The organism is Pseudomonas sp. S36 (assembly GCF_016647875.1).
GTDB classification, from domain to species: Bacteria; Pseudomonadota; Gammaproteobacteria; order Pseudomonadales; family Pseudomonadaceae; genus Aquipseudomonas; species Aquipseudomonas parafulva.
In genome coordinates this window covers 1-113,684 of sequence record NZ_JACVVG010000011.1, presented here as the reverse complement: position 1 = coordinate 113,684, position 113,684 = coordinate 1, and the positions used below count along the sequence as shown (strand labels likewise).

The following is a 113,684-nucleotide window of genomic DNA, read 5'->3' as shown; positions in this document are numbered from 1 at the left end:
GACTACCAGTTGCAACGTGCCAGCCTGCGCAAAAGTGGCCTGGTGCGGCACAGCGTAGTGTTGCGGCCACTGCTCGACAGCCTGTGCAGCACCTTGGCCAAAGTCTACCGGGACAAAAACGTGGACGTGACGCTGGACGTGCCGGAACAGGCCTGTGTGCCGATGGAGCAAGGGGCCCTGCTGGAACTGCTGGGCAACCTGCTGGAGAACGCGTATCGCCTCAGCCTGGGCCAGGTGAACGTCAGTTGGGCCAAGGTGCCAGGCCAGCTTACGCTGTGCATCGAAGATGACGGGCCCGGTGTGCCTGCCGATCAGCGCCAGCGCATTCTGGAGCGCGGGGAGCGGCTGGACAGCCAGCACCCGGGGCAGGGCATTGGCCTGGCAGTGGTCAAGGACATCGTCGACAGCTACGACGCCCGGCTCAGTCTGGGTGATTCGGTACTGGGCGGCGCCGCCTTCAGAATCACCTTCAATTTGGAATAGGGCTTTACCACCCGGCGCAAGGCGGATTTCCGCCATCGCCGGTGTACAAATTCCGCCAGCGGGCGGAAACCCGCCATATCCTCTGCAGTGTCGCCCCGTCGTTGGGCACGAAATGCCCGTAAATACTGCTATTGCACCTATCGTGGGCATTTTGGCACCACCTTTGCTATCGATATCGGCAGAGGCCTGCCAAGGCAGCTCGAACACAACGACAAATCCCTCCATGTGCAGGAGGGTTAGCGATTCAGGTGCCGCACCACCCTGGGAAGGGTGAACCGGCGCACTCGAGGAAATTTAGCCATGACGACACGTCAGCCGCTGTACAAATCCCTGTATGTCCAGGTGTTGGTCGCCATCACCATCGGCATTCTGCTCGGCCACTTCTACCCAGAAACAGGCGTCGCCCTCAAACCGCTGGGTGATGGCTTCGTCAAACTGATCAAGATGGTCATCGCCCCGATCATCTTCTGCACCGTGGTCAGCGGCATCGCCGGCATGCAGAGCATGAAGTCGGTCGGCAAGACCGGCGGCTACGCGCTGCTGTATTTCGAAATCGTCTCTACCGTCGCCCTGCTCATCGGCCTCGTCGTCGTCAACGTGGTCAAGCCAGGCGCTGGCATGCACATCGACGTCAGCACCCTGAACGCCAGCAGTGTGGCCGCCTATGCCGCCGCCGGCGCGCAGCAGACCACCGTCGGCTTCCTGCTCAACGTCATTCCCAACACCGTGGTCGGCGCCTTCGCCAACGGCGATATCCTGCAGGTGCTGATGTTCTCGGTGCTGTTCGGCTTCGCCCTGCACCGCCTGGGCAGCTACGGCAAGCCGCTGCTGGACATGATCGACCGCTTCGCCCATGTCATGTTCAACATCATCAACATGATCATGAAGCTGGCCCCGATCGGCGCCATGGGCGCCATGGCGTTCACCATCGGCCAGTACGGCGTGGGTTCGCTGGTGCAACTGGGCTACCTGATGGCGTGCTTCTACGTCACCTGCCTGCTGTTCGTGCTGGTGGTACTGGGCGGCATCTGCCGCGCCCATGGTTTCAGCGTCCTCAAGCTGATCCGCTACATCCGTGAAGAACTGCTGATCGTGCTGGGTACTTCCTCGTCGGAATCGGCCCTGCCGCGCATGCTGGCCAAGATGGAGCGCCTGGGTGCGAAGAAATCGGTGGTTGGCCTGGTGATCCCTACCGGCTACTCGTTCAACCTGGACGGCACCTCGATCTACCTGACCATGGCGGCCGTGTTCATTGCCCAGGCCACCGACACCCCGATGGACATCACCCACCAGATCACCCTGCTGCTGGTGCTGCTGGTCGCGTCCAAGGGTGCTGCTGGCGTGACCGGTTCGGGCTTCATCGTGCTGGCGGCTACGCTGTCCGCTGTTGGCCACCTGCCGGTTGCCGGCCTGGCCCTGATCCTCGGCATCGACCGCTTCATGTCCGAAGCGCGTGCACTGACCAACCTGGTCGGCAACGCCGTGGCCACCGTGGTGGTTGCCAAGTGGGTCAAGGAAATGGACAACGACAAGCTGGCTTCGGAGCTGGCCTCCGGCGGCGGCCCGCTGATCGATACCCGTCCTACCGACGACCTGGGTGTCGCTGAAGGCCCTGCTCGCTGATCTCGGGATAGCGAAACGAAAAAGGCGACCGTGAGGTCGCCTTTTTCATGCCTGCTTATTTACCCTCGGTGTGCGCTTGCAGGTTGGCCCGAATCAGGCCGGCACCACCTCCAGCACCCGAATAACCTGCGCTTGCGGGTAATGCCAGCGCACCTGCACGTCCCAGAACTTCACCCCGTATACCCGCTCCGGCGTTGGCACCTGGTAGGCAGGCCGTGGGTCTTGGGCCAGGCATTGCTCAATGAGGTCTACCACGGGTTGCCCCAGGCGCAGGGTATGCTCGCGAGCCTGCGCCAGGGCAGCGTCGCCCCACTGCACGGCTATCGCTACAGGTGGCTGGCTGGCCATCTGGTTGCGGGCATCGGCAATGGTGTCGGCGTAGGGCACATAGGGTTTTATGTCCAGCACCGGGGTACCATCGAGCAGGTCGATGCCCGAAAGCAGCAAACGCCCCGGCTCGACACCCTCGAGGCGGACCACCGACTGGCCGATACCGTTGGGCCGGTGGGTGGCACGGGTGGCAAACACCCCCATGCTCGTGTTGCCGCCCAGGCGCGGGGGCCGCACTTTCAGCCGCGGCTTTTCTTCAAGGGCCTGGTGGAACAGAAACAGCAACCAGACGTGGCTGACCTGTTCCAGGCCGTCTACAGCCTCACCCTGATCGAACGGCGGCAGCAGCTCCAGCACCCCCCGTGCAGCCGGTGCCAACTGCGGCTGGCGCGGTATGGCGAACTTTTCCTTGAAGCAGGAGCGCACGATGCCGACCGGGCTTACCGTATGCTGCATGGTCATTCAGCCGCGCACGCGCTGGGTAAGGCCCTTGAGGAAGTTGCGCAGCAGCTGGTCGCCGCAGGCACGGTAGTTCTCGTGGCCAACCTTGCGGAACAGCGCGCTCAGCTCGGGTTTGCTGACGGGGAAGTCTACTGACTTGAGGATCGCGTGCAGGTCGTCTTCCTTCAGCTCGAAGGCTACTCGCAGTTTCTTGAGGATGAGGTTGTTGGTAACCGGCAGCTCGATCGGCTGCGCTGGCCGGCTGTCATCCTTACCGCGGCGGTAGATGACCAGGCCGTCGAGAAAGTGCGCCATTACCCGTTCAGGGCAACGCACGAAGCCTTCTTCTTCCTCTTTTTTCACGTAGGTCGCCAGCACCAGGGGATGCACGTCGAGGCCGGATAGCCCGACGATTTCGGCCATCTTGGCGTCGTTCACCTTGAGCATGTAGCGCAGGCTGCGCAGGACGTCGTTGTGGTTCATTGCTGCAGAATCCTGTTCAGGTGCCGCGCACCAGCGCGGCGTGTTGCTTAGAAGCGTTCGGTTGCCGCCACGTAGCGCCATTGGCCAAGCGGCAGCTTGCCCATGGACACACCCCCCAGGCGGATGCGGCGCATGCCCAGCAGCTCAAGGCGCAGATAGGCGCACAGCTCGGAGATTTGCCCAGGTTGAGGGTTTTTCAGCACCAGGCGCAGATGGGTTTCGTTCTGCCAGCTGGCCTTGGCCTTGGGCAATTCACGGTCATTACGCATGACGCCCCGCGCCAGGCGTTCCAATGCCTGCGGGCTGGCTTCGCCGCGCACCTGGACGACGAATTCCTGCTCCAGACGGCGCAGGTCGGCATTGATCTTGCGGGTCACCCGCCAATCCTGAGTGAACACCTGCAAGCCGCTGGCACCGGGTTCAAGCGGCGCTACACAGGCCTGGCGGGCAAAGTGGCCGTGCAGGGCGCGCACGCCTTCACGGTGGGCCTCGCTCAGGCTGCCCATGCCCATGCTTGCGCGGGCGCTCTCGGTATCCTGGCCGGCAGGCTGGTTCAGCAGCAGGGTAACCGGCTCCAGTGTTTCGGCGCGGGCGCCAGGCAGGAGGGCGACGCTTTGCTGTTCAACCTTGAACTGCGGTTGCTCGACCACCACACCGTCGACCGTCACCCAGCCCCCCTCTATATACAGCTCGGCCTCGCGACGAGAACAGCCAAGCTGCTCGACAAGGCGTTTGGACAGGCGGGTGGGTTCGGACATGACGGCGGTTCGCAAAGGCAAAAAGAGCCTGCATTGTACCTTCCCGCGCGGTTGAGGGGCGGGAATCTGTGGCAATCACACCGTTTTGCGCAAACGCATATGCAGCAACGGGTAGGGCTGGCCCAGGCCATCGGTTGGCGAGCGGCCGGTCACTTCGAACCCTTCGTGCAGGTAGAAGCCCAAAGCCTTGGGGTTCTGCTCGTTGACGTCCAGCGTCTGGGCATTCAGCACGCTGACGGCGTGACGCAGCAACCGCTTGCCCACCCCGTGACCATGCCAGGCAGGGGCCACGAACAGCATGTCCACGCGGCCTTGGGCCACCCCGATAAAACCCTGGATACTGCCGTTTGGCGCCCGGCAGCACACCAGCATCACGGCGTCCAGGTACTGGCGCAAGATCTTGTCGCGCAGCAGCAGGATGTAGCCCTCGGGCAGGAAGTCGTGAGTTGCGCGCACCGCATCTTCCCAAACCTGCACCAGCTCCGGGTAATCGCTGAGATGTGGCGTCTCGAGGGTTGGGAGCTGGCTCATGGTCAGATCGGCTCGGCCCACATGTCGTACTCGTCGGCATCTACCACCCGGCAGCGCACCTTGTCGCCCGGCTTGAAGCCATGGTCGCCATCGATGAACACGCTGCCGTCGATTTCAGGTGCATCGAAGAAGCTGCGGCCAACCGAACCCTGCTCTTCCACTTCATCGATCAGCACGTCGATTTCCTTGCCGATACGCAGTTGCAGGCGGGCGGTACTGATGGCTTGCTGGTGAGCCATGAAGCGGTCCCAACGGTCCTGCTTGATGTCATCCGGCACCTCGGCAAGGCCCAGGTCGTTGGCAGGCGCGCCTTCCACCGGCGAATACTGGAAGCAGCCCACGCGGTCGAGCTGGGCTTCGGTCAACCAATCCAGCAGGTACTGGAAGTCTTCTTCGGTTTCGCCCGGGAAACCGACGATGAAGGTGGAACGGATTACCAGCTCCGGGCACTGCTCGCGCCATTGCTTGATCCGGGCGAGGGTGCGGTCCTCGAAGGCCGGGCGCTTCATCGCCTTGAGCACCTTGGGGCTGGCATGCTGGAACGGGATGTCCAGGTACGGCAGGATCTTGCCGGCCGCCATCAGCGGGATCACATCGTCAACGTTCGGGTACGGGTACACGTAATGCAGGCGAACCCAGGCACCCAGGCTGCTCAGTGCCTCGCACAGTTCGAGCATGCGGGTCTTGACCGGGCGGCCGTTCCAGAAGTCGGTCTTGTACTTGACGTCTACGCCGTAGGCGCTGGTGTCCTGGGAAATCACCAGGATCTCCTTCACACCGGCCTTTACCAGCCGCTCGGCCTCGCTCAGCACCTCACCCACCGGGCGGCTGACCAGCTTGCCGCGCATGGACGGGATGATGCAGAAGCTGCAGCTGTGGTTGCAGCCCTCGGAAATCTTGAGGTAAGCGTAATGGCGCGGGGTGAGCTTCACGCCCTGTGGCGGCACCAGGTCGATCAGCGGGTTGTGATCCTGGCGCGGCGGTACCACTTCGTGCACGGCATTGACTACCTGCTCGTACTGCTGCGGGCCGGTCACCGATAGCACGCTGGGGTGCACGTCACGGATACTGCCTTCCTCGACACCCATGCAGCCGGTGACGATGACCTTGCCGTTTTCCTTGATCGCTTCGCCAATCACTTCCAGCGACTCGGCCTTGGCGCTGTCGATGAAGCCGCAGGTGTTGACCACCACCACGTCGGCATCTTCATAAGTGGGCACGACTTCGTAGCCTTCCATGCGCAGCTGCGTCAGGATGCGCTCGGAATCGACCAGGGCTTTGGGGCAACCCAGGCTTACGAAACCTACCTTGGGGGTGGCGGGCGTGGTGGACATGACTAACCTCGGTATTGAATGCAGGTCGCCCGGCCGGAATCGGGGGCGAGCTTGACGGGCGCTTTCGGCGCCTCTGATCAAAAAGTGCGCAATTCTAGCGAGCACAAGGTCGCTTGACCAGCAGAAATACGACGAACGCTGCGCTATGCTTCGCGCCGTTGCGTCAGGCCGCTGCGTGTGGCCTGCGTGGAAGTGAACAACAAGGGCCTTGAAGGCCGTCTGCGGGAGTGGTCGATGGTTCAGGCAAGCAGTCACGCCGAGGGCGGGCACGCAGGTAAGCAGGGCGCGACACGGTCGCTGGGCCTGCTGGTGGCGGCGGTCGGGGTGGTTTATGGCGATATCGGCACCAGCCCGTTGTATACCCTCAAGGAAGTCTTTACCGGCGGCTATGGGGTGCCGGTCAACCATGAAGGTGTGTTGGGGATCCTGTCGTTGATCCTCTGGTCGCTGTTATGGGTGGTGTCGTTCAAGTACGTGATGTTCATCCTGCGCGCAGACAACCAGGGCGAGGGCGGCACCATGGCGCTGACTGCACTGGCGCGGCGGGCCACGGCGGCCTACCCACGGTTGCGCACGCTGATGGTGATATGCGGGCTGATCGGCGCGTCGCTGTTCTACGGCGACAGCATGATCACCCCGGCCGTGTCGGTGCTGTCTGCGGTAGAGGGCATGGGCCTGGCGTTCGATGGCATCGACCACTGGGTGGTGCCCATTTCGCTGGTGGTACTGGTGGCGCTGTTTCTGGTGCAAAAACACGGTACCGAGAAAATCGGCAAGCTCTTCGGCCCGGTCATGGTCACCTGGTTCCTGGTGCTGGCAGCCCTTGGCGTGCACGGCATTCTGCAAACACCCGAAGTGCTCAAGGCCTTCAACCCGGGCTGGGCGGTGAACTTCTTCGTCGTCCACCCAGGCATGGGCGTGGCCATTCTGGGGGCGGTGGTGCTGGCCCTGACCGGTGCCGAGGCGCTGTATGCCGACATGGGCCACTTCGGTCGCAAGCCCATCGCCCGGGCCTGGTTCGCCTTGGTGCTGCCTGCGCTGGTGCTCAATTATTTCGGCCAGGGTGCGATGCTGCTGCAGAACCCGGAGGCAGCGCGTAACCCGTTCTACCTGCTGGCGCCGGGCTGGGCCCTGCTGCCGCTGGTCGGCCTGTCGACGCTGGCCACCGTCATCGCCTCCCAGGCGGTGATCTCGGGGGCGTTCTCCCTCACCCGCCAGGCCATCCAGCTGGGTTACATCCCGCGCATGCACATTCAGCACACCTCCAGTGACGAGCAGGGGCAGATCTACATTGCCGCCGTCAACTGGACGTTGATGGTAGGGGTGGTGCTGCTGGTGATCGGCTTCGAGTCATCAGGGGCACTGGCGGCGGCTTACGGGGTGGCTGTGACCGGGACCATGCTGATGACCACCATCCTGGTGTCTGCGGTGATGCTGTTGCTGTGGAAGTGGCCGCCAATGCTGGCCGTGCCGATCCTGGTGGGGTTCCTGATGGTCGACGGGCTGTTCTTTGCTGCCAACGTGCCGAAGATCGTACAGGGCGGCGCCTTCCCGGTATTGGCCGGTGGCGTGCTGTTCCTGCTGATGAGTACCTGGAAGCGCGGCAAGCAGATCCTGGTGGAGCGCATAGACGAAGGCGCGCTGCCGCTGCCGCTGTTCATCAGCAGCATCCGCATCCAACCGCCACACCGGGTAGAGGGTACTGCGGTGTTCCTCACGGCCCGGTCCGACGCGGTGCCTCATGCGCTGTTGCACAACATGCTGCACAACCAGGTGCTGCACAGCCAGGTGGTGCTGCTGACCGTACTCAGCGAGGACCGGCCACGGGTGCCGGAGCAGGAGCGTTTCGAAGTGGAGGCTTACGGCGACGGTTTCTTCAGGGTGGTGCTGCACTTTGGCTTCATGGACGAGCCTGACGTGCCGGCAGCGTTGAAACTGTGCCACCTGGACGACCTGGACTTCACGCCCATGCGCACCACGTATTTCCTAAGCCGCGAGACAGTCATCGCCTCCAGGCTGGAGGGCATGTCGCGCTGGCGTGGCAACCTGTTCGCGTTCCTGCTGAAGAACGCCAACGGCAACCTCAGGTTCTTCAACCTGCCGCTTAACCGGGTGATCGAGTTAGGAACGCAGGTAGAGATCTGAGTGACCAGGCAGGGGGTGCAGAATGCCCCTTGCCACAGCAGATGAACCAGCCCTCTAGGTTGCGGTGTTGCGCAGTCCAGTCCTGTGGGAGCAACTGTCTTCCACAAGATCTCAAAGCTGGCGCAATCACTGTGGGAGCGGGTTTACCCGCGAACACCGGCGAAGCCGGTGCCATGCACCGCGCTGCCTGCTTCGCGGGTGAACCCGCTCCCACAGGTGCCTGCCAGGTCAACTGGATACTTGCGGCTCTATGAGCATGGCGATGCGCCGCAGGCGGCGCTCGCCCCCGTCAGTTCTGCTCCGCCACACTCGACTTGCCTTGGCGCGTCTCGATCTCGTCGATCAGGCGCTTGGCCAGTGCCGGGTAGTTTTCGTCAAAGTGATGGCCGCCCGGCAGCTTCAAACGCTCGCCCACGGCCGTCTTGTCGGTACAACCGCTTTCATCGGTTTCTTCCACCCCGTACACGCACACCACCTTGGCCGCTGGCAGTTTTGCCATTTCCGGGCCTGTAGGTGCTTCCTGGCCTTCCTTGCCCAGCCAGCCTTCAACTTCGATCTCAAAGCTGCCACTGCGAGCGAAGGCCAGCAGCACAACGGCATCGACGCGTTGCTGGTCCTCGGCCGGCAGGCGGTTATAGATGGCCGGCAGTACGTCTGCACCAAATGAATAACCGGTCAGCACGAAGCGCTTGGTGCCCCACTTCTGGCGGTAGTGATGCATCAGCTCGGACAGGTCGGCTGCGCTCTGTTCCGGCGTCTTGTGCTGCCAGTAGTAGCGCAGGGTGTCGATGCCCACCACCGGGTAACCCAGCTTGGCCATTTCCCCGGCCACATCACGGTCAAGGTCGCGCCAGCCGCCGTCACCGGAAAGGAACAGGGTCACGGTGTCGGTCGTCTGCCCGGCAGGTACTTCGACCACCGGTATGGCCAGGGCATTGCCGTCCTGGCCAACCAGCGCCTGGGTCAGCTGCGCCTTGAGCACTTGTGGCAAATGAATGTCGTAGTCGCTGATGCTGGTTTCGGCGTTGGCCTGGTCGCGGACGAAGGCGGCGCTGGCATCATCGGGGTTGTCGTTCCAGGCCACGTTCCAGTGGCCGTGGGGGGCGGATTTAGGCAGCGGGGCCTGGCACCCGGGTTGCTCCAGCGTGAAACCAACGGAAATAGCCCGGGCCTTGTCGTTGCCTTGGCTCGCCAGCCAGCGCCAGGCCTGTGCGGCACCTGGCCCGATACCTGCCACCAACGTAGGTGGCTGCGGCAACTGGGCCAGCGCCTGGTCCATCGCTTGCTGCTGCTTGCTGCAATCGGCGGCGGGCAAGGTCACCTGCACCAGTTGCGCGTCTGCGGCCTGGGCCAGGTCCAGCAGTTGCTTGTGGGTCAGGGCCTGGTCTTCAGGCACACCGATGGCGACCCTGGCGGTGGCGCGCACCCCGGGGGTAACACGGGTGATGCTGGTGCCATCAATGGTCAGTTGTTCAAGGCGGGCTTCAGGTGCCGGCCGCGTCCATAGCCAGAACGCCAACCCGCCGCCAAGGGCGGCCAGCAGCAAGGGAACCAGCAGGTACAGCCAAAAGCGTCGGGTCATCAGCGTTTCACCAATCCAGTCAAGCCGCCGGCAATCAGGGCAGCAGTGTCGGCCAGTGCCACCAGCGGGTCGAGCCCGGCTGGCACAGCCATGTAACGGGGTTCCCAGTCCGGTTGGAACTTGTCCTTGAAACGGCGCAGCCCCTGGAAGTTGTAAAGCTGCTCGCCACGGCGGAACACCATCGAACCCAGGCGCTGGGTAAGGGGTGCGCCACGGCGCGGCTGCAGGCCGGAAAGCGGCACCATGCCAAGGCTGAAGCGGCCGTAGTCATGGCTTTTGTAATGCAGGATCAGGCCGATCATCATGAATTCCATGGTCAGCTTCGGCGCCTCTGGGTGAGCGCGCATCAGGTCCAGGCTTGCCAGTTCGTTGCTGTGGGTTTCCAGCAGGTTGGCAAACGCCACCGGCCGGCCCTGGAAGCGAATCAGGGCGATGCGGAAGTGCTGCAGGTATTCCGGGCTGAAGCGCCCCAGCGAAAACCCTTTCTCGCGCACGTTCTTGCCGGTCAGCCAGGCATCCGAAATCTCTTTCAGCTCGGCCAGCGGGGCTTGGCCGTGCTCGTGAATTTCCAGGGTCAGGCCATCGCGACCGCCACGGTTCCAGGTGTAGCGCAGGTCCTTCATCTCCTTGCCTTTGGCTTCCAGATCAAAGCGGCGCAGGTCGACCCGGGCTTCCTCGCCCAGCTTCAACGCGGTCAGGCCGATGTCCATGTAGAACGGCAGGTTTTCGGCGCGCACCTGGTAGAACACCGGCCGGGCGTGGTGCAGGTCGCACAGGTCACGGAACTGCCAGATCATTTCGGCACGTTCCTGGGCAGGGCCAATGGGGTCGTACAGCGCCACCAGGCTGCGACCACGGCGTGCGTACATCAGAAACGCGTTGTCGCGGGGGTGGAACAGCAGGGCCTTGTCGCCGGTCAGGGCCAGGCCCCCGTCGGGTTGGTCCGACGCCAGCAGTATGCGGTTGGCGCGCTGCAGCTCCGCTTCATCGGGCTGATGAATGACCGGTGGCGCCGTACGCAGCAGCCAGGTCAGCGCCAACGCCGCCAGCAGCAAGGCACTGCCCATGGCCGCACGCAGGCCGCGTGGGGCATCGGCGTCCAACGTGAACTGCCACCACAGTTGGTGGCTGTATGGCACGTCCTGGTAAGCGAACAGCAGCAGCCATACCGAAGCACCGACCGCGCAGGCACTGGCGACCAGATACACCGGCGAGAACGGCAGTTCCAGCAGGCGGCTTGGGCGGTAGAACGAGCGGCGGAACAAGGCGAGCAGGGCGGCGGTGAATGTGAGCAGGGACGCTTCTTCCCAGTCGAAGCCCTTGAGCAGCGACAGCAACGAGCCCACCAGCAGCAATACCGTGGTCAGCAGCCAGGCAGCGGACAGGCGCCGGCGCAGGCCCTGGGCCAGCAGCAGGCACAGTACGCCAATCAGGCTGGCGCCAAAGTGCGATGCGTCGATCATCCGGTGAGGGATCAGGAAACCCATGTGCTCAAGGCGCGAGTCAATCTCGGGTGTAGCGCCGGAGAACAGCAACACCACGCCGGAGATGAACACCATGATCGCCAGGATCGGCGCAGCCAAACCCGATGCAGCCTTCATTGCCTGCTGGGCGAACAGCAGGCGCTTGGCTTCATTGGCCAGCAGCAGAACGCACGCCACCAGCAACGGCAGCACCACATAGATCAGCCGATACAGCAGCAAGGCGGCGGCCAGCGGAGCGGCACCCAGCTGGTTGGCAAAGGCGGCCAGCAGGATCGCTTCGAATACCCCGACACCTCCCGGTACGTGGCTGAGCACGCCGGCTGCCAGGGCTAGCAGGTAGACCAGGACGAACGCGCCGAAGGGTGGTGCCTCTGGCAGCAGCAGGTACAGCACAGTAGCCGCAGCGGCGACATCCAGCGCAGTGATCAGCAACTGCAGGCCTGCCAGGCGGGCACCCGGCAGGCGCAGGGTGCGGCGGCCCAGTTGCACCAGCAAGTTGTCTGCCAGTGGTTGCTCCGCCAGGCGCCTGCGGTACAAGCCGGCCACCAGCAGTGCGCTGGCCACCAGCACCGCGATGGCGACACCCGCCAGCAGGGTGGGCGACAAACGCAGGGCAGTGGAGGCCGCTGGCAGGTTGCTCAAGGTGGCCAGGGCTGCCAGCGGTGGCAGTGCGCAGCCCAGTGAAAGGCTGGCGAATACCGTCATGCGCGCCACTTCACCCGCACCGAGCCCCTGGCGGGCATAGAGGCGATAACGCACCGAACCGCCCGAGAGCATCGAGAGGCCAATGGCATTACCAATCGCGAAGGCGCTGAAGCCGCCCAGCACCAGGCTGCTTGCCGGCAATTTCACCCCGGCGTAACGGCTGGCCGACCACTCGTAACCCAGCAGGATCACAAAGCCGACCACGGTCGCCAGCAAGGCCCCCAGTAACGCGTGCACCGGTACACTGAGCATGGCGTCGTGCAGGGCATAGATGTCCAGCTCGCTCAACAGGTGGCGGCAGGCGATCAGCGCCATGGTGAACAACAGCAGGGTAACCGCCAGGCCAATGGGCTGGCGGTAACGGCTGATGCGTTCGAGCAAAGGCAGGCGCTGCGCTGCAGTTGGCAGTGCGGTTGCCAGTGGCCCTGCGGGTTCGGGGTTGTGCGAAGTCATGGGTTACCTCGTGCATCAGGCGCGAGGTGAAGAAGAGGTGCGGCCAAGTGAAAGTCCCTTTGGGAAAACGTATCCAATATTACTCCTGCCCAAGGCGCTTAACAGCCAGGCAGCGTTAAAGATAGTTCATTCTCAGGGCGGCGGGCCAAGCCTGTGGTTGGGCAGGCCGCAGCAAAACAAGGCGGGCGGGGTGTACGGGGGGCTAAAGCAACAAACCCCGCCTGTCGCTAAACAGGCGGGGTTTGTTCTGACGATATGGTTGCGGGAGCCGGATTTGAACCGACGACCTTCGGGTTATGAGCCCGACGAGCTACCAGGCTGCTCCATCCCGCGTCAGTGGGGCGAATTCTACAGTTTCCATGGAGGGTGTCAAGCGCTACTTGTTGATTCTTTTGATTTTTTTAGCCGCACTTTCTTAGGGCCAAAGAAAAAGGCCACTGCGTTAACAGTGGCCTTCTCTCGAATCTGGTTGCGGGAGCCGGATTTGAACCGACGACCTTCGGGTTATGAGCCCGACGAGCTACCAGGCTGCTCCATCCCGCGCCTGTGAGATCGAATTCTACGGATTTCCCTGGAGGTGTCAAGCTTTATTCTAAAAAAACCTTTCCCGTTCAAACTCTTAGCAGCCGTGAAAGGGGAGCGCCCCAGGCGTGGCGGGGTTTTCAGGCCGGTAATCGGGCAACCTTGGGCACAGGCTGTTTCACTCCAGGCCTCATGCGCTACTATCTGTATGAATTTACAGTGCTCACGGTCATCCATGTCTTTGCGCAAGATCATCCACGTCGACTGCGACTGCTTCTACGCAGCAATCGAGATGCGCGACGACCCGCGCCTGGCCGGTCGGCCGATGGCAGTGGGTGGCTCCGCCGAGCGGCGTGGGGTCATCGCCACCTGCAATTATGAGGCGCGGGCCTATGGTGTGCGCTCGGCCATGTCTTCCCGCCATGCCCTCAAGCTGTGCCCGGACCTGTTGATCGTGAAGCCGCGTTTCGAGGCCTACCGCGAAGCTTCCCGTGAAATCCACAGTATTTTCCGCGAGTACACCGACCTGATCGAGCCGTTGTCCCTTGATGAAGCCTATCTGGACGTCAGTGACAGCCAGTGGTACGCCGGCAGCGCCACGCGCATCGCTGAAGACATTCGCCGGCGTGTTGCCCGCACGCTGCATATCACGGTTTCTGCAGGTGTGGCGCCCAACAAGTTCCTGGCCAAGATCGCCAGTGACTGGCGTAAGCCCAATGGGTTGTTCGTGATAACGCCCGACGAGGTCGAGGCGTTTGTCGCCGCATTGCCGGTTGCCAGGCTGCATGGGGTGGGCAAGGTGACCGCAGAGAAGCTGACGCGCCTTGGCATCGAAACCTGCCTGCAACTGCGAGACTGGTCGCGCCTGGCGCTGGTGCGCGAATTCGGCAGTTTCGGCGAGCGCTTGTGGGGGTTGGCGCGAGGCATTGACGAGCGGGTTGTTCATAACGACAGCCGTCGCCAATCGGTCAGCGTGGAAAACACCTACGACACCGACCTGCCGGACCTGGCCAGTTGCCTGGCGCGCTTGCCGGAGCTGCTGGAAAGCCTGAATACCCGCATCGAACGAATGGACGCCAGCTACCGACCGGACAAACCCTTCGTCAAGGTCAAGTTCCACGACTTCACCCAGACCACGCTGGAGCAGGCTGGGGCGGGCAGGGACCTGGACAGTTATCGGCAGTTATTGGGGCAGGCGTTCGCCAGGGGTGGCAAACCGGTGCGTTTGCTGGGGGTAGGGGTGAGGTTGCGTGACCTGCGCGGGGCGCATGAACAGATGGAGTTGTTCCCACCGCAGTAGCCTACCTGGCGACGGTGCGCCCGCTCTCTATAAAGAAGGCGCATTTTGCCAGTGGATCAATGGATCAGTGCGCGCCTGGGTCGGCCACCAGCCGGCCGGTTGCCTTGGTCAACGACTTGAGAAACTCCTGTTGCAGCTCCGGGTCGTTGCGCGTCAGCTCGATCAGGCTTTGCTCCATTTCGCTGGCTTCCTCTTCCAGGCCCAGCTCTGAAAGGCGTTTGACCCGGTGCACCCATTGCCCGACATCGTCGTCTTCGAGGTCGTCGAAAATCAGCTCGTGGGCTTCGCGCAACTTGTTGCGCAGCGTGGCGCTGACCAATAGGCTGGCATCACCGCGTACCGCGTTGTCTTCATCCACGACCTGTAGATGCAGTGTGCCAACGTGGTTGAGGTTCTGTTCGGAGAACGGAGTGTCCAGCAGGTTCAAGCGCAACATGCCATTGCGGTCGGTAGTGAGTTCGTGGGTCATCTTGCCCGCTTTCACCTCGACCAGGCGCTCGCTCCACGGCATGCTCGTGGCCTCTTCGCGCTTGGCTTTCTGCACTTCGCTGATACCCGCGAGGTTCTGCTGGGCGCGGCCATTGGACGCCACGTTCATGAACGGGTTGAGGCCATCCACGCCGTAGCTCAGCCAGTCATGGGTGACACTTTGCGGCAGGTTGCCCAAGGCGAAGACGTTGACCACGTTTGCCCCAACGCCTGCCACCACCGCAACAGCGCCAAGCGGGATTTCGTAGATTTCCCGCCATGGCTGGTAGGGCGTATAGCGGTCGTAGTGACGGGTCACTTCGTATTCGGTGACTTCAAAACGCTTCTGCTCGTGCACGCGCACACGTCGCTGCGGCAGCTCCATGACGTCTGGCTCGCCAACATCGATTTGCAAAGTGTGCTCGAGCAGCTTGCGCTCCACGCGCTCCTCATGGTCGCTACGCTGGGGCATCTGGTTGGCGCAGCCGCTGACGAGCAGGGCGCCGCAGAGTGCGGCGCCCGTCAGGTTGAAGGTACTTCGCTTTGACATGATCACTCGGGCATTGGTTATCAGCGGCGAACGCGGGTCTGCAGGAAGGTCAGCACCTCGTTGAGCGGCAACGCCTGGGCATCCTGCTCGGTCCGGTGCTTGTATTCCAGGTTGCCATCAGCCAGGCCACGGTCACTGACCACGATGCGGTGCGGAATACCGATCAGTTCCATGTCGGCGAACTTGATACCGGGGCTGGTCTTCTTGTCCCGGTCGTCCAGCAGCACTTCGTAACCGGCAGCGGTCAGCTCGGCATACAGCTTGTCGGTCGCCTCGCGAACAACCTCGGTCTCATAGCGCAGTGGTACCAGGGCGATCTGGAAGGGCGCCAGTGCATCGTTCCAGATAATGCCCTTGTCGTCGTGGTTCTGCTCGATGGCAGCGGCCACCACACGGGATACACCAATGCCGTAGCAGCCCATGGACAGCACCACTGGCTTGCCGTTTTCACCCAGTACCTGGCACTTGAGCGCCTCGCTGTACTTGGTGCCCAGCTGGAAGATATGGCCCACCTCGATACCGCGCTTGATCACCAGCGTGCCTTGGCCGTCCGGGCTTGGGTCGCCTTCGACCACGTTGCGCAGGTCGGCCACCTGAGGTACTGGCAGGTCGCGTTCCCAGTTCACGCCGAAGTAGTGCTTGTCGTCGATGTTGGCGCCGATGCCGAAGTCGCTCATCAGGGCCACCGAGCGGTCGATCACGCACTCCAGCGGCAAGTTCATCGGGCCGAGCGAGCCGGCGCCGGCGCCAATGGCGTCACGCAGGTCGGCATCGGTTGCCATGACCAGCGGGTCGGCCACCTGCTCCAGCTTGGCGGCCTTGATTTCGTTGAGCTCGTGGTCACCACGCACGACCAGGGCGACCAGCTTGCCCTCTTCGGAGCCACGTACGATCAAGGTCTTGACGGTTTTCTCGATCGGCAGGCCGAAGTTCTCAACCAGCTGGGCAATGGTCTTGGCATTGGGCGTATCGACCAGGCGCAGCTCTTCGGTAGGGGCAGGGCGCACGGTTTCCCGCGGCATGGCCTCGGCCTTCTCGATGTTGGCGGCGTAGTCGGAGCTGTCGCTGAAGATCACATCGTCTTCACCCGACTCGGCCAGCACGTGGAATTCGTGCGAGTAGCTGCCGCCGATGGAGCCGGTGTCGGCCTGCACAGGGCGGAAATCCAGGCCCAGGCGGGTGAACACATTGGTGTACGCCTGGTGCATGCGGTCGTAGGTCTCCTGCAGGGAGCCCTGGTCGGCATGGAACGAGTAGGCGTCCTTCATGATGAACTCGCGGCCGCGCATCAGGCCGAAGCGCGGGCGGATCTCGTCACGGAACTTGGTCTGGATCTGGTACATGTTCAGCGGCAGCTGTTTATAGCTGGACAGCTCATTGCGGGCCAGGTCGGTGATGACCTCTTCGTGGGTAGGGCCCACGCAGAACTCGCGCTGGTGACGGTCCTTGACCCGCAGCAGCTCGGGGCCGTACTGCTCCCAGCGGCCGGATTCCTGCCACAGTTCGGCGGGCTGGATGCTGGGCATCAGCACTTCCAGAGCGCCGGCTGCGTTCATTTCCTCGCGCACCACGTTCTCGACCTTGCGCATGACCCGCAGGCCCATCGGCAGCCAGGTGTACAGGCCGGAGGCCAGTTTGCGGATCATGCCGGCACGCAGCATGAGCTGGTGGCTGATGACCACTGCGTCGGCAGGGGTTTCTTTCTGGGTGGCGAGCAAATATTGACTGGTGCGCATGGTTAGCCGTGTCTAATACGTTGAAATAGCCCCGCATTGTACGGGGGTGAAACGAAGGCGTACAGGATGCCCCAGGGCGCCGCTGTTGTCAGCCAAAGAAAAAGCCCGGCGTGATCGCCGGGCTTTTCAAGTGCGGGGCACTGCAAGCCAGGCTTACAGGATGCTCAGCGGGTACTCCACGATCAGGCGCAGTTCGTCCAGCGATGGGGAGCCGTAGTAGACGCCATCGGAAGAACGGTAGGTGGCCTGACGTACGCGGAAGCTGAGGTCCTTGGCCGGGCCTTCCTGCAGCACGTACTTGATGTCGATGTCGCGTTCCCATTCCTTGCCATTGCTGGTGGTGCCGGTGTCTGCACCGGTACCGCGCACGTAGCGAGTCATGAAGCTCAGGCCTGGGATGCCGTACTCGGCAAAGTTCAGGTCGTAGCGGGCCTGCCAGGACTTCTCGCCTTCGGCGTTGAAGTCGGAACGCGCCACGGAGTTGGCCAGGAACACGGTGCCACCGCCGTCTACGCCGTAGCCATAGTCGCCGTCACCGGTCACTTTCTGGTAGGCCAGGGTGAAGGTGTGCGCGCCGATGTTGTACGCACCGGACAGGCTGAAGGCACGGTTGTCGAGCTTGGTCACGCCGTCTTTCTCGGCGCGCTGCAGGCCTTGGCCATCGCTCTTGGTGTCGTAGAAGTTGAAGTCGAACACCAGGCCTTGCTTGTCGGACAGCGGCAGCGCCCAGTTGACGTTGGCGTAGTATTTGCGCCAGTAGTCTTCGACCTTGGAGTAGTACAGGCTGGTGGACAGGCTGTCGGTGAAGGCGTAGGTACCACCGAATACATCGGCTTCCTTCAGGCGCAGGCTGTCACGGTTGGTCTGCTCCTGGCCGGTCAGGCTGGTGAAGCGGCCGGCGTGCAGGGTCAGGCCTTTGATGTCGTTGCTGGTGAGCAATGCACCTTGGGCGATTTCAGGCAGCAGGCGGCTGTCATCGGTTGCGAAGACGGGCAGCGCGGTGAACTGGTCACCGACTTTCAGCACGGTGTCGGAAATGCGGAATTTCACCGCGCCGCCGCCTTTGGAGTAGTCATCCTGCGAGCGGCCGTCGGAGCCCGTCGGGAACAGGCCGGTGCCGGCGCGGCCTTTGCCGCTGTCCAGTTTCAGGCCCAGCATGCCGATGGCGTCCAGGCCTACACCTACGGTGCCCTGGGTGAAGCCCGACTCGTAGGTGCCGACGAAACCGAGGCCGGTTTCTTCGCGGCGGCTTTGGCCGCCCTGGTTGTTGCGGAAATCACGGCTGAAATACAGCATGCGAGTTTTGACGCTCAGCTTGCTGTCTTCAACAAAACCTTTGGACTCATCCTGCGAAGAGGCCAGTGCCATCTGCGAGGACCCCGCCGAAACGGCCAGGGCGATCATGCTCCACTTCATCACGCGCATCGTGATTTGCTCCTTTGGTTTTTTTAGGAAGAGTACCGCTGCATCCAGGTGTTCTAGTTATCGGGCGCAGCTCTTTCTTGTTATGTCGGCGAAAAGATATAGCACGCTGACTGACGTTGGCGATATGGCAATAAGCACTCTTTACGGAACTTTTTTTCCACGTCGCTGTCGGGCATTTTCAGGTCGTAATCCGCAGCTTTTCACACAGAGCCTTGGTAACCCGGGTATTGCAGTAGTCATGCCGACTTGGCGTCAGAGCAATGCAACAAGCGTGCTCATATTTGCCCCTGGTTGATGAAATTTTCACATTTGCCGCGGGCGACCCCCGCCGGAGTCCTGAAAACACGGGGTGTGGGCTGTCTGATGGTGTGCCTGTGTAAACCCACGTGGCAAACCCGCTAGCTTGCTATCAAAGTCAATGTGTTACCGCGATTTGTTAATCCAGAGTCAATTGTGGCCTTCCTTTGTGTCAGGCCGTGTGCAGGAGGCGTCATTTTGGTGCGAAAAGTAGCGCTGTGTTACCGGGATCGTGCAGCGTATTCTGATGACGGCTTTTTTTTACGTTGTAACCGCTGTATCCGCTTGGAGGAGATTCACTTTGTTTGTTCTTGATTCGCGTTTGCAACTCGATACGGTGGTACTGGGTGACTTCGCGCTATGCCAGCTGCTGCTGAGCAAGGATGCCAACTATCCGTGGTTCATCCTGGTGCCAAAACGCCCGGGCGTCAGTGAGCTTTTCGACCTGGACGCCGCCGAGCAACACCAGCTGTGGCAAGAAACCACCCAGTTGGCCGTCGCGCTCAAAGCCAGCTATGGCGCAGACAAGATGAATGTCGCCACCCTGGGTAACGTGGTCAGCCAGTTGCACATGCATGTGATCGTGCGTATGCAAGGCGATGCGGCCTGGCCGGCACCGGTTTGGGGCAAGTGCCCGGCAGTCAGCTACAGCGACGAGCAGGTGCAAGTGATTCGCCAGCGCGTGCGGGCTTTGCAGCTGGAAGGCTTCAAGGAGGCCGCCGATGTCGCTTGAGCAGCGCATGGTCGAGCTGGAAACCCGTCAGGCGTTTCAGGATGACACCATCCAGGCGCTCAATGACGTGGTGGTGGAGCAGGGGCGGGTGATCGAGCGGCTGCAGTTGCAGATGGCCGAGTTGCTCAAGCGTTACGAGGAAATGGTAGGGCAGTACGGCAGTGAGGGTGAGGAGGCGCCGCCGCCTCATTACTGAACACGGCGGCTTACCTGTCGGGCCGGTAGCCGGCCCGCTGGAGGGGTGGGTTTCAGCGGCGGTTCACCGCCACCACGTCCTCGGCCTGCAGGCCTTTGTCGCGGTGCATCACGGAAAACTCGACGCGCTGGCCCTCGACCAGAATGCGGTGGCCCTCACCGCGAATGGCGCGAAAGTGCACGAAAATATCTTCGCCGGAATCCCGGGAGATAAAGCCGAAGCCTTTGGAGGTGTTGAACCACTTCACGGTGCCGGTATCCCGGTTGCCCGCATCGGGAGCGCTGTGCTGGGTTGCACGGGCCTTGCGCGGGCTTTGGGCGAAACCCGCCACCAGGTGCAGCAGTACAGCCAGCGATGCACAGACCAGCGCCGCCAGGTTGCCCATTTCCGGGCGCGCCAGCAGGGTCAGGGTTTGCAGCACCACCGCTACTACCAGCAAGGCGCAGGCCAGGTATTGCAATTGTTGCCTGGCGCCGCGGTAGTACAGCGGTACCACCGGTGCCAGTACCAGGTTGAGCAGGCCGAGCAGGGCCAGGTACACCGCGTCGGGTTGTTGCAGGAAGGATATGGCTTCGGTTTTCAGGCTGGGCATGAACGATAGCAGCAGCGCTGCCACGCCCGTCACCAGATGGACGATCTTGAACATGGGATTGGCTCACAGTTGATAAAGCTGATCACGGGGAGAGCTGGCGGCACGGTGCGCATGAGATGTAGAGCGCGAACACATGACCCACAGCCTATGCACCCGGCAATTGCAGTCCGCACGGGTGGCACGCTGCCTATTTAACAGTAAAGCCGCAGGGTACTCAAACCGCAGGGCGTTCGCGGGTGGCCTGCAACGCCTTGTCACAGGCGCAACGCCCCAGGTATTGCTACAGTGGTCGGCACCCGTTTGGGTCTCAAGCTTTCAGAAGGGGAACGTCATGGCAATCGATATCGGCATCAATGAAGCAGATCGCAAGTCCATCGTCGATGGGCTGTCCCGCCTGTTGTCGGACACGTACGTGCTGTATCTGAAAACCCATAATTTTCACTGGAACGTCACCGGGCCATCATTCCGTACCTTGCACCTGATGTTCGAAGAGCAATACAACGAGCTGGCGCTGGCAGTCGACGCCATCGCCGAGCGTATCCGTGCACTGGGCTTTCCGGCACCCGGTTCGTATGCATTTTATGCCCGCCACTCCTCGATCGAGGAGGAGGAAGGGGTGCCCCATGCCGATGAAATGATCCGCCAGTTGGTACAGGGGCAGGAAACCGTGGTGCGCACGGCGCGCAGCATCTTCCCGGTGGTGGACAAGGTCAGTGACGAGCCTACTGCCGACCTGCTGACCCAGCGCATGCAGGTTCACGAAAAAACCGCCTGGATGTTGCGAGTTCTGCTCGACGGCAAGTAGCAGGCACTGTATGCGAGGGCCCGGCCCGGGTAACCGACCGGGCCTTTGTGATTTGTGCGGGAAGGCTTTGCCGCTGCTCAGTGCCGACCGAACGGCGCTTCATACACCCCCTGGTACCTGATACGAGGAGGTGTGGCAGATGATCCGCGCGAGCAAACGTACGACAGGCCAGGGGCGTTGGCCTGGCAAGCAGTGCATCGACCCCTTCAAGGCCGACTTCGACATGCTGCAGACACAGCCCGTGTCGCGCTCGGTACGGCTCAACGGGTTTTCAACCTGCCTGCGCCTGGAGGCGGTGTACTGGAGCATCCTGGAGCGCATCGCTGCGGTGAACCACTGCTCGGTCAGCGCGGTACTGTCCTACGTGGACCGCGAAATACACCTGCGCCAGGGTGGGGTGCGCAACTTCAGTGGCCTCATCCGCGTGATCTGTGTGGCATGGCTGCAGGACCCGCCAGCTGCGCACTGATCGCCCGGCGGGCTGCGCAGTGTCGGTTAACCATATATAATCCCGCTTTTTGCTGCCCCGGCAGCCAGCGTTGTGGTTGACGAGAGACACCCATGCCCCTTTATGACTATCAATGTGCGTCCTGCGAGCACCGCATGGAGGTGCTGCAGAAAATCAGCGCCGCGCCGCTAACCGACTGCCCGGCCTGTCAGGCCCCGGCGCTGAAGAAGTTGCTGTCGGTACCCGGTTTCCGCCTCAGCGGTAACGGCTGGTACGAAACCGACTTCAAGACTGGCGCCAAGAAGAACCTGGCAGGCGGCGACAAGGCCGACTGAGTTGAATGCTGTGACCGGGTCTTGCAGTATTAGCCCTCCGGGCGGCCAAGGCCTCCACCGAATACACGAATCACGAGAAGCGAAACCACCATCATGATGCGCAGCCATTATTGCGGCCAACTGAACGAGAGCCTGGACGGCCAGGAAGTCACCCTTTGCGGCTGGGTCCATCGTCGCCGGGACCACGGCGGGGTGATCTTCCTCGACATCCGTGACCGCGAGGGCATGGCCCAGGTCGTGTTCGACCCGGACCGCGCCGACACCTTCGCCGCTGCTGACCGCGTGCGCAGCGAGTACGTCGTGCAGGTCACCGGCAAGGTGCGCAAGCGCCCTGACGGTGCGGTCAATGCCAACATGGCGTCCGGCGCCATCGAAATCCTCGGTTATCAGCTCAATGTGCTGAACGAGGCCGAAACCCCGCCGTTCCCGTTGAACGAATACTCCGACGTGGGCGAAGAAACCCGCCTGCGCTATCGCTTCATCGACCTGCGTCGCCCGGAAATGGCCGACAAGCTGCGCCTGCGTTCACGCATCACCAGCAGCATCCGCCGCTTCCTCGACGAAAACGGCTTCCTGGATGTGGAAACCCCGATCCTCACCCGTGCCACCCCAGAAGGCGCGCGTGACTACCTGGTGCCAAGCCGTACCCACGCCGGCAGCTTCTTTGCCTTGCCACAGTCGCCGCAGCTGTTCAAGCAACTGCTGATGGTGGCCGGCTTCGACCGCTACTACCAGATCGCCAAGTGCTTCCGTGACGAAGACCTGCGCGCAGATCGCCAGCCGGAATTCACCCAGATCGACATCGAGACCAGCTTCCTGGACGAGTCCGAGATCATGGGCCTGACCGAGAGCATGATCCGCAAGCTGTTCAAGGAAGTGCTGGACCTGGAGTTCGGCGATTTCCCGCACATGACCTTCGAAGAAGCCATGCGCCGCTACGGCTCCGACAAGCCAGACCTGCGTATCCCGCTGGAACTGGTCGATGTTGCCGACCAGCTCAAGGACGTCGATTTCAAAGTGTTCGCCGGCCCGGCCAACGATCCGAAATGCCGCGTCACCGCCCTGCGCCTGCCAGGCGGCGCGAGCATGCCGCGCAGCAAGATCGACGAGTACACCAAGTTCGTCGGCATCTATGGTGCCCGCGGCCTGGCCTACATCAAGGTCAACGAGCGCGCCAAAGGGGTCGAGGGCCTGCAGTCGCCGATCGTCAAGAACATCCCCGAGGCCAACCTCAACACCATCCTCGACCGCGTCGGCGCTGTAGACGGCGACATCGTGTTCTTCGGTGCAGACAAGTTCAAGATCGTCAGCGAGGCCCTGGGCGCGCTGCGTATCCGCCTGGGTCACGACTTCGAGCTGTTCACCTGCGAGTGGGCACCGATGTGGGTCGTCGACTTCCCGATGTTCGAAGAGAACGAAGACGGCAGCTTCACGGCGTTGCACCACCCGTTCACCGCGCCGAAGTGCACCCCGCAGGAGCTTGAGGCCAATCCCGCCACGGCCCTGTCCCGCGCCTACGACATGGTGCTCAACGGCACTGAGCTGGGTGGCGGTTCCATCCGTATCCACCGCAAGGAAATGCAGCAGGCCGTGTTCCGCCTGCTGGGTATCGAAGCGGCGGAACAGGAAGAGAAGTTCGGCTTCCTGCTCGATGCCCTGAAGTTCGGTGCACCGCCCCACGGCGGCCTGGCCTTCGGTCTGGACCGCCTGGTCATGCTGATGACTGGCGCCCAGTCGATTCGTGAAGTGATCGCCTTCCCGAAAACCCAGAGTGCCGCGTGCGTCATGACCCAGGCCCCAGGCCTGGTCGATGCCAAGGCCCTGCGCGAGCTGCACATCCGTCTGCGCGAGCAGACCAAGGTCGAGTAATCGGCCCCGGGCGTATCCGGCGGATGCGCCCATGCGCTTCGGCGCAGTCTTTCCACGTTCCGCCCTTCGGGGCGGAACCTGTTTCTGTTTCAAGGATCGGGAGTCGTTATGGCAGGCCATTCCAAGTGGGCGAACATCAAGCACCGCAAAGAGCGCCAGGATGCCAAGAGAGGCAAGGTCTTCACCAAGTGGATCCGTGAGCTGACCGTCGCTGCCAAACAGGGCGGCCCGGACGCGGCCTCCAACCCGCGCCTGCGCCTGGCGCTGGATAAGGCCCTGGGTGCCAACATGAGCCGCGACATTATTGATCGGGCCGTGGCACGTGGTGCCGGTACCAACGAAAGCGACAACGTCGAAGAGCTCAGCTACGAAGGTTACGGCCCAGGCGGCGTGGCGATCATGGTCGAAGCCATGACCGACAACCGCAACCGCACGGCTGCGGCTGTGCGCCATGCCTTCACCAAATGTGGGGGCAACCTGGGCACCGACGGTTCGGTGGCGTATCTGTTCGAGCGCAAGGGCCAGATCAGTTTCGCCCCGGGGGTAGACGAAGACGCCCTGATGGAAGCTGCGATGGAGGCCGATGCCGACGACGTGGTAGCCAACGATGATGGCTCGTTCGAGGTGTTTACGTCGTTCAACAGCTTCTATGCCGTGCGCAATGCGCTGGAAGAGGCAGGTTTCAAGGCGGCGGATGCGGAAATCGTCATGCAGCCGACCACCAGTGCCGAGTTGGACCAGGATGGCGCTGAAAAGGTACTCAAGCTGATCGACATGCTCGAAGACCTGGACGACGTGCAGAACGTCTATTCCAATGCGCAGATCTCCGACGAGATCATGGAAAACCTCGGCTAGGGTGTTCTGGTAGCTCCAACCAGGCATTCAGGCTTTTCTTTGCTTGCACCGGCCCTTTCGCGGCGGTACGGCGCTCCGATAGACTCGCAGCGCCGTACCGCCGCGAAAGGGCCGTACCGTTTGCAGCATGCATCATTTTTTTTCGACAGGCGCTATGACTCTGATTCTAGGTATCGACCCCGGCTCGCGCATCACCGGTTACGGCGTGGTGCGCCAGACCGCCCGCGGCTGCGAGTATGTGGCGTCAGGCTGCATCCGCACCGGCAGCGGCGAGCTGCATGAGCGGTTGCAGATCGTGTTTCGCGGGGTCAGTGAAGTCATCGCCCAGCACGGCCCGGTGACCATGGGCATCGAGCGGGTGTTCATGGCCCGCAATGCCGATTCGGCGCTCAAGCTGGGCCAGGCCCGCGGGGCTGCGATCGTGGCGGCCGCCGAGGCCGGCCTTGAGATCGCCGAGTACAGTGCCACCCAGGTCAAGCAGGCCGTGGCCGGCACCGGCGGCGCCAACAAAGATCAGGTGATGATGATGGTCATGCACCTGCTCAAGCTCACGCAAAAACCGCAGATCGACGCCTCCGATGCCCTGGCCATCGCCTTGTGCCATGCCCACACCCGTTCCAGCCTGGTGCCCCACGGCCTGGCCACGGCGCGCCGGCGGGGCGGGCGCTTGCGTCTGTAGGCGCTTCATGCGCTGATACACATTATGTGCGGGTGGCGCGTTCACCCGCCGCATTTGCTGATAGGGTTGAGCGGTCTGCGACCGGCTCCCCGAGAATAAGGATCGGAACGTGATTGGAAGATTGCGCGGCACTCTGGCGGAAAAGCAGCCCCCGCACCTGATTATCGACGTCAATGGCGTGGGCTACGAGCTCGAAGTGCCCATGACCACCCTGTATCGCCTGCCCAAGGTTGGCGAGCCAGTGACCGTGCACACCCACCTGGTGGTGCGCGAGGACGCCCACCTGCTGTACGGGTTTGCCGAAAAGCGCGAGCGCGAGTTGTTTCGTGAACTGATCCGCCTCAATGGCGTAGGGCCCAAGCTGGCACTGGCGCTGATGTCGGGCCTGGAAGTCGACGAGCTGGTGCGCTGCGTACAGGCCCAGGACACCTCGGCACTGGTGCGCGTACCGGGCGTTGGCAAGAAAACCGCCGAGCGCCTGCTGGTCGAGCTCAAGGACCGCTTCAAGGCTTGGGAAACGTCCCCGGCCATGTTCACCCTGGTATCGGACGGGCCGTTGCCGGTGGCCAGTGAATCAACCGCCGAAGCCGACGCCGTCAGCGCCCTCGTTTCGCTGGGTTACAAGCCGCAAGAGGCGAGCAAGGCCATTGGGGCCATCAAGGACAAGGCCAGCCTGAGCAGTGAAGAGCTGATCCGTCGCAGCCTCAAGGGGATGATTACCAAGTGATCGAAGCCGACCGCCTGATCGCCGCCAGTGGCCGCGACCGCGAAGACGTGCAAGACCGCGCGATCCGGCCATTACGCCTGGAGGAGTACATCGGCCAGCCGGTAGTGCGCGAGCAGATGGCACTGTTCATCCAAGCCGCACGGGGGCGCAGCGAATCGCTTGACCACACGCTGATCTTCGGCCCCCCGGGTTTGGGCAAGACTACCTTGGCCAACATCATCGCCCATGAGATGGGTGTGTCGGTCAAGAGCACTTCGGGGCCTATCCTCGAACGGCCTGGGGACCTGGCCGCGATGCTGACCAACCTGGAGCCCCATGACGTTCTGTTCATCGACGAAATCCACCGGCTGTCACCCGTCGTCGAAGAAGTGCTGTACCCGGCCATGGAAGACTTTCAGCTCGATATCATGATCGGGGAGGGGCCTGCCGCCCGGTCCATCAAGCTCGACCTGCCGCCGTTCACCCTGGTCGGCGCCACCACCCGTGCGGGCATGCTCACCAACCCGTTGCGCGACCGCTTCGGTATCGTCCAGCGCCTGGAGTTCTACAGCGACAAGGACCTGGCGACCATCGTCAGCCGCTCGGCAAGCATCCTGGGCCTGGTCATCGAAGACCTCGGCGCCTATGAAATCGCCCGCCGCGCGCGCGGCACCCCGCGTATTGCCAACCGCCTGCTGCGCCGGGTTCGCGACTATGCCGAAGTGCGGGGCAAAGGCCAGATCACCAAGGCGGTGGCCGACATGGCGCTGAACCTGCTGGATGTGGACGAGCGCGGCTTCGATCATTCCGACCGTCGCCTGTTGTTGACCATGATCGAGAAGTTCGACGGGGGGCCGGTGGGGGTCGACAACCTGGCGGCCGCCATCAGCGAAGAGCGCCACACCATCGAGGACGTGCTCGAACCCTACCTCATCCAGCAGGGCTACATCATGCGCACACCACGCGGGCGTGTGGTCACCCGTCATGCCTACCTGCATTTCGGCCTCGACGTGCCGGGGCAGCTGGGGGAGGGCGCCGTTTTTTCCCAAACGGGCGATGAATGACAGATCGAAAACGGCTTTTCGTGGTCCTACCGCTGGCAGGCTGCATGGGCGCTGGCAATACGACATGAACGATGAAAAAACAGTTGCCACAGCGGATTGGCAAGGCGAGGAGTAAGCACTAGAGTATGCGCGCGCTAAATGGCCTGGAACCCTTTGCACACCGTTGTCGCGTCTATTACGAAGATACCGATGCTGGCGGCGTGGTGTATTACGTCAATTACCTGAAATTCATGGAGCGCGCGCGCACTGAACGATTGCGGCACCTGGGTTTTTCCCAGTCGCAGCTGGCGCAGGGCAACCTGCTGTTTGTAGTCCACTCCAGCGAAGCGCGTTACCACGCGCCGGCGCGGCTGGACGACGAACTGCGGGTTACCGCGCAAGTACTTGAACTCAATCGCGCCAGCCTGCGCTTCGTGCAGCAGGTCTGGCGGGAAAAGGATGAAACGCTGCTCTGCGAAGGGCAGTTCCTGGTGGCCGCTGTGCGCGCCGACACTTTCAAACCCCGAGCCATCCCCCCGGAGCTGCGCGACGCCTTTGTGGCCGACTGCTCGGGTAATCAATCGAATGCAGGAGAATAAGCGTGGAAGCTAACGTCGTCGACCATACCTCCATGTGGAGTCTGGTCAGCAATGCCAGCGTAGTGGTGCAGTTGGTGATGCTGACCCTGGTGGCCGCCTCGGTCACCTCGTGGATCATGATTTTTCAGCGCAGCACCATGCTGCGCGCCGGTCGTCGTGCGCTGGATGCCTTCGAAGAGCGCTTCTGGTCGGGTATCGACCTGTCCAAGCTGTACCGCCAGGCCGGCAGCAACCCAGACCCGGATTCGGGTGTGGAGCAGGTCTTCCGTGCCGGTTTCAAGGAATTCTCGCGCCTGCGCCAGCAACCGGGTGTTGACCCGGACGCGGTCATGGAAGGCGTAGGCCGTGCCATGCGCGTTGCCATTTCCCGCGAGGAAGAAAAGCTCGAGCAGAGCCTGCCGTTCCTGGCGACCGTGGGTTCCACCAGCCCGTACATTGGCCTGTTCGGTACCGTATGGGGGATCATGAACTCCTTCCGCGGCCTGGCCAGCGCCCAACAGGCCACCCTGGCCACTGTTGCCCCCGGTATCGCCGAGGCCCTGATCGCTACAGCTATCGGCCTGTTCGCGGCAATCCCGGCGGTCATTGCCTACAACCGCTTCGCGGCGCGCAGTGAAACGCTGATCGGCCGCTACTACACCTTCGCCGACGAGTTCCAGGCGATCCTGCACCGTAAAGTGCACACCAGCGAAGAGTAATCAGGTAGAAGCCCATGGCCCGAGTTCGCCACAAACGCAAGCCCGTCGCCGAGATGAACGTGGTGCCCTACATCGACGTGATGCTGGTACTGCTGGTCATCTTCATGGTGACGGCGCCCATGCTCAACCAGGGCGTCAAGGTAGACCTGCCCAAGGTTTCCAGCGAAGCCTTGCCGCAGGACAACAACGTCCAGATCCTTACCATTTCCATCAAGGCCGACAAAACCTACTACTGGAACCTCGGCAGTGAAGTCGACACCGACAAGCAGATGGACAAGGCCATGACCTTGCCGGCCATGACCGACGCTGTGACCAAGATCATTGCCGCCGGCCGCGACCAGGGCAAACAGACCCAGGTCTTCATCCGTGGCGACAAGGCCGTGGACTATGGCGCGGTCATGGGTGCCATGGGCGGGCTGCAGAAAGCCGGTGTCGGTAACGTTGGCCTGATTACCGAGGCGCCCTGATGCAACAGCGAGAGCCATCCGCCTCGGAAAGCTACTTCTGGCCCAGTGTCTGGGCCATCGGCCTGCATGTGCTGGTGTTTGCCTTGCTGTTCGTCAGCTTCGCCATGACCCCAGAGCTGCCGCCGTCCAAGCCGATCGTTCAGGCTACGCTGTATCAGCTCAAGTCCAAGAGCCAGGCGACCACCCAGACCAACCAGAAGATTGCCGGGGAAGCGAAAAAAACCGCTTCGCGCCAGACCGAGGTCGAGCAGCTGGAGCAGAAGAAGGTCGAGCAGGAAGCTGTGAAAGCGGCGGAACAAAAGAAAGCCGACGCTGCTCAAAAGGCCGAGGAAGCCCGCGAGGCGGCCGAGGCCAAAAAAGCCGAGGAAGCTGCAAAAACGGCCGAGGCCAAGAAAGCGGCCGAAGCGAAGAAGGCCGAAGAGGCCAAAAAAGCGGCGGAAAAACAGCAAGCCGACATTGCCAAGAAAAAAGCCGAAGACGAAGCGAAGAAAAAAGCCGAGGACGAGGCCAAGAAGCAGGCGGCTGAAGAGGCGAAGAAACAAGCCGCAGAGGATGCCAAGAAAAAGGCAGCCGAAGAGGCGAAGAAAAAAGCGGCCGAGGACGCCAAGAAAAAGGCGGCAGCCGAGGACGCGAAGAAAAAGGCAGCTGAAGAGGCCAAGAAAAAGGCCGCGGCAGATGCCCAGAAGAAAAAGGCCCAGGAAGCAGCGCGCAAGGCGGCAGAGGACAAGAAGGCGCAGGCACTGGCCGAGCTGTTGTCCGACACCACTGAGCGTCAGCAGGCACTGGCGGATGAGCAGGGTGACCAGGTGGCCGGCGATTTCGACGACCTGATCCGCATGCGTGCAGCAGAAGGTTGGGCGCGGCCCCCTTCGGCACGCAAAGGCATGACGGTAGTCCTGCAGGTCAGCATGCTGCCGGATGGCACCATTACCAATGTGAGCGTGCTGCGCTCCAGTGGCGACGGCCCGTTTGACAGTTCGGCAGTGGCCGCCATGAAGAACATCGGTCGTCTGACTGAAATGCAGGGTATGAAGCCGAGCGATTTCAACAGGTATCGCTCGTTCAAGATGACATTTACACCTGAGGATCTAGCGTTGTGATTAAACGTCTGAGAGGACTGCTGGTCATGCTGTGCTGCGTGGCAGGCATGGCCGTAGCAGAGGAAAAGAACATCCTGGTCACCAGTGGTAGCGACCGGGCCACACCCATCGCGGTGGTACCCTTCGCCGTCCAGGGCGGGAGCGTGCTGCCTGAAGACATGGCAGACATCATCGGTAACGACCTGCGCAACTCGGGCTACTACTCGCCCATTCCGCGTCAGAACATGATCAGCCAGCCGTCCCAGGCCAGCGAAGTCATCTTCCGTGACTGGAAAGCGCTGGGTGCCCAGTACGTGATGGTCGGCAGCATCGTGCCGTCCGGTGGCCGTCTGCAGGTGCAGTACGCCCTGTTCAACGTGGCCACCGAGCAGCAGGTACTGACCGGCAGCGTGGCCGGCACGGCCGACCAGTTGCGCGACATGTCGCACTACATTGCCGACCAGTCGTTCGAGAAGCTCACCGGCATCAAGGGTGCTTTCTCTACCCGCATGCTGTACGTCACTGCCGAGCGCTTCTCCACCAACAACACCCGCTACACCTTGCAGCGTTCGGACTACGACGGTGCACGTGCGGTCACCCTGCTGCAGTCGCGCGAGCCGATCCTGTCGCCGCGCTTCGCGCCGGATGGCAAGCGCATCGCCTATGTGTCGTTCGAGCAGCGTCGCCCGCGCATCTTCATCCAGCACATCGACACGGGCCGTCGCGAGCAGATCACCAACTTCGAGGGCCTCAACGGCGCACCTGCCTGGTCGCCTGACGGCTCTCGCCTGGCATTCGTGCTGTCCAAGGACGGTAACCCGGACATCTATGTGATGAACGTGGCGTCGCGTCAGATCAGCCGCGTAACCGCTGGCCCGGGTATCAATACCGAACCGTTCTGGGGCAAGGATGGCAACACCCTGTACTTCACCTCGGACCGCGGCGGCAAGCCACAGATCTACAAACAGTCGGTCAGCGGTGGCAGTGCAGAACGCGTTACCTTCGTGGGTAACTACAATGCCAACCCGAAACTGTCGGCTGACGAAAAGACCTTGGTCATGATTCACCGTCAGCAGGGCTTCACCAACTTCAAAGTTGCGGCCCAGGACTTGCAACGCGGAAGTGTAAAGATTCTCTCGGAGACCAGTCTTGATGAGTCTCCCACTGTTGCGCCCAACGGCACCATGCTAATCTACGCCACCCGCCAGCAGGGCCGGGGAGTCTTGATGCTCGTGTCGCTTAATGGCCGCGTGAGGCTCCCACTTCCTACCGCTCAAGGCGAAGTCAGAGAACCGTCCTGGTCCCCTTACCTGAACTGATTGCGGCGTAATACGTTTTGCTTAACACACTGGGGTTTCATTAGGAGTTTCACGATGGAAATGCTGAAGTTTGGTAAATTCGCTGCGCTGGCTCTGGCCATGGCCGTGGCTGTAGGTTGCTCCTCGAAGGGCGGTGACAATGCTGGTGAAGGCGCTGGCGCCGTTGACCCGAACGCTGGCTACGGTGCAAACACCGGCGCAGTGGACGGTTCCCTGAGCGAAGAAGCCGCTCTGCGCGCAATCACCACCTTCTACTTCGAATACGACAGCTCGGACCTGAAGCCAGAAGCCATGCGCGCTCTGGACGTTCATGCCAAGGACCTGAAAGCCAACGGCAACCGTGTCGTTCTGGAAGGTAACACCGACGAGCGCGGTACCCGTGAGTACAACATGGCTCTGGGCGAGCGTCGTGCCAAGGCCGTTCAGCGCTACCTGGTTCTGCAGGGCGTTTCCCCTGCTCAGCTGGAAGTAGTTTCCTACGGTGAAGAGCGTCCAGTTGCCACTGGCAACGACGAGCAGTCCTGGGCTCAAAACCGTCGCGTAGAACTGCGTAAGTAAGTTCTTATGCGTATGTGCCGCCGTGCAGTAACCGTCCTCGCACTCAGCCTGCCCCTTTCGGCGTGGGCTGCAGTCCCTGTAGTAGATGACAACTCAGGCAGCTATCCGCCTGCGGGTTATGGCACGAGCGGCGCCTATGCCGGGTCAGGGGCTTCGGCCCCTGCCTCTGCACAGGGCCAGCTGTTCATGCAGCTGCAACAGATGCAGGATCAGCTTTCCCGCCAGCAAGGCATCATCGAAGAGCTGCAAAACGATGTGTCGCGCATGAAGCAGGAAAACCTGGAGCGTTACCAGGACCTGGACCGTCGCATCAACAGTGGCGCCGCGCCTGCCGCGACCCCTGACAATTCTGCTGGTAGTGGTGCCTCTGGCGCCGCCACCGGGGCCGCAGCAGGTGCTGCAGCCCAACAACCGGCCGCCAACAGCGAGCCCGGTGACCCGGCGAAGGAAAAGCTCTACTACGATGCCGCCTTCGACCTGATCAAACAGAAAGACTTCGACAAGGCCAGCCAGGCGTTCAACGCCTTCCTGCGCAAGTACCCCAACAGCCAGTATGCGGGCAATGCCCAGTATTGGTTGGGCGAGGTGAACCTGGCCAAAGGTGACCTGCAAGGTGCAAGTCAGGCCTTCGCCCAGGTCAGCCAGAAGTACCCCAAGCACAGCAAGGTGCCTGACTCGCTCTATAAGCTTGCTGATGTTGAGCGTCGCCTGGGGCACACCGACAAGGTCAAAGGTATTTTGCAGCAGGTCGTTACCCAGTACCCCGGCACCTCCGCCGCTCAACTGGCTCAGCGAGATCTGCAAAAGCTTTAGGCTGAGTTGCCTGGTGGTAACCGTTCGAAAGAAACCCGCGCCTGTCGCGGGTTTTTTCGTTAGAATCAGCGCCCTTTTTTCGTAAACACGCTGTTGCGGATAACGCCATGTCGAGTCCGCGACAGTGCCTGACGGAGGCGGGCAGCCTGTTTAGCTGTCACGCCCGTGGCGATCATGCAAGACACATTACGCATCACCGAAGTCTTTTACTCGTTGCAGGGTGAAACGCGAACGGCTGGGCTACCCACGGTATTCGTGCGGCTCACCGGTTGCCCCCTGCGCTGTCAATACTGCGACAGTGCCTATGCCTTCAGTGGTGGCACCGTGCGCAGCCTCGATTCGATCCTTGAGCAGGTGGCGGGCTTCAAGCCGCGCTATGTGTGCGTTACCGGCGGCGAGCCGCTGGCTCAGCCCAGTGCCTTGCCGTTGTTGCAGCGTTTGTGCGATGCCGGGTATGAGGTGTCGCTGGAAACCAGCGGCGCCCTCGATATCGCCGGCACCGACCTGCGCGTCAGCCGCGTGGTCGACCTCAAGACCCCGGGGTCGGAGGAGTCGCACCGCAACCGCTACGAGAACATCGAGCAGCTGACCCGTAACGACCAGGTCAAGTTCGTCATCTGTTCCCGTGAGGACTACGACTGGGCAGTGTCCAAACTGATCCAGTACAACCTGGCTGAGCGCGCGGGCGAAGTGCTGTTTTCGCCCAGCCACCACCAGGTCAGTGCCAGCGACCTGGCGGACTGGATCGTCGCCGATAACCTGCCCGTACGCTTCCAGTTGCAGCTGCACAAGCTGCTGTGGAACGACGAGCCCGGACGTTGATTGAAAGAGTGACAAACATGACAGACAAACGCGCAGTAATCCTGTTGTCCGGTGGCCTCGACTCGGCCACGGTCGTAGCCATGGCCAAAGCCGAAGGCTACAGCTGCTACACCATGAGCTTCGATTACGGCCAGCGCCACCGCGCTGAGCTGAATGCTGCAGCCCGTGTGGCACGTGACCTGGGTGTGGTGGAGCACAAGGTGATTGGCCTGAACCTGGACGGCATCGGCGGTTCCGCCTTGACCGACACCAGCATCGATGTGCCAGAAGCCCCGGGTGAAGGCATCCCGGTCACCTACGTGCCGGCGCGCAACACCGTGTTCCTGTCGCTGGCGTTGGGCTGGGCTGAAGTACTGCAGGCCCACGACATCTTCATTGGCGTCAACGCGGTGGACTACTCCGGCTACCCCGACTGCCGCCCCGAGTTCGTCGAGGCCTTCGAGCGTATGGCCAACCTGGCCACCAAAGCCGGTGTAGAAGGGCAGGGTTTTCGCATTCAGGCGCCGTTGCAGAATATGAGCAAGGCGCAGATCGTACAGGCGGGTATGGCCCGCGGTGTGGACTACAGCCTGACGGTGTCCTGCTACCAGGCGGACGATGATGGCCGCGCGTGCGGCAAATGCGACAGCTGCCGCCTGCGTGCCGAAGGCTTCAAGGCTGCAGGGCAGGCCGACCCCACTCGTTATTTTTGAAAAAAATGCGCTGAAGTGTTGATTTCCCGTTAGAAATCAGTATTATACGCGCCATCCAACGGGTCGTTAGCTCAGTTGGTAGAGCAGTTGGCTTTTAACCAATTGGTCGTAGGTTCGAATCCTACACGACCCACCATACGCAGTACGTTAAAGCCCGCTACCGGAAACGGTGGCGGGCTTTTTCGTTTATGCGCCGGGCATGGCGCGCCATGTGAATTTGAAGCAGGCATCCGCTCTGGTGCGAAATCGGTAGTGTGATGCTGGTTTATCCCGTAATACGTTTTTAATCAGCATAGTATTGCCGGTTTCTGCGTGGTGCACTATGCTAATCAGCATTAAAGTGCTGATTTAGGCTGTGTTGATGTCGCTCAGAATCACTATCCAAGCCTTCTCAAACGGAGCATGGCACGACGCCGCAACGCTGTCGGTTCAGAACCCGGCGCGTGTCGAGGAAGGCATGTCCTTTGTGGCGTACGACACCGACTACATCATTGCCAACTTTGATCGCATCGAAGATCGGTGCGAACTGGCCCTAAGCGTTAACCTGCCGCTGAACTGGGACCACCATGACGTCAAAGGCTATCCAGCATTCCTCTATGACATCATTCCCTCGGGTGCTGCCAAGGAGTCTCTCGAGGCCCGCTACGGGCGCTTGAAACCCGAAGGGCTGGAAATGGGACTGTACCTTTTAAACCGCTTCACGCCGGCCCCCATCGGGCATCTGCGCATCAAGGAGTCGGTTGAAGGCCTCCAGCCGGATAGGAATGAGGCGTTCGCGCGTGCTGAGGTCGTGGACAGGACCAACGAGTTTCTAGAGTACGCCTACGAAACCGGTGCGGCGTTGGGGGGCGCTACGGGTGCCAACGGGCAAGCCCCCAAGCTGCTGATGACCGAAGCCCACGATGGCGCTCTGTACGCTGATGCGATGCTTCCCGATAAACAGGCGCTCCGTCACTGGCTGATCAAGTTCGCGCGTAACAAAGGTGGCGAGCGCGACAAGGACATCCTGCGAACAGAGTTCCATTACTACAAAGCCGTTGCCGCCCTCGGCCTTGATACCGTTGCCATTGATGGCCTATCGCTTGAAGAGGCAGTGAAGCCAAGCCTCTGGATGCCACGATTTGACCGCCGAGTAGTGGACGGCATGGTGGAGCGCCTACCGGTGGAGTCGGTGTACTCGGTCTGCGGCGTTACCGGCTACGGGCAGATGATGAAGCACGTTGAAGTGGTTCACCGGCTGGTAGAACTGTGGACCCGTAACGGCCAGCAGGATGAAGTGGACGACTTGGTATTCGAGTACGTGCGGCGTGATCTACTGAATCGAATTCTGGGGAACACCGATAACCACGGCCGCAACACGTCCATTATCCGTATAGGTGGAAGGTTTTGTTTGGCTCCCATTTATGACCTCGCACCCATGATCCTGGATGAGGAAGGTATCACGCGAACGACGAAGTGGGCGGCGGAGCGCAAAGGGGCTTCCAACTGGAAGGACAACTGCGCTGAGCTTATCAATTACACCGATCCCGACGTTCTGCTGCAACGGTTGATGAATGCAGCTGAAAACTTCAGGGCGTTGCCCGATTTGCTGACCGAAGCCCCTGAATTGATGCGAAATGCAGCTTCCCTGCCCGTGAACAACTTGGATAAGCGACTTGTGGAGTGGGGGCTGCGATGAAAAAACTACAGCCTGAAGAGCGTGCTCAGCTCGTGGAGGAGATCGTCGAGCGCAATGCGGCGGGGCTCGACCCCATCGGGGCATCCATCCGCCGTCTGCGGCTCGAAGTCACCGGGCTTGACCAGGAAACGTTCGCGGCAATGTGCAAGATGTCTACAAAAAGCTTGTACGAACTGGAGAGCGGAAAGTCGAACCCGAAACTCAGTACTTTGGAGGCCGTACTGCGTCTGTTTGGTGTACGGATGGGGATGGTGATGGCTGCCAAGACTAAGCATGCAACGACGACCGTCGGCAACACTGTGGGTCAGTTGGAGTCTGTTGCGCCAACCACGGTAGCCGCGCCAACGGGCGCGGGCCTTTCGCCGCTGGCCAGTACGTATAAGGTGGCCGGACCAAAACGAGGGAAAAGCCCTGCGGCCGCCAAAGCGAAGAAAGCCTTGTCGGGCCCGGCGTCGTCACGGGCACGAAAAAGGCGTGATGAGAAGTGAGCGTGTTGGGATGAAAGTAAAAGCCTCATCCCGTTTTCCTTGTGCACTGCAATCCCCTATACAAACGTGCGCGACTCACGCCGACGATCCTGGTTAAGCAACGCCTCGATCTTCTGCAGCGCACGCCCCAGTTCAGCCTGGTCCTTGGCGCCACCCAGGGATATACGCAAGCAATTGGGCGCAGGTACAGCCGCTGCAAACGACTGCCCGCCGGCCACGCTCACCCCCTGCTCGCGCAGCGCATGGGTGAACAGCTCCTGGTTCCACTGCGTCGGCAGTTCAAGCCACACGTGCAGCCCGGTCGGGTGCGTCTGGTACGGGTGCGACAGCAGCGTGCGCGCCAGCCGCTGTCGCGCGCGGGTTTCGCGCTGGATTTCCTGCACCAGCTGCGTTGCGCTGCCACTGTTGATCCATTGCTCAACCAGCGCCAACAGCAGGGCGGAGCAGCCCATGCTCGAGGCGCGCAGGCTGAGCTGCAATTGCTGGCCATCGTCCCCGTGCGGGGGTAACACGAACGACGTGCGCAAACTTGGCCATAGGCATTTGGACAAGGAGGCCAGGTAATAGGTGTTGCGCCGCCCAGTGAGCGTGGCGATCGGTGGCGGGGCATCGTCGAGCAGATAGCGGTAGGGGTCGTCCTCGATCAAGGTGATGCCGCGTCGCAGTATCACGTCGGCAATCTCCTGGCGCCTGCCCAATGGCATGGTAAGCGCCGTCGGGTTGTGGAACGTCGGGTTGAGGTACAGCAGCCGTGCGCCGCTTTCCTGGCAAGCTTGTTCCAGGGCGTCGGGTTGCATGCCGTCCGCGCAGCTCGCCACTGGCCAGAGCCGCACGCCAAGCTGCTCGGCTGCCAGCAACAAGCCTGGGTAGGTGACGGCGTCGCACAGCACGGCATCCCCTGGGCGTGTCCTTGCGCTGAGTATCGCGAAGATCGCCGCCTGCGAACCCGAACACACCACCAAGCCCTCGCCGCTCAGCTCGCCGATGGCAGGGCGCAGCCAGCTTTGGGCAGCGTGCAGCAGTGAGCGCGGCGGCAACTCATGCTGGTAAATCGAAAGCGCCTCGATGCTATGGCGGGCAAACAGCTCAGCCATTGCACTGCCTGCTTGTTCGGTCATCGAGCCATTGGCCGGCTGTGGCGGAATGTTCATGGCCAGGTCGACGTTCAGGGGCAGCTCAGGGTTACCGCCCCCCATGACGAACGACCCACGCCCGGTATACGACGCGATCAAGCCACGGTTACGCGCTTCGTTGTAGGCGCGGGTAATGGTGGTGAGGTCGACGCCCAGGTGCGCCGCAAGCGTGCGTTGCGGGGGCAGGGCATCACCTTGCTGAAGAAACCCAGATTGTATGGATTTTTCCAGCATATCTATTATCTGTATGTATTTTGCTCCGGATCCTGCGGTGAATGGCCTTGTCCAGGCAATTTCAGTAGTCAAAGGCGATTCATCACGAGGGCTCATAGCACTTCCTACAGTTGTAAATCCATACGCTCAGGAATATCATGGCATACGTTTTCTAAATATTCCATACAATCAAATAGAGTATGGATTTATGCGTAGGCACCGGTATGGCGCTGCAGGTTGCAACCATAAGCGCTTCTGGGTTGCCAGTCATGGAGATGTTTGATGAGCGACTGCCATCTGATCTGTGCCAACCGTCTGGATGACGGTGCTGTGGTGTGGCTGGATGCACAGTATGAATGGGTCGAAAGCGTGTGCCTGGCTGCTGCTTTCAGCCCTGATGCGCTGCCTGCCGCCAATGAGGCTGCACAGGCCTGGGTACGCGACAACCATGTGGTTGGCCCGCTGCCTTGTGCGGCATCGCTGGTAGACGGCGTGCCTGTACCCCATAGCCTGCGCGAGCGGCTGCGGGCACAGGGGCCCTCTATCCGCACCGACCTGGGTAAACAGGCGCAGGCAGCACGCCCAAGCGGGGGCGCCTTGAGTGAACGGCCGCTCGTGCCGATGGCGGCCGGCAAGGCAGGGGTCTACCAGTACGACCCGTTCGAGCGCGACTTCCTCAAGGCGCGCGCGCAGCAGTTTGGTCAGCAGGTGGCCAGGCGCCTCAGTGGCGAGCTGGACGAGGAGGCGTTCAAAGTCTATCGGCTGATGAACGGCCTGTACCTGCAATTGCACGGGTACATGCTGCGGGTAGCGATCCCGTACGGCACCCTGAGTGCGGTGCAACTGCGCCAGCTGGCCTACGTGGCGCGCACCTACGACAAAGGTTACGGTCACCTCACCACGCGCCAGAACATCCAGTTCAACTGGCCGCACCTGGCCGACACACCCGAAATACTGTCGGTGCTGGCCGACGCCGATCTGCACTGTATCCAGACCAGCGGCAACTGCATTCGGAACGTGACCACCGACCACTTTGCCGGCGCTGCCGCCGACGAGGTGATCGACCCGCGGGTGCACGCCGAGATTCTGCGCCAGTGGTCCACCGACCACCCGGAATTCACCTACCTGCCCCGCAAGTTCAAGATCGCCATGACCGGCAGCCCTAAAGACCGCGCTGCGGTGCGCTTTCATGACATCGGCATCCTTGCGCAGCGCAATGCCCTGGGCGAGGTGGGTTTCGAGGTATACGCCGGGGGTGGCCTGGGGCGTACGCCAATCGTCGGCACGCGAGTACGCCAATGGTTGCCCGAGCGCGACCTGTTGCGTTACGTCGAGGCGATCCTGCGGGTGTACAACGCCCTGGGGCGGCGCGACAACCTGTACAAGGCGCGTATCAAGATACTGGTACGTGAACTCAAGCCCGGCCGTTTCATCGAGATGATCGAGCATGAGTTCTGCAGCCTGCCGAGTGACCGCCAGTACCTGGAACCCGAGATCGTCCAGGCCATCCATGCGCGTTTCGTGCAACCGGCCTTCGAGTCGCTGCCCGGGCTGTGCGATGAGTATTTGGCTGCACGCGCCGAAGACCCGGCATTCGCTGCCTGGGTGCGCACCAATACCCACCCGCACAAACAGCCTGGCTATATCAGCGCGGTGGTTTCCCTGAAGCCGCCAGGGGGCATTCCAGGCGACGTCAGCGCCGAGGAAATGCTGCAGGTGGCTGACCTCGCCGAAGCTTACTCGCTGAACGAGATTCGCGTGTCCCACGAGCAGAACCTGGTGCTGCCGCACATCCGCCAGCGCGACCTGTATGCGGTGTGGCAAGCACTGCGCGCGGCGGGCCTGGCAACGGCCAACGTGGGCTTGTTGTCTGACTCCATCGCCTGGCCGGGCATGGATTACTGCAGCCTTGCCACCGCCCGCTCGGTGCCGGTTGCGCAGCGCATCGCCCAGCGCTTCGATGGCCCCCGCCAGCGTGAAATCGGTGAGTTGAAGCTCAACGTCTCCGGTTGTATCAACGCCTGCGCTCACCACCATGTAGCGCATATCGGCATCCTGGGCCTGGACAAGGCAGGCCATGAAAATTACCAGATCACCCTGGGCGGCAGCGCCGAGGAAGACGCGGCGGTGGGCACCATCCTCGGGCGCTCCGTGCCTTATGAGCAAGTGCCCGAGGTGATCGAAGCACTCATTGATATCTACCTGGCCCTGCGCCAGGCGGATGAGCGCTTCCTCGACACCTATCGGCGGGTGGGTATAGCGCCGTTCAAGGAGGTGCTGCGTGATGCTCATTGATCGACACGGCCTGCCGCAGCACGACCCGTGGCATTACCTGGCCTGCGACGAGACGCCTTCCTTCTCCCCCAGCACCGTGGTGCACCCGCCGCAATGGAACGACTACCACATGCGCTTCGGCCTGCCGGCCCAGGGCCTGTGGCTGGCCGGCGACCAGGCGCTTGAGGAGGTGCAGGCGGTGCTCGGGCAATTGACCCTGATCGTGGTGGAGTTTGCCAAATCCCGTGATGGCCGTGGGTTCACCCTGGCGCGCCTGTTGCGCGAACGCCACGGTTTCACCGGCGACCTGCGAGCGGCCGGGCCGTTGTTGCCCGACCAGTTCGCGATGCTCATGCAGTGCGGTTTCAGCAGCTTGCTGGTTTCGCCTGCCATTCCCGTGGTGCGTTGGCAGGAAGCCGCAGTCGCCATTCAACACGCCCGACCGAGGACCCTGCTCGAGCGCCTTTCCCAACGTAATGAGGTATAAGCCGTGTCTGGCCTGACAGCGCTTGAACTGGCCCGCATACAGTTCGGTTTCACCGTGACGTTTCATATCGTCTTCCCGGCAATCACCATCGGCCTGGCGGCATTTCTGGCCATGCTGGAAGGGTTGTGGTTGTGGAAAAAAGACGACGCCTACCTAGACCTCTACCACTTCTGGTCGAAAATCTTCGCCGTCAACTTCGCCATGGGCGTGGTGTCCGGGCTGGTGATGGCCTATCAGTTTGGTACCAACTGGAGTTTCTATTCGCAGTTCGCGGGCAGCATCACCGGCCCGTTGCTCACCTACGAGGTGCTCACCGCCTTCTTCCTGGAGGCCGGCTTCCTCGGTGTGATGCTGTTCGGCTGGCACAAGGTCGGGCGCGGTCTGCATTTTTTCGCCACGGTGATGGTCGCAGTCGGCACGATGATTTCAGCCACCTGGATTCTTGCCTCCAATAGCTGGATGCAGACGCCCCAGGGGCACGAGGTGGTCAACGGTGTAGTAATCCCGGTGGACTGGCTCGCGATCATCTTCAACCCGTCCTTCCCCTATCGCCTGGCGCACATGGTCACCGCCGCCATGTTGTCGACAGCACTGTTCGTCGGCGCTTCGGGCGCATGGCACCTGCTCAAGGGCAACAAGACCCCGGCAGTGAAACGCATGTTCTCGATGGCGTTGTGGATGCTGCTGTTCACTGCGCCGTTGCAGGTGCTGATCGGTGACGTGCATGGCCTGAATACGCTCAAGCACCAGCCGGCAAAGATCGCTGCTGTCGAGGGCCACTGGGCCAACGTACCGGGTGAAGGGGTACCGCTGATTCTCTTCGGGCTGCCGGACATGGGCGCGGAAACCACCCGCTTCAAGGTCGAGATCCCGCGGTTGGCGAGCCTGATCTTGACCCACTCGCTGGATGGGCAGATAGCCGGCCTGACAGACTTCCCGCGTGAAGACCGGCCCAACGCCACCGTGCTGTTCTGGAGCTTCCGGGTGATGGTCGGGCTTGGCCTGCTGATGGTGCTGCTTGGCGGTTGGGGCGCCTGGGTGCGCTGGCGCGGCCGCTTGTACCAGTCGCCGATGCTGGCACGCTTCGCCCTGTGGATGGGGCCGTCAGGCCTGATCGCCTTGCTGGCGGGTTGGTATGTGACCGAAATCGGCCGCCAGCCTTGGGTGGTGTATGGGCTGATGCGCACCAAGGACGCGGTTTCCGAGCATTCGGCAATGACCCTCAGCATCGGCCTGGTTGTGCTGGTGGTGATGTACCTGGGCATCTTCGGCACGGGCATCGGCTACATGCTGCGCCTGGTGCGCAAAGGGCCACAGCCACATGAGCCGCACCCGGTGGACATCGCTGACAACCAGCGCCCGGCCCGCCCGCTGTCGGCAGTGGACGAGTCGCTCTATTGCGCCCCCAACACCACACATTGACTGACGGGAGACGTTGTCATGGGTATTGATCTTCCGCTGATCTGGTTTCTGATCATCGGCTTTGGGATGATGATGTATGTCATCACCGACGGCTTCGACCTGGGGATTGGCATTCTTTTTCCCTTCATCCGTGACCGTGAACACCGCGACACCATGGTCAACACCGTGGCGCCGGTGTGGGATGGCAACGAGACCTGGCTGGTGCTGGGCGGGGCCGGCTTGATGGCGGCCTTTCCGAAGGTCTACGCGATCCTGCTGAGCGCGCTGTACCTGCCGGCGCTGGGCCTGCTGGCCGGGCTTATCTGGCGGGGCGTGTCGTTCGAGTTCCGCTTCAAGGCCGACGAGGCGCACAAGCCATTCTGGGACCGCGCATTCATGTCCGGCTCGTTCGCCGCAGCGTTCTTCCAGGGCGTGATTCTGGGGGCGTTCATCGAAGGCCATCAGATCGTCGATGGCGCCGCTACCAATGGCGTCATGAGCTGGCTGACGTTGTTCAACGTGTTCTGCGGGTTGGGCGTGGTCGTGGCCTACGCGCTGCTGGGGGCCACCTGGCTAGTGTACAAGACGGAAGGGCCCCTGCAGGCCAGCATCATCCGCGCCGGCACGCCAATCACCCTGGCCACGGTGGCGACAATGCTGGTGGTCAGCATCTGGACGCCGATGACCCACCCGGCCATCTTCGAGCGCTGGTTCAGCCTGCCGAACTTCTGGTTCTTCCTGCCGGTACCACTACTGGTGCTATTGGCCACCTGGGCGATTTTGCGCTCGCTGCGCGGCGAGCCGCACGCCGGGCCGTTCGTATGGTCGCTGGTGCTGGTGTTCCTCGGTTACACCGGGCTGGTCATCAGCATCTGGCCTTACGTACTACCGCCCAGCCTGACCCTCTGGGATGCCGCAGGCCCTCCAGAGAGCCTGGGCTTCGCCTTGGTGGGGGCGCTGTTCATCATCCCGTTCATCCTCGGTTACTCGGCGTGGTCGTATTACGTATTTCGCGGCAAGGTCAAGGTGGGCGAGGGCTATCACTGATGAGAAAGCCCAACCCCCAATCCTCGCCAGGTACGTTCAACAGGCTTCTGTGGATGGTGGGCATCTGGGGCGTCAGCGTTGCCGCGCTTGGCGTCCTGGCCATGGCTGTACGCCTGGCCATGTCGCTGGCCGGCATGAAGCCTTGATGGCCACGCCTCATTAGGCGTTCTGGTAAAAGCTGGCCACCGGCAGTGGCCAGCTTCCCTTTACAGGCCCTGCCAGCCCAAAGGCAATGCCGCGGTCAATGGTTAACGGCTTAGCAGGCAAGGCAGGCAATAAAACTCATGCGATCAGTGGCACACCACTGAGCGCCTGTAATGCATCGAACGAGAGGTCTGCGCAGATTTCCACGACTTTCAGCCCTTCAGGCGTTACGTCCAGTACAGCCAGGTCCGTGTAGATGCGGCTCACGCAGCCAATACCCGTCAGCGGGTAAGTGCACGCGGGCACCAGCTTGCTTTCGCCAGTCTTGGTCAGGTGGTCCATCATCACGAACACCTGGCGGGCGCCGGTGGCCAGGTCCATCGCGCCGCCCACGGCCGGGATCGAGCCTTCGGCGCCTGTGTGCCAGTTGGCCAGGTCGCCCTTGACCGAGACCTGAAACGCCCCCAGCACGGCGATGTCCAGGTGGCCGCCACGCATCATCGAGAACGAGTCGGCATGGTGGAAGTAGGCGCCACCGGTAAGCAGCGTCACGTGCTGTTTGCCGGCGTTTATCAGGTCGTCATCTTCCTCGCCAGGTGCCGGGCTTGGTCCCATCCCCAGCAGGCCATTTTCGCTGTGCAGAAACACTTCTTTGTCGCCCAGGTAGTTTGCTACCAGGGTGGGCGCGCCGATGCCCAGGTTCACATAGGCGCCTTCCTGGATATCTGCGGCCACGCGTTGGGCCATTTCGGCACGGGAGAGCTTTTTGTTGATGGTCATGGCAGGCCTCAGGATACGTGAGCGATTGGAGCGGTGGTGGCGTCAGGGACGGCAACCACGCGCTGGACGAAAATACCCGGGGTGATGATATGTTCCGGGTCCAGCTCGCCCAGCTCGACGATCTGGTCAACCTGAACGATCGCGGTCTTGGCGGCCATGGCCATGATTGGCCCGAAGTTGCGTGCGGCCTTGCGGTAGGTCAGGTTGCCCCAGCGGTCCCCTCTGTGCGCCTTGATCAAGGCGAAGTCCGCGTGCAGCGGCATTTCCAGAACGTACTGGCGGCCATCGATTTCACGGGTTTCCTTGCCCTCGGCAAGCAGGGTGCCGTAGCCCGTCGGTGAAAAGAAGGCGCCAATACCTGACCCCGCGGCGCGAATGCGTTCAGCCAGGTTACCTTGGGGCACCACTTCCAGTTCGATCTCGCCGGCGCGGTACAGGGCGTCGAACACGTAGGAATCTGACTGGCGCGGGAACGAGCAGATGATCTTGCGCACGCAGCCGGCCTTGAGCAAGGCGGCCAGGCCGGTGTCACCGTTACCCGCGTTGTTGCTGATGATGGTCAGCTCACGAGGCCGCAGGGCGATCAGCCCGTCGATGAGTGCAGAGGGCATACCTGCGTTGCCGAAACCACCGATCAGGAGGGTTGATCCGTCGGTAATGCCTGCCAAGGCGCTGGCGATGGACGAATGCGTTTTGTCGATCAAAGCGGGACTCCCCGTGAGTTCAGATGAAAGTTTCGGCACGAGGGATGGTAATAATCCGAATAGCGCCTGAAACGGATTGCAAGTTCCGGACAGTTTGACTTAACCCGGAAACGCCGCCGAGAGGCGTGGGCTACTTGTGGGCGATTAACGAACCGTTGTTCAGCAGCCCACTGTAGCTTGGCGGTCATGTACCCGTGTCGCTGACCGCGGTGAGTTTCTGGGCATCCAGGCTGCCGAGGCTGGTTTGTAACTGCCGCAGGAACCAAGTCAGGGCTGTGGATTGGGCGCTACGCGAGTGCCAGTGCAAGGACACTTCGAAACTCGGTACGTCGAACGGCAGTTCGAGGGTCTTGAGCTTTCTGGGTAACGGCATTTCGCAAAAGCTTTCGGCAATCTGGCTGGGCAGAATGCCCAGCAGGTCGCTGCCAGGAATCAACCGTGGAAGCACTGAAAAGTGGGGCAGCCGCAGTTTTATCCGGCGCTCCACGCCCAGCCGTTTCAGCGCATCTTCGGCCATGCCATGGCCAGAGGTGCGGGTAACCAGCACGTGGGGTTCGGCGAGGAACTGTTGCATGTTGATGGCATCCCCAATGCGGGGGTGAGCCGCGTCGAGCAGGCAGACATAGCGCTCCTTCATCAGCACGCGAGAAACCACACCGTTGTCACTGAGCTTCTGGCTGCAGATAGCGGCATCGATATGACCGTCGTTGAGCCAGGTGCCAACCTTGTCAATTTCCAGGGGCACGACTTCCAGCTCGATGTTCGGCGCTGCTCGGCCAAGGCAATCCATCAGCCGAGGTAACAGTGCCATCTCGCCCAGGTCCGATAATGCCAGGCGGAATTGTCGCTGTGAGTGGCTGGGGTCGAACTTGCGTGCCTCGCCCACCGCCGAGTCGATTGCCCGGGAAGCTTCCTTGAAGCTGCCGTAGAGCTGGGTGGCCAGCCGGGTGGGTTGCATGCCCTGGCGGTTGCGCACGAACAAAGCGTCATCGAACTGCTCCCTGAGCTTGGCCAAGGCGTAGCTCACCGACGGCTGGGTAACGAACAGCCTTTGCGCCGTGGTGGTCACGCTGCGGGTTTCGTACAGGGTGATGAAAGTGGTGATGAGGTTGAGGTCGAAGCTGGCCATGGTCGTGGTTGTCCGTGCACGGGTGGCGGATGAGGGGCGAGCGCGTAGCTGGCACACTCACTAACATAGGCGGTATTTATACAGCATCACTAAAACATTTATTTGATCGATCTATATGCCGTTCATAGAGTGGAAGCTTCAAGACATACGCGGACCCTAGCCTCATGCAAACCATTCACTCCGCCGCCTACACGCTGCTTCGGCGCCATGGCATGACTACCCTCTTCGGCAACCCAGGCTCGAACGAACTGCCATTCCTCAAGTCGTTCCCCGAGGACTTCCAGTATGTGCTGGGCCTGCACGAAGGCGCGGTGGTGGGCATGGCCGACGGCTATGCACTGGCCAGCGGCAAGCCGGCCTTCGTCAACCTGCATGCTGCCGCGGGTACCGGCAATGGCATGGGCGCGCTGACCAACTCCTGGTATTCGCACAGCCCGCTGGTGATCACCGCTGGCCAGCAAGTGCGGCCAATGATCGGGGTGGAAGCCATGCTGGCCAACGTCGACGCGGTGCAATTGCCCAAGCCGCTGGTCAAGTGGAGCTACGAGCCCGCCAACGCCCAGGACGTGCCCCGCGCGCTGAGCCAGGCCATCCACTACGCCAACACCACACCGAAAGCGCCGGTGTACCTGTCCATCCCGTACGACGATTGGGATGCACCTTGCGCACCGGGTGTGGAGCACCTGTTCGAGCGCCAGGTGCAGGTTGCCAGCACGCCCGATGCTGCGCAGTTGCAAGCGTTGATCGGGCAGCTGAACCAGGCCCGTAACCCAGTGCTGGTGCTGGGGCCGGAGGTAGATGCCACGCAGAGCAACGCGGCGGCAGTTGCCCTGGCCGACAAGCTGCACCTGCCGGTGTGGATAGCGCCGTCGGCCTCGCGCTGCCCGTTCCCCACCCGCCACCCCAGTTTTCGGGGCGTACTGCCGGCGGCCATCGCCGGCATCAGCAAGACCCTCGACGGCCACGACCTGATCGTGGTGGTTGGCGCCCCGGTGTTCCGCTATCACCAATTTGCCCCGGGTGACTATCTGCCTGCCGGTGCTCGGCTGCTGCACATCACCTCCGACCCGCAGGAAGCCGCCCGTGCGCCGATGGGTGATGCATTGATTGGTGACATTGCCGTCACCCTGCAGGCGCTGGCGGGCGGCGTGGCGCAGCAGTCGCGCAGCTACCCTGAGGCACTGCCCGTGCCGCCCCCGGTGGCTGACGAGCCTCGCCACCTGCGCCCCGAAACCCTCTTCGATGTGCTGGATGCCGTAGCCCCGCACGACGCCATCTACGTCAAGGAATCCACCTCGACCACCAGCGCCTTCTGGCAGCGCATGAACCTGCGGCACCCGGGCAGTTATTACTTCCCTGCCGCCGGCGGCCTGGGCTTCGGCCTGCCCGCGGCGGTGGGCGTGCAGTTGGCGCAACCGCAGCGCCGGGTAGTCGCACTGATCGGTGATGGCTCTGCCAACTACGGCATCACCGCCCTGTGGACCGCTGCCCAGTACCGCGTGCCGGTGGTGTTCATCATCCTCAAGAACGGCACCTACGGTGCCTTGCGCTGGTTCGCCGGGGTGCTCAAGGCCGAAGACGCGCCTGGCCTGGACGTGCCTGGCCTGGATTTCTGCGCAATTGCCAAGGGCTATGGCGTGAAGGCGGTGCACACCGACACCCGCGCCAGTTTCGAAGCCGCTTTGCGCGCAGCGCTGGATGCCAACGAACCGACCCTCATCGAGGTACCGACCGTCACCATCGAACCTCACTGATCGGCAGCGGGGGCCATCGAAGCCCCCTGCACCCACTTACATAACAACAAGAAGACATCGCCATGACCCAAAAACGTGCGCTGGACGTCGCAGGGGCCGCGCCCCTCGGCAAACTTCATTACACACTGCTGTTCTGGTGCTCTTTCATCATGCTGTTCGACGGCTACGACCTGGTCATCTACGGCTCGGTGGTACCACGGCTGATGGAGGCGTGGGCGCTAACGCCCGTCATCGCCGGCTGGATGGGCAGCGCGGCGCTGTTCGGCATGATGTTCGGTGCTGTGGTGGTCGGCCCGCTGGCGGACCGGCTTGGCCGGCGCAAGGTGATCATCTGCTCCATGGGCCTTGCCAGCCTGTGCGCGCTGATGACGGCGTTCACCTGGGACGCGCCGAGTTTTGCCCTGGCCCGCTTCGTCACCGGCGTAGGCCTGGGCGGCGCGATTCCCAACATCGTTGCCCTGATGAACGACTTGGCGCCCACCGCCCGGCGCAGTTCGCTCACTACCATCATGCTCAGCTTCTATTCGATCGGCGCGATGATCTCTGCGCTGGTGGCCATGCTGATCATCCCGCGCTACGGCTGGGAAGCAACCTTCATCATCGGTGGGCTGCCACTGCTGTGCCTGCCTTGGCTGGCGCGGCAATTGCCCGAGTCGCTGCACTACCTGCTGGAGAAGGACCCGGCTGGCGCAAGCCGTTTGCTCACCCGCATTGACCCACAGGTGAACAGCAGCCAGGTCAGTTTCGAAGCGCCGGTCAGAACATCGGCTGCCGCGCCGCTCTCGCGCTTGTTCGCCGAAGGCCGGGGTGTTGGCACTGTGTTCCTGTGGCTGGGCTTTGGCATGTGCATGCTGATGGTCTACGGCCTCAACACCTGGCTGCCGAAAATAATGGTCGCCGGGGGCTTCGAGCTGGGCTCGAGCCTGATGTTCCTGGTCACCCTCAACATCGGCGCCACCATCGGTGCGCTGGGCGGTGGCTGGTTGGCTGACCGCTGGGGCTGCAAGCCAACATTGATACTGTTCTTCCTGCTTGCCGTGGTGTCGCTGTGCAGCCTGGGGGTCAAGCCCGGCCCGGTGCTGCTGAACATCATGTTGCTGATTGCCGGCGCTACCACCATCGGCACCCTGGCGGTCATGCACGCCTTCGCCGCCCAGCAGTACCCCAGCGAGATTCGCGCCACCGGGGTCAGCTGGTGCTCGGCAATCGGCCGCTTCGGCGGCGTTGCCGGGCCGACCCTGGGCGGGGTGATGATGAGCATGAACCTGCCATTGCAGCTCAACTTCATCCTGTGCGCCGTGCCTGGGGCGGTGGCGATCTTCGCCATTGCGATGATTCGCAAGCGCCGCGCTGCCGTGCCGGCTGCACCGGGCCGGGCGCTGCAGGCGCGTTCCTGACCTGACCCGGTAAATTGTGCCGTTTCAACAACGTGAGTTCCCCTTGGGTTTTTTCCTGTGTCGATTCATCTATCCGAAGGAGCAGCGATGAAAATTGCGATTGTGGGTGCAGGGGCAATGGGCGGGTTGTTCGGTGCGCGCCTGGCGTTGGCAGGGCAGGCTGTGTCACTCGTCGAAGCCTCCGACCACGCCATCGAGGTCATTTCTCGCCAGGGGCTGCGGCTGGAAACGCCGGATGTGCAAACCACCGTGCAGATCCCGATCAGCCGTGCTGCGCAGTTGTCAGGGCATTTCGACTTGCTGGTGATCTTCACCAAAGGCTTTCACACCGCCGCAGCCATCGACTCGGTGCGCCACCTGGTAGGCCCCGACACCTGGGCCTTGTCGGTGCAGAACGGGTTAGGCAATGCCGAGATCATTGCCGGCGTGGTACCTGCCGAACGGGTGATCGTGGGCATGACCAATCTGCCGGCAGACCTGGTGGCGCCAGGTGTGGTGCACAGTCATGGGGAAGGGCACATCAACCTCTGGGCTGGTAGTGGCAAGGACGCGCAGCGCGTGCATGAGGTGGCGGCCGTGTTCAGCCGGGCCGGGTTGCCCTGTGAAGCCGACCCGCAGGTGCAGGTGGCCATATGGGAAAAGGTGGCGTTCAACGCGGCGCTCAACTCGGTGTGCGCCGTCACTCGCCAGACTGTCGGCGCGGTGGGCAGCACCGAGCAGGGCCGACAGGTGCTTGGCGATATCCTGGATGAAACGGTGGCGGTCGCCAAGGCTGCCGGTATCGCTGTCGATGGCCAGAGGGTGCGCGCGTCGGTGGACTACGCGGTGCGCAATCACCAACAGCACAAGCCGTCGATGCTGCAAGACCTGGAAGCCGGGCGCAAAACCGAGATCGATTTCATCAATGGCGCCGTGGTAGCTCACGGCAAGCGGGTGAGCGTAGCCACGCCGGTACTGCAGGCGCTGTACAACCTGGTCAAAGCCAGCGAAGGCTAGGCCTCGCGCCGTTGCAGGCGGAACGCCTTGGGCGTCAGCCCGGTGGCACGCTTGAAGAAGCGCGAGAAATACGCCTGCTCGGCAAAGCCCAGGCTGTCGGCGACCTGGCCGATGGTCATGGAGGTGTACACCAGGTTGCGCTTGGCCTCCAGTACCACCCGCTGGTTCACCTGCTGTAACGCCGATTGCCCGGTCAGTTGCCGGCACAGGGCGTTGAGGTGAGCGACGCTGACGCCGATCTGCCGGGCGTAGTGCTCGATCTGCTGGTGCTCGCGAAAGTGCCGCTCGATCAACTGCGTCAGGTGGTCCAGGTGCTGCTGGCCGCGCTCCCTGGGTTTGGCGATGTGCTGCACGCGTTCGCGTGAGCGGCGCGACAGCCACACCAGCAGCGCGCAGATCACGGACTGCAGCATCAGGTCGCGCTCCGGGCGCTGCTGGAGGTATTCCTCGGTCAGTTGGCCAAACAGGTCATCGAGGTAGCGGCGGTCGTCACCTGCCCAGTAGCACTCGGCCTGAGCCATGGGTTTGCCTTCGAGCAACGGCGTGAAGCGCTCCAACACCGGTTTGGCCAGGCTGATCACATAGCCCTGTATATCTTCGGAAAAGCGAAAACCATGAATGCTCATCACCGGTACCACCTGCAAGGCGCCGCCGCTGATCTGCTGCTCAACGCCTTCGACCAGCACGTGGGCCTGCCCGGCCTGTACATACAGCAACTGGGCAAGGTCGCCATGGCGGTGGGTCTTGATTTCCCAGTCGTGCAGGCGGCTGCGTTCGGGGATGGATTCGCAGTGGATCAGGTCCGGGGTTGGCCAGGACGTCTCGCCATACAGCTTGAATACGGGAACACCCTTGGCAGCCAACATACGCAATCCTCGGTAATCCTCGAAAAGTCCAACAAATAAAGCAGAAATTGCCTTCTTCTGGGAGCTTTATCTGCGAAAAATACAGAACGACAAATCGTAACCCAGAGCCTGTCGGCTCATGAGGATAAAAACAATGAAGACTCAAATTGCCATTATTGGTGCCGGTCCGTCCGGGCTGCTGCTGGGCCAGCTGCTGCACAAGGCGGGTATCGACAACATCATCATCGAGCGCCAAAGCCCCGACTACGTGCTTGGCCGCATCCGTGCCGGCGTGCTGGAGCAGGGCATGGTCGACCTGCTGCGTGAAGCCGGTGTCGGCGAACGCATGGACCGCGAAGGGCTGGTGCACGACGGCTTCGAACTGGCGTTCGACAACCGCGTCGAACACATCAACCTGCGCGAGTTGACGGGCGGCAAGACCGTCATGATCTACGGCCAGACCGAGGTCACCCGCGACCTGATGGAAGCGCGCAGTGCCAGCGGTGCTCCCACCTACTACGATGCGGCCGACGTGCAGTTGCACGAACTCAAGGGCCAGAAACCCTATGTCACCTTTGTTCAGGATGGCCAGCCGGTCCGTATCGAGTGTGACCTGATCGCTGGCTGTGACGGTTACCACGGCGTTTCGCGCAAATCGATCCCTGACGGTGTGCTCAAGGAATTCGAGCGGGTGTACCCGTTCGGCTGGCTGGGCGTACTGGCCGATACGCCTCCGGTGAATGACGAACTGATCTACGCCAGCCACGAGCGCGGCTTTGCCTTGTGCAGCATGCGTTCGCCAACCCGCACCCGCTACTACGTGCAGGTCGCCAGCGAAGAAAAAGTCGAGGACTGGTCCGACCAGCGCTTCTGGGACGAGCTGAAAAGCCGCTTGCCCAAGTCGGTCGCCGACAAGCTGATCACGGGCCCGTCCATCGAAAAGAGCATCGCGCCGCTGCGCAGCTTCGTGGTCGAACCTATGCAATACGGGCACCTGTTCCTGGTGGGCGATGCCGCGCACATCGTGCCGCCCACCGGTGCCAAAGGGCTGAACCTGGCTGCCAGCGACGTCAGCACGCTGTACCACATCTTGCTCAAGTACTACCGCGAAGGGCGCCAGGACCTGCTTGAACGCTACTCGCAGATCTGCCTGCGCCGGGTCTGGAAGGCTGAGCGTTTCTCTTGGTGGATGACCTCGATGCTGCACCAGTTCCCCGGCACCGACGCCTTCAGCCAGCGCATGCAACAAACTGAACTGGACTACTACGTAGGCTCTGAGGCTGGGCGCAAGTCCATCGCCGAGAACTACGTCGGCTTGCCTTACGAGCCGGTGGAGTGACACCCCTGGCGGTGCGATCGACGACTTATCAGACGATGAGCGCAATTCTTATAAGAGGTAACTCATGACTCACCTTGCCACGCAATTCCCTGTCTTCTCCCAGCAGTTCATTGCCGGCCAATGGCGCGACGGCCGCGATGGCAGTCTGCTGCACGTGACCAACCCGTTCGATGGCAGCCAACTGGCACAGATCGTCCAGGCGGACCGCGATGACCTTGACGAGGCCTACCGCAAGGCCGCTGAAGCGCAGGTGAAATGGGCCGCCACCGGCCCGGCCGAACGTGCTGCCGTGATGCACCGAGCGGTGCAACTGTTCGATGAGCACCGCGAAGCGATCATCGACTGGATCATCCGCGAGTCTGGCAGTACCCGCATCAAGGCGCAGATCGAGTGGGGCGCAGCCCGGGGTATCACCCTGGAGTCGGCGTCGTTCCCGGCGCGCGTGCACGGCCGCCTGCTGCCCTCCAACGTGCCGGGCAAGGAAAACCGCGTGTACCGCGAGGCGCTGGGCGTGGTGGGCGTGATCAGCCCGTGGAACTTCCCGCTGCACTTGTCGCAACGTTCCGTGGCACCCGCCCTGGCGCTGGGCAACGCAGTGGTGATCAAACCGGCCAGCGATACGCCGGTGACCGGTGGGTTGCTGCTGGCCAGCCTCTACGAGGCTGCCGGCCTGCCCGCGGGACTGCTCAGTGTGGTGGTAGGCGCCGGGTCCAAGATCGGTAACGCCTTCGTCGAACATGAGGTGCCCAAGTTCATCTCGTTCACGGGCTCCACCCCGGTGGGCCTGAACATCGGCCGCCTGGCCTCCGGTGGCCAGCACCTCAAGCACGTGGCCCTTGAGCTGGGTGGCAACAGCCCGTTCGTGGTGCTGGCCGATGCCGACCTGGAGCAGGCGGTGAATGCAGCAGTGATGGGCAAGTTTCTGCACCAGGGGCAGATTTGTATGGCGATCAACCGCATCATCGTCGAAGACGCCCTGCACGATGCCTTCGTCGAGCGTTATGCCGAGCGCGTCAAGGCGCTGAAAGTGGGCAACCCGCATGACGCCGATACGGTGGTCGGGCCCATCATCAACGCCAAGCAGCTGCAAGGCCTGCTGGAGAAGGTGGCGCGTGCCAAGGAGGAGGGTGCCCGCGTGGTGGTGGAAGGTGACGTACAGGGCCAGTTACTGCCGCCCCACGTATTTGCCGACGTTACCAAGGACATGGAAATCGCCCGCGAAGAGATCTTTGGCCCGCTGGTGGGCATTCAGCGTGCCCGTGACGAAGCTCACGCCCTGGCGTTGGCCAACGACAGCGAGTTCGGCCTGTCCAGCGCTGTGTTCAGCGGTGACCTTGAGCGTGCCGTGCGTTTCGCCCGCCAGGTCAAGGCAGGCATGACCCACGTCAACGACATCCCGGTCAATGACGAGGCTCATGCGCCGTTCGGCGGTGAAAAAAACTCAGGCCTCGGGCGCTTCAACGGCGACTGGGCCATCGAGGAATTCACCACCGATCACTGGGTCAGCGTGCAAGGCAGCCCGCGCCGCTACCCCTTCTGATGCTGACGGAGAATGCTCATGCTCAACGGTAAAAAGCTGGTCATTACCGGGGTCGCCTCCGGCATCGGCGAACAAACTGCGCAACTGGCACGCGCCCAGGGCGCCTACGTCATTGGCGTGGACATCAACCGGCCCAAGGTCGAGGTCGACCAGTTCATCCAGGCCGACCTGTCGTCACAGGCCTCCATCGACAGCCTGCTCGGCCAACTGCCGGACGGCATCGATGGCCTTGCCAACATCGCGGGGTTGCCACCCACGCTCAATGCCGAGCTGGTGCTCAAGGTCAACCTGGTGGGCCTGAAGTACCTGACCCTCGGCCTGGTACCGCAACTGGCCGACAATGCCGCCATCGTCAACCTGGCATCGCTGGCCGGTGTTGGCTGGCCGCAGTCGGTCGCAGCCATCCGCGACAGCGAGCACCTGAGCTTTTCCGGTACCGCGGCCTTCTGCACCCGCCATGACATCGTGGGAGCGCGTAGCTACTTCTTCTCCAAGGAAGCACTGATTGCCTGGACCCTGCGGCACCGCTGGACCTGGCGCGAACGTGGTATCCGCATGAATGCGGTAAGCCCGGGCCCGGTGGACACGCCGATTCTCAAGGACTTCATCGAAACCCTGGGCGCCCGCGCCGAAGAAGACATGAAGACCATGGACCGGCCTGGCCGTGCCAGCGACATTGCCCCGGTGGTGGCCTTTCTGCTCAGCGACGGTTCGCGCTGGATGCGCGGCACCAATGTGGCGGTAGACGGGGGGATGCATTCGCATATTCTGGCCAGCAGCAACGGCCTCTGAGTGCAATAAGCGGCGTCTCCCCAACTTAGTAGGCGCGAGCAAGGCTCGCGATGGGCTGCCATGCAGCCCCCTGCCAACGTCCAGATATGGCCATCTGCTACTTTCTGCCCCTACTCCTGCACGTCTGCCAATTGCCGCGGTCCAAACGCATACCAGACTCACATCTGCACACGTACCGCTCAAGATGCTGTAGGAGGCCACATGCCCGCGCTCATATTCCCCCAGCCCTTCGAAGCGATCGGTTGTAAACAATGCCGAGAACTGGCCGACCTGGGTTTTGGCATCACCATGGCGTTCCAGCCCATCGTCCACCAGCCCACTGGCAAGCCTTACGCCTACGAGGCACTGGTAAGGGGGTTGGCAGGGGAGGGCGCGGCAGAAATCCTGGCCAAGGTCACACCTGACAACCTCTACCGTTTCGACCAGGCCTGCCGTGTCAAAGCCATCGAAAAGGCCGCCGAGCTGGGGCTCAACCGTGTGGAGGCGTGCAAGCTCAGCATCAACTTTTTGCCCAATGCGGTTTACCGCCCCAGTACCTGTATCAGGGCAACGCTGGAGGCCTCACGGCAGTTCGACTTCCCGGCCGAGCGGCTGATCTTCGAGGTGACCGAGGGTGAGCGGGTAGAAGATACCGAGCACCTGAAGTCGATTTTTCGCGAATACGGCCGGCAAGGCTTCACCACCGCCATCGACGATTTTGGCTCAGGCTACTCGGGGCTGAACCTGCTGGCAGAGTTCCAGCCCGACCTGTTGAAACTGGACATGGCCCTCACCCGCAACCTGTGCCGCGACCCGGTTCGCCAGGCCATCATCGCCGGCATCGTGTTAGTGGCACAGCGGCTGGGTATTACCTTGATAGCGGAGGGCGTCGAAACCCAGGCTGAATGTGAGGCGCTGGCCTCGCTTGGCATCGAACTGATGCAGGGTTACTACTTTGCCCGGCCTGCCATCGACAGCTTGCCGCTGGTCGAACGCCTGCGCAGCTGAACAGCGGCTTACTCAGCCCACTCCGGGTCGCCGGTAAACACCACCGTCAGCCAGCGGTTCGGGCCTTCGCCGCCTAGCGCCTCGCCCACTTCGTTGCGCCAGGCGTCCCATTCCTCGATGGTTTTCGCCGCCATGCCAGCGGGCACGATGAAGTACAGCTCGATTTCCCGGGAGCGGCCCACCTTGGCGACGTAGGCACGGTACGACTGCAGCCCGTGACGGGTAACGAAGGCTTGGGCAACTGCGTCCACATGCAGCTTGAGGTCCCCGGGCGTGACCAGGAAGATCTCTGAAAATGCCTGACGGATGACCGACATGGGCAGGGGTACGATCACCAGGCACACCAGCGCCAGAACTGCCGGGTCGATGTAAGGCGATACCCACTCCAGCGACGTACCCTGCACCGCATAGCCAAAGCAGAATGCGATGAGCAAGGCGGCCGTGATACTGGCCGACATCACCCAGCCTTTCACATCCATGGCCACGAAGTCCGAGCGCAACTGGCGGTTGGCGCGGGCTTCCACCACGGCAATGGTCACGCAGGCGATCACCGTGAGCACCGCGTACACCATGGCAATGCCAAACTCCAGGTGGCGGCCGCCTTGCAGCAGGCTGCTGATGGCATTGATCAGCGCGTAGATGGCCACGCCGCTGAGCAGGATGCCGTTGAGCGCCAACACCATGGGTTCCAGGTGCCAGAAGCCCATGGTGAAGCGCTCGCGCAGCTTACGTGACATCTGCAGGCTGGTGGCATGCGAGGTGATCAGCCTGACCACCATCAGTGACAGCCCACTCATGCTGGCGTCGACCAGCGAATACACACCATCGAACACGATGGAGAACGACCCGGACGCCAGGCCGAAGGCGATGCCGATGGTGGCGATGAACAGGGTCACAGCGATGGAGGTCCGTAACAGGCCCTGTTCGCTGGTGATGTCGAAGAAAGTGGATCTGCTTGGGTTTTGCATAATCAGTGTGCTCAGTAAAAACGTCGGTGCTGCGTTGCTTGCAAGGCCCCCTTTGCGAGGGCGCCGCCATGCCTGTGGGAGCGGGTTCACCCGCGAAGCAGGTACATTGGCCCACAGGTTAGACGCGGAACTGTTCCATCAGCGCCTGTTGCTGGTTGGCAAGCTGGTTCAGCGACTGGCTGATGCGGGCTGACTCATCGGCCTGGCCGGCCAGCGACTCGGTCACATCGCGGATGCTGGCCACGTTGCGGTTCACCTCTTCGGCCACCGCGCTCTGCTCTTCTGCCGCCGACGCGATCTGCAGGTTCATGTCGCTGATCACTGCCACCGCCTCACCAATACGCTGCAGGGCCGGTAACGCTCGCTCCATGCGCGCAGCGCTTTCCTGTGCCTGCTGCTGGCCGCCCTGCATGGCCCCCACGACGTCATGGGTGCCTTGCTGCAAGCCTTCGATCACCTGGCGAATTTCATCGACCGACACCTGAGTGCGCTGGGCCAGCCCGCGCACTTCATCGGCTACCACCGCAAACCCACGGCCGGCCTCGCCCGCGCGGGCCGCTTCAATGGCAGCGTTGAGGGCCAGCAGGTTGGTCTGCTCGGCGATCGTGCGAATAACCTCCAGCACCGAGCCGATCTGCGCACCGCGGTTTTCCAGTTCATGCGCTTCGGCCATGGCGGCGTTCATGCCGTCGGCCAGGCGGTCGATGCCCTGGCGGGTGCTGTCGATCAACTGCAACCCATCACGGCTCGCCTGGTCTGCAGCCCGCGCCGCCTCGGCCGCCTGCGACGCGTTGTGGGCCACGTCCATCGCGGTGGCGCTCATTTCGTTGGCTGCCGTGGCGACCTGCTCGATTTCCCGGTGCTGTTGCTGCATGCCATTGCTGGTCTGGGTGGCAATGGCTGCCGACTGGTCAGCGGTGGCGCGGGCCTGCTGCAGGGAGCCTTTGACTTGGGCAATGACCGGTTGCAGCTTGTCTAGGAAGCGGTTGAACGCGCCGGTGAGCAGGCCCAGTTCGTCCTCGCGGGCGTACTCCAGGCGCCGCGTCAGGTCGCCTTCACCACTGGCGATGTCCTCCAGCCTGGCGGCTACGGCCAGGATGGGGCGGGTAACACCGCGCGCAGTCAGCCACACCAGCAGCAGGCCGATCAGTGCAGCAACCAGCCCGATCGTCAGGCTGGTGAGGTTGGCCTGCTGGCTGTGGGCCCCCAGGCGCTGGTTCAGGGCTACGGCCGGCGCCTGCAACACCGCTTGCGGCACCTCCAGCGTGACTTGCCACGGCGCGCTGCCTGGAATGGGCGCAAAGGGCTGCGTCACACGCATCACGCCGTCGGCTGCCGCTTGGGCAATTGGCTGGCCAAGCGCGTGTTCGTCGCGGCTGTTGCCGGCCAGCAAGCCGGCGGCGCTGGCAATGCTCACCTGGCCCTGGCCGTCGAACAACTCGCTGCGCCCGCTCACGCTCAGTTGCTGCAAGGTTGCCAGGCCGATGTCCACGCCTACGACGCCGACCACCTTGCCCCCTTCAAGCAATGGCAGGGCGATGCTGGTCATCAGCACCTGCCTGCCGTTGACCTCATCGAGGTACGGCTCAAGCATGCAGGCCTTGGCTGTCTGCTGCGGGCAGGTCAGCCAGCGGTTTTTTGCCACGCCATTGGTGCCGATGCTGGTGTCGCCCAGCATCGACTCGGGCATGGCTTCCCGCTCCAGCATGCCGGGCTGCGGTTGCGACCAGTACAGCGAGAAGCGCCCTGCCTCATTGCTGCCAGATGCAGCATCGCCGCGGTGTTGGGTGTCCTGTTGGTCCAGGGCCTCTGGCTGGAATACCAGGTACAGGCCGATCACCTGCGGGTTGCCGGCCAGCGCAGTGCGCGCCTGCTGGGTGAGTGCGTCACGCAAGTCGCTGCCCCCGCGGGTCTTCAGGGCGCTCACCAGGCGGGCAAAGCCATTGGCGTACTGGTAGGTGTCCATGAAGTAGCGCTGAATGCGCAGTGCCTGGGTGTCGGCATGGGCCTGCAGGTTTTCCCGTGCGCTGTTGTCGAGCAGTTCGGTGCTGGTCTGGTTGACCAACGCCGCGCTGCGCCGCGCCTGGGCCAGGGATGTGGCCACCAGCACGGCAACGATGGCCAGCAGGCACAGCCCGGCAAGCAGGGTGATCTTCCACTGGATGGACAGGCGGCGCAGCAGCATGGGAAACCTCGTGAGTCATGGGGCAACGCCCGCGATCAGGCGCGGGCGTTAGGGTGCGGCAAGGGTCATTCGGCCACGTAGTTGGGGGGCGCTGCGCGGAACGCTTTGGTGAGCCAAGCCAGATACAGCAGCCCCAGTGTTGCCCACAGCCCGCCGAACAGCAGCGAATGCACGTTCAGGTCGAGCCACAGCGAGACGATGATGCAAAAGCCCGTGGTGGGCAGCACCAGGTACTTGAGCTGGTTGGCCAGGCCGCGACGGTTGCCCTCGCGCAGGTAGCAATGGTTGATCACCGACAGGTTGACGAAGCTGAACGCAACCAGCGCCCCGAAGTTGATGATGGACGTGGCGGTGACCAGGTCGAAGAAGATCGCCGACAGCGAAATCAGCCCCACCACCGCGATGTTCAGCACCGGGGTTTTGTAGCGCGAGTGCAGGCGTGCAAATACGCTGGGCGGGATTACCTTGTCGCGGCCCATCACGTAAAGCAGGCGTGACACGCTGGTTTGCGAGGCCAGGCCCGAAGCGATGGTGTTGATGACCGTGCACGCGATAAAGACCGACTGGAACAGCTTGCCCCCCACATACAGGGCAATTTCCGGCAGGGCAGCTTCTTGGTCATGGAAGCGTGCCATGGTCGGGAAGTAGGCCTGAATGAAGTACGACACGGTAATGAACACCAGGCCGCCGATCAGCGCAGTGAGGAAGATTGCCCGGGGGATGGTCTTGGCGGGGTCGCGGGTTTCTTCCGACAGGCAGGTGACGGCGTCGAAACCCAGAAACGAGAAGCACAGGATGGTCGCGCCAGCGGCCAGGGCGCTCAGTTGGGTTTGCTGGTCGGCGAACGGCAGCAGGCTCCAGGCGGTGCCCAGGCCTTCACCCTGGCCAAGGCCGCGTACGCACAGGTAAATGAACACGGCGATGATCGCCACCTGCACACCCACGAACAGCAGGTTGAAGTGTGCCACCAGGTTGACGCTGCGCATGTTGATCAGGCTGATGAGGGTGACAAAGCCGGCCACCCATAGCCATTGGGGTACCTCGGGGAACATGGCCGACAGGTAGAGCTTGGCCAGCAGTGCATTGACCATCGGCAGCAGCAGGTAATCCAGCAATGACGACCAGCCCACCAGAAAGCCTACGTGGGGGTTGATGGCGCGCTGGGTGTAGGTATAGGCCGACCCGGACTGCGGAAAGCGCTTTACCAGGGTGCCGTAGCTCACGGCGGTGAACAGGATGCCGGCCAGGGCCAGGATGTACGCACTGGGCACATGGCCGGCTGTGATGCCTGACACAATGCCAAAGGTGTCGAACACCGTCATGGGGGTGAGGTAGGCCAGGCCGATGATGATCACATGCCAGAGGCGCAGGGTCTTGCGGAGCTGGCCGTGGCCAGGGGCGCTGTGTTCAGGCTGCATGCTGGCGAGGCTCCTGCAGCAGGGCCTGGGCGGCGGGCACGGTCGATTGCGCATGCGGCAAGGGCGAGCGGATGGGCTCCATGTTGTTCACCTTTTATGTTGGAGCGGCGAGGGGCGCGGTTGCGGCGCGCTGAGTGGTGAAAATAAAAAACGAAGGGTGACTGGGTGTCAAGTTAAACGTGACGGGATGTGTCGTAATTGGGATTTATATCGGGATATATTACGAAGAAACCTCAATTTAATGGGGTTTTTGCAGGTCGTACCCAATATGGGTGTCCGTAAAAATTAACGGACAATCAAGGGTAGTGGTGCGAGTGGCTTCTCCGGCGTTTTCCGTTGGTTCGGGGCCAACAACGATGCCGCGCAATGCTACTCTTCGCATTCGACGCGGCCTTGATGCCGCCTGCACAACCCTTATGGACATCAATCGGTTCTATTCATGAAGAAATCAGTAGGCATTCTCTCCGGCTTGGCAGTCGCCATTGCCGTCGTAGCCATCGGTGGCGCCTGGTACACCGGCAAGCAGTTGCCGGCCGAGCTTGATGTCGCCCTGGCCCGCAGCAATGCGCAGCTGCAGAAGGCCCTGGTGACCACCGGTGGCACCATGACCATCGAGCGCGTTTCGCTCGAACAGCACTGGTTCAGCAGCACCGCCCAGTACCGTCTCAAGGCACGGGATATCAATGTGGGTGAGGGCGAGGTGGCGAACTTCGACCTGGGTGTCACAGACCAGATCGAGCACGGCCCGTTCCCGTGGTCCAGGGTGAAGGCATTGAAGCTGATGCCGGTGATGGCGTTGAGCAACAGTACCCTGGACAAGGACGACGCTACTGCTGCCTGGTACGCCGCCGCCGGCGAACAGGTGCCATTAAGCGCCCAGACCAGCCTGGCCTACGGCGGTGGCGTGACCAGCCAGGTGCGCCTGGCGCCGGCCAAGGTCGACGAGGCCAATGGCAACAGCCTGGACTTCTCGGGCATGGACCTGGAGGTCAGCGGTGACCAGGAGGGTAAAGACTCTCGGTTCCACGGCCAGGCCGATCGGCTGGTCATGAAACTGGTGCGTGACGACCAGCCGCCTGCCACCTTCGAGCTGCAGGGCCTGAAACTCGGCGGCAAGCTCGCGGCCACCGCGCATGACAATATCTACACGGGTAATGCCGACCTGTACTTGGCCGAAGCCAAGGTCACGTTGGGGCCACGGCAGCAAGTGCTGGTGATGAAGGGGCTGGAGCAGAACGCCCTGCAAACCCTTGAAAAGGGCGACAATGTCGGCGCTCGTGTCGAGTACAAGGTCGATGACATTACCTGGGATGGGCGTGCGGTCGGCAAGGGGCAGCTGGTCGTTAGTCTGAACTCGATCAACGCGCCCGCGCTGCAGGCTCTGTCCCTCTGGTACAAGGCGCATCTGCCGGAGTTCGAGGCAGCTTCCGCTGCAGGCCAGCCGGCGCCGCAAATCAACATGGATGCAGCCGAGAAAGCCAAGTTTCAGGCTGACTTGACCCAGCTGCTGGCGGCCAAGCCCAAAGTGGCCATCGAAGACCTGACCTTCAAGACGGCCAACGGCGAGAGCCACTTCAACCTGGCAATGGACTTTGCTGCCCCTGCCACATTCGACCAGCCATCGGACCAGCTGGCCAGGCAGATCATCACCCAGGTCAAGGGCAAGCTCTCCCTGTCCAAACCAATGCTGGGCGACCTTGCCACCCTGCAGGCACTGCTGGACGGGCAGACCGACGCGCAGGCCATTGCCATGCAGTCGAGCCAGGCGGGTGAAATGGCCGGCATGATGGCGCTGCAGAGCGGCCTGGCTACCGTGCAGGGCAATGACGTGGTCAGCGCCTTGCACTATGCCGATGGCAAGGTCGATTTCAACGGCAAGAAAATGACCGTCGAAGAGTTCGCCATGCTGGTCACCACCCAACTGGGCATGCCCATGCCAGAACGCTGAGTATCGGCCTTCACTGCAGGGCTCGCAGCTGGCCATGCTGGCTGCCGGCACTGCCATAACCACCCCGCAAAAACCGCTTTGGAAATCTCGGGTTTGGCTGTAGCCTTCGGCCTCCATAATAATCCGCGCCCGCAGAGGGCCGTGGCGGCCTGCGCGCCGTCCGGCACCCCTAGCCGATCTGCCAGGGCCGGGTGATACACTCGATTTGACGCGCGCAGGCGCCTGCAGGTCCAGCGATCATGACCCAGATTTCCGAACGCCTGTTGGTTCAGGCCCACCTCGACGCCAAGCAGCCTCACCCGCTCACCGCCGAGCAGGAGGCCGATTACCGTGCGGCCATTGCTGCCGAGCTGAAGGCGCAGAACGCTGTGCTGGTGGCCCATTACTACTGTGACCCGGTTATTCAGGCGCTGGCCGAAGAAACCGGCGGCTGCGTGTCCGATTCGCTCGAAATGGCCCGTTTTGGCAAGAACCACCCGGCCCAGACCGTGATCGTGGCCGGTGTGCGCTTTATGGGCGAGACGGCCAAGATCCTCACCCCGGAAAAGCGCGTGCTGATGCCCACCCTCGAGGCGACCTGCTCGCTCGACCTGGGCTGCCCGGTGGAGGAATTCTCGGCCTTCTGCGACAAGCACCCCGAACGCACCGTGGTGGTGTACGCCAACACGTCGGCCGCCGTGAAGGCTCGGGCCGACTGGGTGGTGACGTCCAGCTGCGCCCTGGAAATCGTCGAAAGCCTGATGGACAACGGCGAAACCATCATCTGGGGCCCGGACCAGCATTTGGGCCGCTATATCCAGAAGCAGACCGGTGCCGACATGTTGCTGTGGGATGGCGCCTGCATCGTGCACGAAGAGTTCAAGTCACGTCAGCTGGCAGACATGAAAGCGCTGTACCCGGACGCGGCGATTCTGGTACACCCCGAGTCACCGGAGTCGGTGATCGAACTGGCCGATGCAGTGGGCTCCACCAGTCAGTTGATCAAGGCGGCTCAAACCCTGCCCAACAAGACCTTCATCGTGGCCACCGACCGTGGCATCTTCTACAAGATGCAGCAGTTGTGCCCGGACAAAGTGTTCGTGGAAGCGCCCACCGCCGGCAACGGCGCGGCGTGCCGCAGCTGTGCCCACTGCCCGTGGATGGCCATGAACACCTTGGAGCGCGTGCTTGATTGCCTGCGCAACAAGACCGGGGAAATCTTCGTTGACCCGGCCCTGGTGCCCAAGGCGATCAAACCTCTGAACCGCATGCTGGACTTCACCCAGGCAGCGCGCCTGAAACTCTCCGGCAATGCTTGACGCCAGAGCGCGTCGTCTTCTTCGCGGGTAAACCCGCTCCCACAGCTGGTATGGGTCCCCAAAGGGTGTGCAGTGCCATTAGGCGGTGCGATACCTGTGGGGGCCATGCAGGTGCAAGCCCTGTGGGAGCGGGTTCACCCGCGAAGGGGCCCTTAGCGGCCCATCATCTCCCTTACCATGCGCTGCTGCTCCATGATCTCCCGCTGACGCTGGTCGATCTGCGATGCCAGCGGGAAATTCCCGCCCGCGCGGCGCTTGGCGTAATCAAGCTGTTGGATCGCCTGGTCGAAATCCCCCACCAGTGTGAAGTACTCGGCGCGCGCGCGGTGCAAGCCGATGGTGTTGCCCGACAAGCCGCGTACCTCGGCCATGTCGTACCAGATATCCGGGTCGTCCGGGCGGCTTTTGATCAGGTCGTCGAGCACCTTCTCGGCTTCGACAGGTTTGTTCTGCTTCACCAGCAAATCGGCCCGTACCTGCTTGAGTGGGTAGTTGCCCGGGTACAAGCCCTGCATGCGCTCGGCCCGCTGTTGCGCATCGCTCAGGCGGTTGTTGGTGATGTCCAGGTCAATCTGCGCCAGGTTGTAGGTGATGTCGTTGGGGGCCTTGGCCAGCAAGGGCTTCAGCAGCTCCCGCGCTTCGTTCAGCTGGCCACCCTTGGTCTGCGCCAGGGCAAGGCCATAGCGGGCGGCATCCAGTTTCGGGTCATCATCGAGCTGGGCGCGGAAACGCTTGGCTGCCAGGCCCGGCGTGCCCTCGTAGGTCAGCGCTACCCTGGCGCGGATCAACTGGTAACGCAGGCTGTCTTCCACACCGCCTTTGGGCGCCTGTTCGGCACGGTTGCGGGTGTCGGCGATACGCGATTCGGTCACTGGGTGAGTGAGCAAGAACTCCGGCGGCTTGGCATCGTAGCGATACTGCCGCGCCAGTCGTTCGAACATGGTCGGCATGTTGCGCGGGTCGTAGCCGGCCTTTTCCAGGTTCTGGATACCGATGCGGTCGGCTTCCTGCTCGTTCTGCCGCGAAAACCGACGCTGCTCCTGAATGGCTGCCGCCTGGGTGCCGGCGATCATACCGATACCCGCATCCCCGGCACCGCCGGCCGCCAGCACGATACCGGCCAGCAGCGCGGCCATCATTGGCAGCTGCATGCGTTGCTGGGCTTCCACGCCCCGGGCGAAGTGGCGTTGCGACAAGTGCGCCAGCTCGTGCGCCAGCACCGAGGCATACTCGCCCTCGGTTTGCGCATTGAGGAACAGCCCACCGTTGACACCGACAATGCCACCTGGGGCTGCGAAGGCGTTCAGCTCGCGGCTGTCGATGAGGATGAACTCCAGGCGCCGGTCCTGCAGTTGGCTGGTTTCAGCCAGGCGGTACACGCTGGTCTCCACGTAGTCCTTGAGCTGCGGGTCGTTCAACTGGTTGACCTGCCCGCGCAGCAGGCTGAGCCAGGCGCGGCCCAGCTGGTGCTCCTGCTGCGGCGAGACGATCGCCGAACTGGCATCACCCAGCGAGGGCAGGTCGTCCGCGTGGCCAGGGAGGGCCAGCAGGCACGCCAGCGTCAGCAGGGTAGGGCGCAGTAAATTCATGCACGAGGCTCGCGTTGGTCAAAGATAGCTACTGTAGCGGGCTCACACGTTGGCGACCAGTGGCGCTATCCTTACCGGCCGATCAGCCAGCAGCCCGGCGTTGCCCTAGGAGAACCCTGCATGAGTACCCCCCTGACCTGTGATGCCGAGCTGGACGCCAGCGGGTTGAACTGCCCGTTGCCGCTGCTCAAGGCCAAGATGGAACTCAACCGCCTGCCTGGCGGCGCGGTACTCAAGGTGATCGCCACCGATGCAGGCTCCCAGCGCGACTTCCGCACTTTCGCCCGGTTGGCCGGTCATACCCTGCTGCACGAAACGGCCGAGGCCGGTACTTATACCTACTGGCTACGCAAGGCCTGAGTCTTCCCAAGGATCGTCAATGTTCAAAGTGCTTCGCGACTGGGTACAGCGCTACTTCTCGGATGAAGAGGCGGTGGTGCTGGCGGTGTTGCTGTTTCTGGCCTTCACGGCAGTGCTCACACTGGGTGGCATGCTGGCGCCGGTGCTGGCGGGTATGGTGCTGGCGTTTCTGATGCAAGGCCTGGTCAATGCCCTGGAGCGCCTGCGTGTGCCCACCCGGCTGGCGGTGATGCTGGTGTTCGCCCTGTTCATGGGGGCGTTGGCGGTGGTCATGCTGGTGCTGGTACCCCTGCTGTGGCACCAGCTGATTACCCTGTTCAACGAGCTGCCCGGCATGCTGGGCAAATGGCAGTCGTTGTTGCTGCTTTTGCCAGAGCGCTACCCGCACTTGGTATCGGACGAGCAGGTACTGCACGCCATCGAGTCGGTGCGTGGCGAAATCGGCAAGTTTGGCCAATGGGCGCTCACCTTCTCCCTGTCCAGCCTGCCGCTGCTGGTCAACGCCATGATTTACCTGGTGCTGGTGCCCATTCTGGTGTTCTTCTTCCTCAAGGACCGCGAACTGATCGGCCGCTGGGTCAGTGGCTACCTGCCGCGCCAGCGCACCCTGTTGAACCGGGTGGGCAGCGAGATGAACCGGCAGATTGCCAACTACATCCGGGGCAAGGGCATCGAGATTCTGATCTGCGGCATTGCCACCTACATCGCCTTCATCAGCCTGGGCCTGAACTATGCGGCGCTGCTGGCGCTGTTGGTGGGGCTGTCGGTGGTGGTGCCCTACGTGGGGGCGGTGGTGGTGACTGTGCCGGTGACGCTGATCGCGCTGTTCCAGTGGGGCTGGGGCGACCAGTTCATTTACCTGATGACCGTATACGCCATCATTCAGGCGCTGGACGGCAACGTGCTTGTGCCGCTGCTGTTCTCCGAAGCGGTAAGCCTGCACCCGGTAGCGATCATTTGCGCGGTGTTGCTGTTTGGCGGGTTGTGGGGGTTCTGGGGGATTTTCTTCGCCATCCCGCTGGCGACCCTGATCAAGGCCGTGCTGGACGCCTGGCCCCGGCAGGAGCCCAGCGTTTCGCCGTTGCTCTGAGAAGGATCAGGGCTGCCAGGCAGCCCAATCACTTTCAACCCTCGTTCAGCGCCTGGGCTGCGGCCAATACGGCATCCACGTGCCCTGGCACCTTCACCCCGCGCCATTCCTGGCGCAGCACGCCGTTTTTGTCGATCAGGAAGGTGCTGCGGTCCACGCCCAGGTATTCCTTGCCATACAGCTTCTTCAGCTTGATCACGTCGAACAGCTGGCACAGGGCCTCGTCCTTGTCGCTGATCAGCTCGAACGGAAAGCCCTGCTTGGCCTTGAAGTTCTCGTGCGACTTGATGCCATCGCGCGACACGCCGAACACCACGGTGTTGGCGGCGGCGAACGCCGGGTGCTGGTCGCGGAACCCCTGGCCTTCAGTGGTGCAGCCCGGGGTGCTGTCCTTCGGGTAGAAGTACACCACCACCTGCTGGCCCTTGAGCCCGGCCAGGCTCACGGTGTGGCCGCTGGTGGCCTGGGCCTGGAAGTCGGCAACGGGTTGGTCGAGTGCTACGGCCATGGGGGCTCCTTACATAGGGTTCTGGGGGCGCCAGGGTTCGATCAGTGCATCCAGGTTCAGCGCATCGGCAAAGTCCAGGAACTGGTCACGCAACCAACTGATTTGGGTGCCAGCTGGCAGGATCACGGTGAACTGGGCATTGAGCATGCTGCTGCCAGTTTGCGGCGCCAGGTAGGTGTCGCACGTCATGGCTTCGAGTTCGACGCGGTGGTCGAGGAAAAACTGGCACAGCTCGTTGATGATGTCCGGGCGGTAAGCGGCGCTCACGTAGGCCACGTACGGCAGCGCCTGCGGGCGCACTTCCTGGTCGGCGCTGCGCACCACGTCCAGGGTCAGGCCGTGCTTCTTGCCAAGGCTGGGCAGCATGGCTTCGAGGCGCGCCAGGGCGTCCCAGCTGCCGCCTACCTGCAAGACCAGGGCGCTGGTCTCGCCGTGGCGGCTCAGGCGCGAGGTGACCACCGCGCAGCGGTTTTCGAAGGCGGCGCGGCTGAGCACGTTGGCCAGCTCCATGGGGTTGGGCCCCAAGGCGCTGATGACGAGGAATTGTTCGCGGACAGTGGGGGTGGACATGCAGCATTCCTAAAGCGATGAGCGGTCGGCGCAGGACGGGCGAAAGCCTCCTGCCGGCAGGGCTCGGGGCTCGCATGCGAGGCCATGAACGCTGGCGGGGAGCAAGGTCGACGGCCCGACGGGCCGCGCTGCACCGATCAAAGCATCAAGGGTAGCGAAATAAGCCGCTGAGGGGAATGCTCCGCCCGCCTGCTTCGCTTGTACAAGGCCGATGCCCCCAGTACCATTACCGCTCTCTTTTTCCGGCAGGAGCAGTTACATGATTGCGGGCAGTATGGTGGCATTGGTCACTCCCATGGATGCACAAGGGCGTCTTGACTGGGAAAGCCTCGACAAGCTTGTAGACTTCCACCTGGAAAACGGCACCCACGCCATCGTCGCCGTCGGTACCACCGGCGAGTCCGCCACGCTCGATGTCGAAGAGCACATTCTGGTCATCAAGCACGTGGTCGAGCGCGTCAAGCGCAGCAACCACCACGTACCGGTCATCGCCGGCACCGGTGCCAACTCCACTGCCGAAGCGGTGCACCTGACCCAGAACGCCAAGAATGCCGGTGCCGATGCCTGCCTGCTGGTGGTGCCGTACTACAACAAGCCGACGCAAGAAGGCCTGTACCAGCACTTCAAGCACGTTGCCGAAGCCGTCGACATCCCGCAGATCCTGTATAACGTACCTGGCCGCACTTCCTGCGACATGCAGGCTGACACCGTCATCCGCCTGTCGAAGGTCAAGAACATCATCGGCATCAAGGAAGCGACCGGCGACATGGCCCGTGCCAAGGCCATCCTGGAAGGTGTCGACAGCGACTTCATCGTGCTGTCCGGTGACGACCCGACTGCCGTCGAGCTGATCCTGATGGGCGGCAAGGGTAATATTTCCGTCACGGCCAACGTCGCCCCGCGCGAAATGGCCGACCTGTGCGAGGCCGCCCTTGCGGGCAATGCCGAGAAGGCCCGCGCAATCAACGACACGCTCATGCCCCTGCACAAAGACCTGTTCTGCGAGTCCAACCCGATCCCGGTCAAATGGGCGCTGGTTGAAAAGGGCCTGATGAAAAAAGGCATTCGCCTGCCACTGACCTGGCTGAGCGAAGGCTGCCACGACAAAGTCCGTACTGCCCTGCGCCAGTCCGGCGTACTGGTTTAAGAGGAAGTACCCCGCATGAAGCGACTGGCTGGTCTTTCCGCCCTTGCCCTGATCATCTCCAGCACCAGTGGGTGTGGCTGGCTGTGGGGCGAAGATGGCTATTTCCGCGACCGCGGCAGCGATTACCTGCAGGCGCACCCCACTGCGCCCATGCAGCTGCCTTCGGACGTGAGCGGCGTCAAGCGCCTCGACCCCCTGCTGCCGATTCCACGCAACGTTGCCGACGACAGCGTCGCCGGCGAGTTCGTGGTGCCGCGCCCGCAACCCTTGACCGGCGGTGCCGGCCAGGCCACTGACTACAGCCTGCAGCGCAGCGGCACCAGCCGTTGGGTGCTGGCCCAGCATGCGCCAGCCGAAGTGTGGCCGGTGGCCCGTCAGTTCTTCGAGGACAACGGCTTCCGTATCGCTGAAGAGCGCCCGCAAACCGGCGAATTCAACACCACCTGGCAGCGCTTCGACGAGCTGTCGGCGTCCATGGGCCAGCGCCTGGCCAGCACTGCCAGCAGCGCCAACAGCGACGTGCGCGTGCGGGTGCGTATCGAGCCAGGCGTGCAGCGCAACACCTCCGAGGTGTACGTGGTCAGCGTCGAGCGCCCGGCCGGCAGCAGCGCCGAGCCCGACTTCCCGTCCACCTCGACCAACACCGGCGCCGATGCGCTGCTGGTCGACGAACTGCTGGCCAGCATGAACCGCAGCGCCGAGAAAGGCGGTTCGGTGTCGCTGCTGGCAGAGCGCGACTTCGATGTGCCAAGCCGCGTCAGCCTCAGCGAAGACGGCAGCGGCAACCCGGTACTGTTCCTGGGTGCCGACCTGGACCGTGCCTGGTCCAGCGTGGGCCGTGCCCTTGAGCAAGGCGGCGAGTGGCGTGTCGAAGACATCAACCGCAGCCTGGGCCTGTACTACATCAACCTGTCCGAAAAGCCTGAAGACAAGCAGAACCAGCCTGGCTTCTTTGGCCGCATGTTCGGCAGCGAGCCCACCAAGGAAGAGCGCGAAGCCCGTGCCGAGCGCTACCAGGTCCGCCTGAGCAAGGTGGGTGAGAGCGTGCAGGTTACTGTCGAGAAAAACATCAACACCGTGGCCCCGGCCGATGTCGCCCGCCGCGTGCTGAGCGCCATTCAGGACCACCTGGGCTAAGTGCGCTTCGCGGTACTCGGAAGCGGCAGCCAAGGGAACGGCACGCTGATCGCCAGTGGTGACACCTTCATCCTGGTCGACTGCGGGTTTTCCCTGCGTGAAACCGAGCGGCGCCTGGCGCTGCTCGGGGTTTCGGCAGCACAGCTCAGTGCGGTGCTGGTTACCCACGAGCATGCCGACCACGTGCATGGGGTGGGCCTGCTGTCACGGCGCTACAATATACCGGTCTACCTCAGCCAGGGCACCTTGCGCGGTCTGCGCAAGCCGGTGGAGGTGGCCGGTTTTCTCGCGTGTGGGCAAAGCCTGCAAATCGGTAGCCTCGAGGTTACCGCCGCGCGGGTCGAGCATGATGCCCATGAGCCGTTGCAGTACGTGGCCAGCGATGGCAAGCGCCGGTTTGGCATGCTGACCGACCTTGGCTCGTACGATGCGCGGTTGCTGGAGCGTTACCATGGCCTGGATGCGTTGCTGATCGAGGCCAACCACTGCCGTGACATGTTGGCGCGCGGCCACTACCCGTACTTTCTCAAGCAGCGGGTAGGGGGCATGCAAGGGCATTTGAACAATCATCAGGCCGCGAGCCTGGTGCAGGAGTTGGGCTGGAGCAACCTGCAGCACCTGGTGCTGGCCCACCTCAGCAGCAAGAACAACCTGCCACACCTGGCCCGCCAGTGCTTTGTCGACACCCTTGGGTGCGACCCTGGCTGGCTCCAGGTGGCAAACCAGGAACACGGGCTCGACTGGCGCGAAATCGCCTAGCCCAACACCTCAAGCAAGCGGAGCCCAATCATGGAAAAACGCGACGAACTCTACCGCGGCAAGGCCAAATCGGTTTACAAGACCGACGACGCCGACCGCTTGATCCTGCTGTTCCGCAACGACACGTCGGCGTTCGACGGCAAGCGCATCGAGCAGCTCGACCGCAAAGGCATGGTGAACAACAAGTTCAACGCCTTCATCATGCAGAAACTGGAAGAAGCCGGCGTGCCGACCCAGTTCGACAAGCTGCTGGGCGACAACGAGTGCCTGGTGAAGAGGCTGGACATGATCCCTGTGGAATGCGTAGTGCGTAACTATGCTGCCGGCAGCCTGGTCAAGCGCCTGGGCGTGGAGGAGGGCATCAAGCTGGAGCCGTCCACCTTCGAGCTGTTCCTGAAAAACGACGAGAAGGGCGACCCCTTCATCAACGAATCCCACGTTGTCGCTTTCGGCTGGGGCACCGCCGAGCAGCTGGTCGAAATGAAAAAGCTGTCGCTCAAGGTCAACGAAGTGCTGAGCAAGCTGTTCGATGACGCCGGCCTGCTGCTGGTCGACTTCAAACTGGAATTCGGCGTATTCCACGGTCAGATCGTGCTGGGCGACGAGTTCAGCCCCGATGGCTGCCGCCTGTGGGACAAGGAAACCCGCAAGAAGATGGACAAGGACCGCTTCCGTCAGGGCCTGGGCGATGTGATCGAAGCGTATGAAGAAGTGGCCAAGCGCCTGGGCGTGCCGCTGTAACGCGCATGTTCACGCAAGCGCCTGATACCACGTGGTTTTTTAGAAAATAAAGGTTTGCGTTTTCAAAATTCGCTGGTATGATGCGCGGCATTGGAGAGATGCCGGAGTGGTCGAACGGGACGGATTCGAAATCCGTTGTACTGGCAACAGTACCTAGGGTTCAAATCCCTATCTCTCCGCCATATCTGAAAACCCCTGTAACTTGATAAGTTTCAGGGGTTTTTCTTTTTCCGAGTTAAACCATCGGGCATTTGTCGTTTAGACCCTTGTATCGCTTAGTGCAAAGGTTTTCATAGCCTTCCTTCATAGGCAGCAATGGGCCTACGATGAGGCTGAGAGCTTTTCGAGCGGCCTGACTTTTAGCTCGACTCCTCGGGCCAGCAGCAGCTTCTGCACTGTGGAGAATCTGGTCTTATCCGCACCCTTGAGCTTTTTATAAAGCGATTCACGGTTCACCCCCGCCTCCTGTGCAAACTGATTCACGCCTTTGGCTTTCGCGACTTCACGCAATGCATGCATCAAGGTCTGAGCATCGTTAGCCTTCATTGCCTCGGCAAAAAAAGCCGCAATGGTTTCAGGGCTGTCGAGAAATCTGGAAGCTTCGAAGGGTTTGGTATCACTCAAATCGAGATCAAGGATGGGCATGTCTTCGGGGCTGAGAATAGCGCTCATCGTTTTTTTTCTCGTACCATACAAAGAATTTCTTTAGCTTGCGTGATGGCTCTGTGCTGATCCGTCTTGTCGCTACCGTTGAGCATCAAATAGCGGTTCTAGCCCGTACGCACAAAATAGATCCGGCACCCGGGGCCGACAAAAACTCTCATCTCACTGACCCCATCGCCCACGGCCTCGATATCGCCAAAGCTGCCAGTCTGCGCTGCGCTATCGAGTAGGACAACGATTTAATGAGTAAACCACACCTCCTGTGGGAGCGGGTTTACCCGCGAAGCAGGCAGCGCGGTGTAGGGCACCGGCTTTGCCGGTGTTCGCGGCTGAAGTCGCTCCCACAAAGTGGGTTACGCTAGCATTCAGATTTTGTGGAAGACGATCGAGCGAACTCAAAAAAAGCATCAGCGGCAACACCTTCAACGCAGCTTGAAGCCAATGGATTACGAGTATCATCTGACTGGCCACGGCATCCGCGGAACCATTTCAACAGCACTGAAATAGATCGGCTACCTCAAGATCTGGTTGGATACGCAGTTGTTCCCATGCGGATCCGAATAAGGTAGGTTCGGCCTATGACCTGGCCAAATAAGTTCTGGACGAAGAAGGCTAGGTCGATCAAGTCATCAAGCTCTGCTTTGGGGTGATAGCACCGAGTCACGACACAGCCAGGATGAGGAGAACCATAGTCACACATTGGCGTCCCTGTTTTTGGCGGGTTGTGCGAAAAGGCCGGCAAAGGCACACCGAGGACAGAGCACAGAAACCTATGGAGGGTGTGAGAGGGGAAGTGTACAGAATTGGTAAGGACATCCCTATCGTGCCCTCTACATAGATTGATTGCTCGACATCAAAACACCGCACTTGAAGTGCCTTCCAGTGAATTAATATGGATGCTATCTAGAACAGGCGCACGCAGTTTCGTTGTTGGAAGGGGATTGCTGGTCGCAACGTGGCTCCTGTTCTTATGGGCAGCCGGCGTATGTCCGCCAGGGATGCGAAAATAGACTGATCGCCCAATGAAGGGCTCGTTCGGCGGAGATGTTCCGCTAGGGACATGAGAATGGACAGTAAGATAGAAGCAGCGACGCCCGACTCGCCCATGGATGCGTCGATTTTCCAGAGTGCGCTTCCCAATGCCGAGAAGCTCGAGCACGCGCGCACACAGTTGCTTGATCTCTCAGCGCGAAATCGACTCCTTAATATGCCGCGATCGAGCCGTACCTCGGCGATTGCGGTCGTCGATGAGAAGACATCCGAGATATATCGCCTCCTCGTTCGGGAGGGAAAAGCGTTTACCTTCCTGGCCGGCAAAGCGGACACTGATGAGTCCGATAACGATTCGACAGCCGACGATGCAAAGCCGGCCAAAGACTCCGATGAAATCGACCAGCTTGCCCAACCCGACGACAGCGTCGACGAGAGGGGCGTGCTCACCCGTCACAGCGACACAAAACTCCAGACTCGCCTCACGGGCAAGGGTCTGCAAAAGCATCTGCTCGAGCTCTACCTGAACTCCAAGACACTCGAAGAAGAGCAGGGCGTCAACGTCCTCTTTGCCTCCCTTGGCGCCCTCAAGTGGATCGATCCAAACAATGCGGCCAACGTTCGCCACGCGCCCCTGATCTTAATTCCGGTCGAGTTGAACCGCGGAACGGCGGGCGAGAAATTCCGACTCAAGGCCCGCGCTGAAGATGTCGCATCCAACCTGTCGTTGGAAGCGTACCTGGACCGCATCCACAAGCTTCGTATGCCCAGCTTCGAAGCCAGCGAAAGCTTCGACATCGATGCCTATTTTGCAGAGGTCGCGGCTGCGGTGGCGGACAAGCCCCAGTGGGAAGTGCTACCGGATGAGATGACCGTCGGGTTCTTTTCGTTTGCCAAATTCCTGATGTACAGAGACCTCGACCCTGCCGTGTGGCCCAAGGGTAACACACTCGTCGATCGCGCACTCATTAAGGGCCTGCTCTCGGACGGCTTCCCAGGTGGAGAGGGAATGCTCGACGAGAGCGCCAACATCGATCCGGTCATCCCGCCGGGGGACATGCTCCACATCCTCGATTGCGACAGTTCGCAAGCCATTGCCATCCATGAGGTGCGTCGCGGTCGTGACATGGTCATCCAGGGCCCTCCTGGCACCGGCAAGAGCCAGACGATCGCCAATATCATTGCGTCGGCTATCAAGGACGGCAAAACGGTCCTGTTCGTGGCCGAGAAGATGGCTGCTCTGGAGGTGGTAAAACGGCGCCTGGACGAAAAGGGCGTGGGCGATGCGTGCCTGGAACTCCATAGCAACAAGGCCAATAAGCGCGCGGTACTCGATGAGCTGCGACGCACCTGGGATCTAGGAGCCCCGAAGCCAGCTCCCATGGGAAGCCTGATTGCTCGCCTGACCGAAGCGCGGGACGAGCTGAACGACCATGTGGCCCGGCTGCATGCCGTCGACCCAGCATCCGGTCTGTCCTCTTTCCAGGTCATGGGTCATCTCGCACGCCTGCGGCAAGCGGGGGTGATGCCCAATGATGTCGTTCTGGAGGGGATCGAAGCTTGGGGGGCAGATGGTTTCGAACGGCGTCATGCGCTTCTGAATGACTTGGTCACACGGATCGAGATCATCGGCAGACCCCACGACCACGCCTTTACCGGGGTGGGCATCGAAGCGATGCTACCCACCGATCGTGAGCGTCTCGTCGCCCGTATCGAAACGCTGTGCGGCCAGCTCGAGGACGCCCGGCAGTACATGAATGCTACTGCCAGTTTGCTGGAAGCCCAGCCTCCGTCCAGGCTCGACGAACTGGCCGCTGTCAGCGCGCTTGCCCGGCGCATCAGTGTGGCGCCTGTACTTGATGCCGACGCCATGGCAGATGACGGTTGGTCGAACGTATCGGCGGTCGATACATTGCTGGCGTTGGGTCATCGCTATGCTGCCTTGCGCCAGTCGCTGTCGAGCGAGGTCAATGTCGAGGCGTGGGACGAGGACACTCACGAAGTGCAGCAGGCGCTCACCGAGTGCCCTGGTGACTTCGATGCGGACGCTGTTCGCCGCCTCTGCTCCGTCCGCGATGCCATCCCGGCGTTATTGCAGGCGGGCCGCGGTCTCGCTCACGCACTGGGCCGCGAATGCACGCCGACGGCTGGGGAATTTGCCCGTCTCGCCAAGATCGGCGAGCGGGTTGCAAATGCGCCACCGGCAAGCCCCGAAACGTTCGCTTCCGAGCTATGGGACGGCGGCGTAGAGCGGGCCGGGCTGATCGCCCAGACCGCTGCCGACCTTGAAGGGGTTCGTACGTCACTGGCAGGTCAGCTCCACGACCTCGCCTGGGATATCGACGTAGGTCCCGCCCGCGCCGCGCTCGCGGCCAAGGGCACGAGCCTGTTCCGCTTCCTCAGTGGCGACTGGCGTGCAGCCAACAAGCTCATGCGCTCGGTCCTGGTTCAGCCCGCCCAACCTCTCCCGGTGACCCTGGCTTCTCTCGATACGCTGATTCGCGGTCAGGAAGCGCGGCGCGTGCTGCGCGATGAAGACAGCTTTGGGAAGGCTGCCTTCGCTGAAGACTGGCAAGGCGATCGCTCGGCCTCCGCGCCGCTGGTGGCTCTAGTTGAATGGATGCGGTCCCTGCGCGGGCTCGGGGCAGAACCCCGCCTCATCGCTTCCCGCGGTCCTGAGAAGGATGATGTCGCCCAGCGTTCGAAGCACGTAAGCCTTTTGCTCTCCCAGGTCGCTCCCGACCTGTCCGGCGTCCATACCGATTTTCTTGCACAGGCAACGCAGGTGTTCGGTGATGCCACCGCGCCTGAACAACTCGACCTCGAGTCGTTGTTGCAGCTCGCCGTCCGCCACACGAACGCTTGGTCGACGGCCAGCCGCTTCCTGATTAATCCCCCCACTAGCGCAGCATCAGCCTGTGCCATTTTTGAACGGCTGGACGCGGGACGCGAGGAGCGCCAGGGTGTACGAGATGGGTATAGCTTCGGCCACGCGCTGTTCGGCTCCGCATGGCGAGGGCTTGACAGTGATTGGGACGCACTCTCGACAGCCGCTGGTTGGCTGAAAGTCAATGGAGATATCCGCGCGCTGGCTGGTCGAGTCAACGAGCGTGAGGCGCTCATTCCTCGCGCCAAGGCTCTTGACGAGCAGGCCGCGCATCTCGCCACGGCCTTCCACTCCATTGCAGATGAACTTGCACTCGACCTGTCGGCCAGTGTCGGTGCGCCGCGGATATATGAGGTGCATTTGGACTGCCTGGCTGCACGGCTATCACGCTGGGTTACCGAACAGGAAGAACTGCACAGGTGGCTGGCCTATCGCGATCGTGCTGCACGAGCCATTCGCGATGGTTGCGCGGATGTCGTCGCCAGACTTTCCGATGGACGGCTATCGACGACGAACGCGGTCGCTGCGTTCGAGTTCGCTTACTTTGAAGGGCAATACCGTCGGGTGCTGAAGGCTGAACCGGCTCTGGGCCGCTTCGATGGCGTCGCCCACGGCCACATCGTGCGCGAGTTCGCCGACCTTGACCGCCAGCGCATCGCAGCGGCGGCAGGCGAAGTCGTTCAGGCTCATCACCAGAATGTTCCTCGAAGGGACAGTGGTTCGATTGGCCCACTCGGGGTGCTTCGGGGGGAAATTCAGAAGAAGAAAGGTCATATGGCCTTGCGAAAGCTGGTCGAACGCGCGGCCCCTGCGCTCACCGCCTTGAAGCCGGTCTTCATGATGAGCCCGCTGTCGGTCGCGCAGTTCCTGCCGCCGGGTGCACTGGAGTTCGACCTGCTCGTGATGGACGAAGCGAGTCAGATCCAGCCAGTCGACGCCTTGGGTGCGGTGGCTCGCGCCAAGCAGGTAGTTGTGGTGGGTGACCCTCGTCAGCTACCGCCAACCAGTTTCTTTGCCAAGCTCACCAGTGGCGATGAAGACATCGACGAGGATGAGCCAACGAAGGTCGGCGATGTTGAAAGCATCCTTGGCCTGTTTACCGCACGCGGCCTGCCCATGCGCATGCTCCGCTGGCATTACCGTAGCCGGCATCAGTCGCTCATTGCGGTCAGCAACCGCCAGTTCTATGAAAACAAGCTGTTCATCGTGCCCAGCCCTTGGACTCAGGAGGGTGGGCGGGGCCTGCGCTTGCACCATGTTCGGGATGGCGTCTTCGGTTCACCTGTCAAGAGCGTCAACGGGCCGGAGGCCAAGGTAGTCGCTGAGGCCATCGTCCGGCACGCCCGACTGCACCCGAAACTGTCCTTGGGTGTAGCAGCGTTCTCCGCATCGCAAAGCCGCGCCATCTTCGACGAGCTTGAAATGCTGCGCCGTGGTTTGCCAGCGGAGGTGGAGGCTTTCTTCAACCGCCGCAACAGTGAGCCGTTCTTCATCAAGAACCTTGAGAACGTGCAGGGTGACGAGCGGGATGTCATCTTCATCTCGGTTGGCTATGGACCGACCGTACCCGGCGGCAAGGTACCCATGCGTTTCGGGCCTCTCAACAACGAAGGCGGCGAGCGCCGGCTCAACGTGCTGATCAGCCGTGCCAAGCAGCGATGCGAGGTGTTCTCTTCGATCACCGATGAGGACATCGATCCCGCATTTTCCGCCAGCCGCAAAGGGATCGAGGCGTTCCGCATCTTTCTCCGCTATGCCCGCACGGGGAAGCTCGACACGGCGGCCGTCACGGGACGGGACTTCGATTCCATCTTCGAAGAGCAGGTTGCAGCAGCGCTCGAGGCTCGGGGATATAGTGTCCAGCGTCAGGTGGGCCTGGCCGGGTTCTACATCGACCTTGCGGTGACTGATCCGGAGCGCCCAGGTCGCTTCCTATTGGGCATCGAATGCGACGGCGCGTCGTACCACAGCGCTCAGTCCGCCCGGGACCGTGACCGTCTCCGCCAGCAGGTACTGCTTGATCATGGCTGGAATCTCCACCGCATCTGGAGCACTGATTGGTTCCAGCGTCCCCAAGAACAGCTCGACCTTGTCTGTCGGCAGATCGATGCAGCGGGTGCTGCGTTCGACGAGCGCGTTGCCGAGGAAATCCTTTCAGTCGAGCAGGCTGTCGCTGCAGCTGCCATCGAACGGGAAGTGAGGGCTGAAGACGGTGATTTCACCTTCGAACCGTATGTCGAAGCGAGCCCACAGCGGCCAACATATTGTTCTGAAGTAATCCACGAAACTCCGACAGGCATTCTTGCCGAGATAGCGGTTGATGTGGTGCGCATCGAAGGGCCCGTGCATACCGATGAGGTCGTGTCCCGTGTCCGTGACGCCTGGGGCGTCAAGCGAGCTGGAAGTCGCATTCAGGACGCTGTCGAAAGGGCAATCGATGTGGCTGTCCGTCAGAACTCCGTGGCTCGGGACGGCGCCTGGCTCACCATCGCTAGCGCACCTGTTGTTCCACGCGATCGTTCGCAGGTATCTTCACTGGCGCTCCGCCGGGCGGAGTACCTGCCGGAGACAGAACTTGCAGAGGCCATCGTCATCGTTGTAGCGCGCAACTTTGGCGCGAATCGCGATCAGGTCATCGAACGCGTCGCGCGCGCCATCGGCATCCGAGCTATCTCGGCCTCGGTACGAGAGCGTGTGGCGGCGGTGGTCGAGCAGGTCGTCGCCTCTGGTCGTTTGGTCAATGAGGAAGGCCTCCTGAAGATTCGGGAGTAGCTATCTGCTTGGGGCGCCCTGACCGAGGCCAGCGTGTCGCAAGACATCTGTGATCGGTGAGGCGTTGGGCGACACGATGAGGATTGCTGGGCAGACCGCGAGCCGCGCGGTGCCCGAAAACCTCTGCACAATAGGTGTTTCGATCAACGCCGCGCCGAGGCAGGCTACGCCCCGAGTAACCGCCCATAGTTCGCCAACTCCGCAGTGATCGGTGCCGCCGCTGCCGTTGTGGCAGGCGATGCTGTCGAATTCGGTGAATCCCAACAGCGCGTTGTTGTGCCACTGCTCGGCGAGGGTAGCACGCAGTGTCACTATGCCTTTGGCGAGGATCGCCAATTTCGTACCCAAGCGGCCTTTTTTCCGCGCCCTGGCCGACGTGGGTGTCACAGCCGCTGAGGTCGAGTCTGGCCAGGCGCGCGTAGTCGCGCAAGAACACTGCGGCCTGCTGGCACAGCAAGGCGAACGCCTCGGCGTAGCGGCCATGGCCTGCGCGCCGCGGGTGGCGTGGTCGAGGCTGCTGGCTAGCAGGGCGGCGTGGGCGTACAGCGCCGCCACCCGGCCGAGAAAGTCCTGGTTGGCCTGGAGCAAGGGTTGTGGGCAACCACGATTCGCTACGCAGGGGCCCAGCGAAGAATCAGTGCGAACTTCTAAGTCCCTGTGGCTTGGTCTGTGCACCACTGCATACCACTTCCGTACGATCTGCGATGGGGCCAGGCACTGCCAGTACAGAGCGCACCGTACCTATTCCGAGGAATGGGCGAGTACGTCTTGAAAGGCCTGTGTAGCGACTAGATAGAGAGGATCGGGGACGATCTTGCGCATGAGAGCTCCTTGGGTAAGGGGAGCCGCTCGGTAACGCCGTCAAACGTTGGAGGCTGCTATACACCGTCCCCAGCAACATTTTGTCTTGAACTCCCCACTGCACCTCGCGCTACAATGCGCCTTCTAGACCCTCTCACGCCCAGATCAAACGCCGTAATGAGTACGTGCGCCGGGTGGTGACCCTGTTCTGACATGGATTCGTTGGATGCCTCGCGCCTTACCGGTCCGGCTCTACGCCGCCCCTCTAAGATCCCCGCATAACGTCGCATGCTGCTGCCAGTGCCTGGCTGCGGTACGTCGCTGTGCGCACAGAAAATGGAGTTTTTCCCTTGCGTAACACATTCGTCGCCTCCCTTCTCGCCGTGGCCATCGCCTGTACCACGTCCTGCGCACAGCTTGGCATCAGCAAAGAGCAAGCGGGCACCGTTATCGGTGGCCTGGCCGGTGTGGCCATCGGTTCCACCATGGGCAGTGGCAACGGCAAGCTGGCCGCTGCGCTGATCGCAGGCGGTATCGGCGCATACGTGGGCAACCGCATCGGCAACATGCTCGACGAGAAGGACCAGCAGGCCTTGGCCCTGCGCACCCAAGAGGTGTTGAGCCAGCAGCAGGCCACGGCCAGTGCCCAGCCCGTAACCTGGAAGTCCGACCATTCCGGCGCCACCGCTCAGATCGTGCCGGGCAAGGAATACACCAAGACCAAACAGGTTGAGGTCAAGCGCGCGCCGAAGATTCAGGCCGTACCGTCGATGAAGCTGATCAACGAACCCTACGTGACTGTCAGCGACAACCTGAACGTGCGTGCGGCCCCCAACCCGGCCGGGGAGAAGGTGGGCAGCCTGAAGAACCACACCGAATTCACCGCGGTGGGCTCCACCGGGGACTGGATTCTTGTCGGGCGCAAGGGTGTGACCGTGGGTTACGTGCACAAGAACTATGTGGAGCCCAAGGCCCAGGCCGTGGCCAAGCGGGTAACTCCAGCGGTCAACCTGGACGAGCTGGACGTTGCCGCCAGCAAGGAAACCCAGGGCTTTGACCTGGATTCGCTGCAATCGCTGCCCACTCAGACGGTGGCCGCCGAAGCGGCCTGCCGCCCGGTTACCGTCAGCCTGAAATCGCAAAGCGGCCAGACCGAGCAAGAGCAGAACACCTTCTGCAAACAAGCCAACGGCACCTGGGAACTGATCTGAGGAATTTCATGAAAAAGCACGCGCTTGCGCTGGCTATGATCGGCGCTTGTGGTTTGGCACCACAGGCATTCGCCCATGAGCTGGCATTCTCTAAAAAGGACAACATCAAGGTCGAAGTGCCCGGGGATGCGGCGAACTGGTGCAAACCTGAGGTCCAGATGACCATCAGCCGCCCGGCCTGGGACAACCAGGACATGCTCTCAGGCCTGTTGACCAAGCTGCCGTTCGTGTTCGCCAAGGACTGCCCGACAGCCAAGGTAAACTGGAAGGCCGTTGATGCCAAAGGCGGGCTCTACGCCAGCGGCTCCGGCACGGCCAGCAACCTCGGCCTGGTGACCTTGGCCAAGGCACCTGCCGCCCCAGCCGAACCAGCACCACCTGCTCAGCCCGAAGCACCCGTCGCTGCCACTGCTCCTGCTGCTCCCGCCGCCGCGTCTGCGGGTGAGCCCGCCCCTGTCGAGGTGCCACCGGCCAAGGTAGAACCTGCCCCGGCCCCTTCCGTTGCTGCCTCGCCAGTCCCGGCCCCGGCGGCCGAGGCTCCTGCGCCAGCCCCGGCCGCTCCACCTGTCACGCCGCCGGCTACCGCCGTCGCTGCGGCCCCCGTATCGGACTTTGGCCGGTCCGTGGTCCTGGAAAACCCCAAACTGATGCAGGTCACCGACGGCGGCGGGTGCAAGTGGGTGCTCAGCACGTCGATCATCAGCGATGGCGATACCTTGTCGTTTGGCACCACGCCATCCATGCCATGCCCTGCGTCCGGTTTTGGTGAGGGCAGCTTCGAGAAGATCAGCTGGAAAGCGGTGGGCACCTACCGTGGCGATAACTGGAACCGCGTGTACGTCCACCCGAGCGGTTTGATCTTTACCAAAGCTCTGGAGCCTGCGGTCAAGAACAAGGCCGTTTCCTATCTTGCAGCCGATGCCGACCAGGCTGTGTTTCTGCTTGGCGAAATTCCCGACCGGCAGATGAAGGTGTACCTGGCCTTCACCCGCAGCAGCTATGGTGTGCTGCGCCCTTTCGGTAGCGAACCCTACTACGTGGCGGTCACCCCGGACGAATCGTTCGCCCTGGATGCGGCCAAGTACAAAGAAACCGCGCTGGCGATTTTCGACCTGGTGAAGACACTGTCGCCGACCACCACGGACGTGGCCGACCTGTTGATCGTCAAAGACGTGTCGGCGGTTACCAACAGGATGTGGGGTAACGATGCGCAGAAAATCACCCGCAACCGTATCGGCATCAACCGCCAGGGGCTGTTCTTCGATGTACGCGACGGCACCAACTGGGCGGTGCAGCGTGAGCAGCAGCGTGTGCGTGAGCAGCGCCAGCGCCAGCAGGAACTCGCCCGTGTGCACACCCGTGTGCTGGAGCGCTACCAGCAGTTGCAGGACGGCATGCTCGAATTCAAGGGCCGCGAAACCGAAGCCCTGGCGCAGATGGCCGGTATCACGGTGCGCTTTGCATCGCCATTGGCCCAGCAAAACCCGTCGAGTTCGGCCCGGGTGACGCCAATGATGGTGCACGTCACCGGCAAGAAGGGTGACTTCTATACCCTGGACTTCCCCAGCAAGGGCCGCCTGGTGGCTGAAGAGGAGTACAGCGAGGGCTGGTACGTGGCTCAGGTAGCCAACGCTACGCCGTACTACCCGCTGGATGACGGCCGCGCGATCCCTACCTACCGGGCCTACAGCGTGGGCGAGCCTGAGGCTTGCAAGCAGGACCGCTGCGCAGACAGGGTGTCGTTCGGCGCCGTGCTGGCCAAGGAGTTCCCCAACGCCGGCATCGATTTCAGCTGGACCCCAGAGGTCTCCCAAAAGTACGTGAACGACTGGAACAACGCTTCCGCCATGGTCCAGTGAGGGAAACACCATGATCAAACAGATGAACCACAAGCAACTGCTGATAGGCGGTGTGGCCGCTGCGGTACTGGTGCTCGGCGGTGGTTATGCGCTGATGGCCAACTCGGGCAAGAAGGCCGCCCTGGCTTACTACGACGATTTCAAGGAGCGTTATTTCCTCGAAGATGTGTTGTCGGAAGGGGAGGTGTCTTACTCGGCGTTCTCCGGCAACCTGACAGTGGCCGACCCCGAGATCCGCGTGGCGGCAGCGCAAACCAACGGCACCCAGCAGTTCATGCGGGGCCTCGCCGGCATGATGGAGTCGGTTCAGGGTGTGTCGGCCGGTGAAGGCCTGGCGGGCTGGACGAAATATCAGCTCAGTGCCAGCCGCGAGGGTGCCGGGGCGTACCTGAAGGCCGATGCGCTGAAACTGGCCCATGATGGCGACAACAAGGATGGCAGCATTCACATCCAGTTGCTGGGCATGCAGATGGCCAACCCCTTCGTTGCCACCAAGGGTGCCGAAGTTGTACTGGTGGCTGATGTGAGCGACGAAATCCAGCCGCGCGCCGAGCTTGCCGCCAACGGCCGGGCCACCCAGTCGAACTTTGCCTGGGGTACCAACATGGCCGTGCGCCAACCGGTGACCGGTGCGTTTCTGGTCAGCAGCACCGGTGAGTTTGGTACCACGGTCGACGTCGATTTCACCCTCAAACGCTCCAGTGATGGCGAGGGCTCCATGGAGTTGGTGGTCACCCACCGCAATGACGGTTCCAAGGTGGGTGAGATCGTGCGCAAAGCTGAGTTCCAGTCGCTGCCAGAGCTGGACGACGTTGAAACTCAGCTCAAAGGGGCGCTCAGTGCGATGCTGGTCGGGGCGTTGAGCCCCTACGGTGGCCAGGCCGTGTTGGCCGAAGCGGTCAGCGGTTTTGCCCGCAAGGCGAAGGTGCAGAACTACTCACTCACCTACAGCGGCTTCGAACCGCTGAAGGCAGCTTACGACAGTTATCTGCAACAGGTGCCCAAGGCCAAGTTCGCGGCGTTCTGTGATGAGGTGGGGCTGTCGATGTGGAGCAGTGACTTTGGTGCCAAGGGCAAGGACCACAGCGACTCGGAATGCGCCATCGCGCAAAAGCTGGTTGCAGATGGCAAGTTCGAAGAACAGTACACCTTCAAGGAAGGCAAAAGCCTGTTTGCCGCACTGTTTGTCAGCAAGGCCTATCAACTGGAAACCAACTAACCGATCAGCTGCTCATGGAAACAGTCTCGGGCATTTCTACTGCCCGAGACTGCTCGCATGAGCAAGTTTCTCTTCGAGCCCGCTATTTCGTCTGCTCGCGGCGGATTGCGATGAATGATGCCTCTGGTTGATGTAACCCCCAGAGGCATCACCCAAGGTAGAAGCAGGTCTTGCCGACGGTGGTGGGGGCTTTTGGGGCGTCGGTTGGCATTGTGGTATTTCCCTGGAATTTGCGGTGGCTCTGCTGGCGCCTTCGCGGGTAAACCCGCTCCCACAGGGGGCGCGGGGTGTGCCTGCGATGGGGCCAGGTCTGCTAGTGCAGGCTGTGCGGTTCGGCGGTTATCGGCGACCGCATCTGCAGCTGCATCAGTGCCGACTCGACCAGTTTCTGCACCGCCGCTGGACGTGCCCCGCGCACCCGGCTAATCCACAATCTCCTGCAACACCTGGCCCAGATCAAGCTCCATCGACAAGGCAATAAAACTCACCTTGTCATCCCTGCCCACCGGGTAAACGGTAGCCTCGCTGTCCGCCGGCAACACCACCTGATCGCCGCTTTCAAGCAGTTGTTGCGTGCCATCAGCCCGTTTGATCTGCAACCCACCCGAGGTCGTAAACAGCAGCAGGTCATTGACCGGCGCCAGTTGCGCAGCCGTGCGCAGGTGGCGGTATTCCACGATCCAGCCGTCAACCAGAAACGTCTTGCTCAACTCGTAGTTCAGCGAGCACTTCAGTGACAGGCTGCTCATGGCCGCTATCACCTGGTCGTGGGGCAGGCCCTTGGGCATGAGGCGCGCAAACTCGCTTAGATTTGCAAGTGTCACCTGTTTGCGTGCTTGGCTCATGCCGGTTTCCTTGTGAGTGGCGGGGTGCTGCGGGCGGGGTGCTGCGTTGGGCGGGTTCACGTCACGACCACAGCGTGATCGCGATGTGTGCGCCGATCCCGGCCGCCACGCTGAAAATCAGGCTGCGGGTGAAATAGGCAACCAACGCCACCGGTAGGGCGGCCAGCATGTCGGCGTTCACTGCCATCAGCGTGCCGTCCTTGGCCATCAGCAAGGCTGGCACGGTGATGCTGGCGATGATCGCCACGGGCAGGTATTCGATGACGTCGTTGAACACCTTGGGCGTGCGCTGCATCCTGAACAGCAGCGGCGTGGCGCGGGTCAGGTAGGTGATCGCCATCATCAGCGCCACCGCAGCGATCAGGTACTTTTCTTCAGGCATAAGCCAACTCCACAACCCACGGCAGTTGCCACGAATACATTGAGGGGGGAAGGGAAGAACGCGTTGAGCAGGCACGTGGTGGCTATCACTACCAGGGCAACCACCAGCTTGGGGCGGCTGTTGCACAGTGAAACCAGCACGTAGATCATCATGGCGGTCAGGGCGTAGTCCAGCTTGAACTGCGAGAACCGGTGCAGGGCGTCGGACGCCACTGCGCCCAGCAACGCGCCGGCAATCCAGCTGGCATGGCACCAGGTATTGAACTGCAGCAGGTAGCCGGGCGGGGTGTATTTGCGGCTTTGCAGGCGCTGGCTGTGCAGGGCGAACGACTCGTCGGTCAGGCCGAATGCATACAGCAGCTTCTGGGTTTTGCTGATGCCCAGCCCCTCGCTCTGCTTGGCCATGTACATGGCCATCAGCATGTGCCGCGAATTGATCAGCAGCGTTGATACCGCGATCGAAAGCAGCGGTGCGCCCGAGGTGATCAAGGCCAGTGCGGCAAACTGCGCCGCCCCGGCATACACGAACACGCACATGGCCACCGGCAGCCACAAGGGCAGCCCGGCGTTGATGCACATCACGCCGAACACGAAGCTCACCACGAAATAGCCGGTGATCACCGGCAATGCGTCGAAGAAGCTTTCCTTGCGCCATACCGGTTGCAATGCGAGGTCGGTCATAGGTCGACCTCGCAGGTGATTTCACCGCGTGTCTGGCTGAAGCCCTGTTTGTTCCAGAAGTGCATCGCCGAGGGGTTGGCCTCGTCGATGAACAGGAACACCCGGCGGATGCCATGCTGGCGGAAGTCGTTGAGAATCGACGTGGTCAGCGATGTGCCGATGCGGCTGTGCCGGTAATCCGGCGACACGGCCAGGTGGTTGATGGTGCCGCGCGTACCCATCGCCCCACCGGCCACTGCGCCGATGATCGCCCCGCTGTGGTTCTCGGCCACGTAGCAGAAGGTGCTGTCCGAGCCCAGCAACCCCTTCAGCAAGTCTTCGTTCTGCCAGTCGCAGAACGACACTTCGTTGAAGCGCTTGAGGAAGCTGACCAGCCGCGTGGCATAGAACGGCGTAGCCTTCTTGATGGTCAGGCCGTTGATATGGTCGGGCGTGGCAACCTTGCGCGCTGCCAGCTCCAGGCTATTTGACAATGTCATGTTCGCTACCCGGGCGGGAGAAGGAGATGGCGATGATCTGCCGGTAGCCCATTTCCGATTCGCTGGGGTTGATGGCCGGGGTTACGTAGTGCTGCAGCTCGCGGTCGAGGAAGTACGTGGTGTCGAGAATTTCCTGGTAGGTGCCCGAGTCGATCACGTTGGACTGCTTGTCGTAGACCTTGCTGGTGGCGCCTTCAACGTTGTGGCGGCCCCAGAAATGCACGCCGCTGAAGGGGTAGCCGTCGCAGTGGATACCTTCGGGGGTGATTTCGATTTGCGCGCCGGGTTTGATCTCGATGCGAATCTGGTGCACCTGGCACTGCCAGGTCACATCGTGCAGTTCTTCGGGCAGCACCGCTTTGTAGACGTCGAAGTCGAGCTTGATCAGGGCGCGCAGCACCGGCGAATTGAACACGTCGCTGGACACGTCCTCGAAGTGGCGCCGCATGCCGCCCACATACTGGTTGTGTTGCTCGGACTGCTCATAGGCGCGGTGTTCCAGCTGTTGCAGCTCGCCGGTGACCGGGTTGAAGTCGAAGTCGCTGTAGCGGCGGTAGCGGGTGCCTTTTTCGGCCTGGCCGTAGTAGCGGTCGACACCCATGGTTTCCCAGCTCTTGGAAAACGACACGAAGTGGCCAAACCCGCCGTTCAGCGCAAAGTCGCTGCCCAGCACGTTCACCGTCTTGTTCTGGCGCAGGGCGTCATCAATGTTCCGTTTGAGTGTAAGCATTGGCATCTCTTCCAGTTGAAAAACTGGGCGCCAATCTAGCAGGCGAAATGATGGCAGAAACTTCACTTTTTTTTGAGGTGCCTCAACCGTCACTTGCTGGCGGGCGACCGGCCGAGCAGACAGCGCAGGGGTTCTGCGGTATGCTCTCAGGCCTTGTTGCACGCGGGTTCGCGCGAGTGGTGGAGGGGAGTCGAATGGATATCAAGGTGCTTAAGAACATCGCCAATGTCGCCCGTACCGGGTCGATCACCGATGCGGCCGAGCAGGTACACGTCACCGTCCAGGCGCTGGCAGCGCAGTTGAAGAAGCTGGAGGACCATTGCGGCTTCAAGCTGTTCGACCGCACCAACAAAGGCGTGTCGTTGACCCAGGAAGGGGTTGGCATACTGCCCCACATGCTCGAAATCGTCCGGTCTTCCGAGCGTATGCAACTCAAGATCAAGCAGTTGCGTGAGCGCCAGAGCCAGCCGCTGCGCGTCGCCCTGAACAGCACCCTGTCGATGGAAATCAACCAGCAGGTAATGGCTGGCGTGGCCAGCAACCTGTCCGGCTGCAGCCCCATCTTCAGCTGCTCGGAGTCCCCCGACAACCTCACCAAGCTGGCCAAGGGCGAGGCTGACATGGTGGTCATCCTGGGGGACAGCGTGCCCGACGGTTTCTACTCGGTGTCGCTCAAGGGCCTGCGCATCGAAGTGGTGGCCTGTTCCGTCAGCGAGGGCACAGCGCCGTCCGTCGTGATCAAGCCGCTACCCGAATGCCCCTACTCGTCGATCTTTGCACGTTTCGCCGACCGCCAGAGCGGTGGCCTGGACGGTGCCACGGTGTTCCATTCCGGCAGTGAAATCGTCAGCGTGTCAATGATCAAGAGCTTTGGCGGCATGGGCGTGCTGTCGCGTGCAGTGGCCGAAACCAACGGGCTGTACGTATGGCCGGGCTATTCGGAGTTCCTTGACGTGTACCTGGTGATGAAGGAGCCGTGGATCGTCGAAGAAGAATTCCCGCAGTTCTGCCCGGTGCCTTCGCCCGTTTGCGGCTTCGATGCCATCAGCGCGTAACCTACGGGCCTGAGACAACCTGTCGCCTTGCACCCAGGCGGCCAATTTGTTTGTGCTGGCATTTCAGTTACAATCAGAAAAACGATTCAGTGACGTCGGTCAATACGACAAAAGCCAGAATCGTTTTCTGGTTCTCTGGCAGCCCGACAATGATCAATAACAAGCACGCGCTGAAGAACACGCTTTATCTGGGCCAGCCACAGGCCCTACTCCGTTCTCCTGACTGGAATTGATCAATGTTCAAGAAAGCTGGCAAGACCCTGCTGGGTCTGGCTGTCGCTGCAACTGTCATGCAAGCGCACGCCGCAGAAACCAAGAAAGTCGACGTGCTGCTGGTCGGCGGCGGCATCATGAGCTCCACCCTGGCGGTGTGGCTGCACGAGCTGGAGCCAAGCTGGTCGATGGAAATGGTCGAGCGCCTGGACGGCGTCGCCGAAGAAAGCTCCAACGGCTGGAACAACGCCGGCACCGGCCACTCCGCACTGGCCGAGCTGAACTACACCCCAGAAGACAAAGACGGCAACATCAACATCTCCAAGGCCATCGAAATCAACGAGGCCTTCCAGATTTCCCGTCAGTTCTGGTCCTGGCAGGTACGCCAGGGCGTGTTGAAGAACCCGCATTCGTTCATCAACACCACCCCGCACATGAGCTTCGTCTGGGGCGATGACAACATCAAGTTCCTGAAGAAGCGCTACGAAGCGCTGCAGGCAAGCCCGCTGTTCCGCCCGATGCAGTACTCCGAAGACCACGCGCAGATCGCCAAGTGGGTACCGCTGATGATGGAAGGGCGTGACCCGAACCAGAAGCTGGCCGTGACCTGGACCCCGATCGGTACCGACGTGAACTTCGGCGAGATCACCCGTCAGTTCGCCGCGCACCTGCAAACCCAGAAGGGCTTCGACCTGAAGCTGTCCAGCGAAGTGCAGGACATCAGCCGCAACAAGGACGGCTCCTGGCACGTCGAGTACAAGAACCTGAAGGACGGTACCCAATCGGCCACCGACGCCAAGTTCCTGTTCATCGGTGCCGGCGGCGGCGCGCTCAAGCTGCTGCAGAAGTCGGGCATCCCTGAAGCCAAGGAATACGCAGGCTTCCCGGTAGGCGGCTCGTTCCTGGTGACCGAGAACCCCACCGTTGCCATGCAGCACATGGCCAAGGCCTACGGCATTGCCTCCACCGGCGCGCCACCCATGTCGGTACCGCACCTGGATACCCGCGTGCTGGACGGCAAGCGCGTGATCCTGTTTGGCCCATTTGCCACGTTCTCCACCAAGTTCCTGAAGAACGGTTCGTACCTGGACCTGCTGAGCAGCACCACGACGCACAACCTGTGGCCAATGACCCGCGTGGGCATCGATCAGTACCCCCTGGTCGAGTACCTCGCTGGCCAGCTGATGCTGTCTGACGATGACCGCTTCGCTGCCCTGCAGACCTACTTCCCGCATGCCAAGAAGGAAGACTGGAAACTGTGGCAAGCCGGCCAGCGCGTGCAGATCATCAAGCGCGATGAAGAAAAAGGCGGCGTGCTGAAGCTGGGTACCGAAGTGGTGGCCTCTCAGGACCGCACCATCGCCGGCCTGCTGGGCGCCTCGCCAGGTGCTTCCACCGCAGCGCCAATCATGCTGAACGTGCTGGAAACCGTGTTCAAGGAAAAGGTCGCTACCCCAGAGTGGCAGGCCAAGATCAAGGAAATCGTGCCCAGCTACGGCACCAAGCTGAACGATTCGGCAGCGGCCACCCAGAAAGAGTGGAACTACACCGCCGAAGTGCTGCAGCTTGAAAAACCGCCGGTGATCGACGAAAGCGTCGGTACCAGCGTTGCGGCGCCAGCTAAGCCGGTTGAAAGCAAGCCAGAGAACGACATGGCGCTGTAAGCAGCCGCGGTGTTGTGATCAGAAGCCACGGGGTTAACCCTGTGGCTTTTTTTTTTGAGTGCGGCTCAATGCTGGCGCAGGATGCAGGCCAGCAAACCGGGGAAGCGCTCGGCCAGCATCTCGCTGCGCAGCGAGTTCATGTGGGTGGTGCCCACATTGCGGGTATACACCAGCCCTGCGTCACGCAGCACGCGAAAATGATGGGACATGCTCGATTTCGGCCGCCCGCCGTCCAGCTCGCCACAGCTGGCTTCCGCCACGCCTGCCAGGTGGCGCACGATCCCCAGGCGCACGGGGTCGCTCAAGGCGTACAGCACGCGTTCAAGAATAAGGTCATCAGCGGTGGGATGTTTGTAGGCTCGCATGGTCTGCATGATACCGGGGCTTTTCATTATTGCCATAGTTCGATTATGATCGAACTACCGTATTCAATGAACCTGGAGTTTTCCATGGCCGCGCTGTTCGAACCCTTCACCCTCAAAGACATCACCCTGCGCAACCGCATTGCCATTCCGCCGATGTGCCAATACATGGCCGAAGACGGCATCATCAATGACTGGCACCACGTGCACCTGGCGGGCATGGCCCGTGGCGGTGCTGGCCTGCTGGTCGTAGAAGCCACCGCCGTATCGCCGGAAGGCCGCATCACCCCCGGCTGCGCGGGTATCTGGAGCGACGCCCATGCCCAGTCATTTGTGCCGGTGGTGCAGGCGATCAAGGCCGCAGGCGCGGTGCCCGGCATCCAGATTGCCCACGCCGGTCGCAAGGCCAGCGCCAATCGCCCTTGGGAGGGTGATGACCATATCGCCGAAGGCGACCCCCGGGGTTGGCAGACCATCGCGCCGTCGGCCATCGCCTTTGGTGCCAACTTGCCGAAAGTACCCCAGGCCATGACCCTGGACGACATCGCCCGGGTCAAGCAGGACTTCGTCGACGCCGCGCGCCGTGCCCGCGAGGCCGGCTTTGAATGGATCGAACTGCACTTCGCCCATGGTTACCTGGGCCAGAGCTTCTTTTCCGAGCACTCCAACCAGCGCACCGATGCCTACGGTGGCAGCTTCGACAACCGCAGCCGCTTCCTGCTGGAAACCCTGGCAGCCGTGCGCGAGGTGTGGCCTGAGCACCTGCCGCTTACCGCGCGTTTCGGGGTGCTGGAATATGACGGCCGCGACGAGCAAACCCTGGCCGAGTCGATCGAACTGGCGCGCCGCTTCAAGGCCGGTGGGCTTGACCTGCTCAGCGTCAGTGTCGGGTTCACCATCCCGGACACCAACATTCCGTGGGGCCCGGCGTTCATGGGGCCGATCGCCGAGCGCGTGCGCCGTGAGGCCCAGTTGCCGGTGACGTCGGCCTGGGGCTTTGGTACGCCGCAACTGGCTGAAGGCGCCCTGCAGGCCAACCAGCTGGACCTGGTTTCGGTCGGCCGCGCGCACCTGGCAGACCCACACTGGGCGTACTTCGCAGCCAAGGAGCTGGGGGTGGACAAGGCCTCGTGGACGCTACCGGCGCCTTACGCGCACTGGCTTGAGCGTTACCGTTAAGTGAGGGGTTGGGGGCTGCTGTGCAGCCCCTGGCAAGCTACAGGGTGCGGTGGCAGGGCGTGCCGGGGGATCAGCCCGCAGGGGCGGCCCTCGGCATCCACCACTTGCATCGCATCCAGGTGCTGATGGCGGTCAAACATCTGCAGCAGGTGGGCTACCGTGGCGTTCAACCGCACGGTAGGTTGGCCGGGCGACAGGGCGTCGGCCAGTACAGGCAGGGCGTAACCGCCAGGTATGCCCACCGCCTGCGGCCGCCCAAGCAGGTAGCCTTGTACCAGGTCTACGCCCATCTCCATCAGCACCTGCAGTTCCTCCATCAGCTCGATTCCTTCAGCAATCACCTGTGCCTTGGACGCCCGCGCAATTTGCAGAATGGAGCCCACGAACTCGCGCTTGAGCGGGTCCAGGTGGATGCCATCGATAAAGTGGCGATCGATCTTCACGTACTCGGGGCGTAGCTCCGACCACAGCCGCAAGCTGGAATAGCCCGCGCCCAGGTCATCCAGAGCAATGGAAAAACCCATGTCCCGGTAGTGGTGCAGCGCGTTGGACAGCAGCTGGAAGTCGTCCGTAGGGGTGTGTTCGGTCAACTCGATCACCACCCGGCTTGGCGGCAGGCCGGCCTGTTCGAGCAGCTTCAGGGTCAGCCCAGAAGGGTAGTGCGGCTCCAGCAACGATTCCGGTGACACGTTGAGGAACAACTTGCCCTGCAGTTGCTGCTGGCTGAAGCACCGGCAAGCGCTTTCGCGGCAGGCGGCTTCCAGTTCTGTCAGCCGGCCGCCCTGGCGGGCAATGGCAAACAGGTTCAGGGGGGCATGCAGCGGGCTGTTTGAGGGGCCGCGGCTCAAGGCTTCGTGGCCGAACACCCGCGCTTCGCTCAAGCAGATGATGGGCTGGAACAGGCTGTGAATACTGCCGTGTGCCAGGATGGCACCCAAGGCACTGAGCTGTTCGGCAACGGTCATGAGGTGTCCTTGAAAATGAAAGGGCCGGGCATTCACATGCCCGGCCCATATTTCACGACAGCGCGATGACTGTTTGATGACAGCTGATTTTATTTAGCCATCATTCAGACTTGCCCTATTTTTTGGCCATCTTGGTGCTGGCACTCAGGTAGTCGATCAGAATACGACCGGTCTCGGAGAGGTAGGCATCATCTTCTGGCTTGGTGTCTTCGTCCTCGGCGGGCAAGGCATCCTCGTCCACCTTTTTCAGTTCCTTCAGCGGCTCTTCACCCTTGGCCTTGCGGCGGATGTTTTCCAGCGCCAGTTGCTTGGCTTCCACTTCATCGTGGCGTGCCCGGCGCTCCTGCTCGTTCAGGCTGACGGTTTTTTCGTTCATCAGCTGCTGAGTCAAGGCCAGGCGGTCGCGGATGTAGGTGAACTCTGCGTCCTTGTCGCTGCGCGCCTCATGCTGCGCCTTGAGCTGGGCCAGGTAAGGTTTGAACGGGTCGACGGCTGGCTTGATCACCGGGCGAATGGTGTCCCACGGCATGGCCTCGGGCAGTGCACTTTCGCCGATTTCCTTGGTGTCGATGATCGACGGGTAGTCGATGTCCGGCAGCACGCCCTGGTGCTGGGTGCTCTGCCCGGAAACCCGGTAGAACTTCGCCAAGGTCAGTTTCAGCTCGCCATGGTTGAGCGGCTGGATGGTCTGTACGGTGCCTTTGCCGAAGGTCTGGCCGCCGATGATCAGGGCGCGGTGGTAGTCCTGCATGGCGCCGGCGAAAATCTCCGAGGCCGAGGCGGACAAACGGTTGACCAGCAACGCCAGCGGGCCTTTGTAGAAGGCACCTGGGTTTTCGTCTTCAAGCACATCCACACGCCCGTCGCTGTTGCGTACCAGCACGGTCGGGCCTTTCTCGATGAACAGGCTGGTCAGTTCGGTGGCCTCTTGCAGCGAGCCGCCACCGTTGTTGCGCAAATCGATCACCACGCCGTCGACCTTTTCCTTCTGCAGCTCGGTCAGCAGCTTTTTCACGTCGCGGGTGGTGCTCTTGTACTCCGGGTCCCCGGCACGGTAGGCCTTGAAGTCCAGGTAAAACGCCGGGATCTCGATGATGCCAAGCTTGTAGTCGCGCCCGTCCTGCTTCAGCTTGAGCACCGATTTTTTCGCGGCCTGCTCCTCAAGCTTCACAGCTTCACGGGTGATCGACACGATCTTGCTGGTCTGGTCGCTGGGCGCATTGCTGGCGGGGATGATTTCCAGCCGCACCACCGACCCTTTGGGGCCACGGATCAGCTTGACCACTTCGTCCAGGCGCCAGCCGACCACGTCGACCATTTCCTTGTTGCCCTGGGCCACACCGATGATCTTGTCTGCCGGCACAACCTGCTTGGTCTTGGCGGCAGGGCCTGCGGGCACCAGGCGCACGATCTTCACTTGGTCGTTGTCACTTTGCAGCACCGCACCGATGCCTTCGAGCGACAGGCTCATGTTGATGTCGAAGTTTTCGGCGTTATCCGGCGACAGGTAATTGGTGTGCGGGTCGTAGGACTGGGCGAAGGTGTTGATGTACGCCTGGAAGATATCCTCGGCGCGGGTCTGGTCCAGGCGCGCCAGCTGGTTTTTGTAGCGCTTGATCAGGGTTTCCTGGATCTGCTTGGGGTCCTTGCCAGCGATCTTCTGGCGCAGCACTTCGTCTTTGACGCGCTTGCGCCACAGGTCGTCGAGCGCGGCCTGGTCTTTCAGCCACGGGGCATCCTTGCGGTCGATCAGCAAGGTTTCGTGGGTGGTGAAGTCGATCTTGTCCACGCCCTTGTTCAGCTCGGCCAGGGCGAAGTCCAGGCGCTGCTTCACGCGGTCCAGGTAACGTTTGTAGATGGTGAAGCCCGGTTCCAGGTTGCCGCTTTTCAGGAAGTCGTCGAACTGGGTCTTCCACTTGTCGAACTCGGCAATGTCTGCGGCCGTGAAGTAACTACGTGCCGGGTCCAGCAGCTTGATGTAACTGTCATAGATGATGACCGAACGGGCGTCATCCAGCGGCGGCTTGCTGTAGTGGTGGCGCTTGAGCAGCTCGACCACGTTGAGGCTGGCGACGATCTCATCGCGGTCGGGCTGCAGGCTGTCCCATTTGTTGGCGGCCGCCGCATTGCCGCCGAGCGCGAGGCTGCCAAGGCCAATCATGAATGCCAGGGCGGTGCTAGGTAGGTAATGCTTCATGCTGATTCGACGTGGGGGCAATTGATCACGCATAGTAGGCCGTCTTTTCCGTTCGCCGGTTCCATAAAAACCGGGCGCATACTGCAAAAAGCCTGGGCACGGGGTGGCCCAGGCTCGGTCATATGATTCAACTATGGAGGCACTGTGAAGGCATTGCAAGGCGTTGACGGACATGTGGCCTGGGTCGAAGCTGAACGCCCGGCTTGTGACGCGGGGCAAGTACGCATTCGGGTGGCTGCGGCAGGCTTGAACCGCGCCGATCTGCTGCAAATGAAGGGTTTGTACCCGCCACCGCCGGGTGCCAGCCCCTACATGGGCCTGGAGTGCGCTGGCGTGGTCGCCGAAGTGGGCGCTGGCGCCGACTGGCGTGTGGGCGACCGGGTGTGTGCCTTGCTGGCCAGCGGCGCCATGGCCGAAGAAGTGGTGGTGGATGCCCGCCATGTGCTGCCGGTGCCCGAGGGCCTGAGCCTGCACGAGGCGGCGGCGCTGCCGGAGGTGTATGCCACCGCCTGGTTGAACATCTTCCAGCTGGGGGCCGTGAAGGCCGGTGAGAAGGTGCTGGTGCACGCCGGTGCCAGTGGTGTGGGCTCGGCGGCTATCCAGCTGTGCAAGGCATTCGGCAACCCGGTGTGGGTCAGCGTTGGCTCGCAGGATCGCTTGAACCACTGCCAGGCACTGGGCGCGGCAGGCGGCGTGGTGCGTAACCAGAACCTGGATGAGCTGGAAGGCTTCGGCCCGTTCGACGTGATTCTCGACCCGGTGGGCGCCAGCTACGGCGAGCTCAATCTCAAGCTGCTGGCCCGGGATGGGCGCTGGGTGATCATCGGCGTCATGGGCGGGCGCAAGTTCGAGGTGGACCTGGCGCAGGTGCTGGGCAAGCGTGCGCAGATTACCGGGTCTACGTTGCGCAACCGGGATGACGGGTTCAAGGCCGAGCTGCTGCGCGACCTGCAACAGCAAGTGTGGCCTCTGTTCAGCGAAAGGCGCTTGTCGCCGCTGCTGGTGGATACCTACGCGGTCGAGTTCGCCCAGGCGGCGTATGCCGAGCTGGAAGGCAACCAGGTGTCGGGTAAGCTGGTGATTGTGATAGACCCGAGCCTGGTTTAAGCAGGCCAGGCCCTTCGCGGGTAAACCCGCTCTCACAGTGATTAGAGCTGCCCCCCAAATGAGTGGTCATTTGGGGGCGGGGCTGCCCGCGATGCGGCCGGTCAGCTCCAGGCCAGGACCGGCCAGCCATTGGCCTGGGCATGCTCGCGCAGCGCTGGGTCCGGGTTTACCGCGTAAGGGTGGTCCACCTTCATCAGCAAGGGCAGGTCATTGCGCGAATCGGAATAGAAACTCGCCCCTTCCAGGTTTTCCTGCTCCTGGTCCAGCCACGCCATCAGGCGGGTGATCTTGCCCTCGCGGTAGGTCAGCACACCGTGGGTGCTGCCGGTGTACACCCCGTTGTGCGCCTCCAGGTCGATCGCCAGGTACTCGTCCACCCCCAGGCGCGCCGCAATCGGCCCCACCAGGTGGTTGCCGCTGGCCGAAATGATCAATATGCGGTCACCGCGCTGGCGGTGCTCGGCAATACAGCGGCAGGCATCACCGAAGATGATCGGTTCGATCACGTCCTCCACCCACGGCTCAACCAAATGCGCGACTTCTTCCAGGGTGCGCCCGGCGATGGGTTCCAGGCTGAATGCCATGTACTCCTCCATCCGCAGGTGGCCCTTGCCGTAGGCCTCCATCAGTTGCTGGTCGCGGCGCAGAAACGCCTCGCCATCCACCCAGCCCAGGCGGGCCATCTGCTCGCTCCACAGCGACGCGCAGTCGCCATGGATGAGGGTTTCGTCCAGATCGAAAATGGCCAATGCCATGTATGAATCTCCTTAAGCCACTTCCCTTAGCGCCGTCGGGTCGATCGACACGCTCACCCGTTGGCCGTCCGCGTGCAGGTCGGCCGGTGAGCGGTTCAGCACATCGACCACCAGTTCCACCTCGCGCACCTGCACACGATAGCGGATTACGTTGCCCAGCAGGCTATGGCTGCGCACTTCGGCATCCTGCTCGCCCTGCAGGCTCAGCGTGATGGACTCGGGGCGGATCGCCAGGCGGCTGGCTACCGGGCGCTGCAGCAGGCGGCTGGCAGTGTCGGCATCAAGCAGGTTGTAGTTGCCGATAAAGCCTGCGGCAAACAGGTCGACCGGTGCGGTGTAGAGGGTTTCGGCGTCGCCGCTCTGGACGATGCGGCCCTGGTTCATCAGGAAGATGCGGTCGGACATGGTCAGCGCCTCTTCCTGGTCGTGGGTGACGAAGATGGTGGTCAGGCCAAGCTCGCGCTGGATAGCGCGAATCTGTTCGCGCAGGTGCTTGCGGATGCGCGCATCCAGGGCCGAAAGCGGTTCATCCAGCAGCAACAGGCGCGGGCGGGTGACCAGCGAGCGGGCCAGGGCCACGCGCTGGCACTGGCCACCCGAGAGCTGATGCGGGTAGCGCCCGGCAAAACTGCCCAGCTCTACCAGCTCCAGCGCCTCACGCACCCGCGCCTGGCGCTGATCGGGCTTGACCTTCTGCATGCGCAAGCCAAATGCCACGTTCTGCTCCACGGTCATATTGGGGAACAGCGCGTAGCTCTGGAACACCATGCCGATGCCACGTTTTTGCGGGCTCAACGGCACGATATCGGTGCCATCGAGCAGGATCTGCCCGCTGTCCACTGGCGTCAGGCCGGCGATGCAGCGCAGCAAGGTCGACTTGCCGCACCCGGAGGGGCCCAGCAGGGTGACGAACTCACCCTGCTCGATGTGGCAGTCGATGTTGCTGAACACCGGGTTGCCGGCATAGCTTTTTTGCAGGTTCTGTACGCTGACGAAGCTCATGTCAGGTCTTGTCCTTGTTCAGGCGGTTGGCGACCCAGGTGAGTACCAGTACGAAGGCGAAGTACGAGATCACCAGTGCGCTGTTGAAATGGCCGCTGCTGTTGCGCATGTTGTTCAGGTACACCTGCAAGGTTTCGTAGCGGGTACCCACCAGCAGGTTGGCAAACACGAACTCACCAAACAGGAACGAGAACGACAGCAGCAGCGCCACCATCAGGCCCTTGCGCAAGTTGGGCAGTACTACCAGCAAGGCTGCCTGCCAGGTACTGGCCCCCAGCAACTGGGCGGCGTCCATCAGGTCGCGCAGGTTGATGGCCTGCAGGTTGTTGGTAATGGCGCGGTACATGAAGGGCAGGGCGATGGTGAAGTAGCAGCCGATCAGGATCCACGGCGTGCCCACCATGGCCATCGGCCCACTGCCGTACAGGTTCAGCAGCCCCACGGATGACACCACGGGCGGTACTGCGAAGGGCAGCAGGATAAGTACGTTCATCAGCGCATCAAGCCGGGGGAAGTGGTAGTGCACCACGAACAGCAGCGGCAGGATGACCACCACCGAGAGCACCAGCGCGCCCACGCACACCAGCAGCGACTGGCCGAATGCGGCCAGAAAACGCGGTTCGCTCCACAATGCCACGTACCATTTGAAGGTGAGGCCGCTGGGCAGCAACGTGGCTGACCAACTGGTGGCCAGCGAGTAGAGCAGGGTGCCGGCCAGGGGCAGCAGCAGGATGAGGAACAGCAGGTAGACCACCGCACGGTGGTACCACCCGGCGTTGTTGGCTTCAGCGCGCATGGTAGCTCCGTTTCAACAGCCATTGATGCACCACCGTGACCACCGTCATCAGCCCCACCAGCACCATCGCCAGGGCGCTGGCCAGGTTGGGGTCCAGGCTGATGTCACCGGCCACCAAACCGGCAATGCGGATGGGCAGTACGTTGAAGTTGCCGGTGGTCAGGGCGTAGACGGTAGCGTAGGCGCCCAGGGCATTGGCCAGCAGGATCACGAAGGTGCCCAGCAGTGCCGGGGTAAGCACCGGCAGGCCGATATGCCGCCAGTACTGCCAGTGGCTGGCACCCAGCAGCGCCGCCGACTCGCGCCAGTCTTCACGCAGTGCGTCGAAGGCCGGGTACAGCAGCAGGACACCGAGGGGGATCTGGAAGTAGGTGTACACCAGAATCAATCCGCCCTTGGAGTAGATGCTGAAGTCCTCCAGCAGCCCAGCCTGTTTCAGCAGCAAGGTGAGCGCGCCATTGAAGCCCAGCAGGATGATGAAGGCGAACGCCAGCGGCACGCCGGCGAAGTTGCTGGTCATGTTGGCGAAGGCGCTGACGAAATCCCGCAGCCTGGAGTCCACCTGGCGCAGTGAATACGCGCCCAAGGTGGCGATGACGATGCCGAACAGGCTCGACCAGAAGCTGATTTCCAGGCTGCGCTGCAGGGCCTGCAAGTAGAACTTGGAGGCAAACACCTTGCTGAAGTTGTCCAGGCCCCAGCCTGCATCCGACTGCAGGCTGCCGATCGCCACCCAGGCCAGCGGGGCAATCTGGAAAATGACGAAGACAATGGCGAAGGGCAGCAGGCAGAGCAGGGCGAGGTAGCGACCACGGGTGCCATTGTTCACTTGAGCAGCTCCCGGCACACAGGTTTGTCGTGAGCGGCGCCAAGCAGCTCGCAGATGGTCCCGCACAGTTCGGTCTGCAGCGGTTTGGCTGCCGGGTCAAGGCTGAAGGCGTCGCCGAACACGAACAGCGGGACCTCGCGCTCTTCGGTCAGCAGCCCATTGTGCGAGCGGTCGTTGTTCATGCCATGGTCGGCGGTAACCAGCACTTGGTAACCCTCTTCGAGCCAGCCAGGCAGGTAGTCAGCCAGCAGAATGTCGACGCTGCGGGCTGCGTTACGGTACTGGCTGCTGTCCAGGCCGTGATGGTGGCCGACATCGTCGATGCTCATCGGGTGTACCAGCAGAAAATTGGGGGCGTGGCGGCGGCGCAGGTATTCACCGTCGGCCAGCAGGTGCGAATCGGGGTAGCGGTCGTCCCAGTAGAACAGGCCATGCTGGATCGGCAGCTTGGGTGCGTGGGTATGGCGGTCGCGCTGGGGGTCGAAAGGTGAGCGGTTGTACAGCTCGCTCATCCAGTGATAGGCCGCAGCCGCGGTGCCCAGGTTGGCTTCGCGGGCGTAGTGGAACACGCTGCGCTGGTTGGACAGCCGGTTGACGTTGTTGTGCACGATGCCGCTGTCGATGGGAGGCACGCCGGTAAGGATGCACTCGTACAGCGGCCGGGACAGCGACGGCAGCTCGCACTCCACCCGATAGAGCGCCGCACGGTCGGCCTCGACGTAGGCGTGCAGGTGCCCCATGGCATGGCGGGCGACCTGGAAGTTCAGGCCGTCGAGCAGGACCAGGATGACGTTGCGTTGCATGGTGACTCCAAAGGTGAACCGCGTTGGCCTCTTCGCGGGTAAACCCGCTCCCACAGGATCAACACAAGGCTACGGCCTGTGGTGCCCCAGCAGGATCAACACAAGGCCAAGGCCTGTGCTGCCCCAGCAGGATCACCACAAGGCTAAGGCCTGTGGTGCCCCAGCAGGATCAACACAAGGCCAAGGCCTGTGGTGCCCCAGCAGGATCAACACAAGGCTAAGGCCTGTGGTGCCCCAGCAGGATCAACACAAGGCCAAGACCTGTGCTGCCCCAGCAGGATCACCACAAGGCTAAGGCCTGTGCTGCCCCAGCAGGATCACCACAAGGCCAAGGCCTGTGGTGCCCCAGCAGGATCAACACAAGGCTAAAGCCGGTGTTGATCCTGTGGGAGCGGGTTTACCCGCGAAAGGGCCCGTTCAGGCGCCAGATAGCCCAGCCCCTCACTCCATCTCGATGATGACCTGCTCCTGCCACAGCTGCGGCAGCTTCTTGGAGGTGGCCTCCCAGGCATCAGCATTCTTGATCGGTTGCGCAGTCAGATACTGCTCGTTAGGCAGCAGCTTGGCCTGCACCTCAGCCGGCAGCTTCAGGTGCTCGGCGCGGATCGGCCGGGCGTAGCCGCTGGCCAGGTTGATCTGCCCGGCGTCGCTGAAGATGTACTCACGGGTCAGCTTGGCCGCATTCGGATGCTTGGCGTACTTGTTGATGATGGTGGTGTAGCCCGAGGTGACCGAGCCATCCGCAGGGATCAACACTTCAAAGCGCTTGGGGTCGATCTGGTCACGGTAGCTCAGGCCGTTGAAGTCCCATACCACGCCCACTTCCACTTCCCCCTTCTCAAGTGTCTGGATGGTCGGGTTGGCCAGCGACAGGCGCTTCTGCTGGGCCAGCTTGGTGAACAGTTGCAGGCCAGGCGCTACGTTGCTTTCGTCGCCCTTGTAGGCAATGGCGGCCGCCAGCACGCCGTTTGCAGCCTGGGCGGCCGTACCGACGTCCCCGATGGCGACTTTGTACTTGCCTTTTTCCAGGTCATGCCAGGTAGTGGGGCGGTCACCTGCCTTCACCAGGTCCTTGTTGATGATGAAGGCGATGGTACCGGTATAGGCCAGCGCCCAATGGCCGTCCTTGTCACGGGCCCACTCCGGGATCTGGTCCCAGGTGCTGGGCTTGTACGGCTGGCTCACGCCCTTGGCGATGGCGATGGGGCCGAAGGCGGCGCCAACGTCGCCGATATCGGCACTGGCGTTGTCCTTCTCGGCTTCAAACTTGGCAATTTCCTGCGCCGAACTCATGTCGGTGTCGCTGTGCTTGAGCCCGTACTTGCTGGCCAGGTCCTGCCAGGTGCCTTTCCAGTTGGCCCAGGCATCGGGCATGCCCACGCTGTTGACGGTGCCTTCCTTGCGGGCGGCTTCTTCCAGTGCCTTGAGGTCTTCTGCGGCCATGGCCGTGGTGCAGAATGCGATGGCCGAACCGAGCAGTGACGCCATGAACAACTTTTTCATCCGTAGCTCCTTGGGTGGGTGCCTGCAACCGAACGTTGTTATGAGTGAAGCCGTTGTCTGCAGCCTTTGGTCTAGGTCAGCAAACCTTGAGCCAAGGTAGGCCGCTTGCGTGACAATTTGATGTAGGGCCCGGCCTTGGTATGTTGCGGCGAACCCCTGGCACTACAGCGTAGACCAGTTCCTGCCGGCGTCCGGGCGGCCCTGGCCCGATTCTGGCAACGTCGGCGCACAGCCTGTCACAGGATGTTCATCCGCCCTGCATAGGCTTGCAGCACGTGCCAGATGCCCCGTTGTGGGGCTGGCCTAGTCCAGATAGGTAACCTTTGATGCAGCCGATGCCACCACGGGCGGTAACAGCCATCTGCCACGCCCTGCAAGAGCAGATCGAGCATGGCCTGCTGATGCCCGGCGGCAAGCTGCCGGCAGAACGCCGCCTGAGTGAGGTGTTTGCCACCACGCGCATCACCCTGCGCGAGGCCCTGGTGCAGTTGGAAGCCCGAGGGCTGATCTACCGTGAAGAACGCCGCGGCTGGTTCGTCGCCCCCCAACGCCTGACCTACGACTTGATCGAGCGCAGCCATTTTCACGCCATGGTGCGTGAACAGGGGCGGGTGGCCAGCACCGAGCTGCTGTCTGCGCGGCTGCAACCGGCTTCGGCCACTATCTGTGCGCGCCTGCAGCTGCCGCCGTTGTCCAGTGTGGTACGCATTTGCCGGCTAAGGCGGATCGACGGCAGGGCGGTACTGTATGCCGAGCACTATCTCAACCCGCAGTATTTCCCTGACGTGCTGCAGCAGGACCTGGGGCGTTCGCTAACCGAGATCTACGAGCGGGTCTACGGGCTGCGCTACGGGCAGGTGTGTTTCGAGATTCTGCCAACCGCCTTGCCCGCCGAGGCGGCCGGTGCGCTGAAAGTTTCCGTGGGCAGCCCGGGCTTGCACATCACCCGGGTCAACAGCGACCAGCACGGTCACCTGATCGACTGCGACCTCGAGTACTGGCGGCACGATGCAATCCGCATCCGTGCCCAAGCCGGCTAGCCCATGCACTTGCCAGCGGCAGTACCCTAGCTGGACGCCGCCGTGTCAGCCATGGCACCGCCACCGGCCGTCACCACCTGCACCGACAACCGCGGCGTTGCCAGGTCCAGCCCAGCCTCATCCAGCTGGCGCTTGAGCGCCAGGTTGAAGGCCCGGGATACTTCCCATTGCTTGATTGGCGCAGTCTTGAAGCGCGCCCGCAAGATCGCCGACCCCGACTCGAAACTCTCCACGCCCTGCAATTCCAGCGGGGACCAGATGTTGCGGCGCATCAGCGGGTCGCTGCGCAATTTTTGCCCCACTTCGCGGATCAGCGTGATGGCCTGGTCGATGTTCATGCTGTGCGGGATGGCCACGCGGAAGATGGCGTAGCCGAACTCGCGGGAGTAGTTCTTGATGCTCTTGATTTCACTGAACGGGATGGTGTGCACAATGCCGTCGATGTCCCGCAGGCGTACGGTACGGATGGTAAGGCCTTCCACCGTGCCCAGGTGGCCGCCTACATCCACGTAGTCGTCGATGGCCAGGGAGTCTTCGATGATGATGAACAGCCCCGTGATCAGGTCGGCGACCAGCGACTGGGCACCAAAACCGATCGCCAGGCCGATCACACCGGCACCGGCCAGCAGCGGCGTCACGTTCATGCCCATGTTGGCCAGGGCCACGATCACCGCGATGATGAAGATGAACACGAACATCACGTTGCGGATCAGCGGCATCATGGTTTGTGCACGGGCGTTGGCCAGGCCGCGGCGCGAGCGTACCAGGGCATGGTGCACGGCCGTGTCCGCCAGGATCCACACCAGCCAGGCCACGATCAGCGTGGTCGCCAGGCCCAGCAGGCGCAGGCTGATGTCATGGCCGTCACCTTCGGCAAAGCTGAGCATCGACAAGCCCCACACCCGCAGGCCCAGCTCGATGAACACCAGCCAGATGAATAGGTGCAGCAACAGGTAACCGAAGTTGCGCAGGCGCTCGGCATACACGGCCTGGCGCTTGCTGGCACGCTTGGGGTTGGCGGCATGCCGGCGTACCAGGCCGTTGAGCACCATGCACACCACCACCAGCACCGTGCACATCAGTGACTGGCGCAATGCGGTGCTGGTGTCGCCCGCCGACACGAAGGTGGCGAACAGCGAGATGGCCACCAGGATCAGCGCGGGCACGAACCAGAAGCTGCCCAGAATCTCGATGGTGTCGCTGAGGGTGCGCCGGGTAAGGCGGCGCGACAGCGGCTGGTTGCGGATCAGGTGAGCGATAGGCCGGCGGAAACGCAGGATGAACAAGCCGGTGCATACCGCTGCCACCACGTTGGCCAGCGTGGCCACGCCATGGGCCAGGTGCGTGCCCAGCGCTGCCGTGAGCCGTGGGTCGCCCATGGCTTCGCCGAAGGCGGCAAAGCTGCCGATCATCCACAACGGGCGGAAGGCGCGGTGCCGCAGGATGTGCAGGGCACGGTGGCGGTGCGGGCCATCCAGCAGCGAGAAGGCGATCACGCAGATCGCCGAGAAGCAGGTACCCACCACCAAGGCATAGGCCAGCACCATGGCCAGCGACTTGCCCAGTGACGGGGGCAGCACGAAGCTCAGGTACACGGTGAACACCAGTGCCACCAGCCACGGGCCAAGCTTGCGCAGGGCAAAGCGCACCAGGTCCCAGGTACGTGGGTGCTGTGGCAGTTCCTCGCTCAGCCCAAAGCGCAGGCGAACCCGGTGGCCCACCCAGTTGAAGGCGAAGGCAAGCACGCTCCATACCGCAATCACCGCAGCAAAGCCGAACAGAATGGCCGGCCATTGGTGCACCGGCACCACCAGTTCGGCCAGCTCCGCCTTGGCCTGCTCGATCTCCAGGCCCCAGCGCTGGAACGGGCTGGCGTCGCCGCTGAACTGCGCCTCGAAATCATGCAGGGCGCCCCCGATCAGGCCGAGCACCCCTTGCTCGACACTGGGCTGGGATTGCCGTGTGGCGTCGCGCAGCTTTTTCAGGTCGGCCAGCAGCTTGGCCCGCTGCTGGTCGTTTTCAAGGTTCTTGATCACCTCGTCCAGCGACTTGCCCAGCGGCTCGGTGGCCTGGGGTTGCGCAGGGGCGCTGCCACCGAGCAGGCCGGGCAGACCCGCGGCGTGGGCCGTGGTGAAAGACAGCAGAAGCAACAGCAGCAGGTAACGCAGAAGGGCAGGCACTGGCAAATCTACCTCAGGTCAAACGATTGACCGAGTGTAGAGGTTTATGTCGGCAGTTTCTCCAGGATCTTCCAGCAGGTCAGGCCAAAGATGCCCAGTGTGCCCAGCCACATCATCAGCACGCCGACGTTACGCTCGCGCATGCCGAAGCCGAGGGTGAGCAACAGCAGAAAAACACAGACAGGCAGGAAGAGGGACAGAAACGGTGACATGGGCGACGATCCTTGTGCAGTGAAACCTTGAAGCAAGCATAGCGCGTTACCGCCCAGGCGGGTTGACCCCGGGCATGCCCAAGCCAGAAGCCCGGGCACGCCCAGTGCAGGTCAAGGCAGTTCGCGGCTACGGTAGAACGCTGTGAGTACTTTCACCAGGTGCGCCAGGTCGTGGCTGCCGCACAGTTCCCTGATCGAGTGCATGGCGAAGGTTGGCAGGCCGATGTCCACCGTGCGCACGCCCAGGTGGCTGGCTGCAATCGGCCCGATGGTAGAGCCGCAGCCCATGTCGCTGCGCACCACGAAGCTTTGCACCGGCACTTCCTCGGCCATGCACAGGTGGCGGAAGAACCCGGCGGTTTCGCTGTTGGTGGCGTAGCGCTGGTTGTTGTTCACCTTGATCACCGGCCCGGCGTTCAGCTTGGGGCCGTGATTGCCGTCGTGCTTGTCGGCGTAGTTGGGGTGTACGCCATGGGCGTTGTCGGCCGACACCATCAGCGAGCGCTGGATAGTGCGCACATAGGCGTCGCCGTCAGGCAGCAGGCGCTGCAGGGTCTGCTCCAGCATCGGGCCATCGGCGCCACAGGCCGAGCTGCTGCCCACTTCTTCGTGGTCGTTGCACACCAGCACGCAGGTTTCATCGCTGTCGGCGGACAGCAGCGCCTGTAGCCCGGCGTAGCACGACAACAGGTTGTCCAGCCGTGCGCCGGCAATGAAATCACCCTGCAACCCCACCTGGGCAGCGGCCTGGGTGTCGTAGAAGCTCAGCTCGTAGTCCAGCACCACATCTGCGTTCAGTTGGTGTTCGCGGGCCAGTTGCTCGGTGAGCACGGCGCGGAAATCGAGGCGCTCATCGCCGGCCACCTGGGCCAGGATCGGTGGCAGCTCGTTCTGCGGGTTGATGGCCCAGCCTTCATTGGCCCCACGGTTAAGGTGAATGGCCAGGTTGGGGATCACCGCAATCGGCAGCGCGAAGTCGATCAGCTGGCTTTCGACCTTGCCGTCACGGCGATAGGTAACGCGCCCGGCCAGCGACAGGTCGCGGTCGAACCACGGCGCCAGCAGGGCACCGCCGTACACCTCCACGCCCAGTTGCAAAAAGCCCTGGCGTTGCAGCTCTGGCTGCGGCTTTACCCGCAGGCAGGGGCTGTCGGTGTGGGCGCCGACCATGCGGATACCGTTGAGCAGCGGCGACTGTTTGCCCAGTTGGATGGCGATGATCGACGAGTCGTTGCGGGTGACGTAGTAGCGCCCACCGGGTACCACCGCCCAGCTGTCGCGCTCATCCAGGCGCTGATAGCCGCCCGCCTCGAGGCGCTGGGCCAGGCTGGCAGTGGCATGGAATGGGGTAGGGGAGGCCTTCAGAAATTCGATAAGGCCTGAGTTCAGTACATCGCGCATGGCTTACTCCGGGTCAAGCGGCTGGCAGCAAGCTGCAAGCTTCAATAAAAACCCGCTCAGGGGCAAGCCCCAGGCGGCCTGCCGTGTGTTCACCGGCCGTTCAGAAAGGGGCGGGGCACTCGAACTTCAACCGCTGCCCGGATACCGGGTGGGTAAAGCTCAGCATCGAGGCGTGCAGGCATAGCCGCGGGTGGGCTGCCAGGGCTTCGGGGTTGGCGTACAGGCGGTCGCCCAGCAGCGGGTGGCCGATGGACAACATATGCACCCGCAACTGATGGGAGCGGCCGGTGATGGGCGTCAGTTCCACACGGCAGTGGTCGCCGCAGCGTTCGAGGATGCGCCAGAACGTCAGGGCATGCTTGCCTTGCTCATGGTCAACTACGTGGCGGGGCTTGGTAGGCGGGTCGTAGCGCAGCGGCAGGTCGATGCTGCCGCTGTCCAGTGTCGGCTGGCCCCAGCACAGTGCGGTGTAGGCTTTTTCGGTTTCCCGGTCATGGAACTGACGCGACAGCTCGCGGTGGCTGTCGGCATCGCGGGCCAGCAGGATGATGCCGGAGGTTTCCCAGTCCAGGCGGTGCACGATCAGCGCATCGGGGTAGCCGTTTTCCTGCAGGCGGGTGATCAGGCAATCCTTGTTGTCATCCGCCCGGCCGGGCACGGACAGCAGCAGGGTGGGTTTGTTGATCACCAGGATGGCGGCGTCTTCGTGCAGGATCTGGATAGTGGACAGCGGCATTGCGTGGTCTCGGTTGAATCGGTGAAAAGCAGTGGGGCCGCTGTGCGGCCCATCGCCGGCAAACCGAGCCCCACAGGCATGTGCATGACCTGCAAGAGCCGGTTTGCCGGCGACGGGCTGCAAAGCAGCCCCAATAACCCACTCCTGCTCGCGGTATCAGCGATCAGGCAGGGTGATGTTCAGCTCCAGAATCGAGCAACTTCCCTGGTTTTCCAATTCGATGTGCACGTCATCGTTGCCGATGTTCACGTACTTGCGAATGACTTCCAGCAGTTCTCTTTGCAACTCCGGCAGGTAGTCCGGTTCGCTGCGTTGGCCGCGCTCGTGCGCCACGATGATCTGTAGACGCTCTTTCGCCACCGACGCGCTGGTCTGTTTTTGTCTGCCACGAAAGAAGTCAAAAAGGTTCATGGTTTATTTGCTCCCGAAAATGCGCTCGAAGAATCCCTTCTTCTGTACATCGATGAAGCGCATCGGCTTCTCTTTGCCCAGCAGGCGGTCTACCGCGTCGCTGTAGGCCTGGCCGGCATCGCTCTGGTCGTCGAGAATAACCGGGATACCTTGGTTGGATGCCTTGAGCACCGCCTGCGATTCCGGGATCACGCCCTTGAGCTTGATCGACAGGATTTCTTCGACGTCGGCCACGCTCAGCATTTCGCCCTTTACCACGCGCTCTGGGTGGTAACGGGTGATCAGCAGGTGTTCCTTGATCGGCTCTTCGCCGTTTTCGGAGCGGCGCGACTTGCTCGACAGAATGCCCAGCATGCGGTCGGAGTCACGTACCGAAGACACCTCAGGGTTGGTGACCACAATGGCTTCATCGGCGAAGTACATGGCCAGGTGGGCACCTTTCTCGATGCCGGCCGGCGAATCGCAGATCACGTACTCGAACTGTTCTTTCAGTTCCATCAGTACCTTTTCAACGCCTTCCTGGGTGAGGGCGTCCTTGTCACGCGTCTGGCTGGCGGCCAGCACGTACAGGTTCTCCAGGCGCTTGTCCTTGATCAGGGCTTGCTGCAGGTTGGCTTCGCCGTTGACGACGTTGACGAAGTCGTACACCACGCGGCGTTCACAGCCCATGATCAGGTCGAGGTTACGCAGCCCCACGTCGAAGTCGACGATGACGGTCTTGTGGCCACGCAGTGCGAGGCCGGTACCAATGGCGGCGCTGGTGGTGGTCTTGCCCACACCCCCTTTGCCGGAAGTAACCACGAGAATTTTGGCCAAGGTGTTTCACCCCTAAAATGATCGGGACGCAAGTCCCTGCAAATAACTGAAATAACGGCAACGGTAAAAAGTTGCGCTAAAAATGCTGGCAAGTATCCGTTAAAGACGGGTGATGTTCAACACGTCGCCAGACAGGCTGATTTGCACGCCGGTGCCCCACAGCGGGTCGCGACGCAAGTCTTCGCAGACTTTGTACTGGCCGGCGATGGAAACCATCTCGGCGGTCATTTGCTGGCAGAAGATACGCGCCTTGGTATTGCCCTTGATACCGGCCAGGGCCCGGCCGCGCATGGCGCCGTACACATGGATGTTGCCATCGGCCAGAAGTTCCGCACCCGGGCTGACCGAGGTGGTCACCACCAGGTCGCCGCCCTGGGCGTAGATCTGCTGGCCGCCGCGCACCGGCGAGGTGATGATGCGGGTGGGCCGCACCTCAGGCTCCACCACCGGTGGCGGGGTGGGCGCAGGCTCTGGCTTGCGCACTTCCGGCTCAGGCTCCAGTGGCCGTTCGCGGGCACCGGACGGCGGCAGCACAGGCAGGTCGATGGCAATGGCGGCCGCAATGTCCTCGATGCGATTGGCGCGGATGGCCAAGGTACGCAGGCCGTGATGACGGCAGATCCGCATCAAGCCGGGCAGGTCGATTGCGCCTTCGCCAGCCGGCAGCTTGTCCAGCGCCAGCACCAGCGGCGTGTTGCTGAAGAAGTTGGGTGCCTGGGCGACCTTGGCTGCCAGTTGGCGGTCAAGGGCTTCAAGGTCATTGCGCGCCAGTTCCAGTACGGTGATGGCGAGCATGCTGCCCTTGAGCTGGAACACGGAGGCGGTGTCGGGTGTGTGGTTTTGGCTCATGGTCTGCATAGACGGCTTGTTGCGGAAAAAGTGCCCTGACTTATAACGATAAGACCGGTTGCCCGCAACTTGTGCTGATCCGTTGTAGAATGCGCGGCCTTTGTCTTACCGGAAGCTTCAATGGAACGCCCGCGTTTTCGCCCCTATTTCCTTCACCCCAAGTTCTGGGGCCTGTGGCTGGGCCTGGGCCTGTTGTGGCTGGTGGTTCAGTTGCCGTACAAGGTGTTGCTCAAGCTGGGTGCCGCGCTGGGTGCGGTCATGTATCGCTTTGCCGGCGAGCGCCGCCGTATTGCCGCGCGCAACCTGGAGCTGTGTTTCCCCGAGCTGTCGGCTGACGAACGGCAGCGCCTGCTCAAGGCCAATTTCGCTTCCACCGGCATTGCCTTCTTCGAAATGGCCATGAGCTGGTGGTGGCCCAAGGCCCGGCTGGCGCGCCTGGCCCACGTCGAGGGCCTTGAACACTTGCAGGCGGCGCATCAGGCCGGCCAGGGCGCCATCCTGATGGCGGTGCATTTCACCACCCTGGAAATCGGCGCGGCGTTGCTCGGCCAGCAGCACACCATCGATGGCATGTACCGCGAGCATGGCAATGCGCTGTTCGACTTCATCCAGCGCAGCGGCCGTGAGCGCCATAACCTCGATTCACTGGCCGTGGAGCGCGAGGACGTGCGCGGCATGCTCAAGCTGCTGCGGGCAGGCCGCGCCATCTGGTACGCTCCTGACCAGGACTATGGCGCCAAGCAAAGTGTTTTCGTGCCGCTGTTCGGCATCCCGGCCGCCACGGTAACCGCCACCACCAAGTTCGCCCGTCTGGGCAGGGCGCAGGTGATTCCGTTCACGCAAAAACGCCTGGAGGACGGCAGTGGTTACCGCCTGGTGATCCACCCGCCGCTGGCGGGCTTCCCGGGTGAAAGCGAAGAGGCCGACTGCCTGCGCATCAACCAGTGGGTGGAGGGGGTGTTGCGCGAGTGCCCGGAGCAGTACCTGTGGGCACACCGCCGGTTCAAGTCACGCCCGGAAGGGGCGCCCCGGCTGTACGACAAGAAAAGCCGTTGACGGGTGTTGCGCCACTGCCCAGCGGGCGGCAGTGGCGCAGCGGTTTCAGTCGGCGATCTGCAGCTTGCGCGACTGGGTATACACGTAGCGCACTTTCTCGTATTCGAACGGCGAGTTTAGCTGGCCATAGCGGAAGTTGGTGGTGTAGCGCTTGTCCACCACGCGCAGGGCGAAGATTTCCGGGTGCTTCTTGCTGGTATCGGCCACGTCCAGGTAGTTGACGGCCTGTTCGCCGGCATAGTCCACCACCAGCCCGGTGGTATCCCGCAGGTTGGACGGGCCCAGCAGTGGCAGCACCAGGTACGGGCCTTCCGGCACGCCGTAGAAGCCCAGCGTCTGGCCAAAGTCTTCGCTCTGGCGCGGCAGCCCCATGCGGGTGGCCGGGTCCCACAGCCCGCCCACGCCAATGATGGTGTTGAACATCAGGCGGGCGGTGATTTCTGCCGAGCGCTTGGCCTTCAACTGCAGCACGCTGTTGAACAGGTTGGGCACATCGCCCAGGTTGTTGAAGAAGTTGGTCACGCCACTGCGCACGAAGCGCGGGGTGATGTACTGGTAACCGTTGACCAGCGGCAGCAGCACCCATTGGTCCAGCCGGTAGTTGAAGTGGTACACGCGCCGGTTCACCGACTCCAGCGGGTCGTACACGTTCAATGCCTCCAGGGTGGAGCGCTCGAACTCGCGCTGGTCCAGCCCCGGGTTGAATTTCAGCTCGCGCAGCGGGTCGAGAAAGCCGTCTGCCTCTGGGACCAGGGGCGCGGTGCCGATTACCTGCGGGTCGCCCTCGACCACGCTGGCCCGTGGGGCGGTTTCTGCGGCCAGGGTATGGCCTGCGGCCAGCAGCGCCGCGGCAAAGAGGAGTTTGTTAACCACGGAAGAACTCCAGCATGGCGTCACTGTTGACGCGATAGTTGAGGTTGCCGCAATGGCCGCCATGGGGGTAGAGGGTCAGGCGGTCGCCGAACACCTTGCGCAGGAAGCCGATGTCGCCTGGGCCCAGGATGACGTCGTCGGCGTTGTGCATCACGGCGATCTTCTTGCTGTTTTGCAGGTAGTCCTTGAGCGCGTACAGGCTCACCTGGTTGGTCAGTTCCAGAATGGTGCCGCCACCAGTGCGCGCCCGCCACATGGGGATGACCTGCTCGGTCATGTAGCAGTCGAAGTCACACTGCAGGGCCCGCTTGAAATAGGGCGTGAGGCTGGTGCCTTCGGTGATCGGCTGTTTGGGCGGGATGATCAGGCCGCGGCGGTTGATCAGGTCGGAGGTAAAGGCGATGTCGGCCGCCGAGAAGCGGAACGAAGTACCGATCAACATGGCCATCTGTTCGTTGGACAGGTGCTGACGGGACTGCTGGAAGTCGTACAGCAAGGCCTCGTTGAGGTCGATGTAGCCTTTTTCCTGGAAGTAACGGGTAAGTTTTTCCAGCATCAGCTCGTAGAAGGTGGTGCTGCGGTCAATGCCTTTCACCTGGGTCTGCACCAGTTTGTCCAGGTTGTTGATGGACGTGTACAGGTTCACCGGCGGGTTCAGCAGCAGCACGCGCTTGAAGTTGAAGCTGCGGCGGGTTTCGTCCAGGTGGCTGACGAACGCGGCATCCAGTGCACCGAGGCTGTACCCCGTGAGGTAGAAGTCGGTGACCGGCAGCCGTGCATGCTGGGCCCGGACTGCCTGCATCACGCGGTACATGTCCTGGGCATCATCCTGGCTGATGCCGGGGGTGGCGAAGCGCGAGGCAGCGCTGATGAAGTCGAAGCTGGTGGGTGACGACAGCTGCACCACGTGGAAACCGGCCTGGTAGAACAGCTTCTTGAGGTATTCGTTGATGCTGCTGCTGTAGGATGCCCCGGTGCCGGCGATGATGAAAATCAACGGCGCGGCGTGGTCCTGGCGAGCCAGGCGGTATTTGAGCTTTTTCACCGCCCAGAAGTTGTCGGGCAGGGTGAATTCGCGCTCTGGGCGCAGGGTGAGGCTGTAGTCGGACTGGTCGATTTCATCGTCGCTGGGCAGCATCGGGCGCTGGTCTGGCGGCGTGGTGGCGATGGTCGCCTCGAACGGGTTGGTCAAGGGGTAGCCATAGCTCGCGGCGTCGATATCCCGCGCAGAAGCGGCCACAGCCATGAGCAAGCTGCCGAGAACGGCAGCGAGGCGCATAAATCGAAGCATGTAATCCCCCAAAAGAACGCAAGGTGGCGCGTGTGCAGGCTAGGACCACGGCGCCCCAGGCAAAGTTGCCGGGCGTGATGGCCTTTGGTGTACCTGTTATCTGCAACATAGCTGCAGGCCTGGCATTTTGCCTTGAAATGGGCCCTGCGCCATCATGCGCGTTTTCTATGACCACTGCTGGAGAGATGGATGACGCGTACATGGCCGGCTGTATTGACGGTGTTGTTTGTCGGGCTGTGGCTTGCGGCCAGCTATGGCGTGCGCTACGGGCTGATGGAGGACGGGCAGTGGGTGGGCCTGTGCACGCAGCCTGCGGCGTACTGGCAATGTGAGGTGCGCGCGTTGCTGGGGCTGGGCATTCACTATCAGGTACTGGCCTGGGGTGGGTTGGCGTTGGCGCTGCTGGGGCTGGTGGTGCGCGGGCGTGCTGGCGCCTGGCTGGCCGGCTTGGCCCTGGTGTTCGCGGTGCCGGCGTTGGTGCTGTATACCGCCAGCATTGCGGTGTTCGCGTTGGTGCTGGCGGGGTTGCGGTTGGTGCGGTAGCGAGCCTGGGCGGTTACCGGGCGATACGCAGGCTGCGCCACAGGGCCGCCGTCATCAGCACGCTCACGGCCGCCCAAACCCAGGCTTGCTGGTTGTGAGCGCCCTCTATGAACAGTTGTGGCACTACACCGGCACCCACGATGCACGCCAGCAGCGTCACTTCGCGGCGCCGGACCGGCACTGGCCGCAGCACATAAACCAGCGCCGGTAGCGCCAGTGCGGCGCTGGGGAAGCTGCGGTAGCGCGGGTCGAACACCATCGCCAGCATGCTCACCGCTGCCGCAACGCCGGCCGCCAGTAGCACCCTGCCTGCCTGCGCCTGCAACCCGGCGAACAGCCGCTGGCGCCAGCCGGCCCGTTGCGCCAGTGCCAGGGCCGCGTGGGCCAACACCAGAAGGTTCAGCCCCGCCAGCAGCACGGCCCATACCCATTCCGAAGCGAACCGCGCATGGGTGCGCATCAGCTCACCCCACAGCCCCAGGCAACCCGCGCCAAATGCGGCCAGCAACGGCAGCGCGACGGCGGCCTGTGTGCCGCTGGGCCGCCCGGCCAGTAGCAACATCAGCCCCATCAGCACGGCGCTGGCCACCCACCATTGGGGCCAATCGGGCAGGTTGCTGACTGGCCCCTCCAGCACGCCCTTGTCCAGGCGGTTGGCGTCATACAGCCCCCAGTAGCCGCCAACAGCGCCTTCGTTGGCGCGCTTCCAGGGCTGATCGAACGCTTCGATCAGGTTATAGCGCCAGCCGTTCTGCTCGGCCATGGCAACGAACCCGCGGATGAAGCGGGCCTCGTTGACCCGGCTGGGTACTGCTGTTTCGCGCTGGCGCCCCTCGCTGGGCCAGCCGGTTTCACCAATCAGGATGCCCTTCGGCGCGAACCGCAGGCCAAATTGCCGGCGTACGTCGGCCACATGGGCCAAGGCATCATCAATGCCACGGGGGTTGTCTTCCCAATAGGGCAGCAGGTGAATGGTAAGAAAGTCCACCACCGGTGCCACTTCAGGGTGCTGTAACCAGAAATCCCAGACATCGGCATAGGTAACAGGCACCTGCACCCGGCTTTTTACCCGGGTGATCAATTCTGCCAGCCGTGTGCCGGTGATCTCCTTGCGCAGCAGGGTCTCGTTGCCCACGATCACCGCGCTCACCACATCCGGGTTGGCATTGGCGGCGGCGATCAGCAGTGCGATCTCCTTGTCGGTGTCGGCGGGGTGGGCGTTGACCCAGGCACCCAGCATCACCTTCAGCCCATGCTTGCGCGCCAGCGCCGGGATGGCTTCAAGACCGCTCATGGAATAGGTGCGGATGCACTGAAAACGCTCAGCCAGCAGCGCCAGGTCCGCATCCATGCGTGCCGGGCGCAGGCGAAACGGCTGGTCGTAGGGCGACTGGTCTTTGTCGAAAGGGGTATAGGAGGCGCACTGCAACTTGTGCGCAGGGCCGGCAGCGTCAGGTAACTGCACAGGCTTGCCCAGCCCGTACCAGAGCCCGCCCAGCCCGCCGAGGCCCCGGAGGCAGGCGA

104 protein-coding genes, 4 tRNA genes and 2 pseudogenes (1 of these 110 running past the window's edge) are annotated in these 113,684 nt (G+C 62.2%); 58 read left to right on the top strand and 52 right to left on the bottom strand.

Annotation, left to right across the window (positions count from 1 at the left end; genetic code table 11):
• Positions 1-483: the 3' end of an ATP-binding protein gene (locus tag IAE36_RS09015; protein ID WP_028634579.1), read on the top strand. It extends 864 nt beyond the left edge of the window; only the last 483 of its 1,347 coding nucleotides appear in the window; the start codon falls outside the window, past its left edge; the stop codon is at positions 481-483.
• 300 nt (positions 484-783) lie between these two features.
• Positions 784-2,106, top strand: coding sequence for a dicarboxylate/amino acid:cation symporter (locus IAE36_RS09010; protein WP_028634580.1), 1,323 nt, complete (start codon positions 784-786; stop codon positions 2,104-2,106).
• A gap of 93 nt (positions 2,107-2,199) precedes the next feature.
• Here the strand turns inward: IAE36_RS09010 and tsaA are convergent, their stop codons facing one another.
• The 5 genes from tsaA to rimO all read right to left on the bottom strand — a co-directional run bounded on the left by tsaA (position 2,200) and on the right by rimO (position 5,983).
• Entirely contained in the window at positions 2,200-2,892 is a 693-nt protein-coding gene (gene tsaA, locus IAE36_RS09005) for a tRNA (N6-threonylcarbamoyladenosine(37)-N6)-methyltransferase TrmO (protein ID WP_201211948.1), read from the bottom strand.
• Positions 2,893-2,898: 6 nt separating this feature from the next.
• Positions 2,899-3,360, bottom strand: coding sequence for a DUF1456 family protein (locus IAE36_RS09000; protein WP_028634582.1), 462 nt, complete (start codon positions 3,358-3,360; stop codon positions 2,899-2,901).
• A gap of 47 nt (positions 3,361-3,407) precedes the next feature.
• Positions 3,408-4,118 carry an rRNA pseudouridine synthase gene (locus tag IAE36_RS08995; protein WP_028634583.1) on the bottom strand — a complete coding sequence of 237 codons (711 nt, stop codon included), beginning with the start codon at positions 4,116-4,118 and terminating at the stop codon, positions 3,408-3,410.
• Between the two features lie 75 nt (positions 4,119-4,193).
• A complete protein-coding gene (locus IAE36_RS08990) occupies positions 4,194-4,649 on the bottom strand; it encodes a GNAT family N-acetyltransferase (protein WP_028634584.1) in 456 nt (151 codons plus the stop codon).
• Positions 4,650-4,651: 2 nt separating this feature from the next.
• Entirely contained in the window at positions 4,652-5,983 is a 1,332-nt protein-coding gene (rimO, locus tag IAE36_RS08985; RefSeq protein WP_028634585.1) for a 30S ribosomal protein S12 methylthiotransferase RimO, read from the bottom strand.
• Positions 5,984-6,217: 234 nt separating this feature from the next.
• Here rimO and IAE36_RS08980 point away from each other — a divergent pair, with 234 nt between their 5' ends.
• Positions 6,218-8,128, top strand: a complete 1,911-nt coding sequence (locus tag IAE36_RS08980) for a potassium transporter Kup (protein ID WP_201211947.1) — start codon at positions 6,218-6,220, stop codon at positions 8,126-8,128.
• Positions 8,129-8,417: 289 nt separating this feature from the next.
• Here the strand turns inward: IAE36_RS08980 and IAE36_RS08975 are convergent, their stop codons facing one another.
• The 4 genes from IAE36_RS08975 to IAE36_RS08960 all read right to left on the bottom strand — a co-directional run bounded on the left by IAE36_RS08975 (position 8,418) and on the right by IAE36_RS08960 (position 12,895).
• A complete protein-coding gene (locus tag IAE36_RS08975) occupies positions 8,418-9,710 on the bottom strand; it encodes a virulence factor family protein (RefSeq protein ID WP_028634587.1) in 1,293 nt (430 codons plus the stop codon).
• Positions 9,710-12,352 (bottom strand): bifunctional lysylphosphatidylglycerol flippase/synthetase MprF, encoded by a 2,643-nt coding sequence (gene mprF / locus IAE36_RS08970; protein ID WP_201211925.1) that lies wholly within the window; start codon positions 12,350-12,352, stop codon positions 9,710-9,712. The genes IAE36_RS08975 and mprF overlap by 1 nt, the downstream gene beginning before the upstream one ends.
• Before the next feature lie 256 nt (positions 12,353-12,608).
• Positions 12,609-12,685: transfer RNA gene (locus IAE36_RS08965), tRNA-Met, on the bottom strand.
• A 133-nt stretch (positions 12,686-12,818) separates the two neighbouring features.
• Positions 12,819-12,895: transfer RNA gene (locus IAE36_RS08960), tRNA-Met, on the bottom strand.
• A 220-nt stretch (positions 12,896-13,115) separates the two neighbouring features.
• On the opposite strand from IAE36_RS08960, the gene dinB reads away from it, so the two are divergent.
• A complete protein-coding gene (gene dinB, locus IAE36_RS08955) occupies positions 13,116-14,174 on the top strand; it encodes a DNA polymerase IV (RefSeq protein ID WP_201163725.1) in 1,059 nt (352 codons plus the stop codon).
• Positions 14,175-14,238: 64 nt separating this feature from the next.
• Here dinB and IAE36_RS08950 read toward each other — a convergent pair whose 3' ends face one another.
• From IAE36_RS08950 to IAE36_RS08940, 3 genes are all read right to left on the bottom strand, one after another.
• Positions 14,239-15,192: a hypothetical protein gene (locus IAE36_RS08950; protein WP_201211923.1), complete on the bottom strand. Its 954-nt coding sequence runs from the start codon at positions 15,190-15,192 to the stop codon at positions 14,239-14,241.
• Between the two features lie 20 nt (positions 15,193-15,212).
• Positions 15,213-16,928: a proline--tRNA ligase gene (locus IAE36_RS08945; protein WP_201211921.1), complete on the bottom strand. Its 1,716-nt coding sequence runs from the start codon at positions 16,926-16,928 to the stop codon at positions 15,213-15,215.
• Between the two features lie 153 nt (positions 16,929-17,081).
• Positions 17,082-18,353, bottom strand: coding sequence for an OprD family porin (locus IAE36_RS08940; protein WP_028634592.1), 1,272 nt, complete (start codon positions 18,351-18,353; stop codon positions 17,082-17,084).
• Between the two features lie 598 nt (positions 18,354-18,951).
• On the opposite strand from IAE36_RS08940, the gene IAE36_RS08935 reads away from it, so the two are divergent.
• The gene (locus tag IAE36_RS08935; RefSeq protein WP_201211919.1) at positions 18,952-19,383 is read left to right on the top strand and encodes an HIT domain-containing protein; all 432 of its coding nucleotides are present in this window, start codon (positions 18,952-18,954) and stop codon (positions 19,381-19,383) included.
• On the top strand, positions 19,373-19,579 hold the full coding sequence (locus tag IAE36_RS08930; RefSeq protein WP_201163665.1) for a SlyX family protein: 207 nt from the start codon (positions 19,373-19,375) through the stop codon (positions 19,577-19,579). The genes IAE36_RS08935 and IAE36_RS08930 overlap by 11 nt, the downstream gene beginning before the upstream one ends.
• 52 nt (positions 19,580-19,631) lie before the next feature.
• Here the strand turns inward: IAE36_RS08930 and IAE36_RS23910 are convergent, their stop codons facing one another.
• On the bottom strand, positions 19,632-20,225 hold the full coding sequence (locus tag IAE36_RS23910; protein ID WP_201211917.1) for a cold-shock protein: 594 nt from the start codon (positions 20,223-20,225) through the stop codon (positions 19,632-19,634).
• A 277-nt stretch (positions 20,226-20,502) separates the two neighbouring features.
• On the opposite strand from IAE36_RS23910, the gene IAE36_RS08920 reads away from it, so the two are divergent.
• The 20 genes from IAE36_RS08920 to IAE36_RS08825 all read left to right on the top strand — a co-directional run bounded on the left by IAE36_RS08920 (position 20,503) and on the right by IAE36_RS08825 (position 36,124).
• Positions 20,503-20,976 carry a Dps family protein gene (locus IAE36_RS08920; RefSeq protein ID WP_028634596.1) on the top strand — a complete coding sequence of 158 codons (474 nt, stop codon included), beginning with the start codon at positions 20,503-20,505 and terminating at the stop codon, positions 20,974-20,976.
• Between the two features lie 139 nt (positions 20,977-21,115).
• Entirely contained in the window at positions 21,116-21,445 is a 330-nt protein-coding gene (locus IAE36_RS08915; protein WP_028634597.1) for a ribbon-helix-helix domain-containing protein, read from the top strand.
• Between the two features lie 92 nt (positions 21,446-21,537).
• Positions 21,538-21,759: an FmdB family zinc ribbon protein gene (locus tag IAE36_RS08910; RefSeq protein ID WP_003254776.1), complete on the top strand. Its 222-nt coding sequence runs from the start codon at positions 21,538-21,540 to the stop codon at positions 21,757-21,759.
• Between the two features lie 93 nt (positions 21,760-21,852).
• Positions 21,853-23,628: an aspartate--tRNA ligase gene (gene aspS / locus IAE36_RS08905; RefSeq protein WP_028634598.1), complete on the top strand. Its 1,776-nt coding sequence runs from the start codon at positions 21,853-21,855 to the stop codon at positions 23,626-23,628.
• Positions 23,629-23,736: 108 nt separating this feature from the next.
• Positions 23,737-24,483, top strand: coding sequence for a YebC/PmpR family DNA-binding transcriptional regulator (locus IAE36_RS08900; RefSeq protein ID WP_028634599.1), 747 nt, complete (start codon positions 23,737-23,739; stop codon positions 24,481-24,483).
• Between the two features lie 154 nt (positions 24,484-24,637).
• Positions 24,638-25,162, top strand: coding sequence for a crossover junction endodeoxyribonuclease RuvC (gene ruvC / locus IAE36_RS08895; protein ID WP_172219363.1), 525 nt, complete (start codon positions 24,638-24,640; stop codon positions 25,160-25,162).
• A gap of 109 nt (positions 25,163-25,271) precedes the next feature.
• Positions 25,272-25,889, top strand: a complete 618-nt coding sequence (gene ruvA / locus IAE36_RS08890; RefSeq protein ID WP_028634601.1) for a Holliday junction branch migration protein RuvA — start codon at positions 25,272-25,274, stop codon at positions 25,887-25,889.
• A complete protein-coding gene (ruvB, locus tag IAE36_RS08885; RefSeq protein ID WP_060482092.1) occupies positions 25,886-26,932 on the top strand; it encodes a Holliday junction branch migration DNA helicase RuvB in 1,047 nt (348 codons plus the stop codon). Before ruvA ends, ruvB begins: the two co-directional genes overlap by 4 nt.
• Before the next feature lie 125 nt (positions 26,933-27,057).
• Entirely contained in the window at positions 27,058-27,510 is a 453-nt protein-coding gene (gene ybgC / locus IAE36_RS08880) for a tol-pal system-associated acyl-CoA thioesterase (protein ID WP_028634603.1), read from the top strand.
• Between the two features lie 2 nt (positions 27,511-27,512).
• Positions 27,513-28,208 (top strand): protein TolQ, encoded by a 696-nt coding sequence (gene tolQ, locus IAE36_RS08875; protein WP_023536305.1) that lies wholly within the window; start codon positions 27,513-27,515, stop codon positions 28,206-28,208.
• Positions 28,209-28,222: 14 nt separating this feature from the next.
• Positions 28,223-28,675, top strand: coding sequence for a protein TolR (gene tolR, locus IAE36_RS08870; RefSeq protein ID WP_003254760.1), 453 nt, complete (start codon positions 28,223-28,225; stop codon positions 28,673-28,675).
• Positions 28,675-29,775 carry a cell envelope integrity protein TolA gene (tolA, locus tag IAE36_RS08865; RefSeq protein ID WP_033728125.1) on the top strand — a complete coding sequence of 367 codons (1,101 nt, stop codon included), beginning with the start codon at positions 28,675-28,677 and terminating at the stop codon, positions 29,773-29,775. Before tolR ends, tolA begins: the two co-directional genes overlap by 1 nt.
• A gap of 26 nt (positions 29,776-29,801) precedes the next feature.
• Positions 29,802-31,073 (top strand): Tol-Pal system beta propeller repeat protein TolB, encoded by a 1,272-nt coding sequence (gene tolB / locus IAE36_RS08860; RefSeq protein ID WP_033728126.1) that lies wholly within the window; start codon positions 29,802-29,804, stop codon positions 31,071-31,073.
• Between the two features lie 54 nt (positions 31,074-31,127).
• Entirely contained in the window at positions 31,128-31,631 is a 504-nt protein-coding gene (gene pal / locus IAE36_RS08855; protein ID WP_023536326.1) for a peptidoglycan-associated lipoprotein Pal, read from the top strand.
• Positions 31,632-31,637: 6 nt separating this feature from the next.
• On the top strand, positions 31,638-32,444 hold the full coding sequence (gene ybgF / locus IAE36_RS08850; protein ID WP_028634606.1) for a tol-pal system protein YbgF: 807 nt from the start codon (positions 31,638-31,640) through the stop codon (positions 32,442-32,444).
• Positions 32,445-32,618: 174 nt separating this feature from the next.
• Positions 32,619-33,266, top strand: coding sequence for a 7-carboxy-7-deazaguanine synthase QueE (queE, locus tag IAE36_RS08845; RefSeq protein WP_201211915.1), 648 nt, complete (start codon positions 32,619-32,621; stop codon positions 33,264-33,266).
• A gap of 17 nt (positions 33,267-33,283) precedes the next feature.
• Positions 33,284-33,958, top strand: a complete 675-nt coding sequence (gene queC, locus IAE36_RS08840) for a 7-cyano-7-deazaguanine synthase QueC (RefSeq protein ID WP_201211913.1) — start codon at positions 33,284-33,286, stop codon at positions 33,956-33,958.
• Positions 33,959-34,018: 60 nt separating this feature from the next.
• Positions 34,019-34,094, top strand: a tRNA-Lys gene (locus IAE36_RS08835).
• A gap of 225 nt (positions 34,095-34,319) precedes the next feature.
• Complete coding sequence (locus IAE36_RS08830; RefSeq protein WP_201211911.1) at positions 34,320-35,636, top strand: type II toxin-antitoxin system HipA family toxin; 1,317 nt, start codon at positions 34,320-34,322, stop codon at positions 35,634-35,636.
• On the top strand, positions 35,633-36,124 hold the full coding sequence (locus IAE36_RS08825) for a helix-turn-helix transcriptional regulator (protein WP_201211909.1): 492 nt from the start codon (positions 35,633-35,635) through the stop codon (positions 36,122-36,124). The genes IAE36_RS08830 and IAE36_RS08825 overlap by 4 nt, the downstream gene beginning before the upstream one ends.
• A 56-nt stretch (positions 36,125-36,180) precedes the next feature.
• Here the strand turns inward: IAE36_RS08825 and IAE36_RS08820 are convergent, their stop codons facing one another.
• The gene (locus IAE36_RS08820; RefSeq protein ID WP_201211907.1) at positions 36,181-37,587 is read right to left on the bottom strand and encodes an aminotransferase-like domain-containing protein; all 1,407 of its coding nucleotides are present in this window, start codon (positions 37,585-37,587) and stop codon (positions 36,181-36,183) included.
• 165 nt (positions 37,588-37,752) lie between these two features.
• Here IAE36_RS08820 and IAE36_RS08815 point away from each other — a divergent pair, with 165 nt between their 5' ends.
• From IAE36_RS08815 to IAE36_RS08795, 5 genes are read left to right on the top strand one after another with little or no spacing between them, the layout of a single operon-like run.
• The gene (locus tag IAE36_RS08815; protein WP_201211905.1) at positions 37,753-39,765 is read left to right on the top strand and encodes a DUF2849 domain-containing protein; all 2,013 of its coding nucleotides are present in this window, start codon (positions 37,753-37,755) and stop codon (positions 39,763-39,765) included.
• A complete protein-coding gene (locus IAE36_RS08810; protein ID WP_201211903.1) occupies positions 39,755-40,231 on the top strand; it encodes a DUF934 domain-containing protein in 477 nt (158 codons plus the stop codon). Before IAE36_RS08815 ends, IAE36_RS08810 begins: the two co-directional genes overlap by 11 nt.
• Before the next feature lie 3 nt (positions 40,232-40,234).
• Positions 40,235-41,653, top strand: coding sequence for a cytochrome ubiquinol oxidase subunit I (locus IAE36_RS08805; RefSeq protein WP_201211901.1), 1,419 nt, complete (start codon positions 40,235-40,237; stop codon positions 41,651-41,653).
• Positions 41,654-41,671: 18 nt separating this feature from the next.
• Positions 41,672-42,679, top strand: coding sequence for a cytochrome d ubiquinol oxidase subunit II (gene cydB, locus IAE36_RS08800; protein WP_201211899.1), 1,008 nt, complete (start codon positions 41,672-41,674; stop codon positions 42,677-42,679).
• Positions 42,679-42,825: a DUF2474 domain-containing protein gene (locus tag IAE36_RS08795; protein WP_080667881.1), complete on the top strand. Its 147-nt coding sequence runs from the start codon at positions 42,679-42,681 to the stop codon at positions 42,823-42,825. Before cydB ends, IAE36_RS08795 begins: the two co-directional genes overlap by 1 nt.
• A 136-nt stretch (positions 42,826-42,961) precedes the next feature.
• Here the strand turns inward: IAE36_RS08795 and IAE36_RS08790 are convergent, their stop codons facing one another.
• The 3 genes from IAE36_RS08790 to IAE36_RS08780 all read right to left on the bottom strand — a co-directional run bounded on the left by IAE36_RS08790 (position 42,962) and on the right by IAE36_RS08780 (position 45,436).
• Positions 42,962-43,603 carry a 3-oxoacid CoA-transferase subunit B gene (locus IAE36_RS08790; RefSeq protein WP_201211897.1) on the bottom strand — a complete coding sequence of 214 codons (642 nt, stop codon included), beginning with the start codon at positions 43,601-43,603 and terminating at the stop codon, positions 42,962-42,964.
• A gap of 8 nt (positions 43,604-43,611) precedes the next feature.
• On the bottom strand, positions 43,612-44,307 hold the full coding sequence (locus IAE36_RS08785) for a 3-oxoacid CoA-transferase subunit A (protein WP_060482079.1): 696 nt from the start codon (positions 44,305-44,307) through the stop codon (positions 43,612-43,614).
• A gap of 184 nt (positions 44,308-44,491) precedes the next feature.
• Positions 44,492-45,436 carry a LysR family transcriptional regulator gene (locus tag IAE36_RS08780; RefSeq protein WP_201211895.1) on the bottom strand — a complete coding sequence of 315 codons (945 nt, stop codon included), beginning with the start codon at positions 45,434-45,436 and terminating at the stop codon, positions 44,492-44,494.
• A gap of 164 nt (positions 45,437-45,600) precedes the next feature.
• Between IAE36_RS08780 and mdlC the strand changes: the two genes are divergently transcribed.
• The 3 genes from mdlC to IAE36_RS08765 all read left to right on the top strand — a co-directional run bounded on the left by mdlC (position 45,601) and on the right by IAE36_RS08765 (position 49,583).
• Complete coding sequence (gene mdlC / locus IAE36_RS08775) at positions 45,601-47,190, top strand: benzoylformate decarboxylase (RefSeq protein ID WP_201211893.1); 1,590 nt, start codon at positions 45,601-45,603, stop codon at positions 47,188-47,190.
• A 62-nt stretch (positions 47,191-47,252) separates the two neighbouring features.
• The gene (locus IAE36_RS08770; protein ID WP_201211891.1) at positions 47,253-48,587 is read left to right on the top strand and encodes an MFS transporter; all 1,335 of its coding nucleotides are present in this window, start codon (positions 47,253-47,255) and stop codon (positions 48,585-48,587) included.
• An 87-nt stretch (positions 48,588-48,674) separates the two neighbouring features.
• A complete protein-coding gene (locus IAE36_RS08765; protein WP_201211890.1) occupies positions 48,675-49,583 on the top strand; it encodes a ketopantoate reductase family protein in 909 nt (302 codons plus the stop codon).
• On the opposite strand, the gene IAE36_RS08760 is transcribed toward IAE36_RS08765, so the two are convergent.
• A complete protein-coding gene (locus IAE36_RS08760) occupies positions 49,580-50,449 on the bottom strand; it encodes a helix-turn-helix domain-containing protein (RefSeq protein ID WP_033728130.1) in 870 nt (289 codons plus the stop codon). The genes IAE36_RS08765 and IAE36_RS08760 overlap by 4 nt on opposite strands.
• 133 nt (positions 50,450-50,582) lie before the next feature.
• On the opposite strand from IAE36_RS08760, the gene pobA reads away from it, so the two are divergent.
• From pobA to IAE36_RS08740, 4 genes are all read left to right on the top strand, one after another.
• Positions 50,583-51,767, top strand: coding sequence for a 4-hydroxybenzoate 3-monooxygenase (pobA, locus tag IAE36_RS08755; RefSeq protein WP_201211888.1), 1,185 nt, complete (start codon positions 50,583-50,585; stop codon positions 51,765-51,767).
• A gap of 64 nt (positions 51,768-51,831) precedes the next feature.
• Positions 51,832-53,307 carry an aldehyde dehydrogenase family protein gene (locus tag IAE36_RS08750; protein ID WP_201211886.1) on the top strand — a complete coding sequence of 492 codons (1,476 nt, stop codon included), beginning with the start codon at positions 51,832-51,834 and terminating at the stop codon, positions 53,305-53,307.
• An 18-nt stretch (positions 53,308-53,325) separates the two neighbouring features.
• The gene (locus IAE36_RS08745; RefSeq protein WP_201211883.1) at positions 53,326-54,099 is read left to right on the top strand and encodes a coniferyl-alcohol dehydrogenase; all 774 of its coding nucleotides are present in this window, start codon (positions 53,326-53,328) and stop codon (positions 54,097-54,099) included.
• Positions 54,100-54,300: 201 nt separating this feature from the next.
• On the top strand, positions 54,301-55,086 hold the full coding sequence (locus IAE36_RS08740) for an EAL domain-containing protein (protein WP_201211881.1): 786 nt from the start codon (positions 54,301-54,303) through the stop codon (positions 55,084-55,086).
• 8 nt (positions 55,087-55,094) lie between these two features.
• On the opposite strand, the gene IAE36_RS08735 is transcribed toward IAE36_RS08740, so the two are convergent.
• The 4 genes and pseudogenes from IAE36_RS08735 to IAE36_RS08725 all read right to left on the bottom strand — a co-directional run bounded on the left by IAE36_RS08735 (position 55,095) and on the right by IAE36_RS08725 (position 59,657).
• Entirely contained in the window at positions 55,095-56,054 is a 960-nt protein-coding gene (locus IAE36_RS08735) for a cation diffusion facilitator family transporter (protein ID WP_201211879.1), read from the bottom strand.
• Between the two features lie 118 nt (positions 56,055-56,172).
• On the bottom strand, positions 56,173-56,928 hold the full coding sequence (locus tag IAE36_RS24030; RefSeq protein ID WP_442967445.1) for a methyl-accepting chemotaxis protein: 756 nt from the start codon (positions 56,926-56,928) through the stop codon (positions 56,173-56,175).
• Between the two features lie 102 nt (positions 56,929-57,030).
• Positions 57,031-58,020 (bottom strand): annotated as a pseudogene (locus IAE36_RS24025) (PDC sensor domain-containing protein); the annotation flags it as partial.
• 284 nt (positions 58,021-58,304) lie between these two features.
• The gene (locus IAE36_RS08725) at positions 58,305-59,657 is read right to left on the bottom strand and encodes an APC family permease (RefSeq protein ID WP_060482069.1); all 1,353 of its coding nucleotides are present in this window, start codon (positions 59,655-59,657) and stop codon (positions 58,305-58,307) included.
• A gap of 439 nt (positions 59,658-60,096) precedes the next feature.
• On the opposite strand from IAE36_RS08725, the gene IAE36_RS08720 reads away from it, so the two are divergent.
• Both IAE36_RS08720 and nadA read left to right on the top strand, forming a co-directional pair.
• On the top strand, positions 60,097-61,605 hold the full coding sequence (locus tag IAE36_RS08720; protein WP_201211871.1) for a YdgA family protein: 1,509 nt from the start codon (positions 60,097-60,099) through the stop codon (positions 61,603-61,605).
• Positions 61,606-61,844: 239 nt separating this feature from the next.
• The gene (gene nadA, locus IAE36_RS08715) at positions 61,845-62,903 is read left to right on the top strand and encodes a quinolinate synthase NadA (RefSeq protein ID WP_028634635.1); all 1,059 of its coding nucleotides are present in this window, start codon (positions 61,845-61,847) and stop codon (positions 62,901-62,903) included.
• A 152-nt stretch (positions 62,904-63,055) separates the two neighbouring features.
• Here the strand turns inward: nadA and IAE36_RS08710 are convergent, their stop codons facing one another.
• Entirely contained in the window at positions 63,056-64,492 is a 1,437-nt protein-coding gene (locus IAE36_RS08710) for a M48 family metalloprotease (protein WP_201211869.1), read from the bottom strand.
• Positions 64,493-64,612: 120 nt separating this feature from the next.
• Here IAE36_RS08710 and IAE36_RS08705 point away from each other — a divergent pair, with 120 nt between their 5' ends.
• Positions 64,613-64,852 carry a sulfurtransferase TusA family protein gene (locus IAE36_RS08705; RefSeq protein ID WP_028634637.1) on the top strand — a complete coding sequence of 80 codons (240 nt, stop codon included), beginning with the start codon at positions 64,613-64,615 and terminating at the stop codon, positions 64,850-64,852.
• Between the two features lie 19 nt (positions 64,853-64,871).
• On the top strand, positions 64,872-65,942 hold the full coding sequence (locus tag IAE36_RS08700; protein WP_028634638.1) for an AI-2E family transporter: 1,071 nt from the start codon (positions 64,872-64,874) through the stop codon (positions 65,940-65,942).
• Between the two features lie 34 nt (positions 65,943-65,976).
• Here the strand turns inward: IAE36_RS08700 and IAE36_RS08695 are convergent, their stop codons facing one another.
• A complete protein-coding gene (locus IAE36_RS08695) occupies positions 65,977-66,450 on the bottom strand; it encodes a peroxiredoxin (protein ID WP_201211868.1) in 474 nt (157 codons plus the stop codon).
• A gap of 9 nt (positions 66,451-66,459) precedes the next feature.
• Complete coding sequence (locus IAE36_RS08690; protein WP_009682012.1) at positions 66,460-67,020, bottom strand: glycine cleavage system protein R; 561 nt, start codon at positions 67,018-67,020, stop codon at positions 66,460-66,462.
• Positions 67,021-67,279: 259 nt separating this feature from the next.
• On the opposite strand from IAE36_RS08690, the gene dapA reads away from it, so the two are divergent.
• From dapA to IAE36_RS08665, 5 genes are all read left to right on the top strand, one after another.
• On the top strand, positions 67,280-68,167 hold the full coding sequence (dapA, locus tag IAE36_RS08685; protein WP_201211866.1) for a 4-hydroxy-tetrahydrodipicolinate synthase: 888 nt from the start codon (positions 67,280-67,282) through the stop codon (positions 68,165-68,167).
• Positions 68,168-68,182: 15 nt separating this feature from the next.
• Complete coding sequence (gene bamC, locus IAE36_RS08680) at positions 68,183-69,304, top strand: outer membrane protein assembly factor BamC (RefSeq protein WP_028634641.1); 1,122 nt, start codon at positions 68,183-68,185, stop codon at positions 69,302-69,304.
• Positions 69,305-70,063, top strand: coding sequence for an MBL fold metallo-hydrolase (locus tag IAE36_RS08675; RefSeq protein WP_201211864.1), 759 nt, complete (start codon positions 69,305-69,307; stop codon positions 70,061-70,063).
• A 30-nt stretch (positions 70,064-70,093) separates the two neighbouring features.
• Entirely contained in the window at positions 70,094-70,804 is a 711-nt protein-coding gene (gene purC, locus IAE36_RS08670) for a phosphoribosylaminoimidazolesuccinocarboxamide synthase (RefSeq protein WP_201211862.1), read from the top strand.
• A gap of 92 nt (positions 70,805-70,896) precedes the next feature.
• Positions 70,897-70,986: transfer RNA gene (locus tag IAE36_RS08665), tRNA-Ser, on the top strand.
• A gap of 139 nt (positions 70,987-71,125) precedes the next feature.
• Here the strand turns inward: IAE36_RS08665 and IAE36_RS08660 are convergent.
• Together IAE36_RS08660 and IAE36_RS23645 are read right to left on the bottom strand one after the other, a co-directional pair.
• Positions 71,126-71,476: an addiction module antidote protein gene (locus tag IAE36_RS08660; RefSeq protein WP_201211860.1), complete on the bottom strand. Its 351-nt coding sequence runs from the start codon at positions 71,474-71,476 to the stop codon at positions 71,126-71,128.
• Positions 71,473-71,688, bottom strand: a pseudogene (locus tag IAE36_RS23645) (type II toxin-antitoxin system RelE/ParE family toxin); the annotation flags it as partial. The gene IAE36_RS08660 and the pseudogene IAE36_RS23645, both read right to left, overlap by 4 nt.
• A gap of 845 nt (positions 71,689-72,533) precedes the next feature.
• Between IAE36_RS23645 and IAE36_RS08655 the strand changes: the two are divergent.
• A complete protein-coding gene (locus IAE36_RS08655; RefSeq protein WP_201211857.1) occupies positions 72,534-78,116 on the top strand; it encodes a DUF3320 domain-containing protein in 5,583 nt (1,860 codons plus the stop codon).
• Here IAE36_RS08655 and IAE36_RS08650 read toward each other — a convergent pair whose 3' ends face one another.
• Positions 78,117-78,464, bottom strand: a complete 348-nt coding sequence (locus IAE36_RS08650; protein ID WP_201211855.1) for a hypothetical protein — start codon at positions 78,462-78,464, stop codon at positions 78,117-78,119.
• A gap of 803 nt (positions 78,465-79,267) precedes the next feature.
• On the opposite strand from IAE36_RS08650, the gene IAE36_RS08645 reads away from it, so the two are divergent.
• The 3 genes from IAE36_RS08645 to IAE36_RS08635 are packed head-to-tail and all read left to right on the top strand — an operon-like array spanning position 79,268 to position 83,206.
• On the top strand, positions 79,268-80,128 hold the full coding sequence (locus IAE36_RS08645) for an SH3 domain-containing protein (protein WP_201211853.1): 861 nt from the start codon (positions 79,268-79,270) through the stop codon (positions 80,126-80,128).
• An 8-nt stretch (positions 80,129-80,136) separates the two neighbouring features.
• Positions 80,137-81,987 (top strand): hypothetical protein, encoded by a 1,851-nt coding sequence (locus IAE36_RS08640; RefSeq protein ID WP_201211851.1) that lies wholly within the window; start codon positions 80,137-80,139, stop codon positions 81,985-81,987.
• Between the two features lie 10 nt (positions 81,988-81,997).
• Positions 81,998-83,206: a hypothetical protein gene (locus tag IAE36_RS08635; RefSeq protein WP_028634645.1), complete on the top strand. Its 1,209-nt coding sequence runs from the start codon at positions 81,998-82,000 to the stop codon at positions 83,204-83,206.
• Between the two features lie 422 nt (positions 83,207-83,628).
• On the opposite strand, the gene IAE36_RS08630 is transcribed toward IAE36_RS08635, so the two are convergent.
• The 5 genes from IAE36_RS08630 to IAE36_RS08610 form a co-directional block, all read right to left on the bottom strand.
• Positions 83,629-84,051, bottom strand: coding sequence for a hypothetical protein (locus tag IAE36_RS08630; protein ID WP_060482555.1), 423 nt, complete (start codon positions 84,049-84,051; stop codon positions 83,629-83,631).
• A 61-nt stretch (positions 84,052-84,112) separates the two neighbouring features.
• Positions 84,113-84,433, bottom strand: coding sequence for an AzlD domain-containing protein (locus IAE36_RS08625; RefSeq protein WP_201211849.1), 321 nt, complete (start codon positions 84,431-84,433; stop codon positions 84,113-84,115).
• Positions 84,412-85,113 carry an AzlC family ABC transporter permease gene (locus IAE36_RS08620; protein WP_060482553.1) on the bottom strand — a complete coding sequence of 234 codons (702 nt, stop codon included), beginning with the start codon at positions 85,111-85,113 and terminating at the stop codon, positions 84,412-84,414. The genes IAE36_RS08625 and IAE36_RS08620 overlap by 22 nt, the downstream gene beginning before the upstream one ends.
• A complete protein-coding gene (locus tag IAE36_RS08615; RefSeq protein ID WP_060482552.1) occupies positions 85,110-85,592 on the bottom strand; it encodes a GNAT family N-acetyltransferase in 483 nt (160 codons plus the stop codon). Before IAE36_RS08615 ends, IAE36_RS08620 begins: the two co-directional genes overlap by 4 nt.
• Entirely contained in the window at positions 85,576-86,322 is a 747-nt protein-coding gene (locus IAE36_RS08610; protein WP_028634650.1) for a 2OG-Fe dioxygenase family protein, read from the bottom strand. Before IAE36_RS08610 ends, IAE36_RS08615 begins: the two co-directional genes overlap by 17 nt.
• A gap of 194 nt (positions 86,323-86,516) precedes the next feature.
• Between IAE36_RS08610 and IAE36_RS08605 the strand changes: the two genes are divergently transcribed.
• On the top strand, positions 86,517-87,377 hold the full coding sequence (locus IAE36_RS08605; protein ID WP_042141636.1) for a LysR family transcriptional regulator: 861 nt from the start codon (positions 86,517-86,519) through the stop codon (positions 87,375-87,377).
• Between the two features lie 236 nt (positions 87,378-87,613).
• Complete coding sequence (mqo, locus tag IAE36_RS08600) at positions 87,614-89,254, top strand: malate dehydrogenase (quinone) (protein ID WP_201211847.1); 1,641 nt, start codon at positions 87,614-87,616, stop codon at positions 89,252-89,254.
• A gap of 65 nt (positions 89,255-89,319) precedes the next feature.
• On the opposite strand, the gene IAE36_RS08595 is transcribed toward mqo, so the two are convergent.
• Positions 89,320-89,655, bottom strand: a complete 336-nt coding sequence (locus tag IAE36_RS08595) for an ArsR/SmtB family transcription factor (RefSeq protein WP_028634652.1) — start codon at positions 89,653-89,655, stop codon at positions 89,320-89,322.
• A gap of 48 nt (positions 89,656-89,703) precedes the next feature.
• Between IAE36_RS08595 and IAE36_RS08590 the strand changes: the two genes are divergently transcribed.
• Positions 89,704-90,795: an NADH:flavin oxidoreductase/NADH oxidase gene (locus tag IAE36_RS08590; protein WP_201211946.1), complete on the top strand. Its 1,092-nt coding sequence runs from the start codon at positions 89,704-89,706 to the stop codon at positions 90,793-90,795.
• On the opposite strand, the gene IAE36_RS08585 is transcribed toward IAE36_RS08590, so the two are convergent.
• Complete coding sequence (locus IAE36_RS08585) at positions 90,792-91,760, bottom strand: EAL domain-containing protein (protein WP_042141632.1); 969 nt, start codon at positions 91,758-91,760, stop codon at positions 90,792-90,794. The two genes, IAE36_RS08590 and IAE36_RS08585, sit on opposite strands and share 4 nt — an antisense overlap.
• 115 nt (positions 91,761-91,875) lie before the next feature.
• Complete coding sequence (locus IAE36_RS08580) at positions 91,876-93,957, bottom strand: carboxy terminal-processing peptidase (RefSeq protein ID WP_201211845.1); 2,082 nt, start codon at positions 93,955-93,957, stop codon at positions 91,876-91,878.
• Between the two features lie 144 nt (positions 93,958-94,101).
• Here IAE36_RS08580 and IAE36_RS08575 point away from each other — a divergent pair, with 144 nt between their 5' ends.
• Positions 94,102-95,064: an NAD(P)H-quinone oxidoreductase gene (locus IAE36_RS08575; protein ID WP_201211843.1), complete on the top strand. Its 963-nt coding sequence runs from the start codon at positions 94,102-94,104 to the stop codon at positions 95,062-95,064.
• Between the two features lie 101 nt (positions 95,065-95,165).
• Here the strand turns inward: IAE36_RS08575 and IAE36_RS08570 are convergent, their stop codons facing one another.
• From IAE36_RS08570 to IAE36_RS08545, 6 genes are all read right to left on the bottom strand, one after another.
• Complete coding sequence (locus tag IAE36_RS08570) at positions 95,166-95,819, bottom strand: HAD family hydrolase (RefSeq protein ID WP_201211841.1); 654 nt, start codon at positions 95,817-95,819, stop codon at positions 95,166-95,168.
• A gap of 12 nt (positions 95,820-95,831) precedes the next feature.
• Positions 95,832-96,821, bottom strand: a complete 990-nt coding sequence (locus IAE36_RS08565; RefSeq protein ID WP_201211818.1) for an ABC transporter ATP-binding protein — start codon at positions 96,819-96,821, stop codon at positions 95,832-95,834.
• A 1-nt stretch (position 96,822) separates the two neighbouring features.
• Positions 96,823-97,617: an ABC transporter permease gene (locus IAE36_RS08560; RefSeq protein WP_177331189.1), complete on the bottom strand. Its 795-nt coding sequence runs from the start codon at positions 97,615-97,617 to the stop codon at positions 96,823-96,825.
• Positions 97,607-98,446, bottom strand: coding sequence for an ABC transporter permease (locus tag IAE36_RS08555; RefSeq protein ID WP_201211816.1), 840 nt, complete (start codon positions 98,444-98,446; stop codon positions 97,607-97,609). Before IAE36_RS08555 ends, IAE36_RS08560 begins: the two co-directional genes overlap by 11 nt.
• Positions 98,443-99,249, bottom strand: coding sequence for an alkaline phosphatase family protein (locus tag IAE36_RS08550; protein WP_060482543.1), 807 nt, complete (start codon positions 99,247-99,249; stop codon positions 98,443-98,445). The genes IAE36_RS08555 and IAE36_RS08550 overlap by 4 nt, the downstream gene beginning before the upstream one ends.
• A gap of 441 nt (positions 99,250-99,690) precedes the next feature.
• Positions 99,691-100,752 (bottom strand): ABC transporter substrate-binding protein, encoded by a 1,062-nt coding sequence (locus IAE36_RS08545; RefSeq protein ID WP_201211814.1) that lies wholly within the window; start codon positions 100,750-100,752, stop codon positions 99,691-99,693.
• Between the two features lie 326 nt (positions 100,753-101,078).
• Here IAE36_RS08545 and IAE36_RS08540 point away from each other — a divergent pair, with 326 nt between their 5' ends.
• Positions 101,079-101,792, top strand: coding sequence for a UTRA domain-containing protein (locus IAE36_RS08540; RefSeq protein ID WP_201211812.1), 714 nt, complete (start codon positions 101,079-101,081; stop codon positions 101,790-101,792).
• Positions 101,793-101,818: 26 nt separating this feature from the next.
• On the opposite strand, the gene IAE36_RS08535 is transcribed toward IAE36_RS08540, so the two are convergent.
• The 7 genes from IAE36_RS08535 to minC all read right to left on the bottom strand — a co-directional run bounded on the left by IAE36_RS08535 (position 101,819) and on the right by minC (position 108,406).
• Positions 101,819-103,972 (bottom strand): mechanosensitive ion channel family protein, encoded by a 2,154-nt coding sequence (locus IAE36_RS08535; RefSeq protein WP_201211810.1) that lies wholly within the window; start codon positions 103,970-103,972, stop codon positions 101,819-101,821.
• A gap of 44 nt (positions 103,973-104,016) precedes the next feature.
• Positions 104,017-104,184, bottom strand: coding sequence for a hypothetical protein (locus tag IAE36_RS08530; protein WP_169338822.1), 168 nt, complete (start codon positions 104,182-104,184; stop codon positions 104,017-104,019).
• 111 nt (positions 104,185-104,295) lie between these two features.
• On the bottom strand, positions 104,296-105,585 hold the full coding sequence (locus tag IAE36_RS08525; RefSeq protein ID WP_201211809.1) for a M18 family aminopeptidase: 1,290 nt from the start codon (positions 105,583-105,585) through the stop codon (positions 104,296-104,298).
• Between the two features lie 100 nt (positions 105,586-105,685).
• Complete coding sequence (locus IAE36_RS08520; protein ID WP_060482541.1) at positions 105,686-106,321, bottom strand: RluA family pseudouridine synthase; 636 nt, start codon at positions 106,319-106,321, stop codon at positions 105,686-105,688.
• A 156-nt stretch (positions 106,322-106,477) separates the two neighbouring features.
• The gene (gene minE, locus IAE36_RS08515; RefSeq protein ID WP_028634666.1) at positions 106,478-106,732 is read right to left on the bottom strand and encodes a cell division topological specificity factor MinE; all 255 of its coding nucleotides are present in this window, start codon (positions 106,730-106,732) and stop codon (positions 106,478-106,480) included.
• Between the two features lie 3 nt (positions 106,733-106,735).
• The gene (minD, locus tag IAE36_RS08510) at positions 106,736-107,548 is read right to left on the bottom strand and encodes a septum site-determining protein MinD (RefSeq protein WP_028634667.1); all 813 of its coding nucleotides are present in this window, start codon (positions 107,546-107,548) and stop codon (positions 106,736-106,738) included.
• Between the two features lie 99 nt (positions 107,549-107,647).
• The gene (gene minC, locus IAE36_RS08505) at positions 107,648-108,406 is read right to left on the bottom strand and encodes a septum site-determining protein MinC (RefSeq protein ID WP_028634668.1); all 759 of its coding nucleotides are present in this window, start codon (positions 108,404-108,406) and stop codon (positions 107,648-107,650) included.
• Between the two features lie 111 nt (positions 108,407-108,517).
• Here minC and IAE36_RS08500 point away from each other — a divergent pair, with 111 nt between their 5' ends.
• Positions 108,518-109,453: a lipid A biosynthesis lauroyl acyltransferase gene (locus IAE36_RS08500; RefSeq protein WP_201211807.1), complete on the top strand. Its 936-nt coding sequence runs from the start codon at positions 108,518-108,520 to the stop codon at positions 109,451-109,453.
• Between the two features lie 45 nt (positions 109,454-109,498).
• Here IAE36_RS08500 and IAE36_RS08495 read toward each other — a convergent pair whose 3' ends face one another.
• On the bottom strand, positions 109,499-110,326 hold the full coding sequence (locus IAE36_RS08495) for an MlaA family lipoprotein (RefSeq protein WP_082428327.1): 828 nt from the start codon (positions 110,324-110,326) through the stop codon (positions 109,499-109,501).
• A complete protein-coding gene (locus tag IAE36_RS08490) occupies positions 110,319-111,617 on the bottom strand; it encodes a serine/threonine protein kinase (protein WP_028634671.1) in 1,299 nt (432 codons plus the stop codon). Before IAE36_RS08490 ends, IAE36_RS08495 begins: the two co-directional genes overlap by 8 nt.
• Positions 111,618-111,806: 189 nt before the next feature.
• On the opposite strand from IAE36_RS08490, the gene IAE36_RS08485 reads away from it, so the two are divergent.
• Entirely contained in the window at positions 111,807-112,160 is a 354-nt protein-coding gene (locus IAE36_RS08485) for a hypothetical protein (protein ID WP_201211805.1), read from the top strand.
• Positions 112,161-112,173: 13 nt separating this feature from the next.
• On the opposite strand, the gene IAE36_RS08480 is transcribed toward IAE36_RS08485, so the two are convergent.
• The coding region (locus tag IAE36_RS08480) for a glycoside hydrolase family 17 protein (RefSeq protein WP_201211803.1) at positions 112,174-113,684 on the bottom strand (1,511 nt) is incomplete at its 5' end.

Coding starts and splice junctions, on each gene's coding strand:
- IAE36_RS09010 (WP_028634580.1), top strand. CDS start 784: ATGACGACACGTCAGCCGCTGTACAAATCCCTGTATGTCCAGGTGTTG.
- tsaA (WP_201211948.1), bottom strand. CDS start 2,892: ATGCAGCATACGGTAAGCCCGGTCGGCATCGTGCGCTCCTGCTTCAAG.
- IAE36_RS09000 (WP_028634582.1), bottom strand. CDS start 3,360: ATGAACCACAACGACGTCCTGCGCAGCCTGCGCTACATGCTCAAGGTG.
- IAE36_RS08995 (WP_028634583.1), bottom strand. CDS start 4,118: ATGTCCGAACCCACCCGCCTGTCCAAACGCCTTGTCGAGCAGCTTGGC.
- IAE36_RS08990 (WP_028634584.1), bottom strand. CDS start 4,649: ATGAGCCAGCTCCCAACCCTCGAGACGCCACATCTCAGCGATTACCCG.
- rimO (WP_028634585.1), bottom strand. CDS start 5,983: ATGTCCACCACGCCCGCCACCCCCAAGGTAGGTTTCGTAAGCCTGGGT.
- IAE36_RS08980 (WP_201211947.1), top strand. CDS start 6,218: ATGGTTCAGGCAAGCAGTCACGCCGAGGGCGGGCACGCAGGTAAGCAG.
- IAE36_RS08975 (WP_028634587.1), bottom strand. CDS start 9,710: ATGACCCGACGCTTTTGGCTGTACCTGCTGGTTCCCTTGCTGCTGGCC.
- mprF (WP_201211925.1), bottom strand. CDS start 12,352: ATGACTTCGCACAACCCCGAACCCGCAGGGCCACTGGCAACCGCACTG.
- IAE36_RS08950 (WP_201211923.1), bottom strand. CDS start 15,192: ATGTCAAAGCGAAGTACCTTCAACCTGACGGGCGCCGCACTCTGCGGC.
- IAE36_RS08945 (WP_201211921.1), bottom strand. CDS start 16,928: ATGCGCACCAGTCAATATTTGCTCGCCACCCAGAAAGAAACCCCTGCC.
- IAE36_RS08940 (WP_028634592.1), bottom strand. CDS start 18,353: ATGCGCGTGATGAAGTGGAGCATGATCGCCCTGGCCGTTTCGGCGGGG.
- IAE36_RS08930 (WP_201163665.1), top strand. CDS start 19,373: ATGTCGCTTGAGCAGCGCATGGTCGAGCTGGAAACCCGTCAGGCGTTT.
- IAE36_RS23910 (WP_201211917.1), bottom strand. CDS start 20,225: ATGTTCAAGATCGTCCATCTGGTGACGGGCGTGGCAGCGCTGCTGCTA.
- IAE36_RS08920 (WP_028634596.1), top strand. CDS start 20,503: ATGGCAATCGATATCGGCATCAATGAAGCAGATCGCAAGTCCATCGTC.
- IAE36_RS08915 (WP_028634597.1), top strand. CDS start 21,116: ATGATCCGCGCGAGCAAACGTACGACAGGCCAGGGGCGTTGGCCTGGC.
- IAE36_RS08910 (WP_003254776.1), top strand. CDS start 21,538: ATGCCCCTTTATGACTATCAATGTGCGTCCTGCGAGCACCGCATGGAG.
- aspS (WP_028634598.1), top strand. CDS start 21,853: ATGATGCGCAGCCATTATTGCGGCCAACTGAACGAGAGCCTGGACGGC.
- IAE36_RS08900 (WP_028634599.1), top strand. CDS start 23,737: ATGGCAGGCCATTCCAAGTGGGCGAACATCAAGCACCGCAAAGAGCGC.
- ruvC (WP_172219363.1), top strand. CDS start 24,638: ATGACTCTGATTCTAGGTATCGACCCCGGCTCGCGCATCACCGGTTAC.
- ybgC (WP_028634603.1), top strand. CDS start 27,058: ATGCGCGCGCTAAATGGCCTGGAACCCTTTGCACACCGTTGTCGCGTC.
- tolR (WP_003254760.1), top strand. CDS start 28,223: ATGGCCCGAGTTCGCCACAAACGCAAGCCCGTCGCCGAGATGAACGTG.
- tolA (WP_033728125.1), top strand. CDS start 28,675: ATGCAACAGCGAGAGCCATCCGCCTCGGAAAGCTACTTCTGGCCCAGT.
- tolB (WP_033728126.1), top strand. CDS start 29,802: ATGCTGTGCTGCGTGGCAGGCATGGCCGTAGCAGAGGAAAAGAACATC.
- pal (WP_023536326.1), top strand. CDS start 31,128: ATGGAAATGCTGAAGTTTGGTAAATTCGCTGCGCTGGCTCTGGCCATG.
- ybgF (WP_028634606.1), top strand. CDS start 31,638: ATGCGTATGTGCCGCCGTGCAGTAACCGTCCTCGCACTCAGCCTGCCC.
- queE (WP_201211915.1), top strand. CDS start 32,619: ATGCAAGACACATTACGCATCACCGAAGTCTTTTACTCGTTGCAGGGT.
- queC (WP_201211913.1), top strand. CDS start 33,284: ATGACAGACAAACGCGCAGTAATCCTGTTGTCCGGTGGCCTCGACTCG.
- IAE36_RS08830 (WP_201211911.1), top strand. CDS start 34,320: ATGTCGCTCAGAATCACTATCCAAGCCTTCTCAAACGGAGCATGGCAC.
- IAE36_RS08825 (WP_201211909.1), top strand. CDS start 35,633: ATGAAAAAACTACAGCCTGAAGAGCGTGCTCAGCTCGTGGAGGAGATC.
- IAE36_RS08820 (WP_201211907.1), bottom strand. CDS start 37,587: ATGAGCCCTCGTGATGAATCGCCTTTGACTACTGAAATTGCCTGGACA.
- IAE36_RS08815 (WP_201211905.1), top strand. CDS start 37,753: ATGAGCGACTGCCATCTGATCTGTGCCAACCGTCTGGATGACGGTGCT.
- IAE36_RS08810 (WP_201211903.1), top strand. CDS start 39,755: ATGCTCATTGATCGACACGGCCTGCCGCAGCACGACCCGTGGCATTAC.
- cydB (WP_201211899.1), top strand. CDS start 41,672: ATGGGTATTGATCTTCCGCTGATCTGGTTTCTGATCATCGGCTTTGGG.
- IAE36_RS08795 (WP_080667881.1), top strand. CDS start 42,679: ATGAGAAAGCCCAACCCCCAATCCTCGCCAGGTACGTTCAACAGGCTT.
- IAE36_RS08790 (WP_201211897.1), bottom strand. CDS start 43,603: ATGACCATCAACAAAAAGCTCTCCCGTGCCGAAATGGCCCAACGCGTG.
- IAE36_RS08780 (WP_201211895.1), bottom strand. CDS start 45,436: ATGGCCAGCTTCGACCTCAACCTCATCACCACTTTCATCACCCTGTAC.
- mdlC (WP_201211893.1), top strand. CDS start 45,601: ATGCAAACCATTCACTCCGCCGCCTACACGCTGCTTCGGCGCCATGGC.
- IAE36_RS08770 (WP_201211891.1), top strand. CDS start 47,253: ATGACCCAAAAACGTGCGCTGGACGTCGCAGGGGCCGCGCCCCTCGGC.
- IAE36_RS08765 (WP_201211890.1), top strand. CDS start 48,675: ATGAAAATTGCGATTGTGGGTGCAGGGGCAATGGGCGGGTTGTTCGGT.
- IAE36_RS08760 (WP_033728130.1), bottom strand. CDS start 50,449: ATGTTGGCTGCCAAGGGTGTTCCCGTATTCAAGCTGTATGGCGAGACG.
- pobA (WP_201211888.1), top strand. CDS start 50,583: ATGAAGACTCAAATTGCCATTATTGGTGCCGGTCCGTCCGGGCTGCTG.
- IAE36_RS08750 (WP_201211886.1), top strand. CDS start 51,832: ATGACTCACCTTGCCACGCAATTCCCTGTCTTCTCCCAGCAGTTCATT.
- IAE36_RS08745 (WP_201211883.1), top strand. CDS start 53,326: ATGCTCAACGGTAAAAAGCTGGTCATTACCGGGGTCGCCTCCGGCATC.
- IAE36_RS08740 (WP_201211881.1), top strand. CDS start 54,301: ATGCCCGCGCTCATATTCCCCCAGCCCTTCGAAGCGATCGGTTGTAAA.
- IAE36_RS08735 (WP_201211879.1), bottom strand. CDS start 56,054: ATGCAAAACCCAAGCAGATCCACTTTCTTCGACATCACCAGCGAACAG.
- IAE36_RS24030 (WP_442967445.1), bottom strand. CDS start 56,928: ATGCAGCAACAGCACCGGGAAATCGAGCAGGTCGCCACGGCAGCCAAC.
- IAE36_RS08725 (WP_060482069.1), bottom strand. CDS start 59,657: ATGCAGCCTGAACACAGCGCCCCTGGCCACGGCCAGCTCCGCAAGACC.
- IAE36_RS08720 (WP_201211871.1), top strand. CDS start 60,097: ATGAAGAAATCAGTAGGCATTCTCTCCGGCTTGGCAGTCGCCATTGCC.
- nadA (WP_028634635.1), top strand. CDS start 61,845: ATGACCCAGATTTCCGAACGCCTGTTGGTTCAGGCCCACCTCGACGCC.
- IAE36_RS08710 (WP_201211869.1), bottom strand. CDS start 64,492: ATGAATTTACTGCGCCCTACCCTGCTGACGCTGGCGTGCCTGCTGGCC.
- IAE36_RS08705 (WP_028634637.1), top strand. CDS start 64,613: ATGAGTACCCCCCTGACCTGTGATGCCGAGCTGGACGCCAGCGGGTTG.
- IAE36_RS08700 (WP_028634638.1), top strand. CDS start 64,872: ATGTTCAAAGTGCTTCGCGACTGGGTACAGCGCTACTTCTCGGATGAA.
- IAE36_RS08695 (WP_201211868.1), bottom strand. CDS start 66,450: ATGGCCGTAGCACTCGACCAACCCGTTGCCGACTTCCAGGCCCAGGCC.
- IAE36_RS08690 (WP_009682012.1), bottom strand. CDS start 67,020: ATGTCCACCCCCACTGTCCGCGAACAATTCCTCGTCATCAGCGCCTTG.
- dapA (WP_201211866.1), top strand. CDS start 67,280: ATGATTGCGGGCAGTATGGTGGCATTGGTCACTCCCATGGATGCACAA.
- bamC (WP_028634641.1), top strand. CDS start 68,183: ATGAAGCGACTGGCTGGTCTTTCCGCCCTTGCCCTGATCATCTCCAGC.
- purC (WP_201211862.1), top strand. CDS start 70,094: ATGGAAAAACGCGACGAACTCTACCGCGGCAAGGCCAAATCGGTTTAC.
- IAE36_RS08660 (WP_201211860.1), bottom strand. CDS start 71,476: ATGAGCGCTATTCTCAGCCCCGAAGACATGCCCATCCTTGATCTCGAT.
- IAE36_RS08655 (WP_201211857.1), top strand. CDS start 72,534: ATGGACAGTAAGATAGAAGCAGCGACGCCCGACTCGCCCATGGATGCG.
- IAE36_RS08640 (WP_201211851.1), top strand. CDS start 80,137: ATGAAAAAGCACGCGCTTGCGCTGGCTATGATCGGCGCTTGTGGTTTG.
- IAE36_RS08635 (WP_028634645.1), top strand. CDS start 81,998: ATGATCAAACAGATGAACCACAAGCAACTGCTGATAGGCGGTGTGGCC.
- IAE36_RS08630 (WP_060482555.1), bottom strand. CDS start 84,051: ATGAGCCAAGCACGCAAACAGGTGACACTTGCAAATCTAAGCGAGTTT.
- IAE36_RS08625 (WP_201211849.1), bottom strand. CDS start 84,433: ATGCCTGAAGAAAAGTACCTGATCGCTGCGGTGGCGCTGATGATGGCG.
- IAE36_RS08620 (WP_060482553.1), bottom strand. CDS start 85,113: ATGACCGACCTCGCATTGCAACCGGTATGGCGCAAGGAAAGCTTCTTC.
- IAE36_RS08615 (WP_060482552.1), bottom strand. CDS start 85,592: ATGACATTGTCAAATAGCCTGGAGCTGGCAGCGCGCAAGGTTGCCACG.
- IAE36_RS08610 (WP_028634650.1), bottom strand. CDS start 86,322: ATGCTTACACTCAAACGGAACATTGATGACGCCCTGCGCCAGAACAAG.
- IAE36_RS08605 (WP_042141636.1), top strand. CDS start 86,517: ATGGATATCAAGGTGCTTAAGAACATCGCCAATGTCGCCCGTACCGGG.
- mqo (WP_201211847.1), top strand. CDS start 87,614: ATGTTCAAGAAAGCTGGCAAGACCCTGCTGGGTCTGGCTGTCGCTGCA.
- IAE36_RS08595 (WP_028634652.1), bottom strand. CDS start 89,655: ATGGCAATAATGAAAAGCCCCGGTATCATGCAGACCATGCGAGCCTAC.
- IAE36_RS08590 (WP_201211946.1), top strand. CDS start 89,704: ATGGCCGCGCTGTTCGAACCCTTCACCCTCAAAGACATCACCCTGCGC.
- IAE36_RS08585 (WP_042141632.1), bottom strand. CDS start 91,760: ATGACCGTTGCCGAACAGCTCAGTGCCTTGGGTGCCATCCTGGCACAC.
- IAE36_RS08580 (WP_201211845.1), bottom strand. CDS start 93,957: ATGAAGCATTACCTACCTAGCACCGCCCTGGCATTCATGATTGGCCTT.
- IAE36_RS08570 (WP_201211841.1), bottom strand. CDS start 95,819: ATGGCATTGGCCATTTTCGATCTGGACGAAACCCTCATCCATGGCGAC.
- IAE36_RS08565 (WP_201211818.1), bottom strand. CDS start 96,821: ATGAGCTTCGTCAGCGTACAGAACCTGCAAAAAAGCTATGCCGGCAAC.
- IAE36_RS08560 (WP_177331189.1), bottom strand. CDS start 97,617: ATGCGCGCTGAAGCCAACAACGCCGGGTGGTACCACCGTGCGGTGGTC.
- IAE36_RS08550 (WP_060482543.1), bottom strand. CDS start 99,249: ATGCAACGCAACGTCATCCTGGTCCTGCTCGACGGCCTGAACTTCCAG.
- IAE36_RS08545 (WP_201211814.1), bottom strand. CDS start 100,752: ATGAAAAAGTTGTTCATGGCGTCACTGCTCGGTTCGGCCATCGCATTC.
- IAE36_RS08540 (WP_201211812.1), top strand. CDS start 101,079: ATGCAGCCGATGCCACCACGGGCGGTAACAGCCATCTGCCACGCCCTG.
- IAE36_RS08530 (WP_169338822.1), bottom strand. CDS start 104,184: ATGTCACCGTTTCTGTCCCTCTTCCTGCCTGTCTGTGTTTTTCTGCTG.
- IAE36_RS08525 (WP_201211809.1), bottom strand. CDS start 105,585: ATGCGCGATGTACTGAACTCAGGCCTTATCGAATTTCTGAAGGCCTCC.
- IAE36_RS08520 (WP_060482541.1), bottom strand. CDS start 106,321: ATGCCGCTGTCCACTATCCAGATCCTGCACGAAGACGCCGCCATCCTG.
- minE (WP_028634666.1), bottom strand. CDS start 106,732: ATGAACCTTTTTGACTTCTTTCGTGGCAGACAAAAACAGACCAGCGCG.
- minC (WP_028634668.1), bottom strand. CDS start 108,406: ATGCAGACCATGAGCCAAAACCACACACCCGACACCGCCTCCGTGTTC.
- IAE36_RS08500 (WP_201211807.1), top strand. CDS start 108,518: ATGGAACGCCCGCGTTTTCGCCCCTATTTCCTTCACCCCAAGTTCTGG.
- IAE36_RS08490 (WP_028634671.1), bottom strand. CDS start 111,617: ATGCTTCGATTTATGCGCCTCGCTGCCGTTCTCGGCAGCTTGCTCATG.
- IAE36_RS08485 (WP_201211805.1), top strand. CDS start 111,807: ATGACGCGTACATGGCCGGCTGTATTGACGGTGTTGTTTGTCGGGCTG.